Source organism: Bradyrhizobium sp. CB1717 (assembly GCF_029714325.1).
GTDB lineage: Bacteria > Pseudomonadota > Alphaproteobacteria > Rhizobiales > Xanthobacteraceae > Bradyrhizobium.
In genome coordinates this window covers 4,979,326-5,094,668 of sequence record NZ_CP121666.1, presented here as the reverse complement: position 1 = coordinate 5,094,668, position 115,343 = coordinate 4,979,326, and the positions used below count along the sequence as shown (strand labels likewise).

88 protein-coding genes and 1 tRNA gene (2 of these 89 only partly in view) are annotated in these 115,343 nt (G+C 62.9%); 48 read left to right on the top strand and 41 right to left on the bottom strand.

Going from position 1 to position 115,343, the window contains the following annotated elements:
• The 3 genes from QA649_RS24205 to hflX all read left to right on the top strand — a co-directional run.
• On the top strand, positions 1-1,093 hold the 3' portion of the coding sequence (locus tag QA649_RS24205) for a sigma-54 dependent transcriptional regulator (protein ID WP_232957050.1). Its footprint begins 278 nt before the window's first position; the window shows 1,093 of its 1,371 coding nt (coding positions 279-1,371); its start codon lies off the left edge, out of view; the stop codon is at positions 1,091-1,093.
• A gap of 289 nt (positions 1,094-1,382) precedes the next feature.
• Complete coding sequence (gene hfq / locus QA649_RS24200; RefSeq protein ID WP_007591126.1) at positions 1,383-1,631, top strand: RNA chaperone Hfq; 249 nt, start codon at positions 1,383-1,385, stop codon at positions 1,629-1,631.
• A gap of 11 nt (positions 1,632-1,642) precedes the next feature.
• The gene (gene hflX / locus QA649_RS24195) at positions 1,643-3,028 is read left to right on the top strand and encodes a GTPase HflX (protein WP_283019396.1); all 1,386 of its coding nucleotides are present in this window, start codon (positions 1,643-1,645) and stop codon (positions 3,026-3,028) included.
• Positions 3,029-3,184: 156 nt separating this feature from the next.
• Here hflX and QA649_RS24190 read toward each other — a convergent pair whose 3' ends face one another.
• Both QA649_RS24190 and mazG read right to left on the bottom strand, forming a co-directional pair.
• Positions 3,185-3,643 (bottom strand): GNAT family N-acetyltransferase, encoded by a 459-nt coding sequence (locus QA649_RS24190; protein ID WP_283019395.1) that lies wholly within the window; start codon positions 3,641-3,643, stop codon positions 3,185-3,187.
• Positions 3,644-3,657: 14 nt separating this feature from the next.
• Positions 3,658-4,476, bottom strand: coding sequence for a nucleoside triphosphate pyrophosphohydrolase (mazG, locus tag QA649_RS24185; protein WP_283019394.1), 819 nt, complete (start codon positions 4,474-4,476; stop codon positions 3,658-3,660).
• 126 nt (positions 4,477-4,602) lie between these two features.
• Between mazG and queC the strand changes: the two genes are divergently transcribed.
• Positions 4,603-5,316 carry a 7-cyano-7-deazaguanine synthase QueC gene (queC, locus tag QA649_RS24180; RefSeq protein ID WP_283019393.1) on the top strand — a complete coding sequence of 238 codons (714 nt, stop codon included), beginning with the start codon at positions 4,603-4,605 and terminating at the stop codon, positions 5,314-5,316.
• Between the two features lie 111 nt (positions 5,317-5,427).
• On the opposite strand, the gene QA649_RS24175 is transcribed toward queC, so the two are convergent.
• Genes QA649_RS24175 through nthA form a run of 3 tightly spaced genes read right to left on the bottom strand, consistent with a single transcriptional unit; the run spans position 5,428 to position 7,090 of the window.
• Complete coding sequence (locus QA649_RS24175) at positions 5,428-5,808, bottom strand: nitrile hydratase accessory protein (protein ID WP_283019392.1); 381 nt, start codon at positions 5,806-5,808, stop codon at positions 5,428-5,430.
• Entirely contained in the window at positions 5,808-6,467 is a 660-nt protein-coding gene (gene nthB / locus QA649_RS24170; RefSeq protein ID WP_283019391.1) for a nitrile hydratase subunit beta, read from the bottom strand. The genes QA649_RS24175 and nthB overlap by 1 nt, the downstream gene beginning before the upstream one ends.
• Entirely contained in the window at positions 6,464-7,090 is a 627-nt protein-coding gene (gene nthA / locus QA649_RS24165) for a nitrile hydratase subunit alpha (protein ID WP_283019390.1), read from the bottom strand. The genes nthB and nthA overlap by 4 nt, the downstream gene beginning before the upstream one ends.
• Positions 7,091-7,152: 62 nt before the next feature.
• Here nthA and QA649_RS24160 point away from each other — a divergent pair, with 62 nt between their 5' ends.
• From QA649_RS24160 to QA649_RS24140, 5 genes are all read left to right on the top strand, one after another.
• A complete protein-coding gene (locus tag QA649_RS24160; protein WP_283019389.1) occupies positions 7,153-7,911 on the top strand; it encodes a hypothetical protein in 759 nt (252 codons plus the stop codon).
• Between the two features lie 142 nt (positions 7,912-8,053).
• Positions 8,054-9,526, top strand: coding sequence for a DASS family sodium-coupled anion symporter (locus tag QA649_RS24155; protein WP_283019388.1), 1,473 nt, complete (start codon positions 8,054-8,056; stop codon positions 9,524-9,526).
• Between the two features lie 233 nt (positions 9,527-9,759).
• Positions 9,760-10,884 carry a methionine ABC transporter ATP-binding protein gene (locus QA649_RS24150; RefSeq protein WP_283019387.1) on the top strand — a complete coding sequence of 375 codons (1,125 nt, stop codon included), beginning with the start codon at positions 9,760-9,762 and terminating at the stop codon, positions 10,882-10,884.
• Complete coding sequence (locus QA649_RS24145; protein ID WP_283019386.1) at positions 10,874-11,539, top strand: methionine ABC transporter permease; 666 nt, start codon at positions 10,874-10,876, stop codon at positions 11,537-11,539. Before QA649_RS24150 ends, QA649_RS24145 begins: the two co-directional genes overlap by 11 nt.
• A gap of 29 nt (positions 11,540-11,568) precedes the next feature.
• Positions 11,569-12,342, top strand: coding sequence for a MetQ/NlpA family ABC transporter substrate-binding protein (locus QA649_RS24140; protein ID WP_283019385.1), 774 nt, complete (start codon positions 11,569-11,571; stop codon positions 12,340-12,342).
• Between the two features lie 13 nt (positions 12,343-12,355).
• On the opposite strand, the gene QA649_RS24135 is transcribed toward QA649_RS24140, so the two are convergent.
• Positions 12,356-13,348, bottom strand: a complete 993-nt coding sequence (locus QA649_RS24135; RefSeq protein ID WP_283019384.1) for a helix-turn-helix domain-containing protein — start codon at positions 13,346-13,348, stop codon at positions 12,356-12,358.
• A gap of 176 nt (positions 13,349-13,524) precedes the next feature.
• On the opposite strand from QA649_RS24135, the gene QA649_RS24130 reads away from it, so the two are divergent.
• The gene (locus tag QA649_RS24130; RefSeq protein ID WP_283019383.1) at positions 13,525-14,715 is read left to right on the top strand and encodes a serine hydrolase; all 1,191 of its coding nucleotides are present in this window, start codon (positions 13,525-13,527) and stop codon (positions 14,713-14,715) included.
• A 15-nt stretch (positions 14,716-14,730) separates the two neighbouring features.
• Positions 14,731-16,719 (top strand): primary-amine oxidase, encoded by a 1,989-nt coding sequence (locus tag QA649_RS24125; protein ID WP_283019382.1) that lies wholly within the window; start codon positions 14,731-14,733, stop codon positions 16,717-16,719.
• An 11-nt stretch (positions 16,720-16,730) separates the two neighbouring features.
• Here QA649_RS24125 and QA649_RS24120 read toward each other — a convergent pair whose 3' ends face one another.
• A complete protein-coding gene (locus QA649_RS24120) occupies positions 16,731-17,288 on the bottom strand; it encodes a helix-turn-helix transcriptional regulator (protein ID WP_283019381.1) in 558 nt (185 codons plus the stop codon).
• Positions 17,289-17,965: 677 nt separating this feature from the next.
• Between QA649_RS24120 and QA649_RS24115 the strand changes: the two genes are divergently transcribed.
• The 4 genes from QA649_RS24115 to QA649_RS24100 all read left to right on the top strand — a co-directional run bounded on the left by QA649_RS24115 (position 17,966) and on the right by QA649_RS24100 (position 23,493).
• Positions 17,966-19,957, top strand: a complete 1,992-nt coding sequence (locus QA649_RS24115; RefSeq protein WP_283026086.1) for a TonB-dependent siderophore receptor — start codon at positions 17,966-17,968, stop codon at positions 19,955-19,957.
• Positions 19,958-20,015: 58 nt separating this feature from the next.
• Entirely contained in the window at positions 20,016-21,305 is a 1,290-nt protein-coding gene (gene fsrB, locus QA649_RS24110) for a siderophore utilization protein FsrB (protein ID WP_283019380.1), read from the top strand.
• Between the two features lie 132 nt (positions 21,306-21,437).
• Positions 21,438-22,487 carry a hypothetical protein gene (locus QA649_RS24105; protein ID WP_283019379.1) on the top strand — a complete coding sequence of 350 codons (1,050 nt, stop codon included), beginning with the start codon at positions 21,438-21,440 and terminating at the stop codon, positions 22,485-22,487.
• A gap of 190 nt (positions 22,488-22,677) precedes the next feature.
• Positions 22,678-23,493, top strand: coding sequence for a hypothetical protein (locus QA649_RS24100; protein WP_283019378.1), 816 nt, complete (start codon positions 22,678-22,680; stop codon positions 23,491-23,493).
• A gap of 19 nt (positions 23,494-23,512) precedes the next feature.
• On the opposite strand, the gene QA649_RS24095 is transcribed toward QA649_RS24100, so the two are convergent.
• The 5 genes from QA649_RS24095 to QA649_RS24075 are packed head-to-tail and all read right to left on the bottom strand — an operon-like array spanning position 23,513 to position 29,538.
• A complete protein-coding gene (locus QA649_RS24095; protein ID WP_283019377.1) occupies positions 23,513-24,964 on the bottom strand; it encodes an aldehyde dehydrogenase in 1,452 nt (483 codons plus the stop codon).
• Positions 24,965-24,990: 26 nt separating this feature from the next.
• Positions 24,991-25,722 (bottom strand): ABC transporter ATP-binding protein, encoded by a 732-nt coding sequence (locus QA649_RS24090; RefSeq protein WP_283019376.1) that lies wholly within the window; start codon positions 25,720-25,722, stop codon positions 24,991-24,993.
• Positions 25,715-27,385, bottom strand: coding sequence for a branched-chain amino acid ABC transporter ATP-binding protein/permease (locus QA649_RS24085; RefSeq protein WP_283019375.1), 1,671 nt, complete (start codon positions 27,383-27,385; stop codon positions 25,715-25,717). Before QA649_RS24085 ends, QA649_RS24090 begins: the two co-directional genes overlap by 8 nt.
• Positions 27,382-28,257 carry a branched-chain amino acid ABC transporter permease gene (locus QA649_RS24080; protein ID WP_283019374.1) on the bottom strand — a complete coding sequence of 292 codons (876 nt, stop codon included), beginning with the start codon at positions 28,255-28,257 and terminating at the stop codon, positions 27,382-27,384. The genes QA649_RS24085 and QA649_RS24080 overlap by 4 nt, the downstream gene beginning before the upstream one ends.
• Positions 28,258-28,317: 60 nt before the next feature.
• Positions 28,318-29,538, bottom strand: a complete 1,221-nt coding sequence (locus QA649_RS24075; protein WP_283019373.1) for an amino acid ABC transporter substrate-binding protein — start codon at positions 29,536-29,538, stop codon at positions 28,318-28,320.
• A 174-nt stretch (positions 29,539-29,712) separates the two neighbouring features.
• On the opposite strand from QA649_RS24075, the gene QA649_RS24070 reads away from it, so the two are divergent.
• Positions 29,713-30,666, top strand: a complete 954-nt coding sequence (locus QA649_RS24070; RefSeq protein WP_283019372.1) for a helix-turn-helix domain-containing protein — start codon at positions 29,713-29,715, stop codon at positions 30,664-30,666.
• Positions 30,667-30,695: 29 nt separating this feature from the next.
• On the opposite strand, the gene QA649_RS24065 is transcribed toward QA649_RS24070, so the two are convergent.
• Positions 30,696-31,673 (bottom strand): LysR family transcriptional regulator, encoded by a 978-nt coding sequence (locus QA649_RS24065; protein ID WP_283019371.1) that lies wholly within the window; start codon positions 31,671-31,673, stop codon positions 30,696-30,698.
• 227 nt (positions 31,674-31,900) lie between these two features.
• Between QA649_RS24065 and QA649_RS24060 the strand changes: the two genes are divergently transcribed.
• The 3 genes from QA649_RS24060 to QA649_RS24050 are packed head-to-tail and all read left to right on the top strand — an operon-like array spanning position 31,901 to position 34,373.
• Complete coding sequence (locus QA649_RS24060) at positions 31,901-33,109, top strand: ABC transporter substrate-binding protein (RefSeq protein ID WP_283019370.1); 1,209 nt, start codon at positions 31,901-31,903, stop codon at positions 33,107-33,109.
• The gene (locus QA649_RS24055; protein WP_283019369.1) at positions 33,085-33,855 is read left to right on the top strand and encodes a nitroreductase; all 771 of its coding nucleotides are present in this window, start codon (positions 33,085-33,087) and stop codon (positions 33,853-33,855) included. The genes QA649_RS24060 and QA649_RS24055 overlap by 25 nt, the downstream gene beginning before the upstream one ends.
• Positions 33,834-34,373 carry a DUF4863 family protein gene (locus QA649_RS24050; protein ID WP_283019368.1) on the top strand — a complete coding sequence of 180 codons (540 nt, stop codon included), beginning with the start codon at positions 33,834-33,836 and terminating at the stop codon, positions 34,371-34,373. Before QA649_RS24055 ends, QA649_RS24050 begins: the two co-directional genes overlap by 22 nt.
• Before the next feature lie 804 nt (positions 34,374-35,177).
• On the opposite strand, the gene QA649_RS24045 is transcribed toward QA649_RS24050, so the two are convergent.
• A complete protein-coding gene (locus tag QA649_RS24045; protein WP_283019367.1) occupies positions 35,178-35,693 on the bottom strand; it encodes a phosphate-starvation-inducible PsiE family protein in 516 nt (171 codons plus the stop codon).
• 676 nt (positions 35,694-36,369) lie between these two features.
• On the opposite strand from QA649_RS24045, the gene QA649_RS24040 reads away from it, so the two are divergent.
• The 5 genes from QA649_RS24040 (at position 36,370) to QA649_RS24020 (ending at position 45,934) form a co-directional block, all read left to right on the top strand.
• A complete protein-coding gene (locus QA649_RS24040) occupies positions 36,370-39,270 on the top strand; it encodes an ATP-dependent Clp protease ATP-binding subunit (RefSeq protein ID WP_283019366.1) in 2,901 nt (966 codons plus the stop codon).
• Positions 39,271-39,711: 441 nt separating this feature from the next.
• Positions 39,712-40,743 carry a TRAP transporter substrate-binding protein gene (locus QA649_RS24035; protein ID WP_283019365.1) on the top strand — a complete coding sequence of 344 codons (1,032 nt, stop codon included), beginning with the start codon at positions 39,712-39,714 and terminating at the stop codon, positions 40,741-40,743.
• 15 nt (positions 40,744-40,758) lie between these two features.
• Complete coding sequence (locus QA649_RS24030) at positions 40,759-42,648, top strand: TRAP transporter large permease subunit (RefSeq protein WP_283019364.1); 1,890 nt, start codon at positions 40,759-40,761, stop codon at positions 42,646-42,648.
• Positions 42,649-42,669: 21 nt separating this feature from the next.
• On the top strand, positions 42,670-44,319 hold the full coding sequence (locus tag QA649_RS24025; protein WP_283019363.1) for an acyl-CoA synthetase: 1,650 nt from the start codon (positions 42,670-42,672) through the stop codon (positions 44,317-44,319).
• Positions 44,320-44,560: 241 nt separating this feature from the next.
• The gene (locus QA649_RS24020; RefSeq protein WP_283019362.1) at positions 44,561-45,934 is read left to right on the top strand and encodes an autotransporter outer membrane beta-barrel domain-containing protein; all 1,374 of its coding nucleotides are present in this window, start codon (positions 44,561-44,563) and stop codon (positions 45,932-45,934) included.
• A gap of 64 nt (positions 45,935-45,998) precedes the next feature.
• On the opposite strand, the gene QA649_RS24015 is transcribed toward QA649_RS24020, so the two are convergent.
• Genes QA649_RS24015 through metG form a run of 3 tightly spaced genes read right to left on the bottom strand, consistent with a single transcriptional unit; the run spans position 45,999 to position 49,230 of the window.
• On the bottom strand, positions 45,999-46,796 hold the full coding sequence (locus QA649_RS24015; RefSeq protein ID WP_283019361.1) for an MBL fold metallo-hydrolase: 798 nt from the start codon (positions 46,794-46,796) through the stop codon (positions 45,999-46,001).
• A gap of 13 nt (positions 46,797-46,809) precedes the next feature.
• Positions 46,810-47,586, bottom strand: coding sequence for a TatD family hydrolase (locus QA649_RS24010; RefSeq protein WP_283019360.1), 777 nt, complete (start codon positions 47,584-47,586; stop codon positions 46,810-46,812).
• A 12-nt stretch (positions 47,587-47,598) separates the two neighbouring features.
• Positions 47,599-49,230, bottom strand: coding sequence for a methionine--tRNA ligase (gene metG, locus QA649_RS24005; protein WP_283019359.1), 1,632 nt, complete (start codon positions 49,228-49,230; stop codon positions 47,599-47,601).
• On the opposite strand from metG, the gene QA649_RS24000 reads away from it, so the two are divergent.
• Complete coding sequence (locus QA649_RS24000) at positions 49,220-49,702, top strand: hypothetical protein (RefSeq protein ID WP_283019358.1); 483 nt, start codon at positions 49,220-49,222, stop codon at positions 49,700-49,702. The genes metG and QA649_RS24000 overlap by 11 nt on opposite strands.
• Here the strand turns inward: QA649_RS24000 and QA649_RS23995 are convergent.
• The 3 genes from QA649_RS23995 to QA649_RS23985 are packed head-to-tail and all read right to left on the bottom strand — an operon-like array spanning position 49,699 to position 52,693.
• Positions 49,699-50,745: a DNA polymerase III subunit delta' gene (locus tag QA649_RS23995; RefSeq protein WP_283019357.1), complete on the bottom strand. Its 1,047-nt coding sequence runs from the start codon at positions 50,743-50,745 to the stop codon at positions 49,699-49,701. The two genes, QA649_RS24000 and QA649_RS23995, sit on opposite strands and share 4 nt — an antisense overlap.
• Entirely contained in the window at positions 50,742-51,428 is a 687-nt protein-coding gene (tmk, locus tag QA649_RS23990) for a dTMP kinase (RefSeq protein WP_283019356.1), read from the bottom strand. Before tmk ends, QA649_RS23995 begins: the two co-directional genes overlap by 4 nt.
• A 2-nt stretch (positions 51,429-51,430) precedes the next feature.
• Positions 51,431-52,693, bottom strand: a complete 1,263-nt coding sequence (locus QA649_RS23985) for a D-alanyl-D-alanine carboxypeptidase family protein (protein ID WP_283019355.1) — start codon at positions 52,691-52,693, stop codon at positions 51,431-51,433.
• A gap of 152 nt (positions 52,694-52,845) precedes the next feature.
• Here QA649_RS23985 and QA649_RS23980 point away from each other — a divergent pair, with 152 nt between their 5' ends.
• Complete coding sequence (locus QA649_RS23980; RefSeq protein WP_283019354.1) at positions 52,846-53,802, top strand: alpha/beta hydrolase; 957 nt, start codon at positions 52,846-52,848, stop codon at positions 53,800-53,802.
• Here the strand turns inward: QA649_RS23980 and QA649_RS23975 are convergent.
• The 4 genes from QA649_RS23975 to QA649_RS23960 all read right to left on the bottom strand — a co-directional run bounded on the left by QA649_RS23975 (position 53,799) and on the right by QA649_RS23960 (position 56,095).
• The gene (locus tag QA649_RS23975) at positions 53,799-54,368 is read right to left on the bottom strand and encodes a GNAT family N-acetyltransferase (protein ID WP_283019353.1); all 570 of its coding nucleotides are present in this window, start codon (positions 54,366-54,368) and stop codon (positions 53,799-53,801) included. The genes QA649_RS23980 and QA649_RS23975 overlap by 4 nt on opposite strands.
• Positions 54,340-54,882, bottom strand: coding sequence for a tail fiber protein (locus QA649_RS23970; RefSeq protein ID WP_283019352.1), 543 nt, complete (start codon positions 54,880-54,882; stop codon positions 54,340-54,342). Before QA649_RS23970 ends, QA649_RS23975 begins: the two co-directional genes overlap by 29 nt.
• A 37-nt stretch (positions 54,883-54,919) precedes the next feature.
• The gene (locus QA649_RS23965) at positions 54,920-55,447 is read right to left on the bottom strand and encodes a tail fiber protein (protein ID WP_283019351.1); all 528 of its coding nucleotides are present in this window, start codon (positions 55,445-55,447) and stop codon (positions 54,920-54,922) included.
• Positions 55,448-55,552: 105 nt separating this feature from the next.
• Entirely contained in the window at positions 55,553-56,095 is a 543-nt protein-coding gene (locus QA649_RS23960) for a tail fiber protein (RefSeq protein WP_283019350.1), read from the bottom strand.
• A gap of 521 nt (positions 56,096-56,616) precedes the next feature.
• On the opposite strand from QA649_RS23960, the gene QA649_RS23955 reads away from it, so the two are divergent.
• Positions 56,617-60,810, top strand: coding sequence for an IPT/TIG domain-containing protein (locus QA649_RS23955; protein ID WP_283019349.1), 4,194 nt, complete (start codon positions 56,617-56,619; stop codon positions 60,808-60,810).
• 42 nt (positions 60,811-60,852) lie between these two features.
• Here QA649_RS23955 and QA649_RS23950 read toward each other — a convergent pair whose 3' ends face one another.
• Complete coding sequence (locus tag QA649_RS23950; RefSeq protein WP_283019348.1) at positions 60,853-61,788, bottom strand: septal ring lytic transglycosylase RlpA family protein; 936 nt, start codon at positions 61,786-61,788, stop codon at positions 60,853-60,855.
• Positions 61,789-62,594: 806 nt separating this feature from the next.
• Between QA649_RS23950 and QA649_RS23945 the strand changes: the two genes are divergently transcribed.
• Positions 62,595-62,723 (top strand): hypothetical protein, encoded by a 129-nt coding sequence (locus tag QA649_RS23945; protein WP_283019347.1) that lies wholly within the window; start codon positions 62,595-62,597, stop codon positions 62,721-62,723.
• Positions 62,724-62,750: 27 nt separating this feature from the next.
• Here QA649_RS23945 and QA649_RS23940 read toward each other — a convergent pair whose 3' ends face one another.
• A complete protein-coding gene (locus QA649_RS23940) occupies positions 62,751-62,981 on the bottom strand; it encodes a hypothetical protein (RefSeq protein WP_283026085.1) in 231 nt (76 codons plus the stop codon).
• Positions 62,982-63,198: 217 nt separating this feature from the next.
• Here QA649_RS23940 and QA649_RS23935 point away from each other — a divergent pair, with 217 nt between their 5' ends.
• Both QA649_RS23935 and QA649_RS23930 read left to right on the top strand, forming a co-directional pair.
• Positions 63,199-63,777, top strand: coding sequence for a TIGR00645 family protein (locus QA649_RS23935; protein ID WP_018641972.1), 579 nt, complete (start codon positions 63,199-63,201; stop codon positions 63,775-63,777).
• A gap of 41 nt (positions 63,778-63,818) precedes the next feature.
• The gene (locus tag QA649_RS23930; protein ID WP_283019346.1) at positions 63,819-64,271 is read left to right on the top strand and encodes a GNAT family N-acetyltransferase; all 453 of its coding nucleotides are present in this window, start codon (positions 63,819-63,821) and stop codon (positions 64,269-64,271) included.
• A gap of 17 nt (positions 64,272-64,288) precedes the next feature.
• On the opposite strand, the gene QA649_RS23925 is transcribed toward QA649_RS23930, so the two are convergent.
• On the bottom strand, positions 64,289-64,609 hold the full coding sequence (locus QA649_RS23925) for a DUF1476 domain-containing protein (RefSeq protein ID WP_283019345.1): 321 nt from the start codon (positions 64,607-64,609) through the stop codon (positions 64,289-64,291).
• A gap of 253 nt (positions 64,610-64,862) precedes the next feature.
• On the opposite strand from QA649_RS23925, the gene QA649_RS23920 reads away from it, so the two are divergent.
• Entirely contained in the window at positions 64,863-65,087 is a 225-nt protein-coding gene (locus QA649_RS23920) for a hypothetical protein (protein ID WP_283019344.1), read from the top strand.
• A 50-nt stretch (positions 65,088-65,137) separates the two neighbouring features.
• On the opposite strand, the gene QA649_RS23915 is transcribed toward QA649_RS23920, so the two are convergent.
• Entirely contained in the window at positions 65,138-65,329 is a 192-nt protein-coding gene (locus QA649_RS23915; protein WP_283019343.1) for a hypothetical protein, read from the bottom strand.
• Between the two features lie 1,097 nt (positions 65,330-66,426).
• Between QA649_RS23915 and QA649_RS23910 the strand changes: the two genes are divergently transcribed.
• A complete protein-coding gene (locus QA649_RS23910; protein WP_283019342.1) occupies positions 66,427-66,555 on the top strand; it encodes a hypothetical protein in 129 nt (42 codons plus the stop codon).
• A 1,114-nt stretch (positions 66,556-67,669) separates the two neighbouring features.
• On the opposite strand, the gene QA649_RS23905 is transcribed toward QA649_RS23910, so the two are convergent.
• A complete protein-coding gene (locus QA649_RS23905) occupies positions 67,670-67,948 on the bottom strand; it encodes a hypothetical protein (RefSeq protein WP_283019341.1) in 279 nt (92 codons plus the stop codon).
• Positions 67,949-68,772: 824 nt separating this feature from the next.
• Between QA649_RS23905 and QA649_RS23900 the strand changes: the two genes are divergently transcribed.
• The 3 genes from QA649_RS23900 to QA649_RS23890 all read left to right on the top strand — a co-directional run bounded on the left by QA649_RS23900 (position 68,773) and on the right by QA649_RS23890 (position 70,760).
• Positions 68,773-68,904: a hypothetical protein gene (locus QA649_RS23900; protein ID WP_283019340.1), complete on the top strand. Its 132-nt coding sequence runs from the start codon at positions 68,773-68,775 to the stop codon at positions 68,902-68,904.
• Positions 68,905-69,258: 354 nt separating this feature from the next.
• Positions 69,259-69,348 (top strand) — tRNA-Ser (locus QA649_RS23895).
• 161 nt (positions 69,349-69,509) lie between these two features.
• Positions 69,510-70,760: an integrase arm-type DNA-binding domain-containing protein gene (locus QA649_RS23890; RefSeq protein WP_283019339.1), complete on the top strand. Its 1,251-nt coding sequence runs from the start codon at positions 69,510-69,512 to the stop codon at positions 70,758-70,760.
• 344 nt (positions 70,761-71,104) lie between these two features.
• Here the strand turns inward: QA649_RS23890 and QA649_RS23885 are convergent, their stop codons facing one another.
• The gene (locus QA649_RS23885; RefSeq protein WP_283019338.1) at positions 71,105-83,431 is read right to left on the bottom strand and encodes an Ig-like domain-containing protein; all 12,327 of its coding nucleotides are present in this window, start codon (positions 83,429-83,431) and stop codon (positions 71,105-71,107) included.
• Between the two features lie 474 nt (positions 83,432-83,905).
• Between QA649_RS23885 and QA649_RS23880 the strand changes: the two genes are divergently transcribed.
• Positions 83,906-85,027 carry a helix-turn-helix transcriptional regulator gene (locus tag QA649_RS23880; RefSeq protein WP_283019337.1) on the top strand — a complete coding sequence of 374 codons (1,122 nt, stop codon included), beginning with the start codon at positions 83,906-83,908 and terminating at the stop codon, positions 85,025-85,027.
• A 760-nt stretch (positions 85,028-85,787) separates the two neighbouring features.
• The gene (locus QA649_RS23875) at positions 85,788-86,222 is read left to right on the top strand and encodes a hypothetical protein (RefSeq protein ID WP_283026084.1); all 435 of its coding nucleotides are present in this window, start codon (positions 85,788-85,790) and stop codon (positions 86,220-86,222) included.
• A gap of 105 nt (positions 86,223-86,327) precedes the next feature.
• Here the strand turns inward: QA649_RS23875 and QA649_RS23870 are convergent, their stop codons facing one another.
• Positions 86,328-87,251: a 2-dehydropantoate 2-reductase gene (locus QA649_RS23870; protein ID WP_283019336.1), complete on the bottom strand. Its 924-nt coding sequence runs from the start codon at positions 87,249-87,251 to the stop codon at positions 86,328-86,330.
• 402 nt (positions 87,252-87,653) lie between these two features.
• Between QA649_RS23870 and QA649_RS23865 the strand changes: the two genes are divergently transcribed.
• Together QA649_RS23865 and QA649_RS23860 are read left to right on the top strand one after the other, a co-directional pair.
• Positions 87,654-89,381 carry an adenylate/guanylate cyclase domain-containing protein gene (locus QA649_RS23865; protein WP_283019335.1) on the top strand — a complete coding sequence of 576 codons (1,728 nt, stop codon included), beginning with the start codon at positions 87,654-87,656 and terminating at the stop codon, positions 89,379-89,381.
• Positions 89,382-89,888: 507 nt separating this feature from the next.
• A complete protein-coding gene (locus QA649_RS23860) occupies positions 89,889-90,398 on the top strand; it encodes a lipocalin-like domain-containing protein (RefSeq protein ID WP_283019334.1) in 510 nt (169 codons plus the stop codon).
• 423 nt (positions 90,399-90,821) lie between these two features.
• Here the strand turns inward: QA649_RS23860 and QA649_RS23855 are convergent, their stop codons facing one another.
• A complete protein-coding gene (locus tag QA649_RS23855; RefSeq protein ID WP_283026083.1) occupies positions 90,822-91,244 on the bottom strand; it encodes a hypothetical protein in 423 nt (140 codons plus the stop codon).
• A 1,615-nt stretch (positions 91,245-92,859) separates the two neighbouring features.
• Complete coding sequence (locus QA649_RS23850; RefSeq protein WP_283019333.1) at positions 92,860-94,446, bottom strand: recombinase family protein; 1,587 nt, start codon at positions 94,444-94,446, stop codon at positions 92,860-92,862.
• A gap of 493 nt (positions 94,447-94,939) precedes the next feature.
• Between QA649_RS23850 and QA649_RS23845 the strand changes: the two genes are divergently transcribed.
• From QA649_RS23845 to QA649_RS23820, 6 genes are all read left to right on the top strand, one after another.
• Complete coding sequence (locus tag QA649_RS23845; protein WP_283019332.1) at positions 94,940-95,365, top strand: hypothetical protein; 426 nt, start codon at positions 94,940-94,942, stop codon at positions 95,363-95,365.
• 108 nt (positions 95,366-95,473) lie between these two features.
• Positions 95,474-96,502 carry an IS110 family transposase gene (locus tag QA649_RS23840; RefSeq protein ID WP_283019331.1) on the top strand — a complete coding sequence of 343 codons (1,029 nt, stop codon included), beginning with the start codon at positions 95,474-95,476 and terminating at the stop codon, positions 96,500-96,502.
• A gap of 265 nt (positions 96,503-96,767) precedes the next feature.
• Positions 96,768-97,490, top strand: coding sequence for an SOS response-associated peptidase family protein (locus QA649_RS23835; RefSeq protein WP_283026082.1), 723 nt, complete (start codon positions 96,768-96,770; stop codon positions 97,488-97,490).
• Between the two features lie 128 nt (positions 97,491-97,618).
• Complete coding sequence (locus QA649_RS23830) at positions 97,619-97,888, top strand: hypothetical protein (protein WP_283019330.1); 270 nt, start codon at positions 97,619-97,621, stop codon at positions 97,886-97,888.
• A 174-nt stretch (positions 97,889-98,062) separates the two neighbouring features.
• Positions 98,063-98,482: a CopG family transcriptional regulator gene (locus QA649_RS23825; RefSeq protein ID WP_283019329.1), complete on the top strand. Its 420-nt coding sequence runs from the start codon at positions 98,063-98,065 to the stop codon at positions 98,480-98,482.
• A gap of 4 nt (positions 98,483-98,486) precedes the next feature.
• The gene (locus tag QA649_RS23820; RefSeq protein WP_283019328.1) at positions 98,487-99,662 is read left to right on the top strand and encodes a PHB depolymerase family esterase; all 1,176 of its coding nucleotides are present in this window, start codon (positions 98,487-98,489) and stop codon (positions 99,660-99,662) included.
• Positions 99,663-99,833: 171 nt separating this feature from the next.
• On the opposite strand, the gene QA649_RS23815 is transcribed toward QA649_RS23820, so the two are convergent.
• From QA649_RS23815 to QA649_RS23805, 3 genes are all read right to left on the bottom strand, one after another.
• Positions 99,834-100,760, bottom strand: coding sequence for a Ku protein (locus QA649_RS23815; protein WP_283019327.1), 927 nt, complete (start codon positions 100,758-100,760; stop codon positions 99,834-99,836).
• Between the two features lie 146 nt (positions 100,761-100,906).
• Positions 100,907-101,689 (bottom strand): RES family NAD+ phosphorylase, encoded by a 783-nt coding sequence (locus tag QA649_RS23810; protein ID WP_283019326.1) that lies wholly within the window; start codon positions 101,687-101,689, stop codon positions 100,907-100,909.
• A complete protein-coding gene (locus QA649_RS23805; protein ID WP_283019325.1) occupies positions 101,649-102,029 on the bottom strand; it encodes an MbcA/ParS/Xre antitoxin family protein in 381 nt (126 codons plus the stop codon). Before QA649_RS23805 ends, QA649_RS23810 begins: the two co-directional genes overlap by 41 nt.
• 230 nt (positions 102,030-102,259) lie before the next feature.
• On the opposite strand from QA649_RS23805, the gene QA649_RS23800 reads away from it, so the two are divergent.
• The gene (locus tag QA649_RS23800; RefSeq protein ID WP_283019324.1) at positions 102,260-102,526 is read left to right on the top strand and encodes a hypothetical protein; all 267 of its coding nucleotides are present in this window, start codon (positions 102,260-102,262) and stop codon (positions 102,524-102,526) included.
• Positions 102,527-104,151: 1,625 nt separating this feature from the next.
• Here the strand turns inward: QA649_RS23800 and QA649_RS23795 are convergent.
• A complete protein-coding gene (locus QA649_RS23795; protein ID WP_283019323.1) occupies positions 104,152-104,988 on the bottom strand; it encodes a helix-turn-helix domain-containing protein in 837 nt (278 codons plus the stop codon).
• Positions 104,989-105,643: 655 nt separating this feature from the next.
• Between QA649_RS23795 and QA649_RS23790 the strand changes: the two genes are divergently transcribed.
• Positions 105,644-106,798 (top strand): hypothetical protein, encoded by a 1,155-nt coding sequence (locus tag QA649_RS23790; protein ID WP_283019322.1) that lies wholly within the window; start codon positions 105,644-105,646, stop codon positions 106,796-106,798.
• Between the two features lie 256 nt (positions 106,799-107,054).
• Here QA649_RS23790 and QA649_RS23785 read toward each other — a convergent pair whose 3' ends face one another.
• The 4 genes from QA649_RS23785 to QA649_RS23770 form a co-directional block, all read right to left on the bottom strand.
• Positions 107,055-107,837, bottom strand: a complete 783-nt coding sequence (locus QA649_RS23785) for a hypothetical protein (protein ID WP_283019321.1) — start codon at positions 107,835-107,837, stop codon at positions 107,055-107,057.
• 1,026 nt (positions 107,838-108,863) lie between these two features.
• Positions 108,864-109,187 (bottom strand): hypothetical protein, encoded by a 324-nt coding sequence (locus QA649_RS23780; protein WP_283026081.1) that lies wholly within the window; start codon positions 109,185-109,187, stop codon positions 108,864-108,866.
• A gap of 219 nt (positions 109,188-109,406) precedes the next feature.
• Positions 109,407-111,257: a dihydroxy-acid dehydratase gene (gene ilvD / locus QA649_RS23775; RefSeq protein ID WP_283019320.1), complete on the bottom strand. Its 1,851-nt coding sequence runs from the start codon at positions 111,255-111,257 to the stop codon at positions 109,407-109,409.
• A 178-nt stretch (positions 111,258-111,435) separates the two neighbouring features.
• Positions 111,436-112,305, bottom strand: a complete 870-nt coding sequence (locus QA649_RS23770) for a VOC family protein (protein WP_283019319.1) — start codon at positions 112,303-112,305, stop codon at positions 111,436-111,438.
• A gap of 904 nt (positions 112,306-113,209) precedes the next feature.
• Between QA649_RS23770 and QA649_RS23765 the strand changes: the two genes are divergently transcribed.
• A protein-coding gene (locus tag QA649_RS23765; RefSeq protein WP_283019318.1) for a TOMM precursor leader peptide-binding protein crosses the window boundary here: on the top strand, positions 113,210-115,343 show its 5' portion. The gene runs 113 nt beyond the window's last position; only the first 2,134 of its 2,247 coding nucleotides appear in the window; the start codon lies at positions 113,210-113,212; its stop codon lies beyond the right edge, outside the window.

Below are 115,343 nucleotides of genomic sequence, written 5' to 3'. Positions count from 1 at the left end.
CGCGATCAAGCGCGGCGCCTATGACTTCATCGAGAAGCCGTTCAAGGCCGATCGCCTGATCCTGGTCGCCAATCGCGCACTGGAAAACTCGCGCCTCAAGCGCGAGGTCAAGGAGCTGAAGCAGCTCGCCCCGAGCGCAAGCCAGCTCGTCGGCCGCTCACCCAGCATGAACCAGCTGCGCCAGACCATCGAGCGCGCCGCCAAGGCCAACAGCCGCATCCTGATCGTCGGCCCCGCCGGCGCCGGCAAGGAGCTGACCGCGCGCACGCTGCATACGGCCTCGGGCCGCGCCGACGGTCCCTTCGTCGTCATCAACGCCGCCGCGATCACCCCCGAGCGGATGGAGCACGAGCTGTTCGGCATCGAGCAGTCCAACGGCGAGCAGCCGCGCAAGCCCGGTGCGCTCGAAGAGGCGCATGGCGGTACGCTGTTCATCGACGAGATCGCGGACATGCCGCGCGAGACCCAGAACAAGATCCTGCGCGTGCTGGTCGAGCAGTCGTTCCAGCGCGTCGGCGGCACCGCCAAGGTGCAGGTCGACGTGCGCATCATCTCCTCGACCGCGCGCAACCTGGAGGAGGAGATCGCGGCCGGCCATTTCCGCGAGGACCTCTATCATCGGCTCTCGGTGGTGCCGATCCGCGTGCCGGCGCTGTCGGAGCGTCGCGAGGACATTCCGGAGCTGATCGACTACTTCATGGAGCAGATCTCGGCCGGCAGCGGCCTGCCCAAGCGCCAGATCGGGCAGGACGCGATGGCGGTGCTGCAATCGCACGTCTGGCCCGGCAATGTGCGCCAGCTCCGCAACAATGTTGAACGAGTCATGATTCTGGCCGCAGGCGGCCCGGAGGTCATCATCACCGCCGACATGCTGCCGCAGGACGTCGGCTCGATGGTGCCGGCGATGCCGACCAGCAACAATGGCGAGCACATCATGGGCCTGCCGCTGCGCGAGGCGCGCGAAGTGTTCGAGCGCGACTATTTGATTGCACAGATCAGCCGTTTTTCAGGAAATATTTCTCGAACGGCTGAGTTCGTTGGCATGGAACGGTCGGCCCTGCACCGGAAGCTGAAGGCACTCGGAGTCGGCTGAAACGTTCCGAGTGAAGTGGATACCGGTCGGCATACAGAAAACGCCGCGACATCGCGGCCGCTCGTCAGGGATAAACGAGGAAAATCATCGATTTCCGTAGTTTTTCGGGGCAATAGAGCACGGGCTGCCGCGTGAAGCGGCTTGCCTAATAACCCGACCTGTCCTCTAATCGAACCGCTGTTCCTCCGAGGGGGATCTCATGAGGAGCGGCAACCGGAAGAGGCCCCGAATTTCACAAAGAGGGCCGCATCCGGCGCAATAAAAAGAAACTCAAAGCGAGAAAAAAACAATGGCGGCAGACCGCGCACAAAACCTGCAGGACACCTTCCTTAATCACGTTCGCAAAACCAAGACGCCACTGACGATCTTTCTGGTCAACGGAGTGAAGCTCCAGGGCATCGTGACCTGGTTCGACAATTTCTGTTTGCTGCTTCGGCGCGACGGTCACTCGCAGCTTGTCTACAAGCATGCGATCTCGACCATCATGCCGGGCGCGCCCATCCAGTTGTTCGAAGGCGGCGAGGATCAGCCGGCTTGAGAGTGATCTGATTGGAACCCCGGAATTTCGACGGGGACGCCGACCGTCCGCGGTCGGCAGGGGCTAAGCAGACGGGGCGGGTGCTTGTCATCGGTCCCTATTTGCGAGTGCGCGCGGGAAGTGCCGACGCGCAATCGGAAAGTTATGTCCAACGCGACGCCGAGGCCCGGCTTGATGAAGCCGCGGGCCTCGCGCGCGCGATCGACCTTGTCATCGCCGATGCGATCATCGCGCCGATCAGTCAGATCCGGCCCGCCACCTATATCGGGAAGGGCAAGGTCGAGGAGATCGCAGCGCTAGCCAAGAGCCTCGACGTCGAGCTCGTGGTGATGGATTGCGCGCTGGCGCCGATCCAGCAGCGCAATCTCGAGAAGGAGCTGCACGCCAAGGTGCTCGACCGCACCGGTCTCATCCTGGAAATCTTCGGCCGCCGCGCCAAGACCAAGGAGGGCTCGCTCCAGGTCGAGCTCGCGCATCTCAATTACCAGCGCTCGCGCCTGGTGCGATCCTGGACCCATCTCGAACGCCAGCGCGGCGGCTTTGGATTCATGGGCGGTCCCGGCGAGACCCAGATCGAGGCCGACCGCCGCCTGATCCAGGAGCGCATCACCAAGCTCGAGAGTGAGCTGAAGAAGGTGCAGGCGACGCGGCGGCTGCATCGCGCCGGACGGCAGCGCGTGCCGTATCGCGTGGTCGCGCTGGTCGGCTACACCAATGCCGGCAAGTCGACGCTGTTCAACCGCCTGACCCGCGCGGACGTGCAGGCCGCCGACATGCTGTTCGCAACCCTCGACCCGACCCTGCGCGCGCTCAACCTGCCGCATGGCGGCAAGGCGATGCTGTCCGACACCGTCGGCTTCATCTCCAACCTACCGACCCAGCTCGTCGCCGCCTTCCGCGCCACGCTGGAGGAGGTGCTGGAGGCCGACGTCATCCTGCATGTCCGCGACATCTCGCATGAGGATGCCGAGGCACAGCAGAGCGACGTCGACGCCGTGCTGCGCCAGCTCGGCATCAATCCCGATGACTCGGGCCGCATCATCGAGGTCTGGAACAAGATCGACCGTTACGACGTCCAGCAGCGCGAGGAGCTTCTGAACATCGCCGCCCGCAGGCCGGAGGATCATCCGGCGATGCTCGTCTCCGCCGTGTCGGGCGAGGGCATCGACGCACTGCTCGCCGCGATCGAGGAGCGCCTAGCCGCCAAGCGCACCACGCTCGATCTCTCCATCGACGCCGCCGACGGCGCCGGCATCAGCTGGCTGCACCGCAATTCCGAGGTGCTGGCGAAAGAGCTGCACGACGGCCGCTTCGACATGACCGTGCGGGTAGACGAGACCAAGCGGGATATCGTGGTGAACAGGTTCGACGCCGTGCCGCATCTGTCGGCCCCATAGTCGTCCTGGCGAATGCCAGGACCCATACCGCGTGATCTATCGAGGCAGGCGATCGCCGTACCGGCGAATATCAAACTTCGAGCCTTCGCCAAATTACCTTGTGGGGTAATGGGTCCTGGCTTTCGCCAGGACGACGGCGGCGGCGCATGTAGAAAGTCATCTGCACAGGTCGAGGCTCATGAACTGGTTGTGCGGGCTCGCCTGATAGTCGGCGAACGGCTCGCAGGATACGAAGCCGGCGCTGCGGTACAGCGCGATTGCAGGCGCATGTAGCGGTGCCGTGCCCGTCTCCAGGCTGAGGCGCCCATATCCTCGCTTGCGGCCCTCGGCAATGATGTGTTGCAGGATCGTGCGCCCGACACCGGTCCGCCGTGCAGTAGGTGCGGCGCGCATCGACTTCACCTCGCCATGCGTATCATCCAGCTGCTTCAGGGCGCCGAAGCCAGCTAGCACACCGTCCTGCCAGGCTGTCCAGAACGTCACGCTCGGAGCCGAAAGACCGCTCGCATCGAGCGCCTTCGCGTGTTCGCCCATGACGCTGCGGAGCTCCTCCAGATGATGCGTCAGCAACTCGGCGACGTGTGGCGCCTTCGGATCGTCCTGCCTGATGTCCACTGCGCGTCCTTATATCAGGTGGCGGTCTTCGCCGCATTCCACAGCGCGTCCATCTCCGGCAGCGAGGCCTGCTCGAGCGTCCGGCCCTGCGCCTCCAGCGCCTGCTCGATATAGGCAAAGCGCCGCTCGAACTTCGCGTTGGTCGCGCGCAGTGCGGCTTCCGGATCGGCATCGACGTGGCGGGCGAGGTTGACGAGGGCGAACATCAGATCGCCGGTCTCTTCGGCGATCTCCTGCTTGTCGTTGCGGTCGAGCGCAGCCTCGATCTCGTCGGCTTCCTCACGGATCTTTTGCAGGACCGCGCGCGGGTCGTTCCAGTCGAAGCCGACCGTGGAGGCCTTGCGCTGAAGCTCCATGGCGCGGGTCAAGGCGGGCTGGCCGGCCTTCACGCCTGCAAGCAGTGACTTATGCTCCGGCACGTCCTCTGGCGGCCGGCGTGCGGCGCGCTCGGCCTTCTCCTCCGCCTTGATCCGGTCCCAGACTTCCTTGACGTGGTGCGATGCCAGATTGCCGTCCTTGTCGGCAAAGACATGCGGATGACGCCGGATCATCTTGCGGGTGATGGCCTCGACGACATCTCCAAAAGCGAAGGCGTTCTGCTCTGACGCCATCTGGGCGTGGAACACGACCTGGAGCAGGAGATCGCCGAGCTCCTCTCTGAGATCGTCGAGATCGCCGCGGGTGATGGCGTCGACCACCTCATAGGCCTCCTCGATCGTGTAGGGCGCGATCGTCGCAAAATCCTGCTCGAGGTCCCAGGGGCAGCCGGTCACCGGCGTGCGCAGCGCCGCCATGATCTCGATCAGGCGGGAAATGTCGCGGGAAGGGGTCATTGCGGGGCAGTCTCCTGGGTCCAAAGCCTTATGCCAAAAGCGGGCCGCCGTTCCCAGCGCCGGCATACGGAACAGGCCAATTTCCACCGATTGGCGGGCGAGGTGCGCAGTGCTAAAGCGCGGGACATGAGTGACGCATTTTCCTCGCAAACCGCGCTGGTGCTGTTCTCCGGCGGCCAGGATTCCACCACCTGTCTCGCCTGGGCGCTGAACCGCTTTGCCCGCGTGGAGATGTTGGGGTTCGAGTACGGCCAGCGCCACGCCATTGAGCTCGCCTGCCGCGACCGCCTGTTCGACGGCATCAAGGGCCTGCGCGCCGATTGGGCCGCAAAGCTCGGCGAGAGCCATACGCTGTCGATCCCGACGCTGGCGGCGGTGTCGGAGACGGCGCTGACCCGCGATGTCGCGATCGCGATGGGGGCCGATGGCCTGCCCAACACGTTCGTGCCGGGCCGCAACCTCGTGTTCCTCACCTTCGCCGCCGCCCTGGCTTACCGGCGCGGCATCACCCACATCGTCGGCGGCATGTGCGAGACCGACTATTCCGGCTATCCCGATTGCCGCGACGAGACCATCCGCGCCATGCAGGCCGCGCTCTCGCTCGGCCTGGCCAGGCCCTTCGAACTGCACACGCCGCTGATGTGGATCGACAAGGCCGCGACCTGGAAGCTGGCGCATGATCTCGGCGGCGACGGGCTGGTCGACCTCATTCGCGAGCAGTCCCACACCTGCTATCTCGGCGAACGCGGCGCGCAGCACGACTGGGGATATGGGTGCGGGGAGTGCCCGGCCTGCAGTTTGCGGGCGAGGGGGTGGCGGGAGTATGTGGCGGGGAGGTAGGCGTCTCTCTCCGCCGTCATTGCGAGGAGCCCTTGCGACGAAGCAATCCAGACTGCCGCCGTGGAAGGATTCTGGATTGCTTCGCTGCGCTCGCAATGACGGGTGAGGCAGCTACCCCGCAAAATCCTCCGGCCTAAGCTCGATCGGCTTGCCGTGCGGCGTGCGATCCGCCGCGTGGTCCCAGGCGTCGCGATAGCGATGCAGCGTTTCCATCGAGGCGACGCCTTTCCGCGCGACGAGGCCCTCCAGCGTGGCAAGCCAGTGCAGATAGTAGGTCTCGCCCGTATCAGGATCACCAGCGGCCTGCGCACGCTTGATCTCGGAGGCCAAGGCTGCGGCCCATTCCGGCCAGGTGAACACACCACGCTCGTGGAGCGTCAACGCCATCGCGAACGCATGCGCCTCCCAGGGCGCGCGGAACACCGGGCCGTCGTCATCGCGGGGAATGCTTGGAATGGCCGCCGTCGCGGCGGCAGCAGCGCTACCACTCATTACGCCGGATCCAGATAGGGCTCGAACGCGTCGATCGAGACCTTCAGCGTCGGATCGCCGTCCTCGCCCCAGAGATCGCGGCCTTCGAACACGACCGTGTAGAGCCATTGCGGATTCTCGCCGAGCTCCATCGCCGCGGAATCCGGGAACACGTGGCAGCCGTGATTCAACTCGACCACGCCGACATGGCCGCGGACATAGCGCGGCAGCCGCGTGTGGGTCGCCGGATGGATGTTCTTGGCACGCACGCGGTCACCGATATTGAACTTGGCGGGGGCCGGGGCAGGGCGGGCGAACTTGCCACGCACCATTACGCGCTCGACGTTGGCGAGATCGAACTTGCCATGCTTGAGTGCCTTGGCCGGTTGCATCGCGTGACCGGCAGCAACTTCCTCCCTTGTGAGGTAGCCCTTCTCGATCAGCATCTCCTCGAGCCCGAGAAACCATTTCTTGTAATAAGAGCTCGAGAGATAGACGTGCGGCGGCAGCGTCTCGCGATAGAAGCGCGAGGTGTCGATGTTGAAGGCGCCGGCCGCGCCCATCGCGCGCACCATGGCCAGCACGCGCGACTCCCATTCCTCGTGAAACATCGGCTCGTTCGGCTCGGGCTCGACCTTGCCGAACCCGTCCATGCCGCCCATGTCGTGCACGCCGTTCATGACGGCGCTCCCGGCGTCCTGGGAAAGCCGGTCCCGATCATGGAATCGCGCGTGACGAGCTCGGCGAGCTGCTCCTCGCTCCAGCCTTCGGTGCCCGCGGGCCGCATCGGCAGCACCAGGAAGCGGGTCTCGGCTGTGGAGTCCCAGACCCGGATCTCGATGTCTTTCGGCAGGGTCACGTCGAAATCGGCGAGCACGCCGCGCGGGTCCTTCACTGCGCGCGAACGATAGGGCGCAGCCTTGTACCAGACCGGCGGCAGCCCCAGCATTTCCCAGGGGTAGCAGGAGCACAGCGTGCACACGACCATGTTGTGTCGCTCTGGCGTGTTCTCGACCACGACGAGATGATCGCCGACGCGGCTGACATGACCGAGCGTGCCGATCGCCTTGGAGCCATCCTCCAGCAGCGCCTGCTTGAACGCCGGATCGGTCCAGGCCTTGGCGACGACGCGCGCGCCGTTATGCGGGCCGATCTTGGTCTCGTAGGCCTGGATGATGGCATCGAGCGCGGCCGGCTCGACATAGCCTTTTTCGGTCAGGATCGTCTCGAGCGCGCGCACGCGCAGCTCGGTCTCGGACAGCTCGGAATGGTCGTGATCGTGGTCGTGATGATGCTCGCTCATGGCGCGAAGATAGTCCCAGAATCCGGGCCTTGTCGAGGCGAAGACTCTGCTAACATCGTGCCATGGGCTTGGCTGGACGAACGGGAATAACCGCAGCAATTGCGGCTCTTGTCGCACTTGCGGCGCAGGATGCGCGCGCCGCGAATGGCGCCTATGCGGTGGATGCCGCCGACATCTCCGAGGTCGGCTCCTGCAAGGTCGAAAGCTGGATGTCGGCGGCGAGCAACACCGATTTCCTGGCGGTCGCAAATCCCTCTTGCGTCGTCGATCCCTTCAGGCCGATCGAATTGAGCATGCAGACCATCCGTGGCCGCAGCGATGGCGACTGGAGCACGACGGTGGCCCCAAAAGCCAAGACGAATTTCATACCGACCGGGGTCGGGCGGTGGGGATTGTCGGCTTATGGCGGTGGCTCGTTCGACGTGGCGACCGGCGAGGCGCTGACCGCCTTTGCCGTCATACCTGCGACCTTTCGCCTGTCCGAGACCATGCGCGTCAACGTCAATGGCGGCTGGCTCTGGGATCGCACCGTCGATCGCCACTACCTGACCTACGGCATCGGCTTCGACTGGAAGTTCACCGACACGTTGCAGTGGACCATCGAGGCCTTTGGGCAGGCCGGCGCCGCCGAGTCCGCGAGCGTCGTGCAGCCGCGCTTTCAGACCGGCGTGCGCTACCGGCCGAACGAGATATTCTCCGTCGACGCGATCTACGGCCGCAACATCACCGGCGAGAACGCCAACTGGATCACCATCGGCACCACCATCCGATTTCCGGTCCACGGCAGTGAGCCGGAGCATCGGCGCACCGGGCATTTGTGAGCCCACGGAAAAATCGGGCGCGGAGCGACAGAACCCGAGTCTGGCCATTGATCGCGCTGCGGACAGTTCGTATACGCCGAGCTGGGACAAGAACGGCCCGGCCAACGGGCGCACGATGTGACGGCAATCGAGGGGAGGGCCCATGGCCGCTGGTTCGCAGGCGCCTGAAGCAAAAGGGTTTCGCTGGAAGCTGATCGCGCCGCTCGTGGTGTGGCTGGCGATCTATGTGTGGCCCGTGCCCACGGGGCTCAACGTCAATCAGTGGCACTATTTTGCCGTTTTCGCGGCCGTCATCACCGGGCTCATCCTGGAATCGATGCCGGTCGGCGCGGTCGGCTTCATCGGCCTGACGGTCGCAGGCGTCGCCGGCTATATCGATCCCGATCCCGGCAAATCGCTGCGCTGGATGCTGGCGGGTTTTGCCGAGAGCACGGTGTGGCTGATCGTCGGCGCCTTCGTGTTCTCGATCGGTTACCGCAAGAGCCAGCTCGGCCGGCGTATCGCGCTTGTGCTGGTGCAGCGGCTCGGCCGCAACACGCTCGGCCTCGGCTATGCGGTCGCGATGTCGGACTTCCTGCTCGCGCCGGCGACGCCCTCCAACACCGCGCGCAGCGGCGGCATCGTCTATCCCATCATCAGCAACATCCCGCGCATCTACGGCTCGGAGCCCGGTCCGACCGCCGGCAAGATCGGCACCTACGTGATGTGGACCGCCTTCGCCGCGACCGCGATCACCAGCTCGCTGTTCTTCACCGCGCTCGCGCCCAATGCGGCGGCGCTGGCGATCGCCAAGAAGACCGTCGGCGTCGAGGTGAGCTGGGCGCAATGGTTCATGGGCTTTGCCCCGCTCGGGCTTCTTCTCATGATCGTCGTGCCTCTGCTCAGCTATCTGGTCTGCCGGCCCGAGGTGAAGCGCAGCCCGGAGATCACCGAATGGGCGGCGAAGGAGCTCAGCGAGATGGGCCCGATGTCGCGCAACGAGTGGATCATGCTGGCCCTGATCGTGCTGGCGATGTTCCTGTGGATCGCGGGCTCGAGCCCGGACATCCACGTTCCCGGTATCGGCTCCAACTTCGTCAACGCCACCACCGTCGTGTTCATCGTGATCTCCCTGATGCTGGTGACCGGCGTGATCGAGTTCGCCGACATCGTCAGCGAGAAAAGCGCCTGGGAGGTGTTCTTCTATTTCACCTCGCTGCTGACGCTGGCCTCGGGCCTCAACGAGATCGGCTTCATCAAATGGTTCGCGACCGAATACGCAAAACCGCTCGCCGGGCTCTCGCCCTTTACCGCGATGCTGCTCCTGGTCGCGCTGTTCTTCTGGATCCACTATTTCTTCTCGAGCATCACCTCGCACGCCGCCGCCGTGCTGCCGGTGGTGCTCGCGGTCGGATCGGGCATCCCTGGTCTGCCGGTCACCACACTCGCGATGCTCTGCATGTATTCGCTCGGCCTGATGGGCGTGATCTCGCCTTATGCGACCGGGCCGGCGCCGATGTATTTCGGCAGCGGATATATCGGGAAGGGCCAGTTTTGGGGCTTTGGGCTGATCTTCGGGCTGCTCTATTTCGCCGGCCTGCTCTTGATTGTTCTGCCCTGGTTGCAGATGCGGTGAGCCGGGCGGGAGTCGGCGGAGGAATATTCTTCTCCGGGGAGGGATCGGGAAATCTTCGTCCAACTCCCGTCAAATATCTGAAATTGCAAGAAAGACCGGAAAAGGCGATGGTGCGTGCTGCGGTGCAGCGCGTTCCTTCCGGACCCTCGCCGACGTTTCACTCCCCGTCGCTCGATGCGACCCGGTTCCCGTGCCCCGGGGAACGCGAACTATTGTGCATGAAGGCCGCCGCCATGAACGCCCACCAATCGCTCGCGATCGGACAGCCGATCGACACGCTTGAAGCGATTTCACCCGCTGCGACCGAGCCGGACGCGATGGTCCGTTTCGAAAGCATCTCGAAGACCTATCCGGCCTATCGCGGCAAGCCCGGCGTCAACGCGCTGCAAAACATCGACTTCGCCATTCCGCGCGGTTCCATCACCGGTGTGATCGGCCGCTCCGGCGCCGGCAAGTCGAGCCTGGTGCGCCTGATCAACGGGCTGGAGAAGCCGACCACAGGCCGCGTGATCGTGGACAACAGGGACATCTCGGCCCTGGCTGGGCGCGAGTTGCGGCTGGCGCAGCGCTCGATCGGCATGATCTTCCAGCACTTCAACCTGCTGTCCTCGCGCACCGCGGCCGACAACATCGCGCTGCCGCTCGAGATCGCCGGCTGGGCCAGGGCCGATATCAAGGCCCGGGTGACCGAGCTGCTCGCGCTGGTCGGCATCGCGGACAAGCACGACCGCTACCCTTCCGAGCTCTCCGGCGGCCAGAAGCAGCGCGTCGGCATCGCGCGAGCCCTGGCGACGCGGCCGAGCGTGCTGCTGTCGGATGAGGCGACCTCGGCGCTCGACCCGCAGACCACGCGCGCGATCCTCGATCTGCTCGCCAACATCAACCGCGAGCTCGGGGTCACCATCGTGCTCATCACCCACGAAATGTCCGTGGTGCGCCAGCTCGCCAAGGAAGTGGTGGTGCTCGATGCCGGCCACGTCGTCGAGAGCGGCCATGTCGCCGACATCTTCACCCATCCCAGACATCCGATCACGCAGTCCTTCCTGGCCGAAGTGGTCGGCGACAGCCTGCCGGTCTCGCTGGCGAGCCGGATCGTGGCGGAGTCGCCCGCGGGCGGGCAGGCCGTGATCCGCGTGCAGGTGCGTGGGGCAGGGGCCGGCGACACGGTGGTGGCGCGGCTCGCGCGCGAGCTCGGCCTCGACGTCGCGCTGCTGTCGGCCCGCATCGACGAGATCGGCGGCCAGCATGTCGGCTCGCTCGTTCTCGGTGTCCCCGGCAGCGAGGACGTGCAGGCGCGGGTTCTCGCCTGGCTCTCTCAATATCAATTCTCGGCGGAGCATCTCGGCTATGTCGCCTGAACTCATCAATCTGATCATCCAGGCCACGGGTGAGAGCCTGTACATGGTCGGCATCGCGGCAGCTCTCGGCACCGCCTTCGGCCTGCCGCTCGGCGTCTTCCTCGCCACCAGCCGGAAGGGCGAGCTTTTCGCGGCGCCCGTCGTCAATCGTCTGCTCGGCGCCGTCGTCAATGCGACGCGCTCCACGCCCTTCATCATCCTGGTCGTCGCCATCATCCCGTTCACGCGGCTCGTCGCCGGCACCTCGATCGGCTCGACCGCGGCGATCGTGCCGCTGACCATCGCTTCGGCGCCGTTCATCGCACGCCTCGTCGAGGCTGCGATCCGCGAGGTCGATGGCGGTCTGATCGAGACCGCGTCCTCGTTCGGTGCATCCCCGCTCCAGATCGTGCTCAAGGTGCTGATCCCCGAGGCGCTGCCGGGCCTCTTGCTGGCGCTGACGCTCGCCGTGGTCAGCCTGCTCGGCTACTCCGCCATGGTCGGCGCGGTCGGCGGCGGCGGCCTTGGCGATCTCGGCATCCGTTACGGCTACCAGCGCTTCATGCCGGAGATGATGCTCGCCGTCGTGGTCGTGCTGATCGCGCTGGTGCAACTGGTCCAGAGCGCGGGCGATTATCTGGCGCGCCGGGTCAACCGCCGGCTGCGGCACCGCTGAACCCAACTTCTTCGAAACTGGAGACATCAATGCGTTTTCTCGCAACCCTTGCGGCTGCAGCCTTGCTTGCGACCTCGGCACATGCCGAAACCATCCGCGTCGGCGTCACCGCCGGTCCCCATGCCGAGATCCTTGATGTCGTGAAGAAGGTCGGCGCCGAGCGCGGCCTCGACATCAAGGTGGTCGAGTTCACCGACTACGTGATCCCGAACCAGGCGCTGGCGCTGAAGGACCTGGAAGCCAACTCGTTCCAGCATGAGCCCTACCTGAAGAACCAGATCTCCAAGACCGGCTGGAAGATCATCAAGGTCGCTAACACGATCGGCTCGCCGCAGGGCGTCTATTCGCAGAAATACAAGAAGCTTGCCGATCTGCCGGAAGGAGCGCGCGTCGCGATCGCCAACGATCCCTCCAACGGCGCGCGCGGCCTGATGATCCTGGCGCTGCATGGCGTGATCAAGCTGAAGGACCCGAACAACGTCTCTTCGACCATCGCCGACATCACCGACAACCCGAAGAAGCTCCGCTTCGTCGAGCTCGATGCCGCCCAGCTTCCGCGCGCGCTCCAGGACGTCGACGTCGTCTCGATCAACAACAATTACGCGGTGCAGGCCGGCCTCAATCCCGCGACCGACGCGATCGCGCGCGAAAACCCTGACGGACCCTGGGTCAACATCCTCGCCGTGCGCGAGGAGGACAAGGACAAGCCCTGGGTGAAGCAGCTGATCGAGGTCTATCACTCCGAACCCGTGAAGGCGTTTCTGGAGACGCGTTTCAAAGGCACGTATCTGCCGACCTGGTAAGGCCGAACGCGCGTCAGGCCGCCAGCCTGGCGCGCCGGAGCGTCTCCGAGGGCTTTTCGGAGAAGTGGCGCTTGTAGTCCAGCGAGAACTGGCTGAAGTGCCAGAAGCCGTGCTGCACGGCGATGTCGTAGATGGACGTCTCGGCGGCGCCGCCGGCGCGTTTCAGATCGCGCCGCACGCGGTTCAGCCGCATCGCGCGCCAATAGTGCATCGGGCTCGTGCCCAAGACCTCCTGAAAGCAATAGCCGAGCTTGCGCGGGCTGGCGCCGACAGCCTTGCAGACCTCAAGCAATGAGAGGGAGCGATCGGCGCTGCTATGCATCAGCTCGCGGGCGCGGTCGACTGTGCGCCGGCGCGCCGCTGAGCTGCGGCCGGGATCGGTCGGCCGCGCCGTCGGCAACATGTCCATGATCTCGACGAGGAGGGCTTCCTCCAGCGCCTGCCGTGCCGCGGGGTCGTCGAATTGCGCGGGAGCTGTCGTGATGGTCTCGTGAATGGCGGCGAGATGCGCGCGCAGCCGCGCCACCGGCGCCTCCGCCATCTCGATCACCCGCAACTGATTCCAGACGGCGCGCGGCAGCGCGATGTCGAGGCGGGCGGCAAGCTCCTCGATCAGCGCTGCGCTGGCGACGACGCCGCGTAGCTCGAACGCCTTCGGCGTGCACATATCGACCTCGGCGTCGATGCAGGCGATCACCTGGGCCCCAGCCACGCTCGCGCCGTTGCAATTGACCTCGCCGTCACCGTCCCAGGGCAGGCCGATGCCAAAACTGTCCGCGCCAAGCTGACCGTATTGGCGAACCTGCTGGCTCGTGATCTCGCGAAACACTTCGACGCGGGGCAAGGAGAGCTGGGTGAAGCTGCCCCGGAAGGCGCCGGCGCTGATCTGGTCGTAGCTCAGGTGCCAACGGCCGAGCGCGGCGCAATGCTCGTCGACATCCGTGCTGCTGGCCTGGAGCAGGCAGGCAGCCGAGTCCTGAATCGGAGGAGTTGCGCTTAAGGCCATGACGGTACGACGGAATTTGCCAGCCAAGAATTGGGCAATAACTGCGTCAAGACTGGCATGCCCCGCGCCGCTGTCCAGCAAAATATTGCGGGATTTCGATAACGCCTGACTGCGCCGCGGTGCAGGCTTCCCGTTCCGACATCGCAGTCGGGATTATGCTTCGCGGAGAGATCGAGATGCGACCGACCGATATCATGCGCGGCAGCCCGCCCGCACCCGAGGCCCTGGTGACCCGCGCCAACTGGCGCAGCTTTCCCGCGATCCGCTGGGGCTTCACCCACACCCGGGAAGTGCTGCCGACGGCCGAGGTCCGCCGCTCCACGCATCCGTCACCGATGCCAAGCGCACCGCGCGAGCTGCAAAAGCTCGGCTTCACCGCGCCGGACGGCAAGCCGACCACGATTGAAGCGACATTGCGCGAGACCTTCGCCGATACGCTGCTCGTGATGCACCGGGGCACCCTGATCCACGAATGGTACGGCGACGGCATGGGCGCGACCACGCCGCATCTGATCTGCTCCATAAGCAAGGCGATCGCCGGCACGCTCGGCGGCATTCTGGCCGCGAGGGGCCTGGTCGATCCGGACGCGAGGGTGCTGCGCTACGTGCCGGAGCTGGAAACCTCGGTCTATGCCGGCTGCACCGTCCGCAACCTGCTCGACATGGCCGTCGCCATCGAGTTCGAGGAGGATTACGAGGATCCCGCTGGCGACGTCGCGCGCTATCGCTTCTCCTCGGGCTGGGATGTGCCGCCTCCGGGCGTCGATCCCAGTCATCAGCGCGCCTATCTCACGACGCTGCGCGGCACCGGCAAGCCGCACGGCAAGGTGTTCCACTACGTCTCGACCAATACCGAAGTGCTCGGCTGGGTCTATGAGCGCGCCTGCGGCATGCCATACCATCGCATCCTCTCCGAATATCTCTGGCAGCCCTTGGGCGCGGAGGAGGACGGCTCCCTCACGCTCGACAGCCACGGCATGGGCCGCATCGCCGGCGGCATCTCCGTCACCGCACGCGACCTCATCCGCTTCGGCGAGATGATCCGCTGCCGCGGCGTGGTCGAGGGGCGGCAGGTGGTGCCCGGCTGGTGGATCGACGACATCCGCGAGAACGGCGATCCCAAGGCCTGGGCCGACGGCGACCTCGCCGAGTTCTTCCCAGGCGCGCGCTACCGCAGCAAATGGTTCACGATCGATCCGTCACGCAACGCGCTCACCGCGATCGGCATTCACGGCCAGCACCTCTATGTCGATCTCGACTCCGATACCGTCATCGTCAAGCTCGCGACGCAGCCCAAGGCGATGGACGTGCCGATCGATCAGCGCTGGTTTGCCGCCTTCAGCGCCATCACCGCGCATCTCGCCTGACTTTTGGACATGCCTATGCTCGATACCGTCAAAGCCAAACCGCAAGCGCAGGCTGCTGCGCCGCATCCGCTCGATCCGCTGACGGCTGTAGAGATCACCGCAGCCTGTATCCTGGTGCGTGCCGCCGCGACCTCACCGGAGAACTGCCGCTTCCCGACGGTACGGCTGGAAGAGCCGACCAAGCAGGAGCTGGCAGCAGGCGGGGCAGGGCGCCGCGCTTTCGTGCTGACGCTGGACGTGGCCACGGGCGAGGCGATCGAACACATCGTCGATCTCAGTCGTGGCGAGATCGTCGCACGAAAAATCATCCCGAACCGCGAGGCGCCCTACGGGCAGCCTCCGGTGATGCTGGAAGAGTTCTTCAAGTGTGAGGCCGTGGTGAAGGCCGACGCCAGATGGCGCGCGGCGATGGTCCGGCGCGGGCTCAGCGACAAGGACATCGAGCTGGTCCAGGTCGATCCGTTCTCGTCGGGCTTCTTCGACAAGGAGTTCGAGCGCGGCGCCCGCATCGTGCGGGCCGTCAGCTATTTTCGCGAGCACCTGCAGGACAACGGCTACGCCCATCCGATCGAGGGTGTGGTGGCCGTGGTCGACCTGATCGGTGGCAAGGTGATCGATCTCACCGACGAGGACCCGATCGTGCCGATCCCGCGCAAGAAGCGGAATTACGGCGCGCATGAAGTCCAAAACCCGCGCACCGACATCAAGCCGCTGCATATCGAGCAGCCGGAGGGTGCGAGCTTTCGCGTCGAGGGCTGGAAGGTCGACTGGCAGAAATGGAGCTTTCGCGTCGGCTTCACCCCGCGCGAGGGCCTGGTGCTGCATCAGCTCGCCTATCAGGACGGCGCGCGCAAGCGCTCGCTGATCCATCGCGCCAGCGTCACCGAGATGGTGGTGCCTTATGCCGATCCGACCGCGAACCATTTCTGGAAGTCGGCGTTCGATGCCGGCGAATACGGGCTCGGCATGCTCGCCAACGCGCTCGAGCTCGGCTGCGACTGCCTCGGCAACATCCATTATTTCGACGTGCCCGCCGCCGACAGCAAGGGCGAGCCCTTCGTCATGCAGAACGCTATCTGCATGCATGAAGAAGACTACGGAATTGCCTGGAAACACTACGAATTCCGCAATGGCCTGTTCGAGGTGCGCCGGTCCCGGCGGCTCGTGATCTCGTTCTTCGCGACCGTCGGCAATTACGACTACGGCTTCTACTGGTACCTCTACCAGGACGGCACGATCCAGCTCGAGACAAAACTCACCGGCATCATCCAGACCGCGGCCGTGCCATCAGGCGAAACGTACAGATGGGGCGGCATGGTCGACGACAATCTCGGCGGTCCCACGCACCAGCACTTCTTCAACGTGCGCCTGCACATGGACCTCGATGGCGGCGGCAACACCGTGACGGAGCACGACTTCGTGCCGCGCCCCTGGGGCCGCGACAATCCCCATGGCAACGTGTTCGACACCACGACGCGCGTGCTGTCGCGCGAGCGCGACGCCGCGGCGGTCGCCAATGGCGAGACCGGCCGGTTCTGGAAGATCAGCAATCCCAACGAGACCAATTCGGTCGGCAATGCGCCGGCCTACAAGCTCGTCGTCAATCCGAGCCCGCTGATGCTGGCGCAGGAGGGCAGCTATGTGCGCAAGCGTGGCGGCTTTGCCACCAAGCACGTCTGGGTGACGGCGTTCGACCCAGAGGAAAAATACGCCAGCGGCGACTATCCCAACGTCCATGCCGGCGGCGACGGCCTGCCGCGCTACGCCGCGCAGAACCGCAACATCGAGAATGCCGACATCGTGGTGTGGCACTCCTTCGGCCACACCCATGTCTGCAAGCCCGAGGATTTTCCGATCATGCCGGTCGAATATGCCGGCTTCATGCTGAAGCCGACCGGCTTCTTCGCCGCCAATGCGGCCTTCGACATCCCGCCGGAGCGCAACAGCCGCAGCGTGCTCGCGGGCGATGGGAAGGGCGCCGCCTCGTGCTGCGACAAGGACTAGCGGCGCGGTAGTCAGCCGGCCGCCAGTTCGGCGTCGCCGACGGGAGGCAGAGCGATCGACGCCGGGCCTGCGACCAGGCTGTCGAGGTCGACAAGCAGCAGATCGGCAATGTGCGTGAGCTGGTGGAGCGGGATGCTGATCTCACCGCGCTCGGCCCGCGACACATCTTGGGGTGAGATACCAATGAGGCTCGCCATCTGGCCCTCGGTGTAGCCACGCGCCTCGCGTGCGCTGCGGACTTGCGCGCCGATATGCCGCCGGTGCAACGCCTGCTCTTCCTCGGTCATCATCAGAGCCTGCTCGTCGAGGCTCGCAACGCCGTCCGCGAAGGCGACACCGAGCAGCCGCCGCTTCTGCCAGGCCACACGACAGGTCTTTCGCAAGCCATCGGCAAAGGTCAGCGTGGCCTGTTTGGGCAACGCCAGCGACCAGTCGAGCTTCAGCCTTGCTCCGGTGCCTGAGACGTCCGCGATCGTGCAGGGGATGCTGACGGCGCCCCTGGCGCCGTCAAACTCGACGAGCCCCGTCCTCGCGGTCGATTGCCTGATCGCAGCGCGCAATTCGCTCATGGACGTCGCCCCCGGATGCGCCGGCACAGAACGTTGCGGCACGGTCTGCAATGCAAATGAAATATCCCGCAACAGATTCTACCCCCACGGTTCCTCAGGCTCAATCGAGCGCCGAGGCCATGGTAAAGGATTCGTTCTCCGCGCCGCTTGCGATGTCATTGGTGCTCGCGCTTCGTCGCGTCGACCACAGTCGCCTAGAAGGATTCCAAATCCGCTCTCTCTGCGCCTGAGCGCATTCGCCGCACATGCTGCGCACAGGTCTGGAGAAGTTCTAACCCGGTTCCTATCGCGCTCCGAAATCGCCTGCGTTAGGGCGGGGCATCAAAAACGATACCGGCGAAGCCGGCAGTGCGTGGGGCTGCTAAGACGTGACTGACTTCCAACTTCCTGCGCGTTTTCGAACGCGCCATCGACAGCTTCAGGTGCTCTTCTTCGGAGCCGTCAGCTCAGCGGCTCTCCTCCTTTCCCTTGGTCCCGTGCAGGTGCAGGCGCAGACGCAAATTCCCTCGGTCACCGTTGACGCGCCGGCCCAGCGCGCACGTCCTGCGGCGACCGCGGCCTCGCGACGATCGGCATCGACGCGCACCTTCCGCGCCAATCGTCGTGCTCCTGCGCTGCAGGCCGCGCCGGCCCAGTCGGCGTCGAATGGCGCGACGGGCGAACGCGCCGGCGGACCTGTGCGCGGCTTCGTCGCCACGCGCAGCAGCACCGCCACCAAGACCGACACGCCGCTGATCGAGACCCCCCAATCGATCTCCGTCGTCACCACCGACCAGATCAGGAATCAGGGCGCGGTCTCGATCGGCGAGGCGCTGCGCTACACGGCCGGCGTCAGCGGCGACGTCAATGGCGGCTCGGACACCCGCTTCGGCGGTCTCCAGATCCGCGGCTTCGACATGACCATGCCGGGCCTCTACATCGACGGCCTGCGAATCCCCTCCAGCAACTACGTGCATTTCAACGGGCTCGATCCCTACGGTGCCGAACGCCTCGAGATTCTCAAAGGACCGTCTTCCGCGATGTATGGCGGCAGCGGCACCGGCGGCCTGCTCAACTACGTGACAAAACTGCCGACGGCGCAGCAGCTCGGCGAGGTCTCGATCTCCGGCGGCAGCTTCAACCGATATCAAGGCCAGTTCGACATGGGCGGCCCGGCCAACAAGGAAGGCACCGTGCTGTGGCGCCTGACCGGCGTCGTGCGCGACGGCGAGACCCAGGTCGACTTCAGCAAGGACAACCGCGTCTTCATCGCGCCCGCCGTCACCTTCAAGCCGAACGAGGACACGACCCTCACCGTGCTCGCCAACTATCAGAGGGATCGGGCAGGGTGGGGACTCCAGTTCCTGCCGGCCTCCGGCACGGTCTGGCCGAACAACGGCCGCACCATTCCGGTCTCGTTCTTCGCGGGCGTGCCGAGCTTCGACGCCTTCAACACCGAGATCGCGACCGCCGGCTACCAGCTCTCGCACGATTTCACCGACAACATCACGTTCCGCCAGAATCTGCGCTACGCCTACCAGCACAATGAGGAGAAGGTGTTTTACGGCGGCGGCTATACCGACGAGGCGGCGGGGCAGCTCGCGCGCTATGGCAGCTACAGCAACTCCTACATCAACTCCTTTGCGGTGGATAACCAGCTCCAGGGCAAGTTCACGACCGGAATCCTGAGCCACACCACGCTGGTCGGGGTCGACTATCGCAACACCACGTTCCGCGACACCGCCTTTGGCGTCACGACGTCGGCGCCCACGGTCAACGTCTTCAACCCGGTGTACAGCTACGACTACGCTGTGGACGCCGTGGCCAGCGACAAGACCGGCGTCAAGCAGTCGCAGGTCGGCCTCTATGCGCAGGACCAGATCAAGCTCGGCCGGCTGTCGTTCCAACTTGGTGGCCGCCAGGATTTCGTGACGACGCAGGTCGACAACGGAATCGCCAACACGTCGGTCTCAAAGGATGCCTCGGCCTTCACCGGCCGCGCCGCGGTGATGTACAATTTCGACAACGGCATCGCGCCTTACTTCAGCTATTCGGAATCGTTCCTGCCGGTGCTGGCGACAGGTTTTGGCGGACAGATGCTCAATCCCGAGACGGGCGTCCAATACGAAGTGGGCGTCAAGTACCAGCCACTCGGCTGGAACGCGCTGTTCACCTTCGCTGCCTTCGACCTGACGCGCGACAACGTCGTCACCTACGTGCCTGCAGCGACCTATGCCGAACAAACCGGGCAGGTGAAATCGCGCGGCATCGAGCTCGAAGGCACGATGTCGCTCGCCGACGGCTGGAACCTGCGTGCGGCCTATGCCTATGTCGATGCCATGGTGACGCAGGATCCGGTCAATGTCGGCAAGGCGCCGGTCACCGTGCCGCTCAATCGCGCCTCGCTGTGGAGCGATTATACGCTCCAGAACGGGGTGCTGGCGGGCCTGCAGTTCGGCGGCGGCATTCGTTATGTCGGCGCGACCTGGGGCGATGACGCCAACACGTTCAAGGTGGGAGCCTCGACCGTGCTGGATGCGCTGCTTGCCTACACCAGGGACAATTGGCGCCTGTCGCTGAATGTCACCAACCTCGCCGACACCCGCTACGTCGCCGCCTGCTACAACCTGTCGGGCTGTTTCTACGCGGAGGGACGTAAGGCGATCGGCAAGCTGACGTACCGCTGGTGAGTTCGAACTGAAGATGGTCCGGCAATGGGGAGCCGGACCTGCTGGATGAGAGAAGACGATGAGAGCAATATTCGGCAAACTACATCGCTGGGCGGGATTGCTCACGGCCGGATTCCTGTTCTTCTCCGGCATCACGGGCGCGATCATCTCCTGGGACCATGAGATCGACGATGTCCTGAACAGCCATCTGTTCGATGTCTCGACCAAGGGCCCGGCCATCCCTTCGATCGAGCTCGCCAAGATGATCGAGCAGCGCGATCCTCGTGCGCGCGTCGTGTATCTCTTCATGACGCCGGAGGAGGGCCACTCGCTGTGGTTCTTCATCATGCCGCGGATCGATCCCACGACCGGCAAGCGCTATCCGCTCGACTACAACCAGGTCTTCCTCGATCCCAACACCGGCGTGGAGCTCGGACGCCGCTATTGGGGCGCGGTGTGGCCGGTCACGCGAGAGAACTTCGTCTCGTTCCTGTACAAGCTGCACTACACCATGCACATCCCGGAATTCTGGGGCAGCGACCGCTGGGGCATGCGCGTGCTCGGCGTGATCGCCATCATCTGGACCATCGACTGCTTCGTCGGTTTCTATCTGACGCTGCCCTCGCGGCGACGCGCCAAGGCGGCGCGGGCGCCCGAGGTCACGCGACAGCTCGACCGCGGCTTCTGGGCGCGCTGGGCGCCGGCCTGGACCATCAAGACCTCCGGCAGCGCCTACCGGATCAATTTCGACATCCACCGCGCCTTCAGCCTGTGGACCTGGGGCGTCTTGTTCATCATCGCCTTCACGGCATTCTCGCTGAACCTCTATTTCGAGGTGTTCTCGCCGCTGATGAAGATGGTGTCGAACTACACGCCGACACCTTATGAGCAGCGGCCCTATCGCGATCTCGATAACCCGATCGAGCCCAGGATGACGTTCGCCGAGATCGCCGCCCGCGCGGCCGCCGACGGTAAGGCGCGTGGCTGGACCACCCCGGTCGGCGCGCTCAGCTATGGCCCGGCCCATGGCGTCTACGCCGCCGCCTTCTTTCAACCCGGCGACGATCACGGCGCCGGCGGTGTCGGCCCGGCGCAGCTCTATTACGACAGCGAGGACGGCCGTCCGATCGGCGAGCGGCTGCCCTGGGTCGGCACCGCCGCCGACATCTTCGTGCAGGCGCAGTTTCCGCTGCATTCAGGCCGCATCGTCGGACTGCCCGGCCGCATCCTGATCTCGGTCATGGGCCTCGTCGTGGCCGCGCTCTCGGTCACCGGGGTCGTGATCTGGTGGCGCAAGCGCCGCGCCCGTGTCCGCGTGCGCGAGACCGCTGCGCTGCGCCTCAACCGGCAGCTCACGCCCGCAGAGTAGGGCGCCGGGCAAGTCTGTCCGGGCCCACCAATGCGTTCAAATAAAAGTTGTGACGCGGCGCGGCTTTCCGTAAGGTTGCAAGGGTGAACGCGCTGCCAGGCAGCGCGGGTGATCATTCGCCGGGAGCGTCCAATGACCACGCCTTGTCACTTCAACTCCGCTCAGTTGTCATTCGAGGGATCGCCGCTGGATCAGGCCCGGTGCCTGCTTCGCACCGTCAAGCCCCACGGCATCGTGGCCGAGCCGCCAGCCGATCTGCCGCCGGTGCTGTCCGGCCTGCTCGCCAGTCCCGCAGCGCTGGGGGTGACCAAGGCGCAGTTGCGATCATTCCTGCAGACGCAGGGGATTGCCGAAAGCACCGTGGGCGGCTCGGTGACGGATCGCATCTGCCACGCCAATTCCGACGACCCGAACGCACCGCTTGCGCGTTATTTCGTCATCCACGACACCAGCTTCAAACTTGGGGCCGGACAAGACTTCGACCCGGATTTCATCAACACGGCCGCCTGGTCCGGCAACAAGCTTTCGGGTCTGCCTGACGGCAAAACCCACATCTACATCACGCGCCTCGGCGAGACACGGACGGACCGGACCTACGGCACGCCTTGGCGCGCGACCCAGTTCGAAAAGCCAAGTACCCGCTTCAGGGGACTGTTCCTGCATCACGAACTGGTGCAGCCGCGCATGGGCCCCGGCACCCAGGATTTCCAGTCGCCCGACCCCGGATTCACGCCCGCCCAATATGCCAGGCTCGCGCTGCAATATGTCATCGCCGGCGTCAGGCGCGGCGAATGGATGGTCCCGGTCTACCACTGCGTGCTGGATCTGGGCGTGGGCGACCACGACGACCCCCAGCATTTCGACCTCGCGGCCTGGGACGCGGCCCTCCAGACGACGCTCGCGGGCGTCCGTGCGGAGCAGGCAGAGGCCGACATGGCGGTATCGTCGGCGGCCCCGCCCGCACCGCGCGCGCGGCGGACCAAGCCACGGAAAGCCGGACGGACCAGGACGGCGAAGAAGGCCGCGCCGCGCAGGAAGGTCGCGGTCGCCAGGAAGCCCGCGAAAAAGACCTCCGCAAAGAAGAAGTCGCCTGCCAAGTCGCGCAAGACAGCCGCGGCTGTGAAGAAGGCGGGCAGGAAGACAGCCAAGACCCGCGCCAGGAAAAGCAAGAAGCGCGCATAGGCGCCACGTAGACGCCTGCGGAGCAGGGGGAGACGGGCGGCGGGCCGCAAGTCTTGGCCTGTGCAAGTCTTGGCTGTGCAAGTCCTGGCTGTGCAAGTCCTGGCCTGTGCAGGTCCTTGCCTGCCGGTGAACCTTCACGCGGGGCACCGGCACCAAGACTGGAGATTGCTTCCAGCCTTTCGGACATCGCATGAGATCGCTCGCCTTGCTCTGCCTGCTCGTCCTGGCCATACCCGCGCGGGCGGCCGCGCCCGAGCAGAATTATCTCGACCTGCGCGACCGCTACATCGCGAAGTTCTCCAAGGCCAAGGAGAACGACGAGACCTTCAAGCAGCATGACGCGGCGCTCGAGGAGTTGACGCGCGTCCTGCGCGGCCTGGTAGGCCCGGTCACGATCAAGGGCCTCCCGGCCGACGGCAAGTCGAACGTCGATACCCTGTTCAAGGGCGATTCAGGCTTCGGCCATCTCGACGGCCTCGGCTTCGCCTCCGAGGGCGACAAGATGCAGGCCGTGGTGACCACCACAGGATTGCTCAAGCACTGGCTGAGCGAGCACCGCGCCGACGGCATGCCGCAGGAGATCGGCGCGGCGATCAAGTCGGACCGCTTCTACTATCAGGCGATCCAGGACGCCGCCTTCGCCAAATATGCGGAGTTGCCGGTCACCAAGCCCGCCTCCGCGAGCGCCGCGGTCGCCGTGCTGGGCGTGCGCGGCAACGGCGATTTGAAGGGCCCGCCGCGCGAAATCGGTGTGGTCGCGATCAAGGGCGACAAGGTCTTCTTCCTCTCCGCAACCGATGCCGCGAAGACGGCTGAGATCCCGACCTGCGAGAAGGTCTGGAAGCAGATGATGGCCAGGAAGACCCCGCAGGACGCCATGGCCAAAGAGGACCAGGCTATGGACGCCTATACGAAGTGTTTCGCCAAGGAAGCGCCGAGCCAGAGCTGGTTCGGAGCAGCGGTGCAGACGGCGCAGAGCCAGCTCGACCTGCTGCCGCTGCGCTGAGGCGAACGGCCGCCTTGCTTCAGAACGGGTAATGGCGAGGTCCGGTCTGCACGGTGATCCAGCGCAGCTCGGTGAACTCGTCGATGGCAGCCTTGCCGCCGAAGCGCCCGTAGCCCGACGCCTTGGTGCCGCCGAACGGCATCTGGGGCTCGTCGTGCACGGTTGGCGCATTGACGTGGCAGATGCCGGCTTCGATCCGTTTGGCGACGCCGAGGGCACGCGCGATATCGCGGCCGAACACAGCGGAGGAGAGGCCGTATTCGGTGTCATTGGCAACGCGCACCGCCTCATCCACCCCGCTGACCCGCACAACGGTCACGACCGGACCAAAGCTTTCCTCGCCATAGATGCGCATCGCCGGGGTGACGTGATCGACGATGCTGGCCGGCATGATGGTGCCGCTGCCGTGTCCGCCTGCCGCAAGTACCGCTCCCTTGGCGACGGCGTCGTCGATCAGGCCGCGTACGCGGTCGCAGGCGGCGTCACTGATGAGCGAGCCGAGCACGACATTGCCCTTGCCGGGATCACCGTGGGGCAGGCTCTTCGCCTTGGCGGCGAACTTGGCGATGAAGGCGTCCGCCACCTTGTCGTCGACGACGATCCGTTCCGTCGACATGCAGATCTGACCCTGGTTCATGAAGGCGCCGAAGGCCGCGGCATTCACGGCGGCATCGAGGTCGGCATCGTCGAGGATCACGAGCGGGGCCTTGCCACCGAGCTCCAGCAGCGCGCGCTTGAGATGCTTGGCGCAAGCGAGTGCGATCAGACGGCCGACCCGGGTCGAACCGGTGAAGTTGACGCGGCGGATGGCGGGATGGGCGATCAGCGCCTCGACCACGGCCTGCGCATCCTCCGGCGCATTGGTCACGACATTGACGACGCCGTCGCCGAGCCCGGCCTCCGCCAGGCAGCTTCCGATCAGCCGGTGCACGCCGGGGCTCATCTCGGAGGCCTTCAGCACCACCGTGTTGCCGCAGGCAAGCGGCATCGCCACCGACCGCACGCCGAGAATGACAGGCGCATTCCACGGCGCAATTCCGAGCACGACGCCGACCGGCTGGCGGAAGGCCATCGCGAGATTGTCGGGCTTGTCAGACGGGATGACCTCGCCCGAGATCTGCGTCGTCATGGCGGCGGCCTCGCGCAGCATGCCTTCGGCGAGATGCACGTTGAATCCGGCCCAGCCCGCGGTGGCGCCGGTCTCAGCGACCATCAGCGCGGTGAACTCCGCCGCACGGCGCGCGAGGATGTCAGCGGCCGCGCTGAGCCGCTTGCGGCGCTCGGAGGGGCCGAGCTGCGACCAGGCCGGAAAGGCGGCAGCCGCTGCATCGGCGGCGCGCATCGCATCGTCGATCGAGGCGGCGGCCACGATGGTCGCGACCTCACCGGAGATCGGATTGCAGCGTTGGAAGGTCCGCTGGTTGCTGGCCGTCTGGTCCTTGCCGCCGATGAGAAGGTCGATTGCATTCATGGCGCTCTCCATGGGGTTCTGGGTGATCAATGTGGGGGCGATGCGGCGCGCGCCGTGCCGAGATAGGCACGCTGGATCTCGGGATCGTTCTTCATCGCGACGGCTGGTCCGCTGCCGGCGTTGCGGCCGGATTCGATCAGGTAGACGCGGTCGGCGATGTCGAGGCTGGCGCGTGCATTCTGCTCGACCAGCAGCACGCTGAGGCCTCCGGCGCGGATCTGCGCCAGCGCGCGAAACACCTCGCGGCTGAGGAGGGGCGACAGGCCGAGCGAGGGCTCATCGAGCAGGAGCAGCAGCGGGTTCGACATCAGCGCCCGGCCGATCGCCACCATCTGCTGCTCGCCGCCGCTCATGGTGCGGACGGCCTGCCTCATGCGCTCGGCAAGGCGCGGGAACAGCTGCAGGATCCTTGCGAGCCGGTCCGCTTCGCCGGCGCGGGCGCGCGCGGGATAGGCGCCGAGCTGCAAATTCTCGGCAACGGTCAGATCGCCGAAGACGCCGCGTCCCTCAGGCACTAGGGCGATGCCGCGCTCCACGATCAAATGTGCCGGCAGCTCGCCAATGCTCTGTCCTTCGAACCTGATGGTCGCGCCCGGCGCAGGCCTGACCAGGCCGGCGATGCTCTTGAGCAGGGTGGACTTGCCGGCGCCGTTGGCGCCGAGGATTGCGACGATCTCACCTTGCTTGATGCCGAGCCCGACGTCGGCCAGCGCCTGGTGCTTGCCATAGAAGTGGGAGAGGGCGGCGACCTCAAGCATCGTCACCTCCGAGATAGGCGGCGACAACCTTTGGATCGGCCAGGACATCGTCCGGCGTGCCGCGCGCGATCACGCTGCCGGCGTTCATGACGATGCAATGGCCGCACAGCGCGCGGATCGCATCCATGACATGCTCGACCATGATGATGGTGAGCCCGCGCTCGCGCAGTTTCGCGATCAGGGCGATGCCGGTCTCGAGCTCGCTCGGATTGAGGCCCGCCAGCCATTCGTCGAGCAGCACGAGGCGCGGCTGCAGCGCCAGCGCGCGGGCAAGCTCGAGCCGCTTCTGGTCGATATAGGTCAATTCGCTCGCGGGGGCTTCGTGCATGGCGCCGAGCCCGACCAGATCCAGCAGCTCGCCTGCCGTTGCGTCCGAACCGTTTGACGTGGAGAACAGCCGCGCCGCTGCGACGTTCTCGGCGACGGTCAGGTCCGGCATCACCCGTACCAGCTGGAATGTGCGCGCGAGGCCGAGGCGCGCGATCTGATACGCGCGCAGGCCGTTGAGGACGGTGCCACTGAAGCGGATCGTGCCCGACGAGGGGCGCAAGGCGCCTGACAGCGTATTCAGCAGCGTCGTCTTGCCGGAGCCGTTCGGGCCGATGATGCCGATGATCTCACCCGGCGCGACGGTGAAGCTGACGTCCTCGACGGCACGCAGCCCGCTGAACGATTTGCTGACGCCGTCGACCGCGAGCAGCGTTGCATCCGTCTTGCGGACGGAAGCGGCCGCGGGATGACCTGCCGGAACGCGCCAGCGGCCCGCCCCGAACAGGCCGATAACGCCGTTCGGCAGCACCATGACGATGAGGACGAAGATGATGCCGAGCACGATGCTGAAATGGTTGGGCAGCGTCGCCGTCAGCACCTCGAACAGCAGCACCAGCGGAATGACGCCGAGCACGGGCCCGAACAGCGAGCCGGCACCGCCCAGCAGGGCCATGATCACGACCTGGAACGAGATGGTCGGGTTGAAGGCGATCGCGGGATCGATATAGGTCCAGCGCGGCGCCATCACCGCGCCGGTCATCGCCATGAAGGTCGCGCTCAGGATGAAGACGCCGAGCTTGATCCGCGTCGCATCGATGCCGGAATGGCTGGCCGCGGTCTCGTCGGCACCGATGGCGCGCAAGGCCAGCCCGTAGCGCGAGCGCCCGAGCAGCCAGCCCACCAGGAAGACGATGGCGGTCAGGCCCAGCAGCTGCCAGTAGAGAATGTCCTGCGTCACCGCGCTGAAGAGATAGCGGCCGACCGATTTGTGGATGTTGACCTCGTACCAGATCACCAGCTGCCGGATCAGCTCGGCAAGCCCGAAGGAGAAGATCACGAAATAGATGCCTGACAGCCGCAGCGTCGAAAGTCCGGTGATGGCGGCGGTGAGGGCGCCTACGCCGGCTGCGGCCAGCAGCACGACCGGCCAGGGCATGGTCTCACCCAGCACTGCGGCGGTGTAAGCGCCGAGGCCGAAGAACGCGACCGTCGCCAGCGAGATGTAGCGGGTCGGCCCCGAGAACATCGCCCACGCCGTCGCAAGAATCGTGAAATAGAGGACGCTGATGCCGAGCGCGAGATAGTAGCCGTTGGCGTAAAGCGGATAGGTGACAACAGCCGCAGCCAGGGCAAGCGCGGCACACCACAACAATGCTCGCATCGGCCCGGTCACGACGCTGCTCTCCCGAACAGGCCGGTGGGTTTGATAAGGAGCACGCCGAGAAACAGCGCGTAGGTCGCAGCCAGCGTCAGCCCGGGGTCGACCAGCCGCGCCACCGCGGTCTCGACCACGCCGAGCAGCAGCCCCGCCACCAGCGCGCCCAGGACGTTGCCGACGCCGCCCATGATGACGACGACCAGCGCCTTCATGGTGAAGACCACGCCCATCGCGGCGTTGAAGGTGAGGAACATGCTGACCAGCACGCCGCCGACGGCGACGAGGCCGCCGCCGAAGGCAAACGCGAATCCTGAGAGCGCGGCCACGTCGATCCCGACAAGGCGCGCGGCGTTGGCATCGACTGCGATAGCGCGGACTGCAGTGCCGATCCGCGTGCGGGTGAGGGCGACATAGACGGCGCCGCCGACCACGGCCGCAAACAGCAGCGCGACCAGGCGGTTGACCGCAAGCGTCGAGCCCATGATCGTCAGCGGAATGGAGAGATAGCTATAGCTGTAATACTGGCCACCGAAGGCGACCAGCATGGCGCCCTGGATCACGAACAGCACGCCGAAGGTCACGAGGATGCTGTCGATCTCCTGCGCGCCGCGGTCCTTGCCCCGCCGCATCAGCCGTTCGAGCAGGAAGCGATAGAGCAGCCAGTTCAGCAGCATCGCGATCGGGACGGCCAGCAGCAGCGCCGCCAGCGGGCTCAGGCCAAGGCCGCTGTAGAGCGAGAACGCGCCAAAGGCGGCCGCGACCAGCGACTCCCCGTAGGAGAGGTTCATGATCCGCGCCACGCCGTATTGCAGCGTCAGCCCCAGCGCGATCAGCGCGTACATGCCGCCGAGCACGAGGCCCGGCAGGATGATGTCGACAAGCAGCATGAAACGTCCTCTACAGCGGACGGCGGGCAGGCCTCGCGTCGCAAGGCCCGCCGGCCAGTCTTACTGCCACTGTGCCTTGGGCACGACCGGCGCACGCGCGCCCGGTAGCGAGGCGGGCGCGAGCGCGTAGAACTCGCCGCTCTGCCACTGGCCGACGCTCCACACCTCCTGGAGCAGCCCGTCCTTCAGCTTGACCTTGCCGATGATGGTGTCGAAGGTGCCCGAACGGATTTCCGCCGCCACTGCCGCGCGATCGAGCTTGCCGACCTTTTCGATCGCCTGCTGCAGCACCTGGAGGCTCGCATAGGTGATCGAGCTCGCCCAGCGATCGGGCTCCTTGCCGGTCGCGGCCTTGTGGCGCGCGAGATAGTCCTTCAGTTGCGGCGAGTCCGCGTTCCAGCCGCCGATCCCCATCACGCCCTCGCTGCCCGCGCCGAACTTGCCCTTGTAGAGCGGAAAGGCGGTGCCGACGCCGACGTAGAAGACCTTCGGATTGAACTTCAGCAGCTGTGCCTGCTCGGTCAGCGCGATCGTATCCGGCGGATAGCTGAAGGCGACGAACGCATCCGGATTCGACGCGATCGCGTCCTTCAGCAGCGGCTGAAGATCCTGCGCGCCCATCGGATAGGTCTTGTCATAGGTCAGGGTGAATCCGTGCTTCTTGAAAGCCTCGCGGCCCGCAGCGGAGAGCTCGATGCCGAACTGATCGGCGACGCTGACCATCGCGACGTTCGCGCCGATCTTGCCCTCGCTCTTCAGCTTGCCGAGCAGATCCGCCAGACCCTCGGAGATTTGCGCGGAGGTGCCGAGCCAGAACGTGGCGTTCGACCAGCGCTTGGCGAGCTCCGGCGCCTTGTCGGTCACCGAGGTGACCGCGAGGTGCGGGTAGCCGAGACGGTTCAGCGTCGGGCCGACCGCAAGGTTGAGGCCCGTGCTCCAGGGCGGAAGAATGAAATCGACCTTGTCCTGGTTGGCGAGGCGCTCGATCGCCTTGACGGCCTCCTCCGAGCTGGAGCGGTCGTCATATTCGACCACCTCGATCGCCAGCTTCTTGTCGCCGAGCTTGATGCCGCCGGCGGCATTCACGTCCTTTACCCATAGCTCGTAGTTGGGCAGGGTGGTGATGCCGGCGCCGCCGGCATAGGGACCGGTCTTGGAAATGGCGTAGCCGATCCGGATCTTCTCCTGGGCATCGGCCGTGGACGCAAAGCTCCCCAGCGCCGTGGCGACAGCCACAAGGCTAGTCGCGCGCAGCAACGTTCGACGGTTCGCCGAAAACATGTCGATCCTCCCTCGTGTTTCACTCCAGCGATTGTTCGCAAGCGGTGTGAGTGGGCCGTTCCTCTTGGTCCCGGCTTCTTTTCGGCGCGGCTTCAGGAAGCCGACCCACGACCAGGACTTGACCTAGCAAGCACCGAGGGGTTTGTTCGCACAATGGACAGATCCGGCGAAAGATTGGACGTTTCTGGTCGCGACGACCAGGTGCGTCGAGGCGTCGCGGGCGCCGGTCCAGCGGCCGCGAGCGGCGCTACACCCGTCGGAGCCGAGCTGATCACCTCGCACTACGTTCCGCGGCGCTGGATGCTGACGTCGAAAGCGGCGCGGCCGTTCATCCATCTGCTCTGCCTGCACCGCGGAGCCACCGCCGAGGTCGGCCAGCCCGGCAAGACGACGACGTTCACCGGCCCGGCCATCGTCTGGCTGCCGGCGGGATCGGCCGAATGGCTCGAGGTGCCGGCCGGGGCCACCGCCGAGCTGCTGCAACTGCGCGCGGGCGTGTGGCATCGCTATCTGCCGCCGTCGGCTGAACCTGCCTATCTCGCGCTCGAAGCCGCCGGTGGCATCATGGCGCGGCCGGTCGAGCCCGACCTCGTCACCACGATGTCACGGTCGATCGCGGCGATCGCCGCCGAGATCGCATCGCCCGCCCGCAGCGGCGCGGCATCGATCATGTCGGCCGAGCTGACGCTGTGCGTTCTGCGCTTCTGGCGCCTGTTCGCCGGCGCTACCGACGATCGGGACGAGGAGGGGAGCAGTGCCGAAATCCTGAGTCGCTTCCGCCGGCTGCTCGAGGAGCGTTATCAGCAGCACCTGCGCGTGAGCGACTACGCCAACCTCCTCGGCATGACGCCGGATCGCCTGCACGCGCTGTGCAGCCGCGAGCTGAAGCGCTCGCCGAGCGAACTGATCCAGCAGCGCCTCGTCAAGGAAGCCGCGACGCGGCTCGAGGCCGGCACCGTAGCCGTCAAGCAGATCGCCTTTGCGCTGGGCTTCAAGGACACCGCCTACTTCAGCCGCTTCTTCCGCAAGCACACCGGCGAAGCACCGGGTGTCTGGCGCCGACGCGTTGCGGCGCGCGTCCGAGCCGGCCGGTCGCGGCCGACGCTCAACTTTGCCGACTGGCCGTGAGCGCCAACTGGACAGATGAGCGTCTCCCGCTAGCGTCCGTGCCGGAGGTCCTCAGTCGTGCGCCTGAGGACGTCGTGAAGCCAGTCATGCGCCGGCTCGCCCTCGATACGTTCGTGCCACAATAGCCGGACTTCGACCGGAGTTGTGGCGTAAGGCAGCTCGTAAGCGGTGACGGCATGGGCGCGTTCGAATGCCCGCGCCAATGGACGCGGAACGATGGCCGCCAACTCGGAGTTCGCGAGCAGGGCGGGCAGGGCAAGAAAATGCGGCAGCGAAACAGCTATTCGCGGCGGCCGGTCGCTTTCGGACAGTGCCCGTTCGAGCGCCGCGCGGTCATACATTTCCGATCGCCGGGCAAGGCCCCGCTCGGAGATGAAGCCTCCGATCGCTCCCTCCTGCTCGCCGCCGAAGGAGACGACGACCAGCGGCATGCGCGCCAGCGTCGCGTTGGTGATCCGGCCGAGCTTGCGCTTGCCGCCCACGATCAGCACGTCGTCATATTCGAACAATAGCGAGGTGCGGAAGCGGCTCGGCGGATCCGAGAAGACGCCGATCGCAACGTCGATGCGGCCGAGGTCGATCTGCTCCGCGAGGTCGATCCGCGTCACCGGCTTGATGATCAGGTCGATCGCCGGCGCTTCAGCCTTCAGTATCTTCAGGAGCGGTGAGGCCAGCACCATCGTGGTGAAGTCGTTGGCGGCGAGGGTGAACTGCCTGGTGGAAGCCGCCGGAACGAAGCGCGGCTGCTCGACCGCTGCTTCGAGCGATCGCAGCGCTTCGCGAACCTGCGGAGCCATCGTCAGCGCGCGCGCGGTCGGTTGCATGCCGGTCGCCGTACGCACGAACAAATCGTCTTCGAGCATCTCGCGCAGCCGGGCGAGCGAATGGCTCACGGCGGATTGACTGAGGGCAACCCTCTGGCTCGCCCGCAGCACGCTCCGCTCCTCCATCACGGCGTCGAAGACCTTGAGCAGGTTCAGGTCCAGCGTCTTGAAGGAAACAGCCACGCGCAGCACACCGTCTCGAGGCGGATCGCGCGCCCGTTGCTTTATTGCGATCGCTTGCAGTTAAGGCCAACCACGCAGCCGACGCAACCGAGCAGGCCCCGGAGCGCGATGCCTGGCCGCTCGCCCCACCAAACTGAAGGCGGTTCAGGATCACTCTGCAAGAGTTTCACTTCCGCAATCGAGCGATCCCGTCATGATCCCGGCGCCGGATTTGGAGGAGACGGGCAATGAAATCCTGCGGGATCTCGATCGGAGCTTTCGGACTAGCACTGACGCTTCTCACGGCGCAGGCGATTGCACAGGATGGTCCTGTGAAGCTCGGCGTCCTCACCGACATGTCCTCGCTCTATGCCGACAATGGCGGCCAGGGCTCGGTGGTCGCGGCGCAAATGGCGGTCGACGACTTCGGCGGCCAGGTGCTGGGGCGCAGCATCCAGATCGTCGCGGGAGACCATCAGAACAAGGCCGATGTGGGATCGACCATCGCCCGGCGCTGGCTCGAAAATGAAAACGTCGAGGTCATTCTCGACGTGCCGAATTCTGCGGTCGCGCTGGCGGTGCAGGGCATCACGCGCGACAAGAAGAAGCTGTTCCTCGCCACGGGCGCCGCGACGTCCCGCCTCACCGGCGACGAATGCTCGCCGACCGGAATTCACTGGACCTACGACACCTACGCGCTGTCGCAGGGAACGACGCGGGCGATGTCGCGTCTCGGCGCAAGCTCCTGGTTCTTCGTTTCGGTCGACTACTCTCTCGGCGCCCAACTCGAGGCCGACAGCCGCCAGGTCATCGACGCCATGGGCGGCAAGATCCGCGGCGCCGTGAAGCATCCGATCAACACGCCGGATTTCTCGTCCTTCCTGCTCCAGGCGCAGTCGTCGAAGGCGGATGTGATCGCGCTCGCCGATTCCGGCGGTGACTTCATCAACGCGGTCAAGCAGGCCGGCGAATTCGGCATCACCCAGCGGCAGAAGCTGGTCGGACTGCTCGTGTTCATCGCCGACATTCACAGCCTCGGACTGCAGAGCGCCCAGGGCCTGATGCTGAGCTCGGCCTTCTACTGGGACCTGAACGATGACACCCGCGCCTGGTCGAAGCGCTTCATCGCGAAGACCCAGAAGGTCCCGACCATGATCCACGCCGGTACCTATGGCGCGGTGACGCACTACCTCAAGGCAGTGCAGGCGGCCGGCACGCTGGATGGACCGACCGTCGCCGCCAGGATGCGCGAGACGCACGTGAACGATTTCATGACGAAGAATGGCCGGATCCGCGAGGACGGCCGGCTGGTCCGCGACATGTATCTGTTCCGCGTCAAGTCGCCCGAGCAGTCGAAATACAAGTTCGACTATTACGAGCTGCTGGCAACGATCCCGGGTGACGAAGCTTTCCGGCCGATGGAGCAGGGTGGATGTCCGTTCCTGAAGAAGCTATGACCGGCGCGGTCGCGGCTGCGCGAAGCCCGATCGACGAGATCATCGCAGGCCGCTTTGCGTGCCGCGATTTCTCAGACGCGCCAGTCGGGCGAGGGACCATCGAGCAGATCCTGCGCGTGGCGCGGTTTGCGCCAAGCGGCGCCAATATCCAGCCCTGGCATGTCTACGTGCTGGCGGGCACCGCCAAGGACAAAGTGTCCGTGGCTCTCCGCGAGGCGCACGAAACCGCCCGCGACGCGCACGTATCGGAATACAGCTATTACGCCAGCGACCTGCCCGAACCCTACCTGCGGCGACGCCAGGAGTTTGGCCGGCTGTTCTACGGCTCGCTCGGCATCGCCCAGACCGATCTCCAAGCCAGAAGCGGTCAGACCGCCAAGAACTACGCGTTCTTCGGCGCGCCCGTCGGACTCATCGTCACCATCGACCGGCGCCTGCAGGTCGGAAGCTGGCTCGACCTCGGCATGTTCGTCCAGAACGTGCTGCTGGCCGCGGCAGGCCATGGGCTTCAGTCCTGTCCGCAGGAGACGTTCTCGAAATACCACCGGATCCTGCGCCCGCAGCTCGCGATCCCGGCGGAACAGATCGTGGTTTGCGGCATCTCGATCGGCCGCGCCAGGGACGCTGCCAAGGACAGGCTGATGCCACGCGCCGACGTCGCGGAGTTCGCCTCCTTCGCAGGATTTGAGGATCAGAATGCAACCCGAATGGAAAGGACAAGGCCATGGGAAGCCGAGACGAGCTGATTCAGTGCAGCATTCCGTTTCTGCGCGAGGTCAAGGACATGACGCCCGGCGCGGAGATGGAGCGGTGGCTCAATCAAAAATACGGCGAGCCTAGCCAGCTCTACCAGGACCTGGCGCGTCTGATTAGGCTTGGGGTCTCGGAAGGCTGGGCGGCGAACCAGGAGGTCGACGGCCCGAACTACCGGCGCAGCCGCATCCTGGAGCCGGTGCCCGAAACGTTCCAGTTCAGCATCACGGCCGTCTACATGAACAGCGCCGATCCGCGCCGCTTCAAGGACGAGGACGACCACGACGTGCTGCGCGGGCAATATCATGGCCACCCATACGGGGAACTGAACCTGGTCGTGCCGCTGGACAAAGGCGCCGAGCTGAAGGGGCTGCAGGGGTGGCAGGGGCCCGGCTGGACCGCGCCCGATCCCGGAAGCCGTCACTATCCCGAGGTCCGCGGCGGCGCCGTCATCGCGCTGTTCTATCTGCCCGCCGGACGCATCTCCTACGACTTCGCGGCGCCGTCCTGATCGCCGGCCGGACGATCACGGGTGACGCCTCGAACTTCACCCGTGTCGACGAACGCACCGTTGGGTCCGCAGAGCGGCCATCCGTCGCGACCATCCCGGGTGCAACGGCGGCGCGCCATGATCGAAATCGGGCGTCTCCTCGACAAGATCGGTGCCGAACTGAACGCGGTGGATAGACGGGATAGACTCTGAGTAATTCACGACATGCACCTCGAGGCTCGAACTCGCCCTCGCCATCGCGCCGTCCAGCGTGTATTGGCAAACGCGCCGTCCCTCCCTGCGCCTTGCGATGAGAACACGAGAAATTGCATGCCTAGGAAACTCACTCATAGCGCTGCTATCGATCCACTGCACGGATTCCCTGTTTCTGTGCAACCGCTGCAGCCCTGTCCTTTCTGCGGCGGCTCGGAAGTTTGGATCAACAGCGACATCGTGCCGAAATTCGTGGCATGCAGGAAATGTTGGGCGTTCGGCCCCAGTGCGCCGACCGTTACACAGGCGGCCGAGCGCTGGAACAAACGCGCCACGCCCCCTGGAACGAACACGGCTGCAGCGACCTCTGGCTAATCTAGCTCTCAATCAATAGCCGGACGATCCGGTTTTTCGCTTTGCATTGCGAATGCCCAGCGGTAGGCAGCTCCTTTTGCTGGAACGATCTGTCGAGCGACGTCTCCGGCCGGGGGCCGCCCCAACAGGCCAAACGAACCTGGGCAACCTTTTGGGCCAACAACGGAAGTGCAGGTCGGTTTGCTGGCAACCTGTTCTCGCGCAAGGCCGGGAACTTCGAATTTGAAAATCGTTTTGTCAGCTTTTGTAGCGACCGCCCTGCAATGCAATCTCATCCGTCTCGCGCCGCGATGATTTCGCGCGGCTGCCTTGGTCGCGCACCAGCCAATAGACGGCGCCCAGCGCAAGGATGGCTGCGGCGAGCGCCAGCAGATGGAAGGCATCCGTGCTCGACAGATCGAGAATGATCAATTTGCGTACCACCGCCAGCAACGCAATCAGGATGACAGAGCGTACTTGCACAACACTGTCGCGCCGCTCCGCTACCACCAGCAGGGAGCGCTTGAACTCAAGTGCAATGATGACGGTAAAGATCATACCGAACACCGTCTGGAACACACCATAATCGGTCGGATCGAAATTGGTTGCCAAGATGCTGAGCAGGATTTTCAGCGTCAGATTCCACAGCGCGAGGGCAATGATGATGGCGATCAGCATGATCAGCATCAGGATGCAGACCTGCTCGAATTTCTGGTAGAGCGTCAGCGGCTCGAACGACAGGCGCAGATCAGAGAATTCCTTTTTCAAGGACATCGTCGGCTCCATCAGCCCGCGGGCTTTAGGCATAGCATGATTTTCACAGATAATGCCGTACGGTCGTGACGCCCGCTATGGGTCAAACTGAGAGAACTCAGTGCGAGCATATATTTTCCGCTTTGCCCTCGAACGCGGACATTCACCGTGGCGGTCGGCAAGTCTCTGAAGGGCCAGAAGCAGACCAAGTACGGCCTCTGCCTGGAGGTCCGCTTCTCCACTGAGGGCGGACGTTGCAGGGGAGCACTCACGATGTCGGCTCTGGGCTAAGGCTGACGCAAGCATGGATAAAGCGCTCCTCGGGTGGCCTTCGGTTCCAAAAGTCAAAAAACTTCCCTCCAGCCGAACTCGGGCATAGCCGAGTTCGGCCGCCTAATATCCGGCCGAAGTCGGAAACACCCGACTTCGGCTGCAAGCGGGGAGGGAATAGGGAGGGGCATGCCGCAGCCGGCACGTTTCGCCTGTTTTTTGCCTTCGCGCGATTGCGCCAAATTGTTTCCGAACTCTTTCACTCTGGCCGCGTTCTCCGCCTGAAGCCTCCATGCCGGCCCTTGCGATCCATCAATGACCCCGCGGGCCGGGCAACTTTTGATCGCGAAGCTTGTGCGCGCAGGCGTCGTCCGCGCGGAACTGCACATAACGACTGCGGAAACCGTTCAGTCAGGGAGAGGCGGTCATGGCCAAGCGATGCGATATTTGTGGGATTCGGCCCGCCACCGTCCGCACGCAGGTGACCACCAGCGACGGCGACACACAGGTTCTCGACCTCTGTGAAGTCGATTACCGGCGTTTGGCTCGCCAACAAAGGCAAAGCTCTCCAATCGAATCCCTGTTCGGCGGGCGCGGTGGCCTGTTTGAGGATTTCTTCGGCGACGATTTTTTCGGCAGCCGATCATCCCGCGGCCCTGATGCGGAAACCGCGGGCGCCGATCGGGACGCGGACGCCGCCACCATACCGATCCGCTCCTCGCAATCGTCCCGTCCATCCCACAGCCGGCGAGGCGGCAGTGCCGAAGAGCGCCTGAGCGAGCACGCCCAGGAACTTTTGCAAACGGCGGCACGAAAGACGGTCGAGTTCAGCCGCGGCGAGGTCGATACCGAGCACCTCCTGCTCGCTCTGCTCGACAGCGAAGTGGTGCGCACGATTCTTGGACAGTTCAAGGTCTCGGTCGACGATCTGCGCCGGCAGATCGAGCAGGAAGCTCCGCGCGGCAAGACCAAGATGGAGGAGGGCGGCGAGATCGGCGTGACCCCGCGGGTCAAGAGTGCGCTGGGGCATGCTTTCGCCGTCTCGCGCGAGCTTGGTCATTCCTATGTCGGGCCCGAGCATTTCCTGATCGGGCTCGCCGAGGAGGAGGGCGTTGCGGGTGATGTGTTGCGACGGTACGGCCTGACGCCGCAGGCGATCCGCCAGCAGGCGGTCAAAGTCGTCGGCCGCGGCGCCGAGGAAGGACAAGTCGGTGCGCCCACCAACACGCCGACGCTCGACAAATATTCCCGCGATCTGACCAAGCTCGCGCGCGAGAGCAAGCTTGATCCGGTGATCGGCCGCGCCAGCGAGATCGAGACCACCGTCGAGGTGCTGGCCCGCCGCAAGAAGAACAATCCGGTGCTGATCGGCGAGCCTGGCGTCGGCAAGACGGCGATCGTCGAGGGATTGGCTCAGCGCATCGTCGCCGGCGAAGTCCCGGAAGCATTGCGCGGCAAGCGGCTGGTCGAGCTTGCGATCAACTCGCTTGTTGCCGGCTCGAAATATCGCGGCGAGTTCGAGGAGCGGGTGCAGCAGGTTCTCAAGGAAGTGACCGACCGTCAGGACGAGCTGATCCTTTTCATCGACGAGATTCACACCATCGTCGGCGCCGGATCGACCGGCGGTGAGGGCGGCCTCGACGTTGCCAACGTGCTTAAGCCAGCACTTGCCCGCGGCGAGCTCCACCTGATCGGCGCGACGACACTCAACGAATACCAGAAGCACATCGAGAAGGATGCCGCCCTGGAGCGGCGGTTCCAGCCGGTCTTCATCCCCGAGCCCAGCGTGGCGCAGACGATCATGATCCTGCGCGGCCTGCGCGACACGCTCGAGGCGCATCATAAGGTCGCCATCACCGACGAAGCGATGATCGCGGCGGCCGAGCTCTCCGACCGCTACGTCACCGGCCGTTATCTGCCCGACAAGGCCATCGACCTGGTCGACCAGGCGGCGGCGCGCGTGAAGATGTCGGCGACGGCGCGGCCGGTGGAGGTGCAGGACCTGGAGTCCGAAGTCCGGCAGCTCAAGCGCGAGCAGGATTACTCAACCTCGCGCAAACAGTTCGACCGCGCATCTGATCTGCAATCCCAGCACGAGGCGAAGGAAAAGGAATTGCAGCAGTCGACGGAGCGCTGGAAGCGGAGCCTGGGCTCGGCGTCGGCCGAGGTGCGCACCGAGCACATCGCCCAGGTCGTTTCAAAGCTCACCGGCATTCCGGTTACCGAGCTCACGACCGAAGAGCGCGAGCGGCTGATCAAGCTCGAAGAGAAGCTGCATCATCGCGTCATCGGCCAGGACGAAGCCGTCAAGGCGGTGAGCGACGCGGTGCGGCTGGCGCGGGCGGGCTTGCGCGAAGGCCGGCGGCCAGTCGCCAATTTCCTGTTCTTGGGACCGACCGGGGTGGGCAAGACCGAGCTGGCCAAAGCGTTGGCCGAGGCGGTCTATGGCGACGAGGACGCCATGATCCGCATCGACATGTCGGAATACCGGGAACGCCACACGGTCGCGCGGCTGATCGGCGCGCCGCCCGGCTATGTCGGCTATGAGGAAGGCGGGCAGCTGACCGAGCGCGTTCGGCGCCGGCCATATTCCGTCATTCTGCTCGACGAGATCGAGAAGGCGCATACCGACGTCTACAATGTCCTGCTGCAGGTGTTCGACGACGGGCGCTTGACCGACGGCAAGGGCCGCGTGGTGGATTTCACCAACACGATCATCATCGCGACCAGCAATCTCGGCGCCGACGTGGTCGCCCGGCAGCTGCGCCTGGATGCAAGCGACAAGGAGGCACAGGAGCGGCTCCGCCGCGACCTTATGGAGATCCTGCGCGGCCACTTCCGGCCGGAGTTCCTCAATCGCATCGACGAGATCATCGTCTTCCACTCGCTCACGCGCGAGCAGCTCCGCGACATCGTCAATCTGCAGCTCGAGCGGGTCAAGCGGACGGCGCATGGCCAGGGCGTCGACCTGGAATTCGACGCGACGCTGATCGACCATCTGGCCGTGGTCGGTTACCAGCCCGAATACGGCGCGCGTGAGCTGCGCCGTCTCATTCGCTCCGAAATCGAGACCGAGCTGGCCCGCGCCATGCTGGCCGGCGAAGTTCAGGACGGCGACCGCGTCACGGTGCGCCGGGACGGCAACGAGCAGAAGGTCACTTTCGAGCGCCGACCCAGGCCGCAGCGTGTCGTGGAAACGAAACCGCCGGCGCCGAGCACCTCCGTGGCGCGCGAGCAAGCGGAGCCGCGTGCGGCGCAAGCAGCGTCGTCGACCGGCAAGCCCTCCCAGCGTCAGGCAGGCTCGCACCGGCCGAGAAAGGCATCATAGACCGTCGGTTCACGTGAGATTTGGCCGAAAGGTCAACTTGCTTCAGCAGAGCGGGTGAAGCGGCTGCCAGTGACAAACGCGGACGACAGCCAGGCCGCAGCAAGGCCGCAACACCATATCCGTAATTCGCATAAGGTATATTATGGAATATCTTTATATACAATTGGATCAGATATTTAGGCAGAACTTCTGACACCGCGCCTTCGCTCCGGCGCCGTTCCGGCCCAGCACTCGACCATTGTCCCAGCGCTTGACGGCTACTGTGCATGGGGTTGTTTTCGTACTTTTTTTGTCGGGCCCCATGTGGCGAAAGCCGATATTGCCGTGACGTTGTCCGGCTGCAATAAGCGAGCTTCGCGAGATCGCAGATGACCTTCTGACGTGACGTCCGTATAGGTTTGCATCTCAGAACAAAAACAATCCTTCCGAGGAAGCAGACCCATGGTCTTTTCAACGCGCTTTTCCCGACGCACGCTTCTCAAGGCCTCCGCCGCGACCGCGGTCCTGGGCGGCATTGGCGCGCCCCATGTGGCCCGCGCCCAGAGCGCCGAGTTCACCTACAAATACGCCAACAACCTGCCGGACACCCATCCGCTGAACGTGCGCGCCAAGGAGATGGCGGCTGCGATCAAGGCCGAGACCCACGGCAAATTCGACCTCCAGATCTTCCCGAACAACCAGCTCGGCTCCGACACCGACATGCTGAGCCAGATCCGCTCCGGCGGCGTCGAGTTCTTCACGCTGTCGGGCCTGATCCTGTCGACCCTGGTGCCGGCCGCGTCCATCAATGGCATCGGCTTTGCGTTCCCGGACTACGACACGGTCTGGAAGGCCATGGACGGCGACCTCGGCGCCCATGTCCGCGGCGAGATCAAGAAGGCCGGCCTCGAGGTCATGGACAAGATCTGGGACAACGGCTTCCGCCAGACCACGTCCTCGACCAGGCCGATCACCGGTCCCGACGATCTCAAGGGCTTCAAGATCCGCGTCCCGGTGTCGCCGCTGTGGACCTCGATGTTCAAGGCGTTCGACGCCGCGCCCGCCTCGATCAATTTCAGCGAGGTCTATTCGGCGCTCCAGACCAAGATCGTCGAGGGCCAGGAGAACCCGCTGGCGATCATCTCGACCGCCAAGCTCTACGAGGTGCAGAAGTACTGCTCGCTGACCAACCACATGTGGGACGGCTTCTGGTTCCTGGCCAACCGGCGCGCCTGGAGCGCGTTGCCGGAGGACGTGCGCACCATCGTCGCCAAGAACATCAATGCCGCCGCCGTCAAGGAGCGTGAGGACACCGCCAAGCTCAATGCCAATCTGCAGCAGGAGCTCGCGGCCAAGGGCCTGACCTTCAACCAGCCCACTGTCGCGCCATTCCGCGACAAGCTGCGGTCCGCGGGCTTCTATGCCGAGTGGAAGGGCAAGTACGGCGACCAGGCCTGGGACCTGCTGGAAAAGGCCGTCGGCAAGCTGTCGTAACGCGTTGGGGCCGTCATGGCTCATGTCGAGGTTCAGGTGACCGAAGTGGCGGGCGAGGCGGCTGTTCAGTCCCCTCGCCGACCTTCCTTGCTGACCTCGACGGAGCGCCTGCTCGGCCTCCTGGTCGAAATCCCGGCGGCCATTCTGGTGGTCGCCGAGATCGTGATCCTGTTCGCCGGCGTGGTCGCGCGCTATGGCCTGCACCGGCCGCTGATCTGGTCGGACGAGCTCGCCTCGATCCTGTTCCTGTGGCTCGCCATGCTGGGCGCGGCGGTCGCATTCCGCCGCTCCGAGCACATGCGCATGACCGCCGTCGTCGCGAGCGCCGGACCTGCGATGCGGGCCTATCTCGACCTGATCGCGACCTCTGCAGCGCTGGCATTCCTGGCGCTGATCGTCTGGCCGTCCTGGGACTACGCCTACGAGGAAAGCTTCATCACCACGCCGGCGCTGCAGATCTCGAACATGTGGCGCGCCGCGGCGCTGCCGGCCGGCGTCTGCCTGATGGCCGCGTTCGCGCTGCTGCGGCTGCTGCGCGCCGCCGATTACCGGATGGTGCTTGCGGCCGTGATCTCGGTTGCTATCGTCGTCGGCCTGTTCTGGCTCGCGCAGCCATACTTGCGGCCGCTCGGCAATCTCAACCTCGTCATCTTCTTCGTCGGCGTCGCTGGCTTCTGCGTCTTTGCCGGCGTTCCCATTGCGTTCGGCTTTGGTCTCGCCATCTTCGGCTACCTGGCGCTGACCACGCGCACGCCGGTGATGGTGCTGGTCGGGCGGATGGACGAGGGCATGAGCCACCTCATCCTGCTCTCGGTGCCGCTATTCGTGTTCCTGGGGTTGCTGATCGAGATGACCGGCATGGCACGCGCCATGGTGGCCTTCCTGGCCAGCCTGCTCGGCCATGTCCGCGGCGGCCTGCATTATGTGCTGGTCGGCGCCATGTACCTGGTCTCAGGCATATCAGGCGCCAAGGCCGCCGACATGGCCGCGGTCGCGCCCGTGCTGTTCCCCGAAATGAAGCAGCGCGGCGCCAAGCCCGGCGATCTCGTCGCGCTGCTGGCGGCAACCGGCGCCCAGACCGAGACCATTCCGCCGAGCCTCGTGCTGATCACCATCGGCTCGGTCACGGGCGTCTCGATCGCGGCGCTGTTCACCGGCGGCCTGTTGCCCGGCGTCGTGCTCGCGGTCACCCTGTGCATGCTGGTGTGGTGGCGCTACCGCCACGAGGACATGAGCCACGTCCGCCGCGCCACGGCTTCGGAGATCGGCAAGACCTTCGTCATCGCCCTGCCCGCACTCGCACTGCCCTTCGTGATCCGCTACGCCGTGGTCGAGGGCATTGCGACCGCGACCGAGGTCTCCACCATCGGAATCGTCTATGGCGCCCTGGTCGGCCTCCTCGTCTACCGCCGCTTCGACTGGCGGCGGCTGTTTCCGATGCTGGTCGAGACCGCGGCGCTGTCGGGCGCGATCCTCCTGATCATCGGCACGGCCACCGGGATGGCCTGGGGCCTGACGCAATCCGGTTTCTCGCGCTCGCTGGCAGCCGCCATGACCGGTTTGCCTGGCGGGGCTGCGACCTTCATCGCCGTGTCCATCCTGGCTTTCACGATCCTCGGCAGCGTGCTGGAGGGCATCCCGGCGATCGTTCTGTTCGGGCCGCTGCTGTTTCCGATCGCCCGCGCCGTCGGCGTGCACGAGGTGCACTATGCCATGGTGATCATTCTCGCCATGGGTATAGGACTATTCGCGCCGCCCTTCGGCGTCGGCTATTATGCCGCCTGCGCCATCGGACGCGTCGATCCGGCCGAAGGCATCAGGCCGATCTGGGGCTATCTGCTGGCGCTGCTCGTGGGATTGATCATCGTTGCGATCTTCCCCTGGATCTCGATCGGATTTCTTTGACGCGGTTTAAGGAGGGTGTCGATGAGTGAGCGACAGAACCCGTACAATATTGGCCTCGACAAGACCCAAGCCAACTACGTGCCGCTGAGCCCGCTAAGCTTCCTCGCGCGCAGCGCGGCGGTCTATCCCGATCACGTCAGCACCGTCTATGAAGGCCGCAGCTTCACCTGGGCGCAGACCTATGAACGCTGCAGACGCTTTGCCTCGTATCTCGTCGGCAAGGGCATCGGCGTCGGCGACTCCGTGGCGGCGATGCTCCCGAACATCCCCGCGATGAACGAGGCGCACTTCGCCGTGCCGATGGCCGGCGCCGTGCTCAACGCGCTCAACATCCGCCTCGATGCGCCCTCGATCGCGTTCCAGCTCGATCATGGCGGGGCGAAGATCATCCTGGTCGATCCCGAATTTTCGGGCGTCATCACCGATGCGCTGGCGCAGATGAGCGGGCCAAAGCCGTTCGTGATCGATGTCGACGATGCCGCCTTCAAGGGCGGCAAGCGGATCGGCGAGATTGAATATGAGGCCGCCGTTGCCCAAGGCAATCCCGGCTTCGCCGCGGTCCCACCAAGCGACGAATGGGACGCGATCGCGCTGAGCTACACCTCGGGCACGACGGGCAATCCCAAGGGCGTCGTCACCCATCACCGCGGCGCGTATCTGAACGCGGTCAGCAACATCCTCGCCGGCAATCTCGGCCAGCATCCGGTCTATCTCTGGACGCTGCCGATGTTCCACTGCAACGGCTGGTGCTTCCCCTGGACCATCGCGGCCGCGGCCGGCATCAATGTCTGCCTGCGCAAGGTCGAGCCGACAAAGATCTTCGAGCTGATCAGGCAACATGGCGTCACCCACATGTGTGGCGCGCCGATCGTCTACAACACACTGATCAATGCACCTGACGCGCCGAAGGGTAACGCCGCGCGCCGGGTGGTCGGCCTGATCGCCGGCGCCGCACCGCCTGTCGCGGTGCTCGAAGGCGCAGAAAACATCGGCATCAAGCTGACGCATGTCTACGGCCTCACCGAGGTCTACGGCCCCGCCTCCGTCTGCGCCGAGCAGCCCGGCTGGGACGACCTGCCCGCCGCCGAACGCGCCAGCCTGAAGCGGCGGCAGGGCGTGCCCTACCCGCTCGAAGAAAGCGTCACCGTCATCAATCCGCAGACCATGCAGGAGGTGCCGCGCGACGGCGAGACCATCGGCGAGGTCATGTTCCGCGGCAACATCGTGATGAAGGGTTACCTCAAGAACGAGAAGGCGACGACGGAAGCCTTCGCAGGCGGCTGGTTTCACACCGGCGATCTCGGCGTGCTCGACGAGCACGGCTATGTCATCATCAAGGACCGCTCGAAGGATATCATCATCTCCGGCGGCGAGAACATTTCGTCAGTCGAGGTCGAGGACATCCTCTACAAGCACCCGGCCGTGCTGTTCGCCGCGGTCGTCGCCAAGCCCGATCCGAAATGGGGCGAGGTGCCTTGCGCCTTCGTCGAGCTGAAGGACGATGCCAGTGCGACCGAGGCCGAGATCATCGCCTTCTGCCGTTCGCAGATGAGCGGCTTCAAGACGCCGAAGGCGGTCGTGTTCGGACCGATCCCGAAGACGTCCACGGGCAAGATCCAGAAATTCCTGCTGCGCAACGAAGTGGGATCAGTGAAGGCGATCTCGGCCTGAGCCTCGACACATTTGGAAACATTGACCGCGTCTCGACGGCGATTGCCGCATCGTCGGGAAACCGTTTGTGCGGGGTCGACGACATCAGGACACACCAGGAAAAGATTGGAAAACGTTAGAGACGCATTTACGATTCAGCTCCGTCGGATTCGCTGATTCCACCTGATTCGCCGCGCGGGCTGCGCGGCCGGCGGCCGGTGCGGTTGGGGCGCTTCATGCGGTTTGTGTCTTGAGCGCAGACGTGCGTGCGCGTCTGGCGCTGCTGCTATTGACGGCCGGATTGCTGCTGCCGCGCGCGGCGGATGCGCAGGTCATGCGCGAGTTCGGCGCGTTCGGAGGCGCCGAGAATTTCGCTCCCCCCGGTCCGAATGCGCCCGGCAACGGTTTTAATAATTTCGGCGGCATGAATGGCCCCATGTTCGGCGGCCCGCAGGCCGCCGGTTTTGGCGGAGCGCCGTTCGGCAACGGCAATGGCGGCAGCATGCCACCGAACTACGGCTGGAATAGCGTGCCGCCGGGACTTGCCGGCGCGGCACGGTTCGGCATGCGAGAAGCCTTTGGCGGCGGCTCCGATGGTGCTCCGCGCGGCGAGACGGCGCAGGCCACCTTCCTGGCGATGAGGCAGTTCACGCTCGCCCTGCTCGATCCCGCCATCGATGGCCGCGGCATCGGCCCGGCCGAATTGGACGCAGAGCTGGCGGCCTATGCCGATATCGGAAACGACCGGACGCATGGCGGCATCGGGCGCGAGGCCTATGGGGCGATCTACGGCAGGCCAGCGCTCGCGGCTCCGCACTGGAACGTCTGGGCTGCGGGTTTCGGCGGCTCGCAGGTATCGACCGGCGGCACCGGCTCGGCCAGCCGCAGTTTTGGCACCGTGGCCGGTGCCGATTATTCGCTCTCGCCGCAGACGCGGATGGGCTTTGCGCTGGCCGGAGGTGGCACCGGCTTCGCCAACAATTTTTCGAATGGCCGCTCCGATCTGTTTCAGGCCGGCTCCTTCGTCCGGCACAGCGTCGGATCAGCCTATGTCGCCACCGGTCTCGCCTACGGCTGGCAAGCGATCAGCAACGATCATCCGGTGACGCCGGCCGGCTCCGGACAGTTCACCGCGGCGGTCAACGCCAACGCTTATTCCGGACGCGTCGAAGGCGGCTATCGTCTTGCCACAGCCTGGTTCGGCATCACGCCCTATGCGGCGGCGCAGATCACCACCTTCCGCCTGCCCTCCTCGAGCGGAGCGCAGCCGCCCGAGAGGGCCAACGCATTTTCGACCGGGCCCGGCAGCGACAGCTTCACCGACAGCCGCACCGAGCTCGGCCTGCGCACGAGCACGCAGCTTGTGTTGCCGGGCAGCGTGGTCAGCCTGCGCGGGCGGCTTGCCTGGGCGCATGACTTCAGCGCAGGGCAATCGATCCCGGCGGCGTTCCTGTCCTTGCCCGGCCAGGGCTTGACCGCGAGCGGCGCAGCCTTGGCGTCGAACGCCGCGCTGACAGGCATTGCGCTCGAGCTGCGCGCTGTGAATGGCTGGTCCGCCTCGGCGAGCTTCGACAGCGAAGTGTCGAGCCTGATACGTGCCTACACCGGCAAGGCCGCGCTCCGTTACGCCTGGTAGGCGCGCTTTTCGGTTTGACGCGTTTTCTTGATGCGAACCGGTATCCACTTCGCGCGAAAACGCTCTAATGCGTCTCCAGCCGCAGCCCATCATAGGCGGGCACCACGCCAGGAGGCAGCGATTGCCTGATCACCTCATAATCGACATCGGCGGTCATGTTGGTGATGACCGCGCGCTTCGGCTTGAAGCGGTCGATCCAGGACAACGCGTCGTTGATGCTGAAATGGCTGACATGGCTGGTGTAGCGCAAGCCGTCGACGATCCAGAGATCGAGATTCTCGAGTGCGCCCCAGCTTTCGCGCGGGATGTCGTTGAGGTCGGGTGTGTAGGCGGCATCGCCGATGCGATAGCCGAGCGCGGGAATGTGGCCGTGCTGCACGAGGAACGCGGTCATCGTGACCGCGCCGCCCTTCCCCAGAATGGTCTGGCTCTCGCCCGCTTCGATCGAATGCCGGGTCAGGATCGGCGGATAATCGCTGCCCTCCGGCGAGATGAAGCAATAGGAGAACCGCGCCATGATGTCCTTGGCGGTCGACAGGTTGAAGTAGGTCGGAATGCGCCGGCGCATGTGCATGACGACCGAGCGCAGATCGTCCATGCCGTGGGTCTGGTCGGCATGCTCGTGAGTCAGGAACACCGCATCGATATGGTCGACGTTGGTCGAGAGCAATTGCTCGCGCAGATCCGGCGAGGTGTCGATGACGATGCGCGTTGTGCCATGCTCGGAGGCCCGTTCGACCAGCAGCGAGCAGCGGCGGCGGCGGTTTTTTGGATTGTTGGGATCGCAGGCGCCCCAGCCGAGCGCCGGGCGCGGCACGCCGGCGGAAGAGCCGCAGCCCAGGATCGTCAGCGTCAGCGTCATGCGGCTTCCAGTCTCAAGCTTTCACCTTGGAGAACAGGCGGAAGAAGTTTTCGCTTGTTTGGCGTGAGATCTCGTCGAATGACACGCCGCGCGTCTCGGCCAGCACTTTGGCAACCTCGACCACATAGGCCGGCTCGTTGCGCTTGCCTCGAAACTTGCCCGGCGCAAGATAGGGCGAGTCTGTTTCAACCAGAATACGGTCAGCCGGCAGCTCGGCTGCAAGCGCACGCAGGGCCTCCGATTTCTTGAAGGTCAGGATGCCCGTAAAGCCGATATAGAGCCCGAGCGACACCGCCTTCAGCGCCAGCTCGCGCCCGCCCGTGTAACAATGCAGCACGGCGCGAAACGATCCGCGTGCCGCCTCCTCTTCCAGAATGCGGGCGCAGTCCTCGTCGGCCTCCCGGGTGTGGATCACGAGCGGCAGGCCGGTGGCGCGTGCCGCGGCGATGTGGGCGCGAAAGCCCCTCGCCTGCGCTTCCGGCGAACCGTTGTCATAGAAATAGTCGAGCCCGGCCTCGCCGAGCGCGACGACCTTGGGATGCCCGGTCAGCGCGATCAGCTCGTCCGGCGAAATGCCGTCCTCCTCATCCGCGTGATGCGGATGGGTGCCGACCGAGCAATAGACGTCCTCGTAGCGCTCGGCGATGGGCAGAAGTTGATTCAGCCTCCGGACCCGCGTCGAGATCGTGACCATGCGGGTGATGCCGGCCGCGCGGGCGCGCGACACGATCCCGTCGAGATCTTCCGCGAAGTCCGGAAAATCCAGATGGCAATGACTGTCGACCAGCATCGAACGAACGCCTTACGCCGCCGGCTCGATATAGCGCGGGAACGCAGGCGTCGGCGCCGGCAGCGTCGAGCCGGGCGCGATGCGCTTGGCGCCGCCGAGTGTCGCAAAATTGCGCTCGTCCGCGGGAATGCCGAGGCTGTCGAGCAGCAAACCCGATGCAGTCGGCATTGCCGGCTGGGCCAGGATCGCGATCCGACGCACCACTTCGGCGGTGACGTAAAGCACCGTCTTCTGTCGGGCGGGATCGGTCTTGGCGAGCGCCCATGGCGCCTCGCCCGCGAAATAGCGGTTGGCCTCCGCGACCACGGCCCACACCGCGTTGAGCCAGTGATGGATCTGCTGCGTCGACATCGCCTCACGCGACGCTGCGATCATGCCGTCGGCCATCGCCAGGATCGCCTTGTCGTTGTCGCTGAACTCGCCGGGCTCCGGCAGCACGCCGCCGAGCTGTTTGGCGATCATCGACAGCGAACGCTGCGCGAGATTGCCGAGATCGTTGGCGAGGTCGGCATTGATGCGCGCAACGATGGCCTCGTGGTTGTAGTTGCCGTCCTGGCCGAACGGCACCTCGCGCAGGAAGAAATAGCGCATCTGGTCGACGCCGTACTGGTCGGCGAGGTTGAAGGGGTCGACGACGTTGCCGACCGACTTCGACATCTTCTCGCCCCGGTTGAACAGGAAGCCGTGGGCATAGACCCGCTTCGGCACGGGAATGCCGGCCGAGATCAGGAACGCGGGCCAGTACACGGCGTGGAAGCGGATGATGTCCTTGCCGATGATGTGCACATCGGCCGGCCAGTAGCGCCAGTTCCCATCGCTCTCATCGGGAAAGCCGATGCCAGTGATGTAGTTGGTCAGCGCGTCGACCCAGACATACATCACATGCTCTTCGTCGCCGGGCACCTTGACGCCCCAGTCGAACGTGGTGCGCGAGATCGAGAGATCGCGCAGGCCGCCTTTGACGAAGCTCACCACCTCATTGCGGCGCGAGTCCGGGCCGATGAAGTCGGGATTGTCCGTGTACAGCTTCAGGAGCTTGTCCTGATAGGCGGACAGACGGAAGAAATAGCTCTTCTCCTCGACCCACTCGACCGGCGTGCCCTGCGGACCAAGGCGCACGCCGTCGTCGTTCAGGCGCGTCTCGTCCTCGGCGTAATAGGCTTCATCGCGCACCGAGTACCAGCCGGAATAGGTATCGGCATAGATGTCGCCGTTCGCCTCCATGCGCCGCCAGATCTCCTGGGTCGAGCGATGGTGCTGTTCCTCGGTGGTGCGGATGAAGCGGTCGAACGACACGTTCAGCCGCTCGTCCATCTCCTTGAAACGGCCGGCATTGCGGGTCGCGAGCGCTGCGGGCGTCAGGCCCTCGTTCTGCGCGGTCTGGACCATCTTCAAGCCGTGCTCGTCGGTGCCGGTCAGGAAGAACACGTCCTTGCCGTCGAGCCGCGCAAAGCGCGCCAGCACGTCAGTTGCAATCGCCTCATAGGCGTGGCCGATATGCGGGCTGCCGTTGGGATAGGCGATCGCGGTCGTGATGTAGAAGACGTTGTCGCGCGCCGGAGCGGCGACGGGAGCTGTGGCTTGCGGAGCTGCGACGGGCTTCGGCGCGCGCGGCGCCTTCGGTTTTGAAACTTTGGGCTTCACGGACGCCGGCGGCGCGGCAGCCGGAGCCGGCGCGGATATCACGGCAGGCGCAGCCGCCTTTTTCGCAACCTTCTTCGCCGGAGTCTTGGCCGGAGTCTTGGCCGGCTTTTTGGCAGCCGTCTTCTTCGTAGCCTTCCTGGCGATGACCTGCTTCTTAGAAGCCTTCTTCCCGGCCTTCTTTGCCGTCTTCGCGGCGCTCTTCTTCACGCCCTTCTTTGCAGCGGCCTTCTTGGCCTTCTTCGCGGTCTTGGACGCACGCGCCTTCCCGGCCTTTTTCGCGGCTTTCTTTTCGGCCTTCTTGGCAGCCTTCTTCTTGCTGCTCTTGGCTTTGACGGTTTTCTTACCTCGCGTTGCCACGACGAATTCCTTTACCCGGCTGTATCAAAATTTGGAAACGAACCTGCGTTGGGTCATTGTTTTGAGCACGATCCTCTCGGAAAACCGCTCCACACTTTTCCGGATCATGCTCTAGCGCGTTGCGTCCGCCAGCCAGCCGAACACCGAGAAAACCAAGGGCTTTCGCTCCAGATTGTAGGTTTCGGTGTCGCGCGCGGCGCGGACGATCTTTTCCCATACCTCAGCTAGGCGCGCAAGGCGCGGCAGGTTCTGGTTGGCGTTGGCTTCGTCCGCATGCAGGCGCTCCGCGATCCAGCGGTCGATGCCGTCGATGAAGGCCGCGAGCGCAACGCGGTCGCTGGTGCCGAGCGAGTCGCCGAGCGTATGCAGTTCGCGCGGATCGACCTGCGGCAGTCGCGCCAGCAGCGCTGCCGTGCGCTGCTGCAGTTTCAGGGCGTCTCCACCGAGCAACGTCAGGGCGCGTGCGACGCTGCCCTCGGAGGCCTCCGCGGCCTCGCGCAGCGCCAGATCGGTCGGAGCAAGGTCGGCGGCAGCGGCCGCGGCGCCGATCACCTCGTCCGTTCCGAGCGGCCGCAGGCGCAGCTTGCGGCAGCGCGACTGGATCGTGGCGAGCACGCGCGCGGGCGCGTGGCTCACCAACAGGAACAGCGACTGCTGCGGCGGTTCCTCAAGGATCTTCAGAAGCGCGTTGGCCGCATTCGGATTGAGCTCGTCGACGGTGTCGACGATGCAGACGCGCCAGCCTTCCGCCGCAGCAGTCGAGCCGAAGAAGCCGATCGTCTCGCGCGTCTCGTCGACGGTGATCACCGTGCGCATCACGCCGCGATCATTGGCGGTGCGCTCCAGCGTCAGCAGCCCGCCATGCGAGCCGGCTGCGACCTGCCGCGCCACGGCGTCATCGGGATCGATCGCGAGGTTTTCGGCGCTCTGCACGGCCGGCGAAAGCGGATGGCCGTGCGCGAGCACGAAGCGCGCCATGCGATAGGCCAGCGTCGCCTTGCCGATGCCTTGCGCTCCCCCGATCAGCCAGGCGTGCGGAATCCGCCCGCTGCGATAGGCCGCCAGCAGCGCCGTCTCGGCCTCGCGATGGCCGAACAGAAGGCTCGTCTCGCGCGGATGCGGAATGGCAGTCTCACGCTCGGCCTGACGCGGGCTCATGCTGAGATCACCGAGGCGGTCGTGGGAAGGAGACGCTCGCGCAGCGCGGTCCAGACGCGGTCTGCGACGGTGTCAGGATCGGAATTGGCGTCGATCAGCACGCAGCGCGCGGGCTCTTCCTCAGCGATCTTGCGATAAGCTTCACGCAGGCCCTGATGAAAGCTGAGCTGCTCGCTCTCGAACCGGTCGGGCGTGCCAGCGCCGCGGCGCACGGCAGCACGCTGCAAGCCGATCTCGACCGGCAGGTCGAGGATGATGGTGAGATCCGGCTTGAGATCGCCGATGGTGACGCGCTGCATCGCGTTGATCAGCCCGATCGGGACGCGGCCGAGGCTGCCCTGATAGGCCCGCGTCGAGTCCGCAAAGCGATCACAGAGGACCCACGCGCCCTGGTTCAGCGCGGGCTGGATCACGGTACGAACATGATCGTCGCGCGCGGCGGCAAACAGCAGCGTCTCGGCTTCGGGCCCGAGCAGCTTGCCCATCCCCGACAGCACCAGATGGCGCATGATCTCGGCGCCCGGCGATCCGCCCGGCTCGCGCGTGACGAGGACGCGCATCCTGGCCGCCTTGAGGCGGTCGGCGAGCTTCTTGATCTGGGTCGACTTGCCCGTCCCCTCGCCGCCTTCAAAGGTGACGAAGCGTCCGCGTCCGGACGGTCGCTGTACCTTGCTCTCACTCATGATCAGAGCTTCTCGGCGCCCGCGCGGAACATGCCGATCACGAGCTCGCTGGCGCCGTCGATCGCGCGCCGCATGGTCGAACCGGTGCCGATCGCTTCACCTGCATAGACCGGCGTCTCCACCGCGATGTTGCCACTACGCCAGACCTTGACCACACCGACCTGCTGACCGGCCTCGACCGGCGCCCGTACCGGCCCCTTGTAGACCACGCGCGCGATCAGCTTGTCGCTGCCGTTCTTGTGCACCATCACCTTCACGGGCATCTTGGCGACGAGTTTCACCGAGCGGCTCTCGCCGCCAAACACCTTTGCGTAGCCGACCGGCTGGTCGGCCGCGATCAGGGTGCGGGTCTCGAAGTTGCGGAAACCCCATTCCAGCATCTTCTTGGCTTCGGTGGCGCGGTCCTCGGGGTCTTCCAGGCCGTTGACGACGACGATCAGCCGGGTGCCGTTCTGCACCGCCGAGCCGACCATGCCGTAGCCACCCTCCTTGGTGTAGCCGGTCTTGAGGCCGTCAGCACCTTCCATCGAATTCAGCAGCGGATTGCGGTTGGGCTGACGGATCTTGTTCCAGGTGTACTCCTTCTCGCCGAACAGTTTGTAGAACTCCGGAAAGTCCAGGATGATGTGCCGGGCGAGGATGCCGAGCTCCCGCACCGTCATCTTGTTGGCCGGGTCGGGCAGACCGTTGGAGTTGCCGAAGGTCGACTTGGTCATGCCGAGCTCGCGCGCCCGCTTGGTCATGAAGTCGGCGGCAAAGATCCGCTCGTTGCCCGCCATGGCTTCGGCGAGCGCGATGCAGGCGTCGTTGCCGCTCTGGATGATCGCGCCATGCAGGAGATCGTCGACCGAGACCTTGCTGTTGATGGCGGCGAACATGGTCGAGCCGCCCGAGGGCGCGCCGCCCCTGCGCCAGGCGTTCTCGCTGATCCGGTACTCGTCGGTGAGCTTGATGTCGCCTTTCTTGATGGCGTTGAACACGACTTCCGCCGTCATCAGCTTCATCATGCTGGACGGCGCGCGCAGCTCGTCGGCATTCTTCTCGAACAGCACGCTGCCACTGGACGCCTCGATCAGGATCGCGGTGGGCGCATCGCCGTCGAAGCCGGCGTCTTCCGTCTTCTTGGCGCCCTGGACGCTCTGGTTGGCCGCATAGAGCGCCCCATCCCAGCCAATCGCCGCCACGAGAACGGCAGCGATCAGCGCGCGCGCCATCGCTCCGGCGGTGAACCGGGGGCGGTGGAGCGAAAAAAGACGAAATGCCATGGCGAAGCCCTGAGAGCGGCGTTCTAACAGTTGGAACCGGTACGAACAACACGAGGCCGGCGCCGGCACCCGAGTTTGCATGATTCTCGTCACGCCCCTATCGTGACACCTTATATTTATCGACCAAACCCCTGAAACAAGGCGGAAAAGCGATGTCCTCCACCCGCACGATCAAGGCCAACGGCATCGACCTGTACATCCGCGAAGCCGGCCAGGGTCCGCTGGTCGTGCTCTGCCACGGCTGGCCGGAACTTTCTTACTCCTGGCGCCACCAGATCCCGGCGCTGGCGGACGCCGGATTTCACGTCGTCGCCCCCGACATGCGCGGCTACGGCCAGAGCGCGGCGCCGGCCGACGTGAACGCCTACTCGATCTTCGACACCGTCGGCGACGTGGTCGGCCTCGTCCGGGCGCTCGGCGAAACCAGGGCCATGGTGGTCGGCCACGATTGGGGGGCACCGGTGGCCTGGCATGCGGCGCTGTTTCGGCCCGACATCTTCACGGCGGTGGCGGGCCTGAGCGTGCCGCCGCCATTCCGCGGTCGTGGCAAGCCGCTCGACCTGCTGCGCGAGGGCGGCGTGACCAACTTCTACTGGCAGTATTTCCAGGCGCCAGGGGTCGCCGAGGCCGAGCTCGAGCGAGACGTCGCCCGCACCATGCGCATCGTGCTCGGCGGACGCGGCCTCGCCGATCCGACCGCCGCCATGTTCGTGCAGGAAGAGAAGGGCTTTCTCGGCCACGGGACCGCCGGAGAGCCGCTGCCCGCCTGGCTCGGCGAGACTGACCTCGCCTATTTCACCGAGGCCTTCCGCAAGTCAGGCTTCCGCGGCGGGCTGAACTGGTATCGCAACCTCGACCGCAATTGGGAACTGACGGCGCCTTGGCAGGATGCACAGATCCACCAGCCGTCCCTCTTCATTGCCGGTTCGAAGGACGCCGTCATCACCGGGCTGATCGGCGCCAAGCGCGTCAACGAGCTGGAGCGCGTGCTGCCCAATCTCACACGGAAGCTGATCATCGAGGGCGCCGGCCATTGGGTGCAGCAGGAGCGGCCCGACGAGGTGAATGCGGCCCTGGTGAAATTCTTGCGCGAGGCGGCGGCGCGCTAGGCCGCGAGATCCTTCCGCATCGCGACGTACGCGGCCCCCATTGTCCCGGTCTCGGCAAATCCCTGTCGCTGATAAAACCGGCGCGCGCCCTGGTTGGCCGCGAGCACCGAGAGCGTCAGCGCCGAGACACCCTGCTGCCGCGCGCCGGCGCCGAGAGCCTCCACGATCTTCGTGCCGACGCCCAGGCCGCAATCGGCCGGCCGCAGCGCGATGTCGATGATGTGCCAGCGTTCGCGCGTGCAATGAAGCAGCAGCCGGCCGATCGCGGTTCCGTCTCGCGTGACGATCAGCGAAATCGCCTCCGGAAACTGCGTGGCATAGGCGATCGTCTGGCTGCGGAATTGCTGCGCGACGATCTGCCTCACGATCGGACCCGACAAGCCCGTCGCGGTGAATTGCGCTGTCCTGACCTCCTCGAAGAGATGGCGGATGAACGAGGCATCGATCGGGCTCACCGACCGCAGCCGCAGAGCCGGATCGTCCGGGACGATGTCGAGCGACACGCCGTCGATCATGCCGTCACGCGCGCCCGCGCGTTCAGCCGAAGGACGGAAAGATTCCCGCATAGGCGATGCACCAGATGATGGCCAGGGTCGGCTGCATGTTGTCGTGGGCCTGCCCTTGCCCGGTCAGCGTGACGGCGTTGGGGGCCAAAGTGAGATTGCCGGGCGGCGCGATGAAGCCGTTGAATTGCGGATCGAGCGCAACCATGTTCTGCGCCGTTCCGGGACCCGGCGCGGCGTTCTGTGCGTTGCCGGCCCCGAGCTGCAGGGCGTGCGTGTGAATAGCCATCTCGCTCGAAATCAGGTTGACCGTCGGACTGCCGACGACCTCGCCGATGATGCGATCCTCCAACCCCTGCCCCTGGCCCTGGCTGATCACGACCGAACCGTTCAGGTTGGGCAAAGCAAAATTGGTCGTGCCGTTGCCGCCATAGTTGGTCCCGATCAGCGAAAATAACGGGGTGTATTGCTGAATTGGTACGATCTGGCCAAGGCATGGGAGCCAGGCATTGTTGAAGCCGCCGGTCGCAAAGGGAAACGTGAAGGCCTGGATCTCCCCGACATACGGACTTGACATGGTGTCTCCTCGAGACTGAGTACGGATCGATCCGCTGCTAACCGGGCGAAGGGAAGATGCCGTCGCTGCAGATGCAGTAATTGGCAACGACGGTAGGCATCATGTTGTTGTGCCCGACGCTGTTGCCAGCCGGCATCACGCAGGCGGCCATGGTTGCGTAGGGCTCCGCGTTCGCAACCGGCGCATAGAAATTGCCGACCGACGCAGTGGCGAGATGCACGGTCTGTCCGGGCACGGACGTCTCGCCCGTCGCGGTCGAGGACATCAGCGCGTGACTGTGGGTCGGCATTTCGGCCTCGACCAGTGTGTGGTTTTCCTCACCCGCGGCCTGGCCAAGCGCAAAGACCGGAAAGCCCGTTCCCTGCCCCTGTCCGATCGCAACGCGCCCGCGAAGATCGGGAAGATTGAAGCTGTTGACGCCGTCGCCGCCATAGGTGGTGCCGATCACGGTGTAGAGCGCCTGATACGCCGAAATCGACATCGCCTGACCGTTGCAGGCGAACCACCCATTCGGCACCCGCGGAAAGCCAAACAACCTGATCTCACCGATAAACGGATCCGCCATTGCACTTGATCCCCTGCCTGGGCGCTCCCGATCCGATCGCGGAATGCGCCAACCTCTAAAATCGATATCAATGGAATTCGGCTGCGAATGTCGCCGCGCGGCCGCCTAGTTCCGCGACGGATAAATTCCCTGCGTCGCGATCAGATAGCTGATGACGAGATAGGGCTGCATGTTGTTGTGGGGCTGCCCCTGGCCCTCGTTCACCAGATTGGTGCCGGTTGCCAACGGCGTGTCGGTGCTTCCCGCTGGGCCAAAGACCTTCTTCGGATTATCGGACGGCAGCGTGTTGGTGCCGAAGATGTTGCCGGCAACCTGAGCACCGCGGCCGCTACCCTGCGTCGCAATCGCCTGGATCAGGTGACTGTGACTTGGCAATTGAGACACCGTGAGGTTGATCGACATCGATCCGCTGACCATGCCGACGGGATATTGCCCGCCGCCGCCGGACGAGCCGATGATGGCACGGCCGCGAAGATCCGGAAGCGCAAACGTCGTCACGCCGTTGCCGCCGTAATAGGTCCCGAGCAGCGAGAACAGCGCTTGATTGGTCTGGATCGCCACCAATGCGCCGTTGCAGGGGGCCCAGCCTCTGGGAACGATTGCGCTGGCAAAAGGCATGATCTGGCCGAGAACTGGCTGGTACGGCATGACCCCTCCCCAAAAAGAACAGGCGCCCATGTCGTCTCGTGATGCGACGACGACAGTCCATTAAATCATAAAATGCACGATAAACGATCTACTCGCCAAGATTGTTCAACAGACCGTCCCGACAGTCAAGCGCCAGCGCAACCATAAATGCGCTCACCGTCAAATAACCTACTTGTACTTGATCACGCTTTTGTTGCCGTGGCGCAACGGCTCGCTGAAAAGTTGCGCCAGGAGCGCGCCGTTCAAACTCACACGCTTGCGTTGTGCACCGCATCTCAGCCAAATGCACGCAACGATATCAGTGAAAAATTACACAATCAGGGATTTCAGGGCGGAGCTCTGCGAAAGGGTGCCGCGAAGGGGGGCCGGTGAGTCACGCAATTGCGGTGGCCGTGCCAGGAATAAGCGGGGAATTGGCGATCTCCGTGCGCAATGGCGGAGCCGTCTCACGGCACGTCTTGCGGCCCCTCTGGCGAGCGGTTCAACGCATCTGCATTGCTGTCATCCTGATGCTCGGCGCGATGGCCGCAGCGAACGCGGCGTGCAATTTCTCGTCCGCGTCGCCCACTGGCGGCACGATCACTTTCACCGGTGCCGGGGCCGGTAACGCGGTCGGGCTCTGCGTGAGCAACGACACGGTACGGTGGGGCCTCTACGGCTCCTCGAACGGCGCCAATCCCGGCATCGATGCCTTCCAGCACTATCCGATGACCGCGGGGGGAACGACCCTCACGAACCTGAGCTACACGACGCCTAATGCCACTTACACCCTGGTGCCCGTCAACAACGGGGTCAACAACCAGCACACCGATGAATACGACATCCAGATCAACACGATTTCCGGAAGCGGCACCGATACGATCACCCTCTGGTACACCAGCAGCTGCTCGCAGAGTGCGCCTTGTAACTCCGGTGTTCATCTCACCGACACCTCTTTCACCATCACGGTCAATCTGCCCAACCCGCCGACCGTGACCTCGATATCGCCGACATCAGGTCCAACGACCGGCGGCACAAGCGTGATCATCACGGGCACCAATCTGAGCGGCGCCAGCGCCGTGAAATTCGGCGCCACCAATGCAACCGGCTTCACCGTCAATTCCAACACGCAGATCACGGCGACCTCCCCGGCCGGCGCCGGCGGCATTGTCGATGTCACAGTCACGACGTCGGTCGCAACGTCGGCGACTTCGGCCGCGGACCAGTTCACCTATGTCGCCGCGCCGACGGTCACGTCGATCTCGCCGACCTCCGGTCCGGCCACGGGCGGCACGTCGGTCGTCATGACCGGCACCAGCTTCTCGGGCGCGACGGCCGTGACCTTCGGCGGCACAGCCGCCACAGGCTTCAGTGTCGATTCAGCGACCCAGATCACCGCGACCGCTCCGGCAGGCTCGGGCATCGTTGACGTCAGGGTGACAACGGTCGGCGGCACGTCGGCGACGTCGGCGGCGGATCAGTTCACCTACATCGCGGCCCCGACCGTCACCTCGATCTCGCCAACCGCGGGGCCGACGGCCGGCGGCACCTCGGTGACGATCACCGGCACCAATTTCACGGGCGCCACGGCCGTCAGCTTCGGCGGGACAACGGCCGGTGGCTTCTCGGTCGTCAACGCGACGACGATCACCGTGACCTCTCCCGCGGGCACTGGCACGGTCGACGTCAGGGTCACCACTCCAGGCGGCACGTCAGCGACGTCCGCGGCGGACCAGTTCACCTATTTCGCGGTACCTTCCGTCACGTCGATCTCGCCGACTGCAGGTCCGCAGACCGGCGGCACAAGCGTCATCATCACCGGCACCAACCTGTCGGGTGCAATCGCGGTGACATTCGGCGGCACGGCGGCGACCGGATTCGCCGTCAATACGCCGACCCAGATCACCGCAACCTCGCCGGCCGGCACCGGCATTGCCGACATCACCGTGACGACGCCTGGCGGGACGTCGGCGATCTCAGCTGCCGATCAATTCACCTATGTCGCAGCACCCACTGTCACCTCGATTTCACCGACCACGGGTCCAGCCACAGGCGGCACCACGGTGACGATCACCGGCACCAATTTCACCGCCGCGACGGCGGTGACGTTCGGTGCAACGGCCGCGACAGGCTTCAGCGTCGATTCCGCCACCCAGATCACCGCGACATCGCCGGCCGGGGCCAGCGTCGTCGACATCAAGGTGACAACCGCCGGCGGCACGTCGGCGACATCAGGGGCTGACCAGTTCACCTACGTTGCGACGCCGACAGTGACGTCGATCTCGCCGACCCTCGGCCCGCAGGCCGGCGGCACGTCGGTCGTCATCACCGGCACCAATTTCACCGGAGCAACCGCGGTGACGTTCGGCGCGGTGGCTGCGACAGGCTTCATCGTCAATTCCGCCACCCAGATCACCGTGCCCTCGCCGGCCGGGACCGGCGTCGTAGACGTCAGGGTGACGACCACGGGCGGTACATCGGCAACGTCTGCGGCTGACCAGTTCACCTATTTCGGCGTGCCGACGGTGACGTCGATTTCGCCGACAGGCGGACCGCTGGCCGGCGGCACGTCGGTGACGATCACCGGGACCAATTTCACCGGTGCGACTGCGGTGAAATTCGGAGCGGCGAGTGCGACGGGCGTCACCGTCAATTCCGCGACCTCGATCACCGCGACCTCTCCCGCCGGCACCGGCACCGTCGATATCACGGTCACGACGCCGGGCGGAACGTCGGCCCCGTCCGCCGCGGATCAGTTCACCTACGCCGCAACGCCGACAGTGACGTCGGTGTCGCCGAATGCAGGCCCGACGACGGGCGGAACGTCGGTCACCATCACCGGCACCGCGTTCTCAGGCGCGACCGCCGTGAAGTTCGGCGCCGCCACGGCCACCAGCTTCACCGTCAATTCGGCGACCTCGATCACGGCGACCGCGCCGGCCGGCGCCGGCACCGTCGATATTACCGTGACGACGCCTGGAGGGACATCCCCGACCTCAGCATCGGATCAGTTCAACTACTCGCCGGCACCCGCCGTCACCTCGATCTCGCCGACATCCGGCCCGGCAGTCGGCAGCACGTCCGTTACGATCACCGGCTCCGGCTTTACCGGCGCCACCGCTGTGAAATTCGGCGCCAACAACGCAACGGGCTTTACCGTGAACTCGGCGACGTCGATCACGGCGACCTCGCCGGCCGGCTCCGGCACGGTCGATGTCACGGTAACCACGGTCGGAGGCACATCGCCTACCTCGGCCGCAGACCGGTTCACCTATCTGTCCTCCACGACGACGACCGGAGTGACATCGTCACAGAACCCGAGCAACTACGGCCAGTCTGTCACCTTCACGGCCAACGTAGGCAGCTCGGGTGGAACACCGACGGGAACGGTGACGTTCAACGACGGCGGCACACCGATCGGAACGTCAGCATTGTCGGCAGGTGCCGCGACTTTCGCGACGACCATCCTGACCGTCGGTAATCACACGATCACCGCGACCTACAATGGCTCGCCGGCGTTCAATACCTCGACCTCACCTGCCCTGACCCAGTCGGTCGATATTCCCGCGGACAGCGCCAAGCTGCGCGCACTTCAGGTCAACGTCACCAAGGTCGTCGCGCAAAACTCGGGACAGGCGATCTCCGGCGCCATCGACACCGCGATCTCCGAAGGTTTCAGCAACGGCGGACAATACATCACGCCTGGCGGCGGCGGTGTCCGCGTCAACTTTGCCGCCACGCCCGATGGCGATGACGAGCCGCCGGCCGGTCGCCCAGTCGATCCTCAGAACTCCAATGCCTATGCCGGCGATGGTCGCTCCGGCAGGGTCGGCCGTGGGTCTTCGCGCATCGACGACGCCTTCGCCGCGATCGATCGGGCGGCGCCGACCAAGGCACCACCTGCGCGGTTCAAGCAGCAGAAGGACTGGCTGTTCTGGATCGACGTCCGCGGCACAGGTATCGACCGCTGGGGCTCGTCCGGCAATATCGGTCAGGGAGCAACCCAGGCCACGCTCTACGGCCAGCAGATCAACCTGCTGTCTGGGCTGACCTATCGGGCCACTCCCAATCTCCTGGTTGGCGTGGTCGGTGGCTACGAGCACTTCAGCTACACCGAGACCGACATCAACGGAAAGCTGAAGGGCGACGGCTGGACCGTCGGCGCCTATCTCGGCTGGAAGATCATCCCGACGCTGCGTTACGACACGGCGGTGACCTATTCCGGTATCGGCTACGACGGCACCGCCGGCACGGCCCAGGGCAATTTCAACGGCAATCGCTGGATGTTCGCGACCGGCTTCACCGGCAGCTACAGCTGGGCCAATTTCAACATCGAGCCGTCGGCCAAGGTGTACGCGCTGTGGGAGCGGGAAAACGCCTATGTCGATTCGCTCGGCACCCAGCAGGCCGCCCGGACCTTCTCGAGCGGCCGCGCCTCGGCGGGCAGCAGGGTCTCCTACCCCGTGCCCTGGCTCGATAGCGTGCTGCTGCTGCCTTATGCCGGTGTCTACGCCGATTACTATTTCACCCAGGACGATGCCGCCGCAATCATTGCCGCAGGCGGCATCCCACTGGCTTCGACACCGCTGCTCCAGGGCTGGTCGGCACGTGTCACCGGCGGCATCGGCGCAAGGCTCGCCGGCGGCGCCACGGTCGGCTTCGGTGCCGAGCTCGGCGGCATCGGCGGCAACACGCAGATCTGGACGTTCACGGGACGCGCGCGCATCCCGTTCTGAGCAGCCAATCGGCGTCGGAACGCGCCGGCAGGATTTGCTCGCTTAGTAGAGGCCGCGGCCGCTGAGGATGCTGCGGGCTTCGGCGGCGCCGTCCGAGGCATAGGCGGCAGACGGAGCGCTCTCGGTGCTGTAGCGGCCGTCCTCGTCATAGGACACGGCGCGCGCGTTCTGGAGCGCCCGACCCCGGCTGCGGCTCGAGGCCGACATTTCCGAGGTCGCATTGAGCGAGGCCATGTCGGCGGAAGTGTTGCCGAGATTGTAGGGCCGTCCCTCCGGCATCGGAACCTCGCCGCGAATTGCGCCGCGGGTCGACGACGGCAGCTCGGGCACGAAGGGCTTCGCCGAAGCGACCCGGACCATCGAGGGCGACGGCGCCGGGATCCCGGTCCGCAGGGTCGCCATCAGCTGGCGGTCGTCGGAACCTTCGAGCGGCGCCCGGCCGACATATTCGACGCGGACCTTGGCAACGCCGTTTCCCTTGAATTCAAGCAGTTCGGCGGCTTTGTTCGAGACGTCGATGAGCCGGTTGCCATGATAGGGCCCGCGGTCATTGACGCGGACGATCAGCGACTTGCCGTTCGACACGTTGGTCACCCGCGCATAGGACGGCATCGGCAGGGTCGGATGCGCCGCCGTCAGCGAGCCCATGTCGAACACTTCGCCATTGGCGGTCAGCCGGCCATGGAAGTCGTCGCCATACCAGGACGCCATGCCCTCGGCGCGATAGTTGACGTCCTCCTCCGGAACGTAGGTCTTGCCGGCCACCACATAGGGCTTACCGATGCGATAGGTGCCGCCGCCCTTCGGGACCGGATCGCCCCAGGCCACGACCCGGGGGCTCGAGGACACGCCGTATTTCGGATCGACACGGCTGGCGAACTTGTTGGAGGAGGCGCAATTGGCGAGCGCGAGGCAGGTCGCGGCCGCCGCAATTCCACGCGCGGCCCGCAAAACCGAATCTGACCGTCGGATCCCCATTCGCCCCAAATACCATTCCGCCGGAGGCGAACCCAACCCGCTTTGGGTGACGGGCACGCGCTGTCCGGTCCTTTGCTCCGAAGCGGCCCACCACCGCGTCGGATGTGGTAACGATAACGCAACCCGAACACGGCGGAAATGGGGAGCCCGCGGCGATCACGCCGGGATGGTAAACACCCCGTTCGTTTGTCCCCGTTGATCTACGGAGCGCAGGCCGCCTGCTCTGTGCCACTCCCGGACATTCTGTTGCGCCAAATCCTCACTCCACCCCCATTGTCACGCCGCTCACTGGAATTCTTTTGACTGTGCAAGGCCGCACGCGTTCTCTCGCATGCAAGGGCGGGATTTGGAATTTAACGATGATCGAGACGGTTTCGGCACTGATGGGTCTGGTTAGCGCGGGGATTTTCCTGGCCCATGCGTTTGAAGGTTACCGGACGAGGGCCTGAAGGCACTCGCGCGGGCGACAAGCATCACCTCTTTCACGGCGGCACGTTCGGACAGTTTTTGATCGATCCGACCGGGCATCGAAGACGAGAGCGGCAGGTGTCCCATGCGTAACCATGACCTCGTATCCGATGGCTTCCTGGCATTGACCGCAGGCGGCTTGGTGCTGTTGTGCTCGAGCCTGGTGGCACTGGCCTTCGCCTGAGCACAACCACGACTTTCCTGATCTCTAACCACAGCTACACCGCGACGCAGCATGCCGTCCGCTGGGATTGCCCTGCTCTCTTTTAGTTGATTGAATTTCTGCGTTTGGCGCCTCGACTCATTTCAAGAGGCCATCACCAACGAAGGTGACGCAAATGCTTGCTGAGAAATTTTTTCTGGTTCTGGAATCGTTGATCCGCGGCGACCGCACCTATCCCGACGGAAGCCCCCGCATCGTCAGCACCGCCCCGCATGTACCCGTGAAGCTGCCGAGCCAGAAGTAACGGCGTCCTGGCGCGCCAGTCACGCGCTCAGCGCAGGCCGAGCAATGACCGCCTATAGAAGCTCTCGCGGGCCTCGTTACGGCAGACGAAGCTGCCGTCAAAACCCTGGCCGTAACGCTTCTGGCTCCTGGCGTAGTAGACGCCCTTCCTGAAATCCAGCCAGACCACCTGGTCATGCGGACAATGGCGCTGCGCCTGCGCCTCGTAGCGAAACGGCGTCAGCGGCGTCGCCGACACCCCGCCGGCACCGAGCATCATCGCCACAACAAGCGCGATTCTCCCAAGCCCGCCGCCAAAGCTGTTCGGCACGTCACTCCTCCCTGATCCGGGCCGTCCCCCGACGGCCGCGTCCACGCTAGCACGAAACGGCGCGATCGCCGGCAAGCCTTGCCAGGCGCACCGCACGTCTTCCGCCGGCCATCTTGTCGGGGTACAGAAAAGCGAGATCGTCTCTGCTCGCGAGGATGCTGCCTGAATGTCGGTTGAGCCTGAGCCAAGGACCGAACCCCGCCTGCCCTCGCCGCGCCTTGGCGTGCTGCCGATGATCATCTTCGGCTCGCGCTGGCTGCAATTGCCGCTCTATCTCGGACTGATCGTGGCGCAATGCGTCTACATCGTGCTGTTCCTGAAGGAGCTCTGGCACCTTTCCTGGCACGCGATAGATCTCACCGAGCAACAGATCATGATGAGCGTGCTGGCGCTGATCGACGTCGTGATGATCTCCAACCTGCTGGTGATGGTCATCGTCGGCGGCTACGAGACCTTCGTCTCGCGGCTCGACCTCCAGGGCCACCCGGACGAGCCGGAATGGCTCGGCCACGTCAATGCGAGCGTGCTGAAGATCAAGCTGGCCATGGCCATCATCGGCATCTCCTCGATCGCGCTGCTGCGCACCTTCATCGAGGCCGGCAATCTCGGCTCGAGCCGCGCCGGCTTCACCGAGACCGGCGTGATGTGGCAGGTGCTGATCCACATCACCTTCATCGTCTCGGCGCTCGGGATTGCCTATGTCGACAAGCTCAGCGATTCCGGAATGCGCAGACACGCCGAGTGAGGCGTTCGAGTTGCGATACACCGTCCGGCTCCGGAGTTCCCATGCCCGCCGACGACATCTCCTTCAGGCCGGCGCGCGCGGACGACGCGGAGACCGTGTTTGACATCACCAAGGCCTCGATCGCGGGTCTTTCGCGCGGATGCTATTCACCGGCCCAGATCGAGAACTGGATGGGCGAACGGACGCCCCGGTTCTATGAAGAGCTCATCGCCAAGGAGCGGATGACCGTCTGTCTTCGCAACGACGTCGTCATCGGCTTCGTCGATGCCGAGCCCGGCGAGGTCACCCGATTGTTCGTGCTGCCCGAGGCGGCCGGCTCCGGTGTCGGGAAACGGCTGCTCGACATCGGCGTGGCCCAGGCGCCGATCCGCCTTGAAGCCACGATCAACGCCGAAGCCTTCTACCGACGTTACGGCTTCAGAAAAATGGGCCAAGGCCAGTTCTCTCACGGCCTCGGCGGCGAGCCCATCGAGATCATCCACATGGAGCTGTGAGCAAGGGCGCGCGGCGCTCACTCTTTTTTTGCTTCGAGCTGCTGCATGGCCTGATGCAGGCATTCCTGAAGCTTCTGGGCGACCTGCTCGCGCGCCACCCCCTTGCCGGCAAGATCGCCCGACACCTTGTCCAGGACCTCGTCGATCGTCCGGCTCTCCAGATGCTCCGTCACCAGCGCCGCCGCATAGCTGGCTGCGGCATCGCCGCTGAGGCCGAGCTGGCTGGCGGCCCAGAGTCCAAGCAGCTTGTTGGACCGGGCCGTCACCTTGAACATGAGCTCCTCGTCATGGGCGAATTTGGCCTCGAAGCCCTGCTCGCGCTTGTCGAACGTGGTCATGGTCAGCTCCATTGCGTTGTCACTGAAGAGGATCGGATTGGCCGGAAGCGAACGTCTCCGTATTTCGCGTCAGTTGAGGATCATTTGAAGCTTCCGGCGGAAGGCAAACGCCGTCAAGCCTGCCGCGTGCAACAGGCGCGTGTGTTCACCGCTGCCGCCAGCTCCGTGCCAGCCAGATCAGCTACTGGAAAGTGTTAACCGTCTATTAAGCAGACTCAGCGCCGCATGGCCGGGGGACATCGAGAGCTGACGCATGAACAGAGAGCTGCGGGAGTTTCGACGGCTTGAACGCCTCTGCCTGGAGCAGGCCGCCCTTTCCACCATGGACCTGGCACGAAGCGGGTTGCTCAAGGTCGCCAACGACTGCCGCGTCGCGGCCGAAGCGATCGAGGCACAATCGCCCCGCGGGGCATTCGCAGAAGCCGTCCAGGCATTCAAGCTGGCCTTGAGCGCGAAGGGCACGTCCAAGCGGCACTAGGCGTCGGGCGGTCGATCCAGGGGATATCGGCGGGCTGCGGCCGGGCGCCGTCAGCCTTTCGCGGCCGCAGCTTCACGTGCGAGCCGCTCGGCCTTCAGCCGTTCCTTGTTGGCGTAAAACGCCTTCTGCGCCGCTTCGTGATCGCGCATGGCCTTTTCGGCCTCGATCCGGCGAGCCGCATCGCGCGCCTGGCGCTGTTCGGGGGTCAGGGGTTTGCGTCGGAAGGAAAGGTCTTCAGTCATGGCGAGACAACGCGGAGGTGAGGAATGAGTTCCGCATGTCGGATCTCGGGTGCGGCGAGGCAAACCGAAATGCCTGCCTTTTCAGGGTGATACAGGCAGAAGCTCGCGCCCGGACCGGCGGCCCGCCCACAGCGGAATCGGAGCTGTCCACCCCGCCGGAAGGCCGCTCAAGCAAAAATAGCGAAAACAACCCCATGCACAGTAGCTAAGTCGTGTTGGCACAACGACTTTTTATGCACCCACGAAGGCACGTTTGGCCCGTCGGGCACAACAGTGGCATCCCGGCATCTTCGCAAAAATCCGTCGCCGCTGCCGGCGACGTCCAATCCCGGGCCGCAAGGACGCCAGGGACGAGAGCGGATAACGGTTCGGTGAAGGAAACCACTTGCCTCCCCGCGCGAAGCATCCCGGAAACAGAGCGCTGCTAGTTTTTCCCGAACTTTCAAGGGGAGACTGACGATGATTGCTCTCAAGGTGATTGCGTTTACGCTCGGTGCTGGAATTGCTTTCTGGATGTACTCAGGCGAACTCGGCGCCGATGTCGTGCTTGCCATCCTGGCCTGCCTCGCCTGACGAGAAAGACCCGCTGGTAACGGGCCGGCAGGTTTACTGGGGACATCATTCGGGATCGCCAGCCGGGCCTACTCTCATCTCGATTTCCCGACACGACCATGAGCCTCGCAGGTTCTGCTGCGCCTGCTCCAAAACGGTCGTCAACGAATGGCAGGGCAAAAGCTCGATTTTGTGAATTGGCGACCTGTGTCGCAACCGGATTGACGTCCTGCGCAGTCCCAAACGATCTCCATCATAAAAACGGCCCCGCTCTCTCCGGGCAGAGAAAGCAAGGCCGTGCATTCCCAGATTTGCGGCCGATAGGGGCTTCAATGGACACGGCCGCACCGTGGAGCTTACATGATTCCCGGCCGGAGGTTGCCGCTTTTTCCCGACAGAGCGCGCCGTTCACGAGGGCCAACAACAAGCGTCCTCCCCTGCGAAGACGTTCAACGTATTTGTCCTCGAGAAGGACGAGCCATCACCGGGCCGGTCAATGCCCTTCCTCGTCAGGAACCTTACCCGCGCACTCGAATTCACAGGCCATGAAGCGTCTGGTTTTCGGGCTTGCGGCGCTTTGCGGCACGCTGCTTTTGGCGCTGGTCTGGCTTGGCCAGCACGAACGCCAGGCAGCGATTGAGCGACTGGAGAGGTACGAATTCTCGCCCCGCTAAGACGCAATGAGCGCCCCTTGGTGTCGCAGCACTGTGACGGCAGTCGCGGTCGATGCGGTATGGCTGGAGCCGCGCACCGCTAGAGCATGGGTCGTAACTCCATGGCTCCCCCACCTGCCTTTTTGCCCCGGATTGTTGATGGCGGCGTTCGCGGAATCCAAGGCGTCGACGCGCGAACTGAGCGGTCCAAGCCGATGGGATAACAGCTTCCGCTCACCGGCTTGCGCTGCCACTTTGCGCTGCAGATCCGCGAACTCATCGGCGAGCTTCTGCCGGCTCGCTTGATTGTCCCTGACCGTCCCCTCAAGGCGGCCAAGAGTCTGCGGTACCTGAGCCCCGCACTTCGCGAGCTCGCGCGCACGTAGCACCCAGGACCGGACCATGCTTGTACCAAAGGTCAGGTTTCGCTTGCAGGTTGACATTTGATAATGCGGGAACTTTCGGCAATTGGGTACATTGTCTTTGCTGCTGATAATCTAGCTGTCGTCATCCCTCCGGTCTGAGGAACTGCCGGTGAACCGGGAATTAGAGGAATTCCGCAGACTCGAACGCGCCTGCAGAGAGCACGCGGCCATTGCTTCCTTCGACCTTGAGCGCGAGGGTCTTCTCAAGGTGGCAGAGTACTATCGGAACGCTATCGAAGCCCTGCAACGCCGCCCCGGTGCCGACAGCCCCCCGTAAACTTCTCCCGCCAGCTCGGCGCACCCGCCCCCTGTGAATAAGCGGGATAGCGCGCCCAAACCGCCTAACAGGCGCAAGTGCAACAGGGACGGCCCCCTACATGCTCATTGAGATGATGGCCGCCAAGCCCAGGGCGGCTGCACCCCACGCCAGCGCATGCAACATCCAAGGCCGCATTGTCATTGTCGCCTCCCAGCGGATGGGAGGATGCGGGCGGCTCGCGTGAGCTACTTGAGATAAATCAAAGACTAAAGATTATCGCCGTTGCGGCGGCCACGGTGAAAACACCAGCGCCAATGGCAAGCACACCCACTAGTAGTTCTCTACCCATGCCCTATCCTAACCTAAGTTACCCCAGGCCTGGCTATGCAGTTTGTGCCAGATTGTCCCGGAGGCAGAAGGAAGGCCCAAGCTGTGTTTCGATCTGGCCGCTCTATCCTGAAACTGGACCGGCTAACATTTGAAGGCCAGCGCAGTTGACGGCAGTGTCCGGCTCCGGCTGTGCGACACCGCTCTTGGCTGCCGCGTCATCAGCAAAACGCTTAGGCGGCATCCTCAGATCGTCGGCTGACTGATGATCTTCCGGCGTCGTCCGCTGCTGTTCCAACTTCTCTACATGCTGAAGAACCATTCGGCGCAGGTCCGGGTCTTTGATCTTCTGAAATGCCAGGATCAAACGAAACAGATCATGATGGTCGGCTGCTAATGCCATTCGGAAAAACCTTTTCGACGAATCTAAATCACCAAACCAGCATTTATGCATGCTCTTAAATGTTTATGAAGCCACTACTGAGGCAGCGAACCGCGTTACGCGCCAATTTCTCCTAAAAATCTGCATGCGCTGGCTCAATGTTGTGCAACGGCTTCCTGTTTAGGCAGGCATAAAAATATCGGTCAAACTATGCTGCTCCGGGGCATTTTTAACTGAAAGGATTTAATCATGAGAATTGCTGCCGTGATGTCGATCGTCTTCTTGAGCGTTTCCTGCTTCCCGGCGGACGCACAAGACTTACCGGAGCACACTGTTCTGGCGTTCAATCTGCCCAGCTGTCCGAAAGGGTGGCAGGAGTATGCACCTGCTGCCGGGGCTCTTGTTGCCGGGGTCGGCAATACATTCCAGCTAGGCGCAAATGGAGTAAGCCCAAGCTTTACAGTTGCAGATGCCGGAGGCGGTGCATCGGCGCCCAAGTCAAGAGTGGCAGGGCTTCTGTTCTGTGAGAGAAACAAAAATCGGCGATAGACTTCACCCTGAAAAGGCCTCGCCCTCGCTCGCTAAAAGCGAGGGCGGTGCGTCCACAGAGAAGCGCGTCTTTTGTGCGCTCACTGAGAAGTTACGTATCTATCCGCTGAATCTGATTTCCCAGGTCCAATTGCCACTTTTTCCCGATTGAGCCGGTTTCGGGTGAGAGCGGCCTATCTAATCTGCTTACGGGCCCAACGCCCCCTAGCGGCTTTTTTGCCAACCGCAGCTTTGCCCTTGAAAACAGCCCCGGGTTGATTCAGATTCTCAGAAGAGGGATCACCGTGGAGACGACGATGGCTACCATCGGTACCGTGGCTTTTCTCCTGCTCGTCAGCGTGGCGATGCTAGCCAAGGCGCGTTTCAAAGAGCGCGCCTCCTGGCGCCGTCAGATGACTGACAACGCTATGCGGGCCATGGGCAACTAGAATCTATCGACCCACCGCGGCTAGCTGCCTAGCCAAGGCCTGGCCGGCCTGGAACATCGTTCTCCCGACCTCGTCTCTGCTGGCATCGCCGGAAATGGTGATGTTCATACTGTTATTGTTGGTTGTCCCACCCATCTCAACCTACCTTCGCGCTCGCGCGAAGAGTGGCGCCTAGTCTCCAGCGCCGCGGACCGCGACTGACCTTGCGTGTCTACCCCCACTTGTTTAGGAACGACGACGGCAAAGGCGGCAGCGGCGATCAATGCGGCGCTGGCAGGTTAGGTGCCAATCGGGTGCCAATTTCGCGGTTCGTTCTCCCGGAACCGACCGCTAAGCACTTGAAACTGTTGACTTGGAAGGGTGGCCGAGTGGTTTAAGGCACCGGTCTTGAAAACCGGCGTGCCCGCAAGGGTACCGTGGGTTCGAATCCCACCCCTTCCGCCAGTATATTGTTCGCCACTGTTCGTGGTCGTTCGAACTCCACAGCAAATTCAGTGACTTATGCCGAAGGGCTGTACTTCACAGTTCGTCGGTGTTCTTCCTAATCGGGTCACTGACCGTAGCTGAAGACCGTGGGTTCGGAGGACGGTTCTCTCGGAGGAACAATGGCTGGACGGCTCAAACCACTCGACGTAGAGCGTCTCATAAAGCCCGGCAAATACGCCGACGGCGGCGGCCTCTACTTGATCGTCACAGGACCAGCGTCGAAAAGCTGGTCTTATAGATACTGGAAAGACGGGAAAGAGCGGTGGCACGGTCTTGGCTCGTCGAAGGAGGTATCGCTAAAGGACGCGCGGCTTGCCCGGGATGCGGCGCGGCTGCGCGTGAAAGGCGATCGCAGCACGGCCGGGGTCGACATCGTCCAGGAACGTCGAAAGGCGCGCGAAGCGGCGAAAGCCACCGTGACCAAGGTGGTATTGCCGACCTTCGAAGAATGCGCGGAAGCCTACATCCGGGCGAACTGGTCGACGTGGAGTGAGAAGCATCGCGATCAGTGGCCGTCCTCCCTCAAGCGCTACGCCTACGCCACCATCGGCACATTGACGATCCCGGAGATCAAGCCAAGCCACATCTACGATCTGCTGGAGCCAATCTGGGTGGAGAAGCGGGAGACTGCGAACCGCGTCCGCGGCCGAATTGAAACGATCATCGCAAAGAACGTCGATATCGATGATCCGGAGTTCCGCAATCCAGCCGAACTTACGCGGCAGATGCGCGAGAAACTACCAAAGCGCACCAAGCGAGTCGTCCGACATCATCCCGCTTTGCCCTATTCGGAGGCGCCGGCATTTTTGACGCTTCTAGCTAGCGCTCCGGGCAGAGCTGCTGCCATGTTGCGCTTCCTAATCTTCACGGCTTGCCGCACCAGTGAGGCAGTCGAGGCGTGCTGGTCCGAGATCGATCGGCCAACCTCGACTTGGAAAATTCCGGGCGAACGAATGAAGATGGACCAGGATCATTACGTTCCCCTGTCCGCCCCTGCATTGGCGGTGCTTGACGAGCTGCGCGATAGACGCCAAGGCGAACTGATCTTCACGAGTCCTGATGGCGGAGCATTCTCCGAAAACGCAATGCTCGCCGGGCTTGATCGTCTTGGCTACGGACACGTGACGGTGCATGGCCCGATCAACCTTTGCAACTTGGGCGGAGGAATGCACCGATTATCCGGACGGCGTACGCGAAGCCGCGCTGGCCCACAAATACAAGAGCGAGACCACAGCAGCCTATCAGCGGGGCCAAAAGTTGGAGAAGCGACGGGCTCTAATGAAGGATTGGGCTGCATTCCTCACCGGCAGCAATGTGCTCCAGCTCCAAAACCGGAGGGTGGGATGAGAAAACCAGCGGAGGAAAGCTGAAGAGCAGTCGGCACGGGACCGCCCCATGATGGTGGTGTTGCCGAGCTCTCACTCATGGCTGGGAACAAATATTATCAGCGAGGAGCGCGAATGCTGACCGCGGTTGCACATGCGGGCCATGGGTGCTGATTGCAGCGATTCGTCTGGCTCTGTACTCGCGGAAATAGGTGACCTGGAGGTGCCACTCCACGGCCAAATCCGTCGGCAGCGCCGTGTTTCCATCTGCAATAGGTCCGAAATACGCCAAAGACACCGCCCGCCAGGCCCGCGTGCGTCGAAGCCAACGTAAGGAATCGCCGATTCACGGTGTTTTTTGGCTCGTGAAGCTCATCCTCCGAGGTTAGTCATATCGTCCAATCACCGGATTGCAGGACGGTCGAGTTCTTAAGTTGCTCTTGGTCTAGGCCGGTCGAGATATTGCCAGCTGAAATGAAATCGATTGCGCTGATCGACGTGTCAAATTGGACCGGATCGTTCGTCGAACCAAAGAGCATTTCGGATGCCGATGCAGGGACCGCTATTGAGTCAGATGGAGCGATCGTCTCAAGCGTGAATGCGCCACTTTCCGAGATCGTTTCAGCAGGCAAACCGGAGAACGCAGTGTCGGCCTTGAAAGAAAATCCAGCAGTCTCAAACACGTCGGATCCTGAAACAGTCCCAATCGACGAATTTTCGACACTAGCCTCATTCGATGGAGCGAAGGCGCTTTGAAGTTCAGTCGATTGCTGGCCGGCTGACACAGTAGCGGGATCAATTGTGATGACGGTGTGATTGCCTTGATCAGCAAAAACGAAGCTGTCCGCCGTATAGTTTCCGAGGACCCCAATTTCCAGGTTGAAGGCAATCGCGCCGCCGGCCCCCGACGCGGGAATAGCGTAGGTCAGATACAGTGTTCCTCCCGTGCCGGTCGCGTTTGGGACATATTCGTTGCCAACTACATCAGGGCCGCTTGGACTAACCTCAGGAACAATGAGCTGATCTCCAACGCCCAATCCCTCAAGGGTCAGTCCCGTGGCTGCCCAAAACTCTACTCCCGTGGCAGTACTACGTGCATCAGCCTCAAACTTGATCGTACCCGCTTCGTTTGAGGAGAAGTCAATGACAACGTCATGAGCATGTCCAAGAACATGCACCGTGCTGTCGTTAACGTCGACCGTTCCACCTGCCAACGTCGTGAACTCGAGGTTTCCGCCTTGGGTCTGGATGACTCCTCCAGAATTGTCCACGTCACCTGAGAAGCGCAGAAGGCCCGATTCTCCCACGAGCAGTCCTTGATTTATGAAGTCGACCGAAATGGTCGATGTCGCCGCCGACCCGCTCTTGATGAAGGTGCCGAGGTTGTTCACCGCCGCCGTGCTGCCGTCATCGCCACTGCTGAAATTGTTGGCAACGATGCTCAGCCCGCTGCTGGTCGTCTGGTCGTCGAATGTCGCCCCGTTCGCGATTGTCAGCACCCCCGACCCGGCATCGCTCTGGCCCGTGTTCGGGTTGGCACCGTTGAGCTCGACCAGGACAAACGTTCCTGTCGCCGCGCTGCTGCCGCCCAGCTGCAGCTCCCGTCCGGCATCCAGCGCGAAGAAGTTGCTCAAGGACGCCCCGCCCTGCGCGAATGTCGCGCCGGTGCCGCCCTGCGTCCCTCCCGAGAACGCAGAAGGCCCGATCGCCGTCACTGTGCCGCTGCCGGCCAGAAGGCCGCCGGTCTGCACCAGCGTGCCGGTCGTCGCGGCACCGGCAAACGTCACCGTCCCGCCGCTCGCCGTCGTTGTCCCGGATCCCGTATAGCTGCCATTGACGATCGTCGTGCCGCCACTGAAGGTCGCATTCCCGGTGATGCTTGAGGCCGCATCAAGGGTGCGGATGCCACCCGCGAACTCGATCGTGCCAGCACCCTGATAGATCGCTCCCACATCGGTGCCGCCGCCACTCAGACGCAACGTTCCATTCTGGACCTCGACTACGCCGCTGTTGTTGAACGCAGCGCTGATCGTTGAAATTACCCCCGAGCCGCTCTTGATGAAGGTGCCGAGGTTGTTCACCGCCGCCGTGCTGCCGTCATCACCACTGCTGAAATTGTTGGTAACGATGCTCAGCCCGCTGCTTGTCGTCTGATCGTCGAATGTCGCCCCGTTCGCGATCGTCAGCGTCCCGGAGCCAGCGTCGCTCTGACCCGTAATCGGGTTGACGCCGTTGAGTTCGACCAGAACGAACGCTCCGATCGCCGCGCTACTGCCACCGAGCTGCAGCGCCCGTCCGCCATCCAGCGCGAAGAAGCTGCTGAATGCCGCCCCGCCCTGTGCCAGCGTCGTTCCGGTTCCGGCTTGCGCCCCGTTCGAGAACGCGGAAGTACCGCTCGCCGTCAGCGTGCCGCCGCCGGTCAAAATGCCGCCAGTCTGCACCAGCGCGCCGGTCGTTGCGCCACCGGCAAACTCCACCGTCGCGACGCCGCTCACGGTCGTCGTGCCAGATCCCGTGTAGCTCCCGTCGATCGTCGTCGTGCCGCCACTGAAGGTCGCATTCCCGGTGATGCTTGAGGCCGCATCAAGGGTGCGGATGCCACCCGCGAACTCGATCGTGCCAGCACCCTGATAGATCGCTCCCACGTCAATGCCGCCGCCGGACAGAACCAGCGTGCCGTTCTGGACCTCGACCAGGCCATGGTTGTTGAACGCGACGCTGATCCTTGAAGACCCCGCCGACCCGCTTTTGATGAGGGTGCCGAAGTTGTTCACCGCTGCCGTCAGGCCGTCGTCGCCACTGCCGAAGTTGTTGGCAACTATGCTCAGCCCACTGTTCGTCGTCTGATCCTCAAACGTCGCTCCGCTCGCGATCGCCAAGGTCCCGGAGCCGGCTTCGCTCTGGCCTGTGTTCGGGTTGACACCATTAAGCTCGACAAGGACAAACGTTCCTGTCGCCGCGCTGCTGCCGCCAAGCTGCAGCACCCGTCCGGCATCCAGTGCAAAGAAGTTGCTCAACAATGCCCCGCCCTGCGCCAATATCGTGCCGGTGCCGCCCTGCGTCCCGCCCGAGAACGCAGAAGTCCCGCTCGCCGTCACCGTACCGCCGCCGGCCAGAAGGCCGCCGGTCTGTACCAGTGAGCCGGTCGTCATGGCGCCGGCAAACATTACCGTCCCGCCGCTCACCGTCGTCGTCTCCGATCCCGTGTAGCTCCCATTGACGGTCGTCGTGCCGCCACTGAAGGTCGCATTCCCGGTGATGCTTGAGGCCGCATCGAGGGTGCGGATGCCACCCGTGAACTCGGTCGTGCCGGCGCCTTGGTAGATCGCCGCGACATCCGTGCCGCCGCCAGACAGAACCAGCGTCCCGCTCTGGACCTCGACCACGCCACGGTTGTTGAACCCGGCGCTGATCCTCGATGTCGCCGCCGATCCGCTCTTGATGAACGTGCCCTCGTTGTTCACCGCCGCCGTGCTGCCGTCGTCGGTGGTGCCGAAGTTGCTGGCAATGATGCTCAGCCCGCTGCTCGTCGTCTGATCATCGAACGTCGCCCCGGCCGCGATCGTCATCGTCCCGAATCCAGCGTCGTTCTGGCCCGTGATCGGGTTGGCACCGTTGAGATCGACCAGGACGAACGTTCCTGCCGCCGTGCTGCTGCCGCCGAGCTGCAGCACCCGGCCGCCGTCCAGCGCAAAGAAGTTGCTGAATGCCGCCCCGCCCTGCGCCAGTGTCGTGCCGGCGCCGCCCTGCGTCCCACCCGAGAACGCAGAAGGCCCGGTCGCCGTCAGCGTGCCGCTGCCGGCCAGAAGGCCGCCGGTCTGCACCAGAGACCCGGTGGTCGCGGCACCGGCAAACGTCACCGTGCCAACGCCGCTCACCGTCGTCCCGCCCGATCCGGTATAGATCCCATTGATTGTCGTCGTGCCGCCGCTGAAGGTTGCATTGCCGGTGATGCTAGAGGCAGCATCCAGCGTCCGCGTCCCACCGGCGAACTCCACCATGCCGACGCCCTGATAGATCGCTCCCGCGTCGGTACCGCCGCCAAGCAGAACCAGCGTCCCGTTCTGAACCTCGACCACGCCCCGATTGCTGAATGCGGCGCTGATCCTCGAGGTCGCTGCCGCCCCGCTCTTGATGAGGGTACCCTCGTTGTTCACCGCCGCCGTACTGCCGTCGTCGGTGGTGCCGAAGTTGCTGGCAATGATGCTCAGCCCACTGCTCGTCGTCTGATCATCGAACGTCGCGCCGGTCGCGATCATCAGCGTCCCAGAGCCAATCTCGCTCAGCCCCGTGGTCGGGTTGGCACCGTTGAGGTCGACCTGGGCAAACGTTCCCGTGGCCGTGCTGCTGCCGCCGAGCTGCAGCACCCGCCCGCCATCCAGCGCAAAGAAGCTGCCGAATGCCGCTCCGCCCTGCGCCACCGTCGTGCCGGTGCCCGCTTGAACACCTCCGGACAGAGATGTAGCGCCCGCCAACGCGATGCTTCCGATGCCAGAGAAAGTGCCGCCCAATTGACTAAGGCTGCCCACGCTATTGCTATTGCCATTCAGCACAAGCGTGCCGCTGGTGAGACCGACAGCTCCGCTCGACTTCAGCCCATTCGAGATCGTGAGCGTTCCGCTCGTCTGCTGCAGCGTCGCTGCGGTTACGGTCAAAGACCCGAACTCGGTACCGATGCTGTTGAAAGTGACAATTTGGCCTACGGGCAAATCAATGAAGGCATCGTCGCTGGCGTTCGGTATGCGATTTTCGCTCCAATTGGCAGGGTTGTTGGCGTTACCTCCGGTCGCGGCGATCCACTCGATGCTGAATTTAGCGACGTTGAACGACTTGGTCAGGACGCTCGCGGCAACCGTATTACCGGCGCGGTCGGATATTTCGGCAAGGTCGACTTCCACACGATGCTCGCCAAGCGCGAGCGGCGCGTAGCTGAGCTGCACGGTGAAACCGCCGTTCTTCAGCTGAACGGCCGTGGGCACGATTTCGACGCCATCAGGCCCAAACAGGTGAAAATTGTCCGCCGAGACCGTCGCAGGATCGAGCGGCTCGGAGAAGTTGAACCGCAGCGTTCTGAACGAAGAACCTACGGTCGCACCATCGACCAAGTTGGTGTCCATTAGCTGCGGTCGAATGGTGTCCGGAACAAGCTCGATTGTGAGGAGGTCAGAGAGGCCCGCATTCCCACCGGTGTCGCGAGCATGTGCCTGCAAGGTCACGCTCGTCCCGTCATTCGCGGCAATGGTCGGCAAGACTGCACGCAGATCGAACGGATAGGCGCCATCGACACGCTGCACCTGTCCGTTAACGAGCAACTCGACGTCGCGCACCTGCACATCGTCCGCGATGCGCACACCGAACGGGACCACCTGCCCTTCCTGAACCTGGATGCCAGGACGCGTCGGATCGATGTCCGCAGGAAAGTTGGCAAGCGTAACGGTCGGGGCTTGGCCTTGCGTGTCGAAGGCGAGATAGTTCACCACCTGCAACTGATTGCCGGCGCCGACGAAGGCAAGACCGTTACCAATGGCGACCGAGGTGGGCGCAGTGGGCAGCGTGATGCGGGTGACGAAATCGCCAGTATTGGCAGGATCATCGGTGCGAACAATGTCGATCGCGTTGCCGGCAATGCTGCCGACGGCAATACCGAGACCCGAGCCGTTGAGCGCAAGTGCCGTGCCGACGATGTTGTTGGCGTCGGGTCCGCTGATCAGCGACATGGCCGCTGGATTGGCGACGTTGATCGTGGCGTAGCTCGCGCCGGCGGGCACGTGAAGCACGCCCTCCGCGACGAACAGCTGGCGGTCGACGCTGCCCAGTCCCAGCGCAAGGGGGAATGAACCCCGCTCGACCATAAGCAGGCCATTCACCACCTCGACGGCGTGCACGATGTTGCTGTTGTCGAGGACGTAGAGGAACGAACCCTCGTGTGCGAGGCCGGTTACAGTCGTAGCCGCGGCAAACAGGTCGAGTGTCTGGATTTCATCGCCGGTGGCGAGGTCAAAAGACCTAAGTTTGCCACCGTCGTTGACGTACGCGATACCGTCGATGATATCGACGGTGGTGGCGCCGACGGCGACGGTCTTGATCAGTGTCGGGGCGACGGAATCGGACACGTCGACGAGATGAAGTCCGCCGGCGCCCGCGGCTATGGCGGCGATCTTGAGCGACGTGTCAACGGCGAGGTCAACCGCGGTGCCGGGTAGATCGAGCTCGGCCCGTACCACTGGCTTGAATGCATCGGTGACATCGACGACGGCGAGGCCATGAGTACCGGTTGCTACGTAGGCCGTGGCCGAAGAGCCACCCACACCGACGCTGCTTTCGATAGTTACTTGCCGAACTTCGCCTTGAACGCTAGTCGCGGCAATCACTCCGGTCGTAACCGGAACTCCGTCGAGGGGATTCGTCTTTGCCTTGATCTCTGCTAGATCGGAAACCCCGTCTCCATCGCTGTCAGCTGATGTGACCAGACTTCCAATAACCTCCTCAGCCGCATCGGGAAGACCGTCGTGATCAGTATCGATGGTGGGTTTGAATAGATAGAAGTCGAGAGCAATCTCGCTATCAGCATCTTCTCCGCTTATCCCGTCGTCTTGGCTAATAGCTGGAACCGATCGGGGCAATAAGAAATTGGCTACGTCTATGCTTTGGCCGCTTTGCCTCGCTGGAATTTCTAGTTTGAGGACGTATCCAGAATCAGCGTCGAAAGTCTCTAGCAAGTATGCCTGATTTGACGCTAAGAAAATATTTCCCGATCCCGGCGAGATAGCACCCCTTATGAGGTTCCCGTCCGTCAGCGATTTGATCGTGAAGTAGTTGTCTGAGAAGCTAAAGCGCGAACTCGCCTCAGCCAAGCCTTGGTCCAGAGAGAGGTTGGAAATTTCCAGCTGATTTGCGTTACTCGATGGCCGAGTACCAACAGGAACGCCATTGTTTCCGTTGTCTATGTGTATGTGCCCGGGAGGCGGATCAAAAAAATTTGCACTTGGCAATGGCACTCCGATCGGCCTTCCATCCGCACCCAAAATCGGTGTGCCGGTTACTAGGTTTACCAACTCCTGGGAAAAACCGATTCGCCATCCGTTCGGCAGCGCTTCCCGCAGCTCCCTTATGAGCTCTGACCGCTGCTCGTTCGTTGTGCCCGGCGGAATTTGAAAATCGAGTGCTTCGCCATGGTTGTGCTGACTTCCTCCGGTGCCATCGCGTTTTCCAGAGTTAATTAATAGGTCTGCATCATCTCCAAACACATGCCGAAACGCGTCTCTGATCTTGAGCAAGGTTTCAGGATTCAGAAGATCGTCCTTGACACCGTCCAAATTTGGAACCGGTCTCATCGCCGGATTTATTTTGACACCTTCTGGCAGGTTCGGGTCATTGCTTGGAAGTTCCGGCCCGTTTTCATCCAAGGGGAGCCGGGCTTGGTTACCGGGCGGAGTGACTCCATACCAGCCTGGTGCAAGGATGCCTTGACCTGGATCCGTTACAACCGAGAAGCCGTCCGCGGACACGGTCGCCGTACCGCTGATCTCGAGCAGGCCGGTCGTATGATTGAAAGAATAGAAGAATGTCTTCTCTCCCGGCGCGAGACTGTACAGATTGGGGAACGACATCTTCACCGGGGTTGCAAACGCAGCAACACCGGGGGCCTGGATGGTGAACGTGGCTGCGAGTTGCATGATGCCAGGTGGCAGCATGTCGCGCACGAGCGCCGGATCGACCATCTGGATGCCAACCTGTGCGTTCGCCACGGGACGGCCATTCTCGTCGAGCGCGATGCCCGGCTGCACGGTGATCTGCAGCTCCTCGCGTTGCGCTTCCGTCAGATTAAGGCCCGCGTCCGCGCCGGCTGTGATCACGGTTGGCGTCGTATCGGATAGGGTTTGTAAAATACCGGTGCTAAGCCGCGGCAGATAGACTTCCGGACGGCTAAGGTTTTCGATCTGCTCTTGGGTCGAACCCATCGTGCCCATGAGCGTGTTGACCTGCCCAGGGCGGACACTCACGTCCATCACCATCTCGGGATAAAAGACGCCCACCGGCGCATTGGTCGCAGTGCGGCCGTCGACCGCAACCTTGACCACACCGCCCGGCACGTTGGTCAGCGCAAAGCGACCCTGCGCGTCGGTGAACACCGCCTGATCCTCAAAGCCGAGGATGTAGACCTTTGCGTTGGCGATCGGCTCGAGGAACAAATCGTCTGATGTATGCGCCGCGCCATCCAGGCCGGCGCGGAAGTCGTCATAGGTCATCGGCTTGAGGTCGGCGCCGGGGCCGACCACGACGCCGGTGATCGTAGTGTTCGGCAGCGGTGTGCGGCTGACAGTCGTGAACGAAGTCAAGAGATCGCCGCCATCAATTCCGTCGGTATCGCCATCCAGGAACGCTCCGTCACCTACGGCGCGGATCGCGTCGCCATCGAGATTGAGCTTGACCGTCGAACTGCCCGGCAATGGGTCGTCGAAGAACAGCCAGGCGCGTAAACCATCCGGCGAAACCACGATGTTGGCCGGAATCTTGGCTCCACTCGCGTCGGTAGCAAAGAACGTGTTCGCGTTCAGGGTGGCCGCATCGGCCGCGCGCGTGAAGGTCACCTGCGGGCGGAACGTAACGCCAATGTCGTCCGCCCCATCGGACGGGAGCAACTGGTCGATTGCAAATGGAATCTGTGAAGGCAAATTGACCGACAGCGCAAGCGTTTGAGTATGGCCGGCCGCGTCTCTTGCAAACAGTCTCAGCTCGTTCGCCCCTAGCGCCGCGGTGCCGAGCTCGAGCAGCTCGTCGAAGGCCCCAGTCGCGTGGTCATAGACAATCGGCCGTATGGGTCCATTGCCAACCTGATAGGACAGCGACGCAATCGTCGAACCGGTGCCATCAACAGCTCCGACCAGGCGCGTCGCCGCATCGACATCCGCGCCATCGGCGAAGCTGGTTAGCGTGATCGTCGGCGCGGCTGTATCGCGTATGAAGATGAAGGCATGGTCGCCGGTGTTGCCAGCCGTGTCCTTGGCGGTGAAGATGAGCGCGTGTTGTCCGTCGGTGATTCCAGTGAATGACGTGCTCACGTCAAACGAGAAGCGTCCGACCTCATCGACGGATATGCTTTTCGTTGGCCCATTATCGAGCTGCACCTCCAGCGAAGCGAGACCGGCGAGATTATCGAGTGCAAAGCCGGTCAGCGTCAGCGCACCCGCCGTGACCAGCCCGCCACTCTGGTCAACAAGGACAACAGGCGCTCGCGTGTCGGCCTCAACCGAAAATGCGTCAAGAACCCAATCACCGATCAGGCGTCCTGTGGCTTGGCCGGCAATATTGGCGAACTGGAAGTGAATGCCGCCATATATGCGACTCTGGCCGGCCTCCGCCGCAGCATCGTCGAAACTGTCGAATGAGCGCGTTACGCCAGGAAGTCCGATGCTTGTCGTTGAGAAGGCGTAATCTCCAAACACACCGCTCAGAATGGTTGCCGCCGTTGCGCTGTATGTTGAGTGGCCCGAGATGTATTCGGGAAACGCAGGCGTGAGGAGCAACGGCTGCCAGGTCGGATCGGCTGTGGTTTCCGGATTTCCATCCTCATCGGCGCGACGAATGGCCGTAATTGGCCGCCAGCTTCCGTAAAAGTATTTGGCGTCCCAGGCGGCAATGCCGGCATCGGCCAGGCCAATGTTGAGCATGGCAAGCATACGTGCTGAGTCAGAGAGGCTGAGGCCCTCCGCCTGCGCGGCCTCCGTCGCAATCGCGTTCCAATGGCCGGATGGCGTGAAGGATCCAAGCCCGTCGGCCCAGAAGCGCGCGATCTGTGTTTGCTCGGCCGTACGTTCGCTGCTCGTGGCCGAACCTAGTCGCATGACTTCGTCAAAGGCTGCAGCATACTCGGCGCTATCGAGGCTCGGAGGCGCGCCTGGCCGGAACTGGTCGCCTGTCTGAAGCGCAAAAGGCGTCAACGAGCCCCATTGCGGCCCAAGGGGCACATCGAACATCGGCGGAGTCGGGACCCACTGTCCGGGTGCGCCTTCGGCGTTGTAAGTCACGAAGGCGTCCCAGCCGTCATGATCACGCAAGGCGATCACGGCATCGGCTACCGCTCTGCCGAAAGAAAGTCCCGCCGCCTTGTCGTCTCCTTCCGGGATGTCAGCGAGATCAGCTGCGAGCTTCTGGTCCAGCGCTGCTGCTTGCCCAGGATAGAGATACGCGAGCACCCGATGCGCCGCAGCGGCGACAGCGGCGTCCACCGAAAGGTTCGCGGGTGCCGTGAGGCCCACCATGATGGCGGGGGTGCCGTCAATAGCCGCAAGGACGTCCAGGACGGCGATACTCTCCATCGCCAGCGTACGCGAGGCAACGATTGGCGTGGCGCCGTCGGCACGGATCGTATCAAGAGTGGTCTGATTCCAGGCAAGGGCAGCGTTTTCCGCGCCGCTCGCCGCGATCCGTTCGAGCGTCAAACTTGCATGATTTTCATTCCCGGCCGCGTCAACCACGCGCAACGTAAGCTCGCTCGTCCCCAGCGGAAGATCGATTCCGGGCAACGAGAAGCCGCCGTTGATATTTGCGACGGTTTTGAGGCTAGTCCCAACAAGTGCTACCGTCGCTCCAGCTTCGGCCTGACCGACAATCGTGACCTTTGCCGCTTCAGTAATCAGGTCGCCGGCAGCGCCTGTATCCGACGAGCGTGCGAGCTCCGACGAGGTCAGAGCGGGCGCGATGGTATCTATCTCGACCGCAAATCCATCCGAACGGTCGCTTGTACTGGTGCCGAGGCGCGCTTCCGCCGAAAACGAATACGAGCCGTCACTTAAACTGGCCGCCGAGTAGTCGAATATCCACTCTCCGGACGCGCCTACCGTTGTTGTCCCAATTTCCTGTCCGTCCAAGAAAACGATAATGAAATTGCCTGGAGTTGCTGTCCCGGAAAGTGTGAGTGTCCGATCTGATGTGAGGCCATCGCCGGCCAGGCCAGTGTCGTCCTCGATCCGGTAGATGATCGGTGTTGTCACCTCTCCACCGACTTCCGGCGTGATGCTGATCCCCACCGAGCCGGCGACCGGCGCTGCAATCCCATCTGATACAGTGTAGCTGAACAAGCCTGCATCGCCATTGGCATTGGCCGCCGGCGTGAACAGCAGACCGGTCAGTTGGCTGCTGGTTAGCATCTGGCCATTCACCACCGCCGTGATGCCGTCAGCCAGATACACCGTACCCTTTGCAGGCAGACTTGTCACCGTAATGGTCAGCGCGTCTCCGTCGGCGTCCGTGGGCGCGGAAAGTCCCAAGGGAGCCGCGGGCGCGTCTTCGGCGATGGTCAGCGTTGCCGATGCCACCACTGGCGCATCGTTTTGCGGGGTGATGGTGAACGCCACCGAGCCGGCGACCGGCGCTGCAATCCCGTCTGATACCGTGTAGCTGAACAAGCCTGCATCGCCGTTGGCATTGTCCGCCGGCGTGAACAGCAGACCGGTCAGTTGGCTGCTGGTCAGCGTCTGGCCATTCACCACCGCCGTGATGCCGTCAGCCAGATACACCGTGCCCTTTGCAGGCAGACTTGTCACCGTGATGGTCAGCGCGTCGCCATCGACGTCCGTCGGCGCCGAAAATCCCACCGGCGACGCACCCGCATCCTCGCCGATCGTCACCAGCGTCACTGAAGTGATCGTTGGTGCGTCGTTCACCGGGTGAATTGTAATCGATGCTGTTGCAGGCGTCGCGTCTTGCGCTCCTGAGTTATCTACCGACGCGTAATTGAAGTCGGTCGACCCATTCCAATTCGGCGCAGGCCTGAAATACACAAGTGCGGAATTGTTGATGGCAGGAACACTGTCGCCGGGCTGCAGCAGGGCGGTCAGCAACGCATCGCGGTAGAGCACTCCGTTTGCCGGAACGTTGATAATCCTGAAGGAGGATACTGTCCCATCCGCATCGCTTCCGGACAACGCGATTGCCACTGACGCATCTTCGCCCCCCGCACCAGATGCCGCCGCTGTATCAGGCGGGGCAGAATCGAAAATGACGTAGGCGACCGCGTTACCGGTGTCATTCCCTCCGTGCTGGATCCCGTCGCCGTCGATAAGTTTAAAGGATATTTCGCGTGTCGGCGTAGAGGGAATCTTTGATGAATTCGAATATCCAATGTGATCCAGAAGAATCTGAACGCGATCTGACGTCGCCGAACCGATAAAACTTATGACGAGTTCGTTGCCATTTTCCCCGCCCGACACCACACCAATTGGTACCCCGTTGATCTTGACGTGGGTCTTGCCTCCAGATCCCGTTAAACTCACTATCGAATCTGTTACAATCGCCAACTGATCAGAGCGGATTCCGTTTTGCGTAATGGCGACGTGCAGCGAACCACCACCAAAATTCGCTGAATCGACGTCGACAACGGTCGCGACCGGAGCAAGCGCCGTCAGCGCGTCTCCAACATTGTAGTGAAGCGTTGCCGATGTGCCCGCCGCGATGCCATTAAGATCAATGACCGGCGCGTGATTGACGCCAGGCGCTTTGATTGCCGCGAGCGCAATATCAGCATCGTGACCGTTCTTCTTTCTGCCATCACCATCATTGACACCCGAGGTCACGTCGCTGGTAGCCAGTGTCTGGCCTCCGAAGTTTCCGGATGCGCTCAGCACTGCGTTTGGCGCAAGCTTCAGTGCAGTATCTCGTTCTTTGTACGAGACGAGGCCATTCAAGCCCTGTGACATCCCATCGAGAGTCGACATAGCCTGCCCCCCAATAGCTCCCGGTGCAAGAGGACTAAATTCGTTTGTTCATCAAACGGCCTGTTAGTGAAATCTGATCAGTGTTCTTGCAATTGCGACCGATATAGTGAGATCGCGCTCTCGAGCTCCAAAAGTGTCTCGCCCCGGCGGGCAGGCCACAATGATTAGGCAAAACAACCCAACTAATGAATGCACCTGCGAGGACCGAGGCGTGTCTGCGATCATCATCTCTTTGATTAGCGGCTTTCTAGCCAGAGCTGTCTTGCCCCATTTGGGGCATGAGGGCAGAATGTCGCATGATGACTTCGCACTTCCCCCTTGGCTTGGCCGCTCGCCCGAGCCGTGGGGAATACTCAACAAGAGGAATGGGAGTAATACGTAAGAGCTATTGCTTCGAAGGGATCAGTTGATCCCAGTTGCCTGTCCCGCTTTGTGTTCAGAAACACATTTTGCGATCGGAGATGGGGGGCGAGTATGAATACTTGGAACCTCACTCTCGTAGAACAGGCTTTCGCTGCCGCCGCGGTAGATCCCTCATTTTGGTCAAAGGCTCTCGATGTAGTGACGGAGCAAACAGAGAGTCGCGGAGCCCTCCTGCTGCCGATTTCAGGAGATCCTCTCCCCAATATACCTTCAAGCGGGAGGCTGGCACGGGCTATTGAGGTCTATTTCAGAGATGGGTGGCATAAGCGCGACGAACGCTTTCGCGGTGTGACAACGCTCCTGCGAGACGGTGTCATAGACGATCTCGACTGCGTGACACCCGATCAAATGAAACACCTTCCTTATTATCAAGAGTTTCTTGCACCCCTTGGTCTTAGATGGTTCGCTTGTGTGAAAATCGCCTGTGGGGACGATGTTTGGGGCCTCTCGATTCAGCGCGGCCAGCACCAAGATCCGTTTTCGGCGCAGCAAAAATCGAGACTGGCTCACCTATCGAGATCGTTGTCTGCCAATGCAGCGGTATCCCGTGCGCTGGGCTTTGCCGCCGCTGACGCTGCATTGGAAGCGTTCGACATCAGCCAAACAGCCGCGGTGCTCCTCAATCGGCGCGCAGAAGTCATCCGATCAAATCGGTTGGCCCATCGATTACTAACCGGAGACATCCGAATTTGCGCTCGGCGGCTGACTTCCGTTGATCCGTCTGCCACTGCGGCGATCGAACGCGCCCTTCATCGTTTGCTTTGGAATGCCGACGATGCCGCCCTGATGCCGCCAATTCCTATGCCACGTCGGGAACTGCCGCCGATACTCGCGTACCCTATGAAACTCGCAAAGATCACCTCGCACGTCTTTGCGGACTGCCATGCCGTCATCGTTCTCGTGGAGCCGGGTGCTCGCTCGAAGCCGCAAGAAGCCGCTTTGCGTGCCGCATTTGGATTGTCCCCCGCGGAGGCGCGGCTTGCGGCGAGGCTAGCAACGGGTGAGGCATTGAGCGCAATTTGCGACAACCTCGGGATTGCAAAGGAAACAGGACGTCGCGAGTTGAAAACAATCTTTGCCAAAACGGGAGCGCGACGGCAGCATGAGCTGGTCGCGCTCACCGCAACCCTAGAAAGATCGACGCGGCCATCAGGTGATCCTGCTAAGCTGTGAAGCACGCCGAAGTCGCAAGCATCGAGCGCTCTCCATCACCTCCGCGGTATGCAAGAGGTCAGCTGGCGCGTCAGCGAAGGCCCGTAAGAAGGGCCGAGCAGTGGCTTTAGAACCTGGAAGACGCTGATGCTCGGCTTTCTAGCTCCGTGCCCGCAACCTCGCCTAAGCGGTCTCTATGCCAGCGACTACACGCTGCACGACGGAGGTGCCGACGCCGAGTGATCGGCCGATCTTCAGAATGTCCGCCTGCCCCCCGGAGTTCACGTATCCATCTCGTAGTAGGCTTTCGATCCTCACCGATGGAAGGCACCCCAAATGAGTGCTATGGATCGCAAAGCCGTGGGTTGTCACCGTGGCTTAGATACTGCGCTCCGCGCGCTCTTGGAGAAAACAGCTGAAAACTCAAAGCAATGGCGACAACGGTGTGGAGGAGTGGATATCCGCAGACATTAAGGGATCAGCCTGCAGACGCTGTTACCGCGCTCACTGTTCGTATGGTGCGTCGCAGAGCAGAGTACTAATTGGAACTGGATCAGGATTCAATGTTGGTCTGTCGTTGGGGCATCAGCAGAGGCGAGCCCTCCCCTGGCTAGCCCGCTCTGTCCGCTTCAATCTGGGCCAGGAGCCGACTAGTCGGTAAGGTCCGCGTTTGAACTCTCCCGCGCCGTCATTGCTGTGACTGGATTACCAATTGCCCCACCGCCGCGCGTATGGTGTCGAAGAACAGCTTCGCGGCCGGGTTCAAACCAATCGGACCACCATGTCCTCTAGCTCCAACGCCAGTATCGCCAAGAAAGCGCGCACGAAGGCTGAGGCGGATTTTGCCACTTGGCTCATGATGGCCAAGCTCGGCGGTTTCGATGACCTGCCGTCCAACGCCCAAAGCTTTCTGGCTAACTATCGAACGCGGCTCGAGACAATGAGCGAGGCCGAGTCCACGGCCCTGGCCGTTCGCGAGGTCTACAGCGCTTATTACAGCGAGATGGGAGGCGTAGGCGCAGCGCCGGAACCAAAGGCTCGAACGCCAACGACAGAGGGCAAACTCGTGCGGTCCCAGAGACCACCTAGACCTCAACCCGATCAATCGGCTGCGCGCCATTCGACTAGGCCAATGACCCGAAAATCCCTCCCGGCACTGCTGATTTTCGCGAGCATGGTGGCACTGATTGTCGCATTCAGATTTCTAGCGCAATAAGACCGCCTGCGGATTGTGTGCGACGTCCGCTTTTCCCCCGATAGCGACTAAATATCGTACATCGTGCACTTCGCATTGGGCCAGAACCGGACATCGGTGAAGCCATCAGGACAAACGCCCTGCGGCGCGCCGTTGCTCGAAAGCCTTGACGTTGGTGTAGGCAAGCAACAGCGTGTTGCACGGTATCTTCGCCTGCTCAGCCATGCCCAACATGAAGCCGAGGATGTGCTCCACCTCCGTCCGCCCGCCCCGTTCGATGTCGCGCAGCATCGACGTCGAATACTGCGAGTCCTGCTGGGAGAACGTTTCTTCCCACGATTTCATGAAGGCCGCGCTGGGCGCGTGGCCATTGGCCGCGGCGATCGCAGCGCCACAGCGAAGCTGATCGAGAAACAGCTCACGGCCATGAGGGGTGCGGACAATCTCGCCGACATTTGCCCGCATCAGGCAGGTCATGGTGGCCGCGGTCGAGAGGTGTACCAGCTTTTCCCACATTCGCTGAACGATATCGGCGACCGCGAAGACCTCGACGCCCTTCGCAGCCTCGAACAGCGCGGCCAATGCTCTCACGCGCTCGGTCATCTCCCCCGATTGCTCGCCAAAGGTAAGCGTTCGCCAGTCGTTGAACTGCCGGATCGCGCCATCCGGCATGATCGTCGCCTGTATCTTTGCCGTGCCACCAAGCACACGGTGCCGGCCAAATTTCTCATTCAGGACGTCGATATGGGCAATGCCGTTCAGGAATGGAAGAACATAGCCTTTCGACGCCACGGCGGGCGCGATTGCAGCGACTGCAGCATCGAGATCATATGCCTTGCAGGTCAGGATCACCGCGTCATAGACCGGCGTCACCTCCGCCGCGACCACCGTTTTGGCCGCTATTTGTGCATCCCCGAACGGGCTCTCGATCCGCAAGCCTTGCTCGGAAAGGCTCTTGCGCCGTCCGTCGCGGACGAGAAACGTAACATCAGCTCCGCTCTCGGCGAGGCGGCCGCCGAAATAGCCACCGGTGCCGCCCGCACCCAACACTAGATACCGCATTTGCTTGCCCCGATGTTCGCTTTTGGCAGGTGCATCAAAGCATGCTGAGCAACCTTTGGGCTAGAGAAGATGTCCGCCTTGGGTCAAAAGCTGCCAATGATGGCCGAACTGGACGAACGTCCGGTCTACGCCAACGAGCCAACGTGCCGACGGTCAGTGGCATCTTCGGCAAGGGCCATTGGGCGACATTGGCGGCCCGCAATCGATCTCTATTCAGGCGCACCCCGGTCAGCGCGGCTGACGTTTCAACTTAGCGGCATTGACCGAGATCCCGTCAAAGTGCGTTTGGCGCTGCGGTCTGATCCGTCGTAGAATATTGGTGGGTTGGCGGGCACGGTGCGGGCCATGGTGCAAGAGCGGGTCCGAGTCGAGCGTAGATTATCGGCGATCTTGGCCGCCGACGTGGCTGGCTATTCTCGGCTCATGCACAATGACGAAGAGGCGACCCACGCCAAGCTGACGGCACTCCTCGCCGGAGGTGTCGAGCCCGCAATTGTGCAGCACGGCGGCCGCATCGTGAAGAACACCGGCGACGGGTTTTTGGCGGAGTTTCCAAGTGCGGTCGAAGCGGTGCGGGCTGCCATGCAGTTCCAGTCCCGGATCAACGAACTTACCAGCGACGACGCGGTAGACAGACGCATTCTCTTCCGTGTGGGGCTCAATATCGGCGACATCATCGTCGAAGCCCATGACATTTTTGGGGACGGCGTCAACATCGCTGCGCGGCTCGAGAGCATCGCCGAACCCGGCGGCATCTGTATCTCTCAGACTGTCTTCAATCATGCGCGCGACAAGGTGCCTTTCGACGTCGAGGAAGCGGGTGAGCAAACTCTGAAGAACATCGCCCGGCCTGTCCACGTCTACCGCATCATCATCGGCCCTGGCCTGCGGACTGCGACGCGCGAGGTTCCGGCGCTCGCGTTACCTGACAAACCGTCCGTCGCCGTGCTGCCGCTGACCAATATGAGCGGCGACCCCGAGCAGGAATTCGTCTCCGACGGAATAGCCGAAGATGTGATCACGGCGCTATCGCGCTATCCCTCGTTGTTCGTCATCGCGCGGAACTCGTCGTTCACTTACAAGGGGCGAGCGGTTGATGTGAGACAGGTCGGGCGCGAGCTCGGCGTCCGCTACGTGCTTGAAGGTAGCGTGCGCAAGGCCGGCAGCCGGATCCGCGTGACCGCGCAGCTCATAGAGGCGGCGACCAGCAATCATGTGTGGGCCGAGCGCTACGACCGCGATCTCGCGGATGTTTTCGCCGTGCAGGACGAGCTTACCGAAGCGCTGACAATTGCGCTTGCGCCCGCCATTGCAGACGCCGAGCTCCGACGCGCCATGCGCAGGCCGCCGGGAAGCCTTGATGCCTGGGCAGCCTATCAGCGCGGCCTGTGGCACCTGAGCAAAGCGACCGCAGAGGACGATGAGACCGCAGAGAAATTCTTCAGACAGGCAATCGATCTCGACCCGAACTTTGGCGGCAGCTACAGCGCGCTCGCTCTGTACCAGCTGCAAGCGGCCGCGCTCTACCAGAAGATAGGCCTGCGAGACGCGCAACACTCGGCGGAGGCCTTGGCCCGCCGGGCGGTCGCGCTCGATGGTGCCGATGCGGAAGCCCGTTCGTGCCTTGGCTGGGCCTTGCAAGCACGCGGCGAGGCTGACGATGCGTTGGCGGAGATCGAGCGAGCTCTCTCTATGAGTCCAAATCTGGCGATCGCGCATGGCCATCGAGGCGCGACGCTGATCTTTGCCGGACGACCCAAGGAGGGGGTCACGGCTCTCAACGCGTGTATCAGGCTCGATCCCCGCGATCCCTATCTGGCAGTCCGCATGTTACACATTGCATGCGGTTTGTATTTCTGCGGCGAATACCAGGCTTCGATCGAGGCCGCAAAACGTCTGATCCGGTCGTATCCCGATTTTCCGATGATCTACCGCTGGTCCGCGGCGGCGCTGGGCCAGCTTGGCCGCACGGCGGACGCGAAGGAAGAACTGGAAAAGGCCATCTCGCGTGCACCGGGGGCATTCGACATGTATGTCCGCAACAGAGCTCCGTGGTTTCGGCCAGAAGACCACGCACATCTCGTCGCCGGTCTGGGCAAGGCCGGATGGAGGGGGTGAGGCTGCATTGAACTACGGGCCATCCGTTCTGCTTTGCAGCGAGCTGTTCTACGATCCCCGCACGACGCCTCTTGTCGGATTGCGAAACGTCCGATTGGGTCAAAATGCAAAAAACTCGACGTGAGCAAAACTAGTCCGCTTCACCGCGCTGAGTGGACCTTAACGAGACGTGCCGCGACTTCGCTCATGGGCCAGAACCGGACCTTCGTTGCCGGCTTTCTCGCGATCACAAGTAACGCTCGGCATGCCGAACGCTCCAACGACCGCTGTTTCTTACCCACAGGCCCAAGAGCCTTCTCGCCCGACGGCTCCCGCGGGATCGCCGCGGGCCGTAGCGTTTTGGCCGACTGCTCAATCCCGTACTGGCCGTCGGTGCGGTATTATGGGATGAATTGCCCCACTAGCCGACGAGTGCCCCATACAATGATTTCGAGCTCTGGACTAAGCCGGGCGGCCAGCCCTTAATCCGTCATAGATGGAACGTTCCTGAAAACCGGAGGGTGTAGCATGAAAGCACTATTGTCAGCTTCGATAGCCGCAGCTCTTACATGCGCCACGTTATCCGCGGGAGCCGCAGAGCCGCTCAAACAGCAGCTTGTAGGCACTTGGAGCGTCGTTTCATTTGTAAACGTGAAGGAAAGGACCGGGAAAACAACCGAAGTATTTGGTTCCGATCCGAAAGGATATTTCATGTTCGATGCAGCAGATCACTTCTCAATCAATCTCATGCGTCCGAGACGATCAAAATTTGCCCGCCGCGATTTTCCGACTGCCGAGCAAAGCAAAGCTGTTCTGGAGGGGCTAATCGTGATGTTTGGCGACTACAAAGTCAATGAATCTGAGAATTCAATATCCTTACATATTATCGGCGGCAGCTTTCCCGCGTGGGACAATACGAATCAGACGCGTTTCATCGCAATCAACGGCGATGAGCTCACGTATAAGAATCCTACACCGGCATCCGGTGGGGGAATTGCTGTGGTAACTCTGAAACGCGCGACAAGCGCAGCCGAGTGATCCTTTGGTCAATCCGTCGCCACGGGCACTGGTTTCAGAACTCGGCCCCCCGACCGGCAAGCCAAGCCTCGGTACCCCGAAGTGATCGAGTGAGTGGGTCCGCAACGATGTCCGAAATGGGTCAAAATGCGAAGAACTCAAGGTGAGCAAATCTAGTCCGCTATATCCCCTTGAACAGACCTCGACGAGGCATGCCGACACTTGCGGATGGGCAGAAAGCCGACATGGCGACCAAGCTATTCAAGCACCTCGTCGGACGATGGTTAGATTCGCACGGCCACCTTCGACGCGGGAGTCATCCACGCGACAACAACCTCCTTTGATTAGGGCTGCCGCAAAGCCGCAAGCGGCTGACCCGGCCACCAAAGTCGAGTCGAGAGTATGGCGTTCCTCGACGGGTCGGGATCAAGGATGAACTTGACGCTAAATGAAGCCTCCCTGCCCTTTCAGACAAGTAGTGAATGTTGCGCGCGAAAGAAGCGTGACGACCGTAGTTTCCAACCGTAGCTTTCGTCGGCGCGCACAAAAACGCGAGCCATTGTAACGAGGTTCGGCGGAGCGGTGATCCGCCGACTGTGCCCCCGCGCTGCCCTGCCCGTCCCCAAGGCCCCTTGCTACAGGCGAAGGGATCCTGGACCCTTGCCGGCCTTTCTCAAGATAACTGTACAAACTAGAGCGTAACGCATGGGACTGAAAAGAAAAAAGTCCGAGGCTTTGGCCTATCTCGTTGAGCAGACCAATGAGCCCCTGCCGGTTGTTGATCCTCAACCCACTAATGCCTTCATCGATAAAGGTGCGCACAATAGTAAGACGATGCTCAGCTGCGTAGCCCGCGATCAACGCCATCTGATTTGCGATCGAGTATTGCTGTCGATCCGTCGACATCCGGATGTACTGCGCAGCCCGGAGCTCGTGCTCACGACGTTGGGGCAGCTTGGTACTATGGACAGTGAGTTCAGTCGCGATGGAACGTTCCCTATCGCATCAAGCTGAAGCCAGCGTCTTATGAACCACCTGTTTTGCCCGACGGAGCAAGCGAAAGTTTCGCGATATCCGAACTTTCTGGCAGTCGGAATTTAGGCTCGCCTAAAGTGCACTTAACATTCCCCTATCCTCCAGATAGAACTATTCTCAGGGGACTGCTGCAATGCTTTCGTTTCTTCTACAGCGCTGGCGACTGCGAAGAGTCGCGTTGGTCTGTCCGAATTGCCTGAAGGCGGCATCGCCGGCCAACCTCTCGCGCGGCCGCTCGCTCCCCGCGGGACATCTCACCTGCGAACAATGTCACGCCGCTGCGGACGTCGCCGCGTGGCGGCTCGCCGCGACGAGCGAGTAGTTTACATGGCTCGAGTCCTCCACAGCCGGCGACAGGTAGTCGTCTTTGTGCGTTCCGAGCCCCCATAAGTTGATGATTTGTCAGCCTCCGGCCCTCGGCATTGTCGGCATGGGCATAAAGTCAGGAGAGGTCGTCTGGGGCGGCCGGGGTCCGTATTTGACCCCCAGTGTCCTAATTCGAATTTGCGAGTGTCCTAACGGGTAATGCTCACTAACCCCGATGCTCCGAACGGAACCAAAAGCACTAAGTTGATGGTTCCGGATCGCGCCTCGACAACGTGATCCACAAGGCCTCAGCCGCCCGCCTGCCCCGGAGCCGAGGCCTTGTCTATTGCTTGCGTGCATTTTTGTACAAAAGCCCGGAACGGAGTTCGGGTTCTTTGGTTTTCGAGTCCATTGGCTGTGGGGCCATTGGAGAGTCGAAAGCGTGCCGTCTGCGGAATATCACCTTCGCCAAGCCGTGCTCGCAGCTCGGCTATCACTTGCAGAACCAGAGCCAACAAAAGCTGCGGCTCTCCACCTCCTCGCCCTTGAGCAATACGACAAAGCCGAGAAGGCAAAGGCTGCGGAGACACGCCGCACTGGCCCGATTCTCAATCCAGAAGATCGCATCAGTTAAAGCAAGGCCGCCTCTCGTCTAACGGGACACCCGCCCCTACGAGTGTGGAGATGCCGGTCCGAATCCGGCGTCCTGAGCCACCGGGACCGCTTTGGGTTGCAGCCTCAGCGAGATTGCGCCCTCATGAACGTCCTGTCCCGCGACCAACGGTGCTGTCCTAATTAGGACACCCGCGAGGGCAGATTAGGACAGTCTGGGATTCTTAGTAATGAAACACCGCAGTTTTGCGGACTCCACAATTGCTCCGGGAATAAGTAGTAATACGCAGGCCGGGGCTGGCATTTCAGTAGGACATCATTGCAACCGGCAAGGGGGCTATCGCGAGATGGCCCCTTTCGATTCCGAGATCCCGGAGTGAGTGCCTCTTTCGGGCAATCGTTATTCCTGATGGCGGTGGTAAGATCGGTATTCCTCCGGGCAAATACCAGCCCTGGTGACCCGGAGCGCAGGCGGCCTCGCCACGTACAGTGTCAGCGTTGGCGAGGCCGTCGCGCATTGACCCGCCCATCAAATACGGACAGTATCCGATTTCTGGAGGCGGCGTTTGACCGCGCGAATGACGCCGTCGACCGCCTCAATTGGACGCAAGCCGTAGCGGCTGAGGCTATTTTCCGAAAATCTCAAGCGCTGCGAAATTGTCGAGACGGGCACTACGAAAAAATCGCGAGGAGCCTTGTTTGAGGCGTCGAGCCTTGCAATGATCGCTAGCCCGGACGTTGTCTGCTGCTCTCGCTTGACGGTCCAGATGCTGGAATGACGTTCATTCCCGTCGTCGGAAGTGCGAGCCGTACGAAAAACGATTGCGATGCCCCTTACTTCGATCTTTGACGTGAACTGATCGAGCCGTACATCTTCCCCGAACTCCGCGAGAGCGGTTGCCAACCTTAAGGAAATCTCCTGCAACAGAGCACATCGATCCTGACGTGTATCGATATACTCACAATCCCGCTCAGGGGTGTAACCGATCAGGCTAAAGGCATTCCTGAGGGTCCCAAACCGCAGTTGGTAGACCGACGGACGGGACATCCCGGGCGTTTTCTCTATGATGGCCCGCGTAAGTCGGCCGTTTTTGTGCAAAGCGATTCTGAGTTGCTTTAACAACTCTTCGTTGGACCGCTCCCGGAATTTCTTGCGGGTAGCGATAATGTCCTGAGCCCTCGCGAAGAGCCGGGGTTCGACCACAGGCTCGAAAGCGCCGGCTTTTCGCACCCATCGATCAGGTGGATTAAACCAACGACGCTCTCGAAGCCGAAATGGATGACGATTATAAACAATATTGCCGATATAGTTTTCGTTTGTCAGCATGTTGTGGACGATCCAGGCGGTCCAAGGACGGCCAGTCGGGCACCCAACCTTTATGGAATTGAGCCATCGTGCGATCTGGACCTCTTTCATTTTTTTAAGCGCGAACTGCCGAAAGATCGAGCGCACTAGCTCGACCTCTTCAGCGGGGCCATGTCGCAGAATGACCCTGTCGGTCTGAAGATACTTCCGCTCGCCCTTTTGCAAAACGCCGCGCGAGCGGCCACTGATATCGATCAGCTCTCTTCGCAAACCCAGACATGGCCGGCCGCCTTGCCTGAATCCCAAGCGAGATAGGAAGCAGGCGCCCGCGTGGACTTTTTCAGATCGCTCTCGGCTCCATTCGGCTGCCATGGCTCGCTTGACGTTCTTTGCGAGGCTCGCCATCAACCCCCCGTCATTGCCGAACAGCTCGGCACAATAAATAACTCTGACACCGGCTCTCTTGCAGATGAACTCGTAGTACGCGCTTTCATCGACGTCCTGAAATCGTCCCCACCTGCTGACATCGAAGACAAGGATGCAGCTGAAATCGGCACGTGCGCTCTGTACGTCATCGATTAGATCTTGGAGGCCGGTCCTACCCTTGATCTGAAGCCCACTCTTGCCATCGTCTCGGTAGGTGCTGACAATCTCTAGATCGAACTTCTGCGCGTAAGCAGCGATGACCGCAAACTGATTTGCAATGGAATACTGCTGATAGTCGGTCGACATCCGGACGTATTGCGCAGCGCGCCGCGCCCGCTGTGATTTCGGCAGACAGATTTTCTGCGGAACGAGCGCGTTGGTCATCGGACCCACCTCCAACACGTCGCGCTCCCAACAATTTAAGGCAGCGAGCCCAGAGCACGAAATTCACGTCTTCACGATGGGCTCCCCCACGGCAATCCGTACTTCGCTATCCACGTCAGAATGGCTGTCGCAAAGGCTACGATTAGTCCGCCCCAATGGGATGCCTTACGCGCTGCGCTGATCGAGCGCAGATACAGAATCGCGCCAAGCAATGTGCCGTAGTTCTTCCTGAAGTCCCCATTCAGCTTTGCAATTTTCGACAGTTCGGAAGAGACCTCTACTTCGTCCGCCATAGCGCCGGTTCCCTTAACGCAGTTAGAGCCAGCATCTTATGAACCACTGTTTTGCCCGACGGAGCAAGTGGAATTTCGGTATTTCAAAATTATTCCTGAGGGCGGGTGCTCGTCCTTGACCAACCTTTTGGCACGATGGCGCGGGATCTCTCTAGGCCTAGCGGCTTGCCTTCCGCTCTGTTCGTCGGATTCTGTCTCGCATGAGCACCAAGTCGCGAGAGGTCATCTGGGGCGGCCGGATTATGGGCGCGAAGATCCACGCCCAGGGAGCCCGTGAGCGTGCCCAGAAGGCCGTTCGAGAGGCCGACCGAGCGGAGGCAGAAGCCTGGTCCGTCCGCATGGAAGGCTACGGCGGCCCTGCCCAACCCTCCCCGACAATAGGTCAATGCCTCAATGGCGGGCTTGCCTGGTTAGAGGTCGAGTGCTCCCGCTGTAAGGCGCGCTCCAGTGTCCCGCTGGACGCCATCCGCCGGCCTCAGGATACGCCGCTCTGGAAGTTAGAAGCTTCCCTCAAGTGTCGATCGTGCCGCACTACTCGCTACGCGCCGCCCGCCCGCATGATCAAACTGACTGAGACAAGGCAGATCACGCCTTACAAGTGGGTGCATCCGACCGAAGAGCGTTAGCTTTGACTTGGAATCAGGATAGTGGGGAGCATGTGCTGGTGTGGACGGCCTCTCATCCCCACGGTTCTATGGCGCTCTGGCGTCATAGCTAGATGAGAGGAAAGTCTGATGAATCTTCCCATTCGTATCGGTATGGACACTTCCAAGTCGGTCTTCCAGCTTCACGGTGTTGACGAGAACGAGGCAGTAGTCGTCCGGCGGCAGTTTCGGCGAGCCGAGATGATCCGCTACTTCGAGCGCCTTCCGCCGGTCCTCGTCGCCATTGAGTCCTGCGGCAGTTCGCATCACTGGGCGCGCCTGCTGCAGTCGTTTGGTCATGAAGTGAAGCTGATCCCGCCCCAATATGTGAAGGCTTACGTAAAGCGCGGCAAGAACGACGCGGCCGATGCCGAGGCGCTGTGCGAGGCGGTCACCCGGCCGAGTATGCGGTTTGTACCGGTGAAGTCAAAAGAACGGCAAGCGGCCTGCATGTTGATGACCGTGCGGGAACGCCTGGTCAGCGTGAAGTCGCAGCTTTCTAATGCCTTCAGGAGTTATGCGGCTGAGTTTGGCATCGTTGGCCCCGCCGGTCGGCAGAACGTCACGGCACTTATCAAGCGGGTGCTCGAGGATGACAACTTACCGGAAATGGCGCGGGATCTCTTCCGCCTTCAGGCGGAGGAGTATGCCGCGGTCGAAGCCCGCCTGGCAAAGATCGAAGCCAAGCTGATGAAGTGGCATCGTGAGGATGATGTCAGCAGGCGGATCGCGACGATTCCTGGCGTCGGTCCGATTGGGTCGTCCATGCTAAGCATGAAGGCGCCCCCGCCGGAGACGTTCAGATCAGGCCGCGACTTCGCGGCTTGGCTCGGACTGACCCCCAAGGATCACTCAACTGGCGGCCGGCAACGATATGGCGGTATCACAAAGGCCGGAGATTCAATGCTCCGATCGACGTTGATTGTCGGCGCGACCGCGCTGCTGAGGCACATTCGAAAGGGCCGTCATAAGCCGACACCCTGGCTCACTTCGCTGCTGGAGCGAAAGCCGCCGAAGTTAGTCGCGGTGGCCTTAGCCAACAAGTTCGCCCGTATCGCCTGGCGCTTGATGATATCGGGTGGCGTGTACAACCGGCCGGTAGCCGCCATGCCCATCTGATCTGAACTCAGTGTACCGGCCGAGATTGCTCGCCGGATGACCCACGAACTTGCAGGACGCAGTAGATGGAAGGACCGATCGGTCAATACGCGCGAGCTTCCGTAGATTACACTGGCATCACGAATGTCGCCTATGTGCTTGGAGCGTGCGTAGCGAACACCATCTTGGCCAGCGGGCTTTGTCCGCGCAAACAGGCCGGACATCTGATAGCAAGCGATCTGGCCAGAAGTCTGCTAAAATCCTGACAAGCGGGGGGGCCGTCCACATCTGCAATCTCTACAGCATTACGACCAATCAGGCGGCCATCCAGCAGTTGTTCCGTGTCGTCAACCGATACGTCGGAAACCTCGCGCCGATGCCGGGCGTATTTCCGGACTACAAGGCGCCGATCGTCAGGACCGGTGCCGACGGCCGCGAGCTCGCGATCGCGCGATGGGGCATGCCGTCGTCATCGACGGCGCTGATGGACGCGACGAAGAAGCGCGCGGAGAAACTGCAAGCGAAGGGCCAGACCATCGATTTCAAGGAATTGCTTCGGATGGAGCCCGACGGCGGCACGACCAACATCCGCAACGTGAGAAGTAAACATTGGACCCGCTGGCTTGGGCCGGAGCACCGATGCGTGGTGCCGTTCAACTCCTTCAGCGAGTTCAACAAGGCCGAGGGCGGCGACATCTGGTTCGCACTCGACGAGAGCCGCCCGATCGCGTGCTTCGCTGGCATTTGGACCAACTGGACGTCGGTCCGGAAGGTCAAGGAAGGTGAGACCACGAACAACCTCTATGCGTTTCTGACGACAGAAGCGAATGCCGAGGTCGGTGCCATCCATCCGAAAGCGATGCCCGTGATTCTGACGACGCCAGAGGAGGTCGAGACCTGGATGACCGCTCCTGCGGACGAAGCTCTGAAGCTGCAGCGCCCGCTTCCGGACGGAGCGCTGCGGATCGTCGCACGCGGCGTGAAGGAAGATCCCCCGCCGGCGACATAGAGTTCTGCACAGACGCCGCGGAACACGTGGACAAGCCCGAGCTCTGCCGATTGCGAATCCCTGACCCGTGCTAACCGCCCGGAACGAGCAGGCGGGCGGAAGGATTCGTCCTGGCGGGAGCGATCTTGATGCTGATGACTAAGGAACGACGGCCGGCGATACGAACCCTTCGCGGATGGGCTATTTCCGTGCTGCACGAAGCCGGCGCCATCCGCGAGTGCGAAGAACACGGCTGGATGAAAGACCGCGCCGATCCACACGCCAGCGAGCGTGCCTTAGAAATCGCGCGCCACGATCCGCCAGCCGGGATTTCTTTAGACGAAGCCGTCGCAGAGATCCACGAGGTGCTTAGCTCGATTGGCGACACCTGCCCGGAGTGCCCGACGGAGTCCGACTAGACGGCTTCGCCGGTCCGACCGTCCTCACGGCGGCAGCCGCCCGCAGACGCGTGAGCCTCGCCAGATCGCTCTGGATCCCAGATATCTCGCCCCCCGTCTGTGCACGCCCCCCTTGACGCATAGGCTAGCCCATCCATATACCATCCAACTGGATGCCATCAGGATGGTGATGTGATGCCGAGCAACGTTCACGAAATTCGACCAAAGCCTTCCGACACGGAAAAAATCACGATCAATCTTGGTTTTGTCGATCTCGGTCAGGTCGACTTGATGGTGCAGGAAGGCTTCTACTCGAACCGCACGGATTTCATCCGGACCGCCATCCGCAACCAGCTCGAACGCCATGCCGACGTGGTCAAGCAGTCCACGGCGCGAAAGAGCCTGGACCTGGGCTTGCGACACTACAGCCGCGAGGATCTCGAGGCGGCGCGGAGGGCGGGCGAGATGCTGCACATCAATGTTCTGGGTCTCGCCACCATCGCGCAGGACGTCACGCCCGAGCTTGCCCGCGCGACGATTGCATCGGTCTCTGTGCTGGGGGCCCTGCATGCCAGTCCGGCGGTCAAGTCCGCTCTCGCTGACAGGACGAGGTAAGTTCATGTTGAACCAGGACATCATTCGCGAAGCCACACGCCTCACACGCTCGGGCCAACTCGTCGAGGCCACCGCGCTGCTCCAGCGCATGCTTCGGGGCGAGAAAGAACGGGGCGCTACCGCACCGATGGCCGGCCACCCCGACCTTGCGGCAGGAGGAGAGCCGCCGACCATCGACGCCAAGGCGAACGCCGCCGAGACGAGGCGTCCGCGTCGGGCGACCCAGCCGGCAGTGGATATCGCCAAAAACCTCCACAGGCTCGGACTGGGAGGATCGCTGGGGCGCGCCCCGCCGTCCATGGCGGACATCGTGCCGGACGGCGCCAGGTTCGTCGAAGGCGTCTACGCAAATGCCGCGGGAAGCCGCGCCTACCAGCTCTTCATCCCGAGCGGCTATCATGGCCAGGCCATTCCGCTGGTGGTCATGCTCCACGGCTGCACGCAGTCGCCGGAGGATTTCGCCGCCGGCACGCGGATGAACTTCATCGCCGAAGAACAGACCTGCTTCGTCGCCTATCCCGCGCAGCGGGCAGAAGCGAACCAGGCGAAATGCTGGAATTGGTTTCGGCCGGCCGATCAGCAGCGCGGCGGAGGCGAGCCCTCGCTCATCGCCGGCATCACCCGCCAGATCATGCGCGACCATTCGATCGATCCGGAACGCGTCTACGTCGCCGGACTGTCCGCCGGAGCCGCGGCTGCGGCTGTCATGGGATCGACGTACGGCGATCTGTACGCAGCGATCGGCATTCATTCCGGACTGGCTTGCGGAGCAGCCAGAGACCTTCCCTCCGCGCTGATGGCCATGAAGCAAGGCGGCGGACCTGAGGCAATGCCGAGCGAAGGCCCGCCCGTGCCGACAATCGTCTTCCACGGCGATCGCGACACCACGGTGCATTCCAAAAACGGCGCTCGGATCGTCCGACAGTCAATCGGCGGATCCCGCACGAAGGCGAAGGTGCATCGCGGGCGGGTACCTGGAGGGCATTCCTATACTCGCACGGTCCACACCGACGCGGGCGGGCGCGGAATCCTCGAACACTGGGAAATCCACGGAGCTGGACACGCATGGTCGGGAGGCAGCCCCGCCGGCTCCTACACCGATCCGGACGGACCGGATGCGACGAGGGAGATGCTGCGTTTCTTTCTCGAACATTCGCTGCAGCGGAGACAAAGTTACTAGCGTCCCTGAGGACGCAACGATCTTTTCGCGCTCCGCTAGGAGTTCGGAGACCGGTCTAAAATGTGTTTCTTTAGTGCTAAGGTCGCGGCGTTGTGCCTACTCGGCTTGAACCCCGCTGCCTCATACGACTTCTCTGCCGTTGTCCCCTGTGAGCTCTTGCTCGCACGCGTCTCAGGCCGACTTCCGCTGCGGCTTGGCTGCCGGCTTCTTGGCTGCCGCCTCCTTTGCCGGCTTCTTGCCCTCAATCGGCATCAGCATCTCGCGCTGACCGCTCGCTCCCTTGTTGGGCTTCTTGGCTGGCTTGCCCGCCTTCGCCGGCGCGGCCTCCTTGCCGACAGATCGCCGCAGCGCCTCCATCAGGTCGACGACGTTCGTCGCCGCGGGCTTGGACTTCGGGGTGATCGGCTTGCCAGCGCGCTTCTGATTGATCAGATCGACGAGCGCGGTTTCGTACTGATCCTCGAACTTGTCGGGCTCGAAATTGCCGGACTTCTGATCGACGATGTGCCTGGCGAGGTCCAGCATGTCCTTCGTGACCTTCACGTCTTGGATCTCGTCGAAATATTCCTGCTCGCTACGGACCTCGTACGGGTAGCGCAGCAGCGTACCGACCAGACCCTTTTCCATGGGCTCTAGCGCAATGATGTGCTCGCGATTGGTAAGCACCACTCGCCCGATCGCGACCTTATCCATCTCGCGGATGGTCTCACGGATGACAGCGAATGCGTCGTGGCCGACCTTGCCGTCAGGACGCAGGTAGTAGGGGCGGATAAAGTAGCGCGGGTCGATGTCGCTATGATCGACGAACTCGTCGATTTCGATGGTCCGGGTGGACTCCAATGCGATCTCTTCTAGCTCTTCCTTGGTGACCTCGATGAATTGGCCCTTCTCGAGTTCGTACCCCTTGACGATGTCCTCGTTAGGCACCTCGTCGCCGGTCTCGGCGTCCACCTTGAGGTACTTGATGCGGTGACCGGTCTGCCGGTTGAGCTGGTTGAACGAGATCTTCTCGGCGTCTGACGTGGCCGGGTAAAGTGCTACCGGGCAGGTGACCAGTGACAGCCGAAGGAAGCCTTTCCAGTTGGCGCGGGGGGCCATGAACGCGGAACTCCAGAGCGGTGTTACTCGGATTCAAGACGAACGAGGCAGACAGGTTCCGACATCAGGCGCTCGTCCCCCTAATCATTATCCGCCTTCATTAAGCGCAGAATGGGCGCTGCGGAACGGCGCGCCTAAGTCGGGCGCTAACGTGGCGAGACTGCTTCGCGACTCCAGTCGAAATCTTTTACTCGTGGGTCCGCGCGGAAAGCATCTCGATCGAAGGCAATTGATATGTGAGGCGCTTCGCAGATTGCGCGGACGCCATTCGAATCCAGATGAAGCTTCCAACTCTGGCGGTCAACCGGCTCATGCCGCGCGAACGCCTTTGGGCTTAGGATTGCCAGGTTTGGCCGCTTTTCGGGATCTCGAACTGACATGTACTTGATAACTTCAATGGCGGCTTGGCGGGCGCGGTCAGCGACTGCCTGAGAGGCGGAATAGTCGACGAGATCGTACAGCGGTACATGGTCAATAAACGGACTGGTGATAAGGTCCACAGCTCTGTCCGTGGCAATTTCAACCGCAAAGGCTGTATATTCTCCCGGATTTCGCGGCCAAGAAATCCCGGGAGATTCCGCGAAAAAGAGCAAACGATAAAAGGCCATCTCAGCGATTGCGGTGACCGGATGTTCTGCGGCGTAAAACACGCCATCCGCGGCGTTCGGGCGACGAAACCTGCTCCCATTGGGATTCTGAGCGCTATAGCGGAATGGCGTCATCAGAAGGAAATGGAGAGCCTCGCAACCGGGCGGGATGGGTGGTTTCGTCTCGTCTATCAGTCGCTCAAGAATGTCCTGCTCGGGCAATGTATCCGTTACTTTCATTGTCGAGGCTTGATGCTGCGCCTCGACAATTCGCCATGATCTGGCCGCCAGGGCAGCGGCTTTAGATGATAGCTCTTCTGGAGTCCAAATATCGGATGACATCGACGAGGCCCTGCACCTTCTGAATCATTTCAAGTGGCCGAGCCCTTAGCGCAATATTTTCGTTTCTCAGCCACTCGCCGGCCGTTTTATCATCGCCACTTACAATTGCATCAAGCGATCGATAAAGCCGAACAAAGAGGACGGCGAGTTCAAATGGCTTGCCCCGCTCAAGCACATACTCCCCGCTCTTCATGCGAGAGATTACTGATTCGGAAAGGCCCAACACGTTGCCCAAGACGCGCTGCTGCATCCCAAGGCGATCGGCAGCCCTAATTGTTGCCTTCGTTAAGACCATTCCCTCCTTAGAGGGCTTTCGGGCGGCTTCCATGACCGGTAGCATATCACCATCTCCCCTGTCTTTGGAAAGAATAGGCCTTGGATCTTTCCTTAGCAAGTAATAACTGACGAACGATTAAGTTCCCTCCACGGGCAGATCTGAGAGTTATCCCACACCCGCGGTCCGGGACAGTCCGACAGCCCTCACCACGAGACTTAGTAGCCAGCTCTGACGCAGAGCTATAAGGAATCGACAATTTGCGATGTACTTAGGTTGCCGCTTTGATTGCGGGAATGCCCCGACCTGCCTACACCGACGGCCGCCCGCGCAAGATCACATTTGCAGAGATGCGCGAGATGGGTGTCCGCGGCATCATCGTCTTTTGCGCCGATTATCGCTGTGGCCACAGCATTGCCTTGAGCGCCGATCGATGGGCTGATGATCTACGCCTATCGGATATTGAGTCGCGCTTCATCTGCCGATCTTGCGGGCGGCGCGGCGCCGACGTCAGGCCGGATTTCAAGAGCGGCAGGCGGCCATTGGGTATGGGATATCGATGAACCAGTGGCTCATGCCCGGTGTGGCCCGGGCAATCGAAAAAAGCTTTTCGCCGGTACCAATCCCCGGCTTGTGCCAGCCGCGTCAGTGCGGCAAGGCAGTAGTGAGGGGGCGCTGAAGCCAATATAAGCGACTTGGACGCCGAGCCGGCGGTCGCCTTAGTAGCTCCTCACACGAACCAGGGCGGACTGGCGCAATCGACTGATGTCGAACGGCTTAGCCCCGCAAGTTTGAGCGGTGAACGTAACGGAGAGCGTAACGGACAACGTCAAGTCGCGGGGCACTCGGGCTCCGCAGTCCGTACCTCTTCGATCCGCCATCGTCTCAGTCTCGTCTTCTCGTCTCAGCCAATGACTTAGACGTCTCGCGTCTCGCAAAGTCGGCTACCCGCCGGCAGTGTTAGCCCGTCTCCTGTCGGTACAAATGTTAGTCGTTGCGGACTCCCTAGTGAAGACACCAGGAACCACCGCTTACGTTCTCCGCCGAGGTGTCCCGATGAGGAAGGGCGTGGCGTCTATCTTGGACGGCTTCCCCGTGGATCATAATCCTCGTCGGCGCCATTCGGACTAATGTGCTCTGTTGCGCTCGACAAAAGGCGTTGATGGGACGCCCCCTCCAACCGACTGAGACACTTGACGGCGTCTCAATCGGGCTCAGCTCATCCAATGCCATGCAAATACGTCACTTTTCGTCATCGTATCAACGTCTCAACAATCGTACCACTGACCGAGTCCTAGCGTCTCACCGATATCCATTGAGCTAAGCACCAGCGCTGCCGGCAACGCGTGCCACTGCCGTGTCAAGTCTCCCAACCAGGATCTGACCGACGTCGCCCCCCGTTATGAGGGTGCCGCATATGGGGTGTCTCACAGATGTCTCACTATTGCCGAGCTCAGGGAGCATAATGAAAGCCCTTGGCTCACCCGGTGGGCCGACGGCAAGCAATCCGGCCGATAACGTCAGCCCGCTCCACCCCTTTTCCTAGCCTCCAGCAAAACCTCATCGGGCAGGAAGTTGGTGCTACCTCCCGCGCGGAGCAGTCGGAGTGCTATTTGGACTTGTTGCTCAAAAACTGCATCCATCTGTTTGCGAGCTTCCGAACGGACGTGTTTGGCCCGGCCAATCCGCGTTAGGAACTCTTGAGCGGCCAGGATCCCATCGCGTTGTCGCGACATTTCATTCTCTAAATGCCCAAGCACCTCCGAGATGGTTGGTAAAAACCGAGAAGTCCGACGAAGAGTGCGGCACGCGTTTGACAAAGCCAAAATCGATGGCCGTTCGTTTAGGACATCTTGGATTAGTGCCGTCCCATAGAGCTGAAGGTTTTGCTTTGGAGCATTTGGAAAAGAGCCGATCAAAATCTGGAGCTGGCGCTTGACGTCCCCCGGCGATGCCGGCCGAATTTGCAGCTTCAACTCTTCAGCAGCGGCACGGACGTCTACGGTGGAAGCACAGGATTCAGCTTCAACGATCAGGCTGTCAGCCTCAAGTAGGAGGCGCCTGCCGGTCGCGACTCCGATTCGTCCCCATTCTAGCCTTCCGGTCACATCATGAAGTGATCGCGAGAGACCGAGTAGCCTATCAAGGCCCCAGCTTGCCTGCTCCGAGACGATCTTGCCGTGCGGACTCATGTTTCAAACCTTTCGATCGCAGCAATAGCCGACATCGCCCCCACGGACTGGGAGGGGGACGAGCGGCTCAAGCACGCCGAGATGAAGCCGACTGGATCCCGAGCTTCGTTCCGTATTGCTATGCTGACCGCTTCAATGATTGCGGCGTCTCGATGCGTCTGTCGCCATTTACCCAGCAGCCGACGCGCTTGGTCTGCAGACAGACCAGCGGTTTCCTCTAGATAGCCGCGGCAATCTCCAAACAAGATAGCAGCAGGGCTGAGCGACGGCTTCGCCGGCGCCTGTTCTAATTCCTGACTCTTCCTTTCCTGTTTTGAATTCCCTTTTTTAGGTGACGCTGGTGTCACACCTGAGGTGACAGCGGTGGCGCGGTTGGTGACGTCCTTGTCACTGACTGCGGTGACACCGCTGGCACTAGGAGATGAAATGGGCGCCACTACCTCCTCGGGATCACTCTTCATCTTGAAGGCCGATTGGGCGCCTTCAGCGTTCTTTGCCCGTCTGAAATTCGACGAAAATCCAGTCTCATCGGCCTCGGCTCGGTTCCAAGGAAACTCGAACCTGTTGGAGCTGGCTTGGCGCCCCCGCCCGCGACGGTGCACCTGGATCCAACCTGCGGAGGCGAGACGCTGGATTGAACGGATGACGTGACGGCGCGAATAGCCGAGCGCGTCCGCAATGGCTTGGTAAGAGGGGTCGCAGCGACCCGTCTTGGTGTTGCAATGGCCGAGCAGTCTCGTGGCAACAAGCTTGCTTGCTGCATCGAGCTCAGGATCCGCCACAATGGCCTGCAGCAAACGCCATTTCGTCAGCAGATTAATCGCAGGATGCACAACGCCTCCCGCCGCGACGAGCGGTCTCTTCCATGAGACGCCGCTCAACGTATGCGTCGATGCTGCGCCAAGTGATCTTCCGAGAAGCCCCTTCGAGGTAACTTTCAAGCACTCCGGAGTTCAGGAGCTCGTAGAGTTTAGCGCGGCCAATACGCAGCGCTGCCATCGTTTCATTGACGGTCGCGACGATAACGGGGCCGCCTACACCTTTCCTATCAATCATTGATGTACCTAGCTGTTCAACGCTGTTCGACTAAACAGCAGGGCACTCGATTCAGGACAGACCAATGTTGTTGAAACGGCGCCTTTCACCGCAACACACCAAATGCATCCTGCTAGGATAGGCGGAGTTACCCTGGAAGTTGCTCTTTGAATAATCCAACAGACTCAAGCGCTTCAGGGGCCGCCAACAATAAGTATTCGAAGATTTCACCCGCACGTCGAGCGGATGGCCTAGCACAATCCACAGCGAACTCGCGTCCGTACGCTGCCGTGCAAAGGTGGGGTGAACTATCCGATTGACAGATACTCCCTCCTCCTTGCTGCTTTGATAGCGCTTGCCTTTTTGATCCTAACGCTGAAATCTACGGTCAAAAGCTACGAAAGTAGAAACCTTCTCCCAACTTGCCTTCGCTCTCTGCGCTCAAATCCCATCATGCTGCTTCCTGACCCGCCACAATTGCACGGCACCTTTAACCACTTAGAGCAATACAGCGTCGCTGAGCGACTCGGCGTCATCGCCGCGTCAGACGATGAGTACGCCCTCCCGGGGCAGACCTTATTGCGGTTGCTGCTCGACGATAGCGAATTCTACACCGCCGCCTATGCATCCCTGTTTGATCGAACGGACGTCAAGACGCGAGATTACGGGAGGCGCCTCACTGTGAAGGCGGGCATGACCTCGGCAGGAAACCTCTCCGTCCGCATTAGCACCCGCCGCTACGCCGGCTACGGGGACTCGCTGGACAAAAAGCGCAGCGAACCCACTTTTGCACACGAGAATAAACGCCCTTCCAATGAACTGCTGTCCTTCCCTGGAGCTCGGGATCTCACAAAAGATCTCAGCGAAGCACTTCGAGTTCGCGTCCGGAACGACGATCTTGACGAGATCCGGCGCCTGCACGCGCGGGTGATCGTGTTACGGTTCTGGAAAGCCGTATTGCGACTTGCGTTCCACTTCGACGTCACGGTCGAGAGTTATCCGGTGGCAGCCACGAACGGACCATCGCGCGGATCTGCGCTGAACGTGATTGACGCTGTGGACGCGCATCGCCAACAAACCGAGATCCGCTTTAAGGCCTTCGAGAAAACGACCGGGTATTCTCCAGACCGCGTTTGGGAAGTTTGTGGAAGTCATCGGTCCACCGGCGGCCATCTTTATCGGGAGGAGGCCGCGGAGTTCCTCAACAGGAGCGACGGCGGCCTTTTGAGGCCGCCGGAGATCGAAACTGCATTCGACCTTCTTCGTACCGCGGTTCGCTTTGGCATCTACAAGCCGGCTACGAACCTCAGCGATTTCCCTCTGCTAAAGAAAAGGCCCGAGCTTCGGCCGCGGCCACGGTCCAGATCGCGTCCCTTCCAGCCGCGGCTGGCGCATCCGCCGAAAGAACCCAGGATATTTCCAATTGAGCCAGCGCTCGCCGAGGAATTAGGCGTTACGTCCACCACAGATCTGGTCGCCAAACTCAATAATATCTGGAAGTCGCGCGGCGAGCCGCCCTTGCCACAGGGCAGCTATCCGACCAACAAGCAACGGTTGGCTTCAGTGGTAAGACTTTACCGCGGTGAGCTTAATGCCGGTGTTGCTTGAAGTGCGATTCTTCGAGTGCAGCGTCCGCCGCGCCCTGATGGGCGAAAGCACCCTGCCCCTCGAACGCGGCGAGCTACGGGGAGCTGGCCGAAAACTACGGTCGAGAGGCCGCCAAACTAGGCGTGGCTAGGACCGTAGATTGCTCGCGACGCAGACAGGAAATGCAAGTAATTGCAATAAGGTTGACAGGACACCCCTTCCGCCAGAATCGAGCCATTGCGCCCGGCCCGGCCCCACAGCGCTATCGAACGGCACCTCAACGCAGGGCTAAGCGCGCGCTGATCTCACCATCCAGCACGAGGTCATCGCGTGCGCCGAGCAACCAAAGCTCGTCCGTCTCCACCCGCAGCAAGCTCCGCGACCACCAGCGCTCGATCATCGCCGCGAGAATCGCGGCCTCGTCGGCGTCGAGATCGTCCATCAGGTTCCAGAGTCCGACCACGTAGAGATCCGTCGTCGGGCGACCGAGCACGCGCTGGACCGCATGGAAGAGGTTCGCGCCATCGCGCTGCTCGGGGTAGACCCGAAGATAGAGCCGTCCCCGATTCACATTCCCGGAGAACAGCCCCCGGACCTCGGCCCTGATGGGTCCGAGCCCGGCCATGGCCGAGCGACGGGCGGGCTCGATGGCCGGGGGCTCAGAGCCGAGGCCGCCGCAGATGGTGGCGTGCAGACGCTCCCGCCGCCTGTCCATCACGTGCCACGCCACCTTGTTCGCAAAGGGAGCCGTCCGCAGTTCCGCATCGAGCGCCTGATAGAGCGGCGAGGCTTCGAGTGCGTCGGCCGAGATGGGCAACACCACCGAGTAGGCCGTGGGGTGGCGTCCCCTGTCGTAAGAGGTGCCCTCCTTCGCTGCGATCACGCGAGGATCGTGAGGAGCGACCAGAGGCAGATGCGCCAAACGGTAGGCATCGTCGAGCAACATGCCTTGACCGGCGGCGAAACGCGTCCGGCTGCGCTCGTAGGCGAGTGCGTCGTCACTGCAGAATATGTCCGGGTCGAGATTGAGATGCCGTTCAGTCTGAAGCACAGGGGTCATTCTCACCGGCAACCGAGAAGATCAAAGGGCGTGCGGTTTCGTTCCGCCAATGGGTTAGAACAGCTCCGCCGAACCTGGCAAGCGGACACCACGGGACCCTTCGGTTGCACCGACACAGAGGGGAATCTAGAGCACTGCAAATCCGAGGTACGCCGGTTGCCCCATCGCGAGCGACCTGGGTTCGATGGCAAACGTTGAGTCCGGGCTAAGCGTAAGCCTTGCTCGCCCGGCAACTCTGGCCCCAGCTCCTCCTGTCACTGAGTTGGGGCCGTTTCTTCAAAACGCGACAAGCGCCCGTTGTCGCGCCCGCTGCTTAGCGGCACCCCGCACGCGAGGACATAAGGACACGTAGCAACTGTTCGGCGCGCTCCTTCGTCAAATTGGCCGCCATGTCGGTCCCGATCAGTGCTGGGCCCATGCGCTCTCGATCGTAGACCATCCAACCTTTGCCTCCCATTCGAATGAAAAACCTGCTCTGCATCGGCTCTTTGTCAGTCATTGGTGACCCCGGTTGCTCAACGAGCAAGGAAAGGCGGCCATCCTTCTGCTTGCATTAATCTGTGTGAATCGGATCGGGAAAAAAAATGGCATAGTTCCGCTCTGAAATGGCATCGCAATGTGCTGAAGCGAACAGAACCGCGCCGGAAGCGCAGAGTAAGCTATCGATCGCTTGGCCTTCCCCAAGAGTCCAAGCACCTCCAGCGGCCCCGGCCTTACCTCAAAAGCCCCCCACCACAGCCGGGGCCGCCTTGTGGCTATCGATAACCCCATGATCGACCGCCCAAGCGAACGCGAAATTGGCGGGCTCGCGGCGGCCTCCCCTCGTCCCATAGAAATCGCTCTGTCAGGCGAGTGTCAGCCAGGTGGCCTAGCCTTGGCGGGACCGTCGACACCGCCCAGGGCGTTGCCGGTTGCGGGGTCCGGCTGGAGTTTCTGCTTCAGGTCCGGGCCCCGTTGCTTGCAGCCAAAAGAAAGCGCGGCGCCCGAGGGAGCGCCGCGCGAAATTCGTTCGTTGCTGTGTGGGCGTCAGTAGCCGCAGGAGGCGCAGCCCATCTGCACCGGGGCGTAATAGGAATAGCCCGGCGAGACCATTTCGACGCGCTGGCGCGTGGCGTATTGCGGCGGGATGCGCTCGTACTGGACGCCAGGCGGCGCCACCATCACGGTCTGCGGCACCATCACGGTGCGGTACTGCGCGGGCGTGCGATGCGCGACGACGGAGCCGGGCGACACCATCACGGTCTCATCGACGGTGCGGTATTGCGGCGCGACGTATTGCTGCTGATAGCAGGTCGTGCACGGCGGCGGCGTGTAGCAATTGTAGCAGCCGGCAGATGCTGCGCCCGTCATCGAAATCGCGGCGACGGCGGTGGAGAAAACAACAGCAAGAGTACGCGACATTATGTGGTGCCCCAATTGCCCGAAATGGATTTGCGAAGGTGGCCGCATTATACGCCGTAAACCCTTGGTGTGCTGAAGTTCGTCGGGGCATCCTTAATGCGAACGGCCGGCTTGCGCCGGCCGTTCAGAACTTGTTGACCATGCACGTGAGCGCGAGCGATGCAGCGCTCAGTTCGAGCGGCGCTTCACCTCGCGCACCGCGCCGCGCGCGGCGCTGGTGGTGAGCGCAGCGTAAGCCTGCAGCGCGGTCGAGACGTTGCGCTTGCGGCCGATCGCCTGCCAGGCGGTATCGCCCTTCGCCTCCTCCGCGGCGCGGCGGCTGGCGAGCTCCTCGTCGGAGACCTCCAGCGTGATGCTGCGGTTCGGGATGTCGATGGCGATGATATCGCCGGTGCGCACGAGGCCGATGTTGCCGCCTTCGGCGGCTTCCGGCGACAGATGGCCGATCGACAGGCCCGAGGAGCCGCCGGAGAAGCGGCCGTCGGTGACGAGCGCGCAGGCTTTGCCGAGGCCCATCGATTTCAGGTAGCTGGTCGGATACAGCATCTCCTGCATGCCGGGGCCGCCGCGCGGGCCTTCGTAGATGATGACCACGACCTCGCCGGCGACGACCTTGCCGCCCAGAATGCCTTCGACGGCGGCGTCCTGGCTTTCGAACACGCGCGCGGGGCCGGAGAACTTCAGGATCGAGGCGTCAACGCCGGCGGTCTTCACGATGCAGCCGTCCTGCGCGAGGTTGCCGTAGAGCACGGCGAGGCCGCCGTCCTTGCTGAAGGCGTGCTCGAGATCGCGCACGACGCCCTTCTCGCGGTCGGCATCGAGCTCGTCGTAACGGCGCTCCTGGCTGAACGCGACCTGGGTCGGGATGCCGCCGGGCGAAGCACGATAGAAGGTGCGCACCGCCTCGCTCTTGGAGCGCTTGATGTCCCAGCGCTCCAGCGCCTCGTTCATGGTCGGTGCATGCACGGTCGAGACCGAGGTGTCGATCAGGCCGGCACGGTCGAGCTCGCCGAGAATGCCCATGATGCCGCCGGCGCGATGCACGTCCTCGACATGCACGTCGGCCACCGACGGCGCGACCTTGCACAGCACGGGCACACGACGCGACAGCCGATCGATGTCCTTCATGGTGAACGCGACCTGCCCCTCGTGAGCGGCGGCCAAGAGATGCAGCACGGTGTTGGTCGAGCCGCCCATGGCGATGTCGAGCGTCATCGCGTTCTCGAACGCCTTGAAGTTGGCGACGTTGCGCGGCAGGACCGAAGCATCGTCCTGCTCGTAATAGCGGCGGACGAGATCGACGATGGTATGGCCGGCCTCGACGAACAGGCGCTTGCGGTCGGCGTGGGTCGCGACCACCGATCCGTTGCCGGGCAGCGCAAGGCCTAGCGCCTCGGTCAGGCAGTTCATGGAGTTCGCGGTGAACATGCCCGAGCAGGAGCCGCAGGTCGGGCACGCGGAGCGCTCGATCACCTTGACGTCCTCGTCGCTGACCTTGGAGTCAGCGGCGGCGACCATGGCGTCGATGAGGTCGACGGCCTTGGTCTTGCCCTGCAGCTTGACCTTGCCGGCCTCCATCGGCCCGCCCGAGACGAACACGGCGGGGATGTTGAGCCGCAGCGCGGCCATCAGCATGCCGGGCGTGATCTTGTCGCAATTGGAGATGCAGACGAGGCCGTCGGCGCAATGCGCGTTGGCCATGTACTCGACGCTGTCGGCGATCAGTTCGCGCGACGGCAGGCTGTAGAGCATGCCGTCGTGGCCCATGGCGATGCCGTCGTCGACCGCGATGGTGTTGAACTCCTTGGCGACGCCGCCGGCCTGCTCGATCTCGCGGGCGACGAGCTGGCCGAGGTCCTTGAGGTGGACGTGGCCGGGCACGAACTGGGTGAACGAGTTGACGACCGCGATGATCGGCTTGCCGAAATCTGCGTCCTTCATGCCCGTCGCGCGCCAGAGGCCGCGCGCGCCCGCCATGTTGCGGCCGTGGGTGGTGGTGCGGGAGCGATAGGCTGGCATGGCGGTTTCCGTCCTCGGGTTTGGGGCCGGGCGGGAAAATGGGAGCCGCCTCAGGCCTTTCCGGCCGGATACCGCACAGGCCCGGCCGGCGCAACGGGAACTTGGGCCGGACAGGGCTCCCCTGCTCCCGACGCGGGCTATTGCAGAGGCGCGTCAGCGCCGGACAGAGACGCTGCAGCTAGCGCTTCGGCTTGGGCAGCACAATTCTCCCCTGGGAGGCAATGCCACCCCACTTGGCGGACCAGCCGATTTCCGAAGCCGAGGATGGCTCAATGCTGGTCGGACCCCGGGCCCCCTGCAATGCAAACAAGGCGCCCTGGGGATCGACACATCGTGCGATCCAGCAGCCATCAGGCAATTCGATCGGCCCCTGGAGAATCCGGCCGCCGCCAGCGTTCACATGTTTCATGGCAGCACCGATGTCGTCGACATTGAAGTAATGCAGCCAGCTCGGCTGCGTTACGCTCGGAAGTTTCGTGAGCATGCCGCCGATCGTCTGCCCACCCGCCGAAAACAATTGATACCAGGCCGCTGGTTCGCTTTGAGCGTCGGTCTTCTGCCAACCGAATAGTTCTCTGTAGAAATCGAAGATCACGGTCCGGTCGGTAGCCAGTAACTCATGCCAGCCGACACGCCCCGGCTCGTCCGGCCGGCCCGGTTTCCGTCGGCCATATGTCGGTTCTTTGATCAGCCCGAACGTCGCCTCCTGCGGATCGGCAACGACTGCTATGCGGCCAATATTGGTGTCGGTCGGCGGCACAAGGATCGTGCCTCCAAGACGCCTGATCTGCGCGGCGGTCGCGTCCAGGTCGTCGACGGCGACGTATCCCATCCACCGCGGCGTCGCCCCCAATCTCCGCCCCTCTTCCGGGATATCCATAAGTCCGCCCAGCGGAGCGCCGCCGCTACGAAGCACCATGTAAGGTAGATCCGGGGTCGATTCATCCTTCACGCCCCAGCCGACGGCCTTGCGATAAAATGCGCCCGCCGCTGCGACATCCGTGGTCAGGAGTTCATACCAAGCGAAACGCCCTGATCGATCTGCCACCCCGAACTCTCCGTTCAAGATTCGATGCGCTTGCGGCACTGCAGCAAGCTGCACGCGCGCCGAGAGCGTGGATCGTTGACGCGCTGTGTCAACTGGCTGTGCTGATTGCCGTTCATGAAGATGAATACATCCGAACGTGCAGCGCCGCGCTTTTGTGCGCGTAATTGTTGCTCGCGTTATTTCCTGAGCGTAGACTTACCGCGGCTGGGATGCTTCTTGCAATGCTCGGAGGGTCGACCATGCGGCAGGCGAAGAAGACCTCTAAAGGGAAGAAGCGAGTAACCAAAGTCGCCGTGCCGGCGTTCGGAGCCGCAGGGTTGACGTTCTCGCTGGCGGGAGGCGCATCGGCGTCCGCCGTGCCGACACCCGACGTACAACAATTGCCCCACCTTGGAGTCGGTCAAGCAATCACGCTCGATGAAGAGGAAATGGCTGACGTCAGCCTCGCCACCTTCCATCTCTTCGACAAGGAAAACGCCGGTAGCCGCGTGCAGTTGGCGTGGCGCGGATGCGGCGGTTGCCGCGGCTGCAGAGGCTGTCGGGGTTGCCGTGGTTGCCGATGTGGCGTCGGTTGCCGATGTGCGGGTTGTGCCGTTGGCTGTGGCGTTGGTGTGGTGGGATGCGCCGTATCATGCGCGGGTTGCTGCGCATCGTGGGGCCGCTGCCGCTGGTGCTAGAGCCCGGCGCGTTCCGAATGTCGAATTCACGGGTTGATAGGTCATTGGCCGGCCTCAAGAAAGGGTCCGGCCAATTGCTTGATTTCGCTACGACGCTCGCATCGGCGGCTTGCGGGTGACAGCTGAATTCGTTTCAATTCTCTGAGAACATGCCGGCGCGCGGTCGTGACGATCCATCTTGCGCCGGGGATCTAGCGTGACGGAAACAGGATCAGCGTGCTGACTCAATGACTGCAACTGGCAAGACCCGCGTTGCGCGGCAGACCCGCAAAGACATTCTCCGATTTGCACCGAACTTCACCGCTTACGTACTGCCCCCCGATGCGGTTTGCCTCTATTCCGAGGACCGCAAGTTCTTCCTGCACGGCGAGCTCTACTGCGCCTTGGCCACCGCGATCGGAAAACATGGCAAGGCTTGGCCGGAGATCATTGGCCAGCTTTCGAAGCACTTTCCGGCCAACAAGATCGAGGAAGCAATCAAGCGGCTCCTCGATCGCCGATATGTCGTTGCGCGGAACCCGAAAGCATTCGACGACGCCGTCGGCGGTTTCCTGGCGAGCCTCGGCATCCCCCTGGAGATCGCCGAACAAAATCTTCTTAATTGCCCCGTCCGGATTGAGTCGATTGACGTCAAAGGCGCCAGGGAGCTGACCGCGGCGTTGAGCAAGCTCGGTGTTCAAATCGCCAAGCGAGCGCCGAAGTTCACGATCACGCTGGCGAACGACTATCTCGACCGGCGACTTGCTGAACTGAACCAGGAACGCGCGGCCGGCAAGACGCCCTGGCTGCTGGTACAGCCATCCGGCGCGTTTCCGCTGGTCGGTCCCGTGTTCAAACCGGGCGAGAGCGCCTGCTGGACCTGCCTGTTCGATCGCATGATCCGCAACCGGGAGATCAAGGGGTTTCTTGACCGGGGAACGGCGCATGCGGTTGCCATATCGCCGCTCGTCAGAGAAAGCGTCGGTCAGACTGGAATCCATTTTGCGGCCGTCGAAATCGCCAAGGCAATTGCATCGGATTTTCGTACCGATTTATGCAATCACATCGCAAGTTTCGACCTCACCGGCGCCGCCATCGCCAAGCACTACGTGACGCGACGTCCACAATGTCCGACCTGCGGCAGCAGGAAGCTGAACAACCCGCGCCGATCTCCGGCCCTGGTCGAAATTGCCGAGGGCAAGAGGCTCGTCATGACCAGCGGGGGATATCGCACCGTGACGTCGCGGTCGACGGTGTCGCGCTTCCGCAAACATGTGAGCCCCCTGACAGGGGTGGTGACCAGGCTCGAACGAATCGACGTCGACCTGCCGATGAATACCAACTACTTCGCGCAGCATAATTTCTCCGCGCCCGCCCACAGCATCGACCAGCTCAGGTCCGGATTGAGCGGCGGCAGTTTTGGCAAGGGCTCGACCGCCGAGCAGGGCGAAGCCAGCGCGCTGATGGAATCGATCGAACGCTATTCGGGCATTTTCCAGGGCGATGAGATCAGGACGACCCGTCGATTTGCCGATTTCGCGCCTGGCGACGCGCTTCTTCCCAACGATGTCCAGCTCTTCAGCGAAACGCAGTTCAAGAACAGGTTTCTCCAGCAACCGGACGATCCCCATCCGGTGCCCGAGCCGTTCGATCCTTCGACGAGGACCGAGTGGTCGCCCGTCTCATCGTTGCGCGACAAACGCTTCAAATATCTGCCGACGGGGCTCCTGTACTTCTTTTATGGCGGCTTCCATACGGATTCCAACGGCTGCGCGGCCGGCAACACCCGCGACGAAGCGATTGTCCAGGGCTTCCTCGAACTGATCGAGCGCGATGCCTACGCGATCTGGTGGTACAACCGGGTGCAGCGCGCCGAGGTCGACCTCGAGCAGTTCGACGATTTCTATGTCCGGGATCTCCGGACTCAATTTGCGGAAGCCGGGCGCAAGCTGTGGGTGCTCGATGTCACCACCGACCTCGGCATTCCGACTTACGTGGCAATCATGCACTGGATGCAGGATGGACACGAGCATATCGAGTTCGGGTCCGGCGCGCATTTCGACCGCCGTATAGCCCTGCTGCGCTCCCTCACCGAGCTGACCCAATTCATGTCCGTCAGCATGATGGGCGGTGCGAGCGGCGAGAAGCCGACCCTCGACGGTGTTACCCCGCTGCGCCTGGAAGACTACCCGTTCCTGACACCGAGCGATCGCCCGATCGTCCCCCCGGCGCCAAGCCTCGAGCTTCACGACAATACGCGTGACCAGGCCATCGCCTGCGTCGAGATCGCCGCCCGTGCGGGCTACGATTTCCTCGTCCTCGACCAGACACGTCCCGACGTCGAGGTTCCGGTCGTCCGAGTGCTCGTTCCGGGCTTGCGTC

Bases quoted from the DNA above. Each gene is read 5' to 3' on its own strand.
- hfq (WP_007591126.1), top strand. From the start codon at position 1,383: ATGGCGGCAGACCGCGCACAAAACCTGCAGGACACCTTCCTTAATCAC.
- mazG (WP_283019394.1), bottom strand. From the start codon at position 4,476: ATGACCCCTTCCCGCGACATTTCCCGCCTGATCGAGATCATGGCGGCG.
- queC (WP_283019393.1), top strand. From the start codon at position 4,603: ATGAGTGACGCATTTTCCTCGCAAACCGCGCTGGTGCTGTTCTCCGGC.
- QA649_RS24175 (WP_283019392.1), bottom strand. From the start codon at position 5,808: ATGAGTGGTAGCGCTGCTGCCGCCGCGACGGCGGCCATTCCAAGCATT.
- nthB (WP_283019391.1), bottom strand. From the start codon at position 6,467: ATGAACGGCGTGCACGACATGGGCGGCATGGACGGGTTCGGCAAGGTC.
- nthA (WP_283019390.1), bottom strand. From the start codon at position 7,090: ATGAGCGAGCATCATCACGACCACGATCACGACCATTCCGAGCTGTCC.
- QA649_RS24160 (WP_283019389.1), top strand. From the start codon at position 7,153: ATGGGCTTGGCTGGACGAACGGGAATAACCGCAGCAATTGCGGCTCTT.
- QA649_RS24155 (WP_283019388.1), top strand. From the start codon at position 8,054: ATGGCCGCTGGTTCGCAGGCGCCTGAAGCAAAAGGGTTTCGCTGGAAG.
- QA649_RS24150 (WP_283019387.1), top strand. From the start codon at position 9,760: ATGAACGCCCACCAATCGCTCGCGATCGGACAGCCGATCGACACGCTT.
- QA649_RS24145 (WP_283019386.1), top strand. From the start codon at position 10,874: ATGTCGCCTGAACTCATCAATCTGATCATCCAGGCCACGGGTGAGAGC.
- QA649_RS24140 (WP_283019385.1), top strand. From the start codon at position 11,569: ATGCGTTTTCTCGCAACCCTTGCGGCTGCAGCCTTGCTTGCGACCTCG.
- QA649_RS24135 (WP_283019384.1), bottom strand. From the start codon at position 13,348: ATGGCCTTAAGCGCAACTCCTCCGATTCAGGACTCGGCTGCCTGCCTG.
- QA649_RS24130 (WP_283019383.1), top strand. From the start codon at position 13,525: ATGCGACCGACCGATATCATGCGCGGCAGCCCGCCCGCACCCGAGGCC.
- QA649_RS24125 (WP_283019382.1), top strand. From the start codon at position 14,731: ATGCTCGATACCGTCAAAGCCAAACCGCAAGCGCAGGCTGCTGCGCCG.
- QA649_RS24120 (WP_283019381.1), bottom strand. From the start codon at position 17,288: ATGAGCGAATTGCGCGCTGCGATCAGGCAATCGACCGCGAGGACGGGG.
- fsrB (WP_283019380.1), top strand. From the start codon at position 20,016: ATGAGAGCAATATTCGGCAAACTACATCGCTGGGCGGGATTGCTCACG.
- QA649_RS24105 (WP_283019379.1), top strand. From the start codon at position 21,438: ATGACCACGCCTTGTCACTTCAACTCCGCTCAGTTGTCATTCGAGGGA.
- QA649_RS24100 (WP_283019378.1), top strand. From the start codon at position 22,678: ATGAGATCGCTCGCCTTGCTCTGCCTGCTCGTCCTGGCCATACCCGCG.
- QA649_RS24095 (WP_283019377.1), bottom strand. From the start codon at position 24,964: ATGAATGCAATCGACCTTCTCATCGGCGGCAAGGACCAGACGGCCAGC.
- QA649_RS24090 (WP_283019376.1), bottom strand. From the start codon at position 25,722: ATGCTTGAGGTCGCCGCCCTCTCCCACTTCTATGGCAAGCACCAGGCG.
- QA649_RS24080 (WP_283019374.1), bottom strand. From the start codon at position 28,257: ATGCTGCTTGTCGACATCATCCTGCCGGGCCTCGTGCTCGGCGGCATG.
- QA649_RS24075 (WP_283019373.1), bottom strand. From the start codon at position 29,538: ATGTTTTCGGCGAACCGTCGAACGTTGCTGCGCGCGACTAGCCTTGTG.
- QA649_RS24060 (WP_283019370.1), top strand. From the start codon at position 31,901: ATGAAATCCTGCGGGATCTCGATCGGAGCTTTCGGACTAGCACTGACG.
- QA649_RS24055 (WP_283019369.1), top strand. From the start codon at position 33,085: ATGTCCGTTCCTGAAGAAGCTATGACCGGCGCGGTCGCGGCTGCGCGA.
- QA649_RS24050 (WP_283019368.1), top strand. From the start codon at position 33,834: ATGGGAAGCCGAGACGAGCTGATTCAGTGCAGCATTCCGTTTCTGCGC.
- QA649_RS24045 (WP_283019367.1), bottom strand. From the start codon at position 35,693: ATGTCCTTGAAAAAGGAATTCTCTGATCTGCGCCTGTCGTTCGAGCCG.
- QA649_RS24040 (WP_283019366.1), top strand. From the start codon at position 36,370: ATGGCCAAGCGATGCGATATTTGTGGGATTCGGCCCGCCACCGTCCGC.
- QA649_RS24035 (WP_283019365.1), top strand. From the start codon at position 39,712: ATGGTCTTTTCAACGCGCTTTTCCCGACGCACGCTTCTCAAGGCCTCC.
- QA649_RS24030 (WP_283019364.1), top strand. From the start codon at position 40,759: ATGGCTCATGTCGAGGTTCAGGTGACCGAAGTGGCGGGCGAGGCGGCT.
- QA649_RS24025 (WP_283019363.1), top strand. From the start codon at position 42,670: ATGAGTGAGCGACAGAACCCGTACAATATTGGCCTCGACAAGACCCAA.
- QA649_RS24015 (WP_283019361.1), bottom strand. From the start codon at position 46,796: ATGACGCTGACGCTGACGATCCTGGGCTGCGGCTCTTCCGCCGGCGTG.
- QA649_RS24010 (WP_283019360.1), bottom strand. From the start codon at position 47,586: ATGCTGGTCGACAGTCATTGCCATCTGGATTTTCCGGACTTCGCGGAA.
- QA649_RS23995 (WP_283019357.1), bottom strand. From the start codon at position 50,745: ATGAGCCCGCGTCAGGCCGAGCGTGAGACTGCCATTCCGCATCCGCGC.
- tmk (WP_283019356.1), bottom strand. From the start codon at position 51,428: ATGAGTGAGAGCAAGGTACAGCGACCGTCCGGACGCGGACGCTTCGTC.
- QA649_RS23985 (WP_283019355.1), bottom strand. From the start codon at position 52,693: ATGGCATTTCGTCTTTTTTCGCTCCACCGCCCCCGGTTCACCGCCGGA.
- QA649_RS23980 (WP_283019354.1), top strand. From the start codon at position 52,846: ATGTCCTCCACCCGCACGATCAAGGCCAACGGCATCGACCTGTACATC.
- QA649_RS23975 (WP_283019353.1), bottom strand. From the start codon at position 54,368: ATGCGGGAATCTTTCCGTCCTTCGGCTGAACGCGCGGGCGCGCGTGAC.
- QA649_RS23970 (WP_283019352.1), bottom strand. From the start codon at position 54,882: ATGTCAAGTCCGTATGTCGGGGAGATCCAGGCCTTCACGTTTCCCTTT.
- QA649_RS23965 (WP_283019351.1), bottom strand. From the start codon at position 55,447: ATGGCGGATCCGTTTATCGGTGAGATCAGGTTGTTTGGCTTTCCGCGG.
- QA649_RS23960 (WP_283019350.1), bottom strand. From the start codon at position 56,095: ATGCCGTACCAGCCAGTTCTCGGCCAGATCATGCCTTTTGCCAGCGCA.
- QA649_RS23955 (WP_283019349.1), top strand. From the start codon at position 56,617: ATGGCCGCAGCGAACGCGGCGTGCAATTTCTCGTCCGCGTCGCCCACT.
- QA649_RS23950 (WP_283019348.1), bottom strand. From the start codon at position 61,788: ATGGGGATCCGACGGTCAGATTCGGTTTTGCGGGCCGCGCGTGGAATT.
- QA649_RS23945 (WP_283019347.1), top strand. From the start codon at position 62,595: ATGCTTGCTGAGAAATTTTTTCTGGTTCTGGAATCGTTGATCCGCGGC.
- QA649_RS23940 (WP_283026085.1), bottom strand. From the start codon at position 62,981: ATGATGCTCGGTGCCGGCGGGGTGTCGGCGACGCCGCTGACGCCGTTT.
- QA649_RS23935 (WP_018641972.1), top strand. From the start codon at position 63,199: ATGTCGGTTGAGCCTGAGCCAAGGACCGAACCCCGCCTGCCCTCGCCG.
- QA649_RS23930 (WP_283019346.1), top strand. From the start codon at position 63,819: ATGCCCGCCGACGACATCTCCTTCAGGCCGGCGCGCGCGGACGACGCG.
- QA649_RS23925 (WP_283019345.1), bottom strand. From the start codon at position 64,609: ATGACCACGTTCGACAAGCGCGAGCAGGGCTTCGAGGCCAAATTCGCC.
- QA649_RS23920 (WP_283019344.1), top strand. From the start codon at position 64,863: ATGAACAGAGAGCTGCGGGAGTTTCGACGGCTTGAACGCCTCTGCCTG.
- QA649_RS23915 (WP_283019343.1), bottom strand. From the start codon at position 65,329: ATGACTGAAGACCTTTCCTTCCGACGCAAACCCCTGACCCCCGAACAG.
- QA649_RS23910 (WP_283019342.1), top strand. From the start codon at position 66,427: ATGAAGCGTCTGGTTTTCGGGCTTGCGGCGCTTTGCGGCACGCTGCTT.
- QA649_RS23905 (WP_283019341.1), bottom strand. From the start codon at position 67,948: ATGGCATTAGCAGCCGACCATCATGATCTGTTTCGTTTGATCCTGGCA.
- QA649_RS23900 (WP_283019340.1), top strand. From the start codon at position 68,773: ATGGCTACCATCGGTACCGTGGCTTTTCTCCTGCTCGTCAGCGTGGCG.
- QA649_RS23890 (WP_283019339.1), top strand. From the start codon at position 69,510: ATGGCTGGACGGCTCAAACCACTCGACGTAGAGCGTCTCATAAAGCCC.
- QA649_RS23885 (WP_283019338.1), bottom strand. From the start codon at position 83,431: ATGTCGACTCTCGATGGGATGTCACAGGGCTTGAATGGCCTCGTCTCG.
- QA649_RS23880 (WP_283019337.1), top strand. From the start codon at position 83,906: ATGAATACTTGGAACCTCACTCTCGTAGAACAGGCTTTCGCTGCCGCC.
- QA649_RS23875 (WP_283026084.1), top strand. From the start codon at position 85,788: ATGTCCTCTAGCTCCAACGCCAGTATCGCCAAGAAAGCGCGCACGAAG.
- QA649_RS23860 (WP_283019334.1), top strand. From the start codon at position 89,889: ATGAAAGCACTATTGTCAGCTTCGATAGCCGCAGCTCTTACATGCGCC.
- QA649_RS23855 (WP_283026083.1), bottom strand. From the start codon at position 91,244: ATGGCGTTGATCGCGGGCTACGCAGCTGAGCATCGTCTTACTATTGTG.
- QA649_RS23850 (WP_283019333.1), bottom strand. From the start codon at position 94,446: ATGACCAACGCGCTCGTTCCGCAGAAAATCTGTCTGCCGAAATCACAG.
- QA649_RS23845 (WP_283019332.1), top strand. From the start codon at position 94,940: ATGAGCACCAAGTCGCGAGAGGTCATCTGGGGCGGCCGGATTATGGGC.
- QA649_RS23840 (WP_283019331.1), top strand. From the start codon at position 95,474: ATGAATCTTCCCATTCGTATCGGTATGGACACTTCCAAGTCGGTCTTC.
- QA649_RS23830 (WP_283019330.1), top strand. From the start codon at position 97,619: ATGCTGATGACTAAGGAACGACGGCCGGCGATACGAACCCTTCGCGGA.
- QA649_RS23825 (WP_283019329.1), top strand. From the start codon at position 98,063: ATGCCGAGCAACGTTCACGAAATTCGACCAAAGCCTTCCGACACGGAA.
- QA649_RS23820 (WP_283019328.1), top strand. From the start codon at position 98,487: ATGTTGAACCAGGACATCATTCGCGAAGCCACACGCCTCACACGCTCG.
- QA649_RS23815 (WP_283019327.1), bottom strand. From the start codon at position 100,760: ATGGCCCCCCGCGCCAACTGGAAAGGCTTCCTTCGGCTGTCACTGGTC.
- QA649_RS23810 (WP_283019326.1), bottom strand. From the start codon at position 101,689: ATGTCATCCGATATTTGGACTCCAGAAGAGCTATCATCTAAAGCCGCT.
- QA649_RS23805 (WP_283019325.1), bottom strand. From the start codon at position 102,029: ATGCTACCGGTCATGGAAGCCGCCCGAAAGCCCTCTAAGGAGGGAATG.
- QA649_RS23800 (WP_283019324.1), top strand. From the start codon at position 102,260: ATGCCCCGACCTGCCTACACCGACGGCCGCCCGCGCAAGATCACATTT.
- QA649_RS23790 (WP_283019322.1), top strand. From the start codon at position 105,644: ATGCTGCTTCCTGACCCGCCACAATTGCACGGCACCTTTAACCACTTA.
- QA649_RS23785 (WP_283019321.1), bottom strand. From the start codon at position 107,837: ATGACCCCTGTGCTTCAGACTGAACGGCATCTCAATCTCGACCCGGAC.
- QA649_RS23780 (WP_283026081.1), bottom strand. From the start codon at position 109,187: ATGACGGGCGCAGCATCTGCCGGCTGCTACAATTGCTACACGCCGCCG.
- ilvD (WP_283019320.1), bottom strand. From the start codon at position 111,257: ATGCCAGCCTATCGCTCCCGCACCACCACCCACGGCCGCAACATGGCG.